Source organism: Aeromonas sp. sif0611, assembly GCF_019218845.1.
In the GTDB taxonomy this organism is placed as follows: domain Bacteria; phylum Pseudomonadota; class Gammaproteobacteria; order Enterobacterales; family Aeromonadaceae; genus Aeromonas; species Aeromonas media.
The window spans coordinates 576,057-691,399 of sequence record NZ_JAHUWU010000001.1 but is presented as its reverse complement, the minus strand read 5'-3'; the positions used below and the strand labels follow the sequence as shown (position 1 = coordinate 691,399).

At 61.7% G+C, this 115,343-nt stretch carries 97 protein-coding genes, 1 tRNA gene and 1 riboswitch (2 of these 99 cut by a window edge); of the genes, 50 read left to right on the top strand and 48 right to left on the bottom strand.

Annotated features, from left to right (window positions below; genetic code table 11):
* Positions 1-1,263 carry the start of a GGDEF and EAL domain-containing protein gene (locus tag KW824_RS02985; protein ID WP_218408860.1) on the bottom strand. Its footprint begins 1,677 nt before the window's first position, so the window shows 1,263 of its 2,940 coding nt (coding positions 1-1,263); its start codon is at positions 1,261-1,263; the stop codon falls past the left edge of the window.
* A gap of 134 nt (positions 1,264-1,397) precedes the next feature.
* Between KW824_RS02985 and KW824_RS02980 the strand changes: the two genes are divergently transcribed.
* Positions 1,398-3,086, top strand: coding sequence for an FAD-dependent oxidoreductase (locus tag KW824_RS02980; RefSeq protein WP_218408859.1), 1,689 nt, complete (start codon positions 1,398-1,400; stop codon positions 3,084-3,086).
* Positions 3,087-3,168: 82 nt separating this feature from the next.
* Here KW824_RS02980 and KW824_RS02975 read toward each other — a convergent pair whose 3' ends face one another.
* From KW824_RS02975 to KW824_RS02955, 5 genes are read right to left on the bottom strand one after another with little or no spacing between them, the layout of a single operon-like run.
* Positions 3,169-3,597, bottom strand: a complete 429-nt coding sequence (locus KW824_RS02975) for an ion channel (RefSeq protein ID WP_171269091.1) — start codon at positions 3,595-3,597, stop codon at positions 3,169-3,171.
* Between the two features lies 1 nt (position 3,598).
* Positions 3,599-4,627 (bottom strand): DUF2955 domain-containing protein, encoded by a 1,029-nt coding sequence (locus KW824_RS02970; protein WP_218408858.1) that lies wholly within the window; start codon positions 4,625-4,627, stop codon positions 3,599-3,601.
* 8 nt (positions 4,628-4,635) lie between these two features.
* Positions 4,636-5,727, bottom strand: a complete 1,092-nt coding sequence (locus KW824_RS02965; RefSeq protein ID WP_218408857.1) for an HlyD family secretion protein — start codon at positions 5,725-5,727, stop codon at positions 4,636-4,638.
* Positions 5,720-7,237 carry an efflux transporter outer membrane subunit gene (locus KW824_RS02960; RefSeq protein ID WP_218408856.1) on the bottom strand — a complete coding sequence of 506 codons (1,518 nt, stop codon included), beginning with the start codon at positions 7,235-7,237 and terminating at the stop codon, positions 5,720-5,722. The genes KW824_RS02965 and KW824_RS02960 overlap by 8 nt, the downstream gene beginning before the upstream one ends.
* A gap of 4 nt (positions 7,238-7,241) precedes the next feature.
* The gene (locus tag KW824_RS02955; RefSeq protein ID WP_042649162.1) at positions 7,242-8,336 is read right to left on the bottom strand and encodes an AI-2E family transporter; all 1,095 of its coding nucleotides are present in this window, start codon (positions 8,334-8,336) and stop codon (positions 7,242-7,244) included.
* Between the two features lie 499 nt (positions 8,337-8,835).
* Between KW824_RS02955 and KW824_RS02950 the strand changes: the two genes are divergently transcribed.
* Entirely contained in the window at positions 8,836-13,704 is a 4,869-nt protein-coding gene (locus KW824_RS02950) for an alpha-2-macroglobulin (protein WP_256351231.1), read from the top strand.
* A gap of 10 nt (positions 13,705-13,714) precedes the next feature.
* Positions 13,715-16,123: a penicillin-binding protein 1C gene (gene pbpC / locus KW824_RS02945; protein WP_218408854.1), complete on the top strand. Its 2,409-nt coding sequence runs from the start codon at positions 13,715-13,717 to the stop codon at positions 16,121-16,123.
* A 72-nt stretch (positions 16,124-16,195) separates the two neighbouring features.
* On the opposite strand, the gene KW824_RS02940 is transcribed toward pbpC, so the two are convergent.
* Complete coding sequence (locus tag KW824_RS02940) at positions 16,196-17,155, bottom strand: hypothetical protein (RefSeq protein ID WP_218408853.1); 960 nt, start codon at positions 17,153-17,155, stop codon at positions 16,196-16,198.
* A 175-nt stretch (positions 17,156-17,330) separates the two neighbouring features.
* On the opposite strand from KW824_RS02940, the gene thiI reads away from it, so the two are divergent.
* Positions 17,331-18,779 carry a tRNA uracil 4-sulfurtransferase ThiI gene (gene thiI / locus KW824_RS02935; RefSeq protein ID WP_218408852.1) on the top strand — a complete coding sequence of 483 codons (1,449 nt, stop codon included), beginning with the start codon at positions 17,331-17,333 and terminating at the stop codon, positions 18,777-18,779.
* Between the two features lie 74 nt (positions 18,780-18,853).
* Here thiI and KW824_RS02930 read toward each other — a convergent pair whose 3' ends face one another.
* Together KW824_RS02930 and KW824_RS02925 are read right to left on the bottom strand one after the other, a co-directional pair.
* On the bottom strand, positions 18,854-19,246 hold the full coding sequence (locus KW824_RS02930) for a hypothetical protein (protein ID WP_218408851.1): 393 nt from the start codon (positions 19,244-19,246) through the stop codon (positions 18,854-18,856).
* A gap of 101 nt (positions 19,247-19,347) precedes the next feature.
* On the bottom strand, positions 19,348-19,980 hold the full coding sequence (locus KW824_RS02925) for a trimeric intracellular cation channel family protein (RefSeq protein WP_025326511.1): 633 nt from the start codon (positions 19,978-19,980) through the stop codon (positions 19,348-19,350).
* Between the two features lie 389 nt (positions 19,981-20,369).
* Between KW824_RS02925 and KW824_RS02920 the strand changes: the two genes are divergently transcribed.
* The 7 genes from KW824_RS02920 to KW824_RS02890 all read left to right on the top strand — a co-directional run bounded on the left by KW824_RS02920 (position 20,370) and on the right by KW824_RS02890 (position 27,602).
* Positions 20,370-21,302: a flagellin gene (locus tag KW824_RS02920; RefSeq protein ID WP_218408850.1), complete on the top strand. Its 933-nt coding sequence runs from the start codon at positions 20,370-20,372 to the stop codon at positions 21,300-21,302.
* A gap of 629 nt (positions 21,303-21,931) precedes the next feature.
* Positions 21,932-22,864 carry a flagellin gene (flaB, locus tag KW824_RS02915; protein WP_218408849.1) on the top strand — a complete coding sequence of 311 codons (933 nt, stop codon included), beginning with the start codon at positions 21,932-21,934 and terminating at the stop codon, positions 22,862-22,864.
* Between the two features lie 37 nt (positions 22,865-22,901).
* Positions 22,902-23,324 (top strand): flagellar protein FlaG, encoded by a 423-nt coding sequence (locus tag KW824_RS02910; protein ID WP_218408848.1) that lies wholly within the window; start codon positions 22,902-22,904, stop codon positions 23,322-23,324.
* Between the two features lie 28 nt (positions 23,325-23,352).
* Complete coding sequence (gene fliD / locus KW824_RS02905; RefSeq protein WP_218408847.1) at positions 23,353-24,741, top strand: flagellar filament capping protein FliD; 1,389 nt, start codon at positions 23,353-23,355, stop codon at positions 24,739-24,741.
* Positions 24,742-24,778: 37 nt separating this feature from the next.
* The gene (gene fliS, locus KW824_RS02900) at positions 24,779-25,192 is read left to right on the top strand and encodes a flagellar export chaperone FliS (protein ID WP_218408846.1); all 414 of its coding nucleotides are present in this window, start codon (positions 24,779-24,781) and stop codon (positions 25,190-25,192) included.
* Positions 25,189-25,482: a hypothetical protein gene (locus KW824_RS02895; RefSeq protein ID WP_218408845.1), complete on the top strand. Its 294-nt coding sequence runs from the start codon at positions 25,189-25,191 to the stop codon at positions 25,480-25,482. The genes fliS and KW824_RS02895 overlap by 4 nt, the downstream gene beginning before the upstream one ends.
* Before the next feature lie 14 nt (positions 25,483-25,496).
* Positions 25,497-27,602 carry a 6-hydroxymethylpterin diphosphokinase MptE-like protein gene (locus tag KW824_RS02890; protein WP_218408844.1) on the top strand — a complete coding sequence of 702 codons (2,106 nt, stop codon included), beginning with the start codon at positions 25,497-25,499 and terminating at the stop codon, positions 27,600-27,602.
* 362 nt (positions 27,603-27,964) lie between these two features.
* Here the strand turns inward: KW824_RS02890 and KW824_RS02885 are convergent, their stop codons facing one another.
* From KW824_RS02885 to KW824_RS02870, 4 genes are all read right to left on the bottom strand, one after another.
* On the bottom strand, positions 27,965-28,810 hold the full coding sequence (locus tag KW824_RS02885; protein WP_371316573.1) for a cobalamin-binding protein: 846 nt from the start codon (positions 28,808-28,810) through the stop codon (positions 27,965-27,967).
* Complete coding sequence (locus KW824_RS02880; protein ID WP_218409079.1) at positions 28,803-29,735, bottom strand: cobalamin biosynthesis protein; 933 nt, start codon at positions 29,733-29,735, stop codon at positions 28,803-28,805. The genes KW824_RS02885 and KW824_RS02880 overlap by 8 nt, the downstream gene beginning before the upstream one ends.
* Before the next feature lie 26 nt (positions 29,736-29,761).
* Positions 29,762-30,454 (bottom strand): 5'-methylthioadenosine/S-adenosylhomocysteine nucleosidase, encoded by a 693-nt coding sequence (mtnN, locus tag KW824_RS02875; RefSeq protein ID WP_171269056.1) that lies wholly within the window; start codon positions 30,452-30,454, stop codon positions 29,762-29,764.
* Between the two features lie 141 nt (positions 30,455-30,595).
* Complete coding sequence (locus tag KW824_RS02870; RefSeq protein WP_218408843.1) at positions 30,596-31,525, bottom strand: ZIP family metal transporter; 930 nt, start codon at positions 31,523-31,525, stop codon at positions 30,596-30,598.
* Positions 31,526-31,857: 332 nt separating this feature from the next.
* Between KW824_RS02870 and KW824_RS02865 the strand changes: the two genes are divergently transcribed.
* A complete protein-coding gene (locus tag KW824_RS02865; protein ID WP_218409097.1) occupies positions 31,858-32,211 on the top strand; it encodes a hypothetical protein in 354 nt (117 codons plus the stop codon).
* An 82-nt stretch (positions 32,212-32,293) separates the two neighbouring features.
* Here KW824_RS02865 and gloA read toward each other — a convergent pair whose 3' ends face one another.
* The 8 genes from gloA to rsxA all read right to left on the bottom strand — a co-directional run bounded on the left by gloA (position 32,294) and on the right by rsxA (position 39,984).
* Positions 32,294-32,701 carry a lactoylglutathione lyase gene (gene gloA, locus KW824_RS02860; protein ID WP_025326535.1) on the bottom strand — a complete coding sequence of 136 codons (408 nt, stop codon included), beginning with the start codon at positions 32,699-32,701 and terminating at the stop codon, positions 32,294-32,296.
* Between the two features lie 80 nt (positions 32,702-32,781).
* Entirely contained in the window at positions 32,782-33,423 is a 642-nt protein-coding gene (gene nth, locus KW824_RS02855) for an endonuclease III (RefSeq protein WP_042648612.1), read from the bottom strand.
* A 30-nt stretch (positions 33,424-33,453) separates the two neighbouring features.
* Positions 33,454-34,212: an electron transport complex subunit E gene (locus KW824_RS02850; protein ID WP_162519109.1), complete on the bottom strand. Its 759-nt coding sequence runs from the start codon at positions 34,210-34,212 to the stop codon at positions 33,454-33,456.
* Between the two features lie 38 nt (positions 34,213-34,250).
* Positions 34,251-34,883 carry an electron transport complex subunit RsxG gene (rsxG, locus tag KW824_RS02845; RefSeq protein ID WP_202045131.1) on the bottom strand — a complete coding sequence of 211 codons (633 nt, stop codon included), beginning with the start codon at positions 34,881-34,883 and terminating at the stop codon, positions 34,251-34,253.
* Between the two features lie 43 nt (positions 34,884-34,926).
* Positions 34,927-35,979, bottom strand: coding sequence for an electron transport complex subunit RsxD (gene rsxD / locus KW824_RS02840; protein WP_202045132.1), 1,053 nt, complete (start codon positions 35,977-35,979; stop codon positions 34,927-34,929).
* Positions 35,980-35,982: 3 nt separating this feature from the next.
* Positions 35,983-38,817 (bottom strand): electron transport complex subunit RsxC, encoded by a 2,835-nt coding sequence (gene rsxC / locus KW824_RS02835; protein WP_218408842.1) that lies wholly within the window; start codon positions 38,815-38,817, stop codon positions 35,983-35,985.
* A 14-nt stretch (positions 38,818-38,831) separates the two neighbouring features.
* Positions 38,832-39,398: an electron transport complex subunit RsxB gene (rsxB, locus tag KW824_RS02830; RefSeq protein WP_005326872.1), complete on the bottom strand. Its 567-nt coding sequence runs from the start codon at positions 39,396-39,398 to the stop codon at positions 38,832-38,834.
* Positions 39,399-39,402: 4 nt separating this feature from the next.
* Positions 39,403-39,984 (bottom strand): electron transport complex subunit RsxA, encoded by a 582-nt coding sequence (rsxA, locus tag KW824_RS02825; RefSeq protein ID WP_005326871.1) that lies wholly within the window; start codon positions 39,982-39,984, stop codon positions 39,403-39,405.
* Positions 39,985-40,095: 111 nt separating this feature from the next.
* On the opposite strand from rsxA, the gene KW824_RS02820 reads away from it, so the two are divergent.
* Both KW824_RS02820 and KW824_RS02815 read left to right on the top strand, forming a co-directional pair.
* Positions 40,096-40,992, top strand: coding sequence for a DMT family transporter (locus KW824_RS02820; RefSeq protein WP_161507327.1), 897 nt, complete (start codon positions 40,096-40,098; stop codon positions 40,990-40,992).
* Between the two features lie 61 nt (positions 40,993-41,053).
* Positions 41,054-41,251 (top strand): hypothetical protein, encoded by a 198-nt coding sequence (locus tag KW824_RS02815; protein ID WP_042648673.1) that lies wholly within the window; start codon positions 41,054-41,056, stop codon positions 41,249-41,251.
* Positions 41,252-41,333: 82 nt separating this feature from the next.
* On the opposite strand, the gene KW824_RS21185 is transcribed toward KW824_RS02815, so the two are convergent.
* Both KW824_RS21185 and KW824_RS02805 read right to left on the bottom strand, forming a co-directional pair.
* Complete coding sequence (locus KW824_RS21185) at positions 41,334-42,632, bottom strand: PAS domain-containing methyl-accepting chemotaxis protein (RefSeq protein ID WP_005326868.1); 1,299 nt, start codon at positions 42,630-42,632, stop codon at positions 41,334-41,336.
* Positions 42,633-43,152: 520 nt separating this feature from the next.
* Positions 43,153-43,596, bottom strand: coding sequence for a DUF4124 domain-containing protein (locus KW824_RS02805; protein WP_218408841.1), 444 nt, complete (start codon positions 43,594-43,596; stop codon positions 43,153-43,155).
* A gap of 282 nt (positions 43,597-43,878) precedes the next feature.
* Between KW824_RS02805 and fabV the strand changes: the two genes are divergently transcribed.
* The gene (gene fabV / locus KW824_RS02800) at positions 43,879-45,072 is read left to right on the top strand and encodes an enoyl-ACP reductase FabV (protein ID WP_139751411.1); all 1,194 of its coding nucleotides are present in this window, start codon (positions 43,879-43,881) and stop codon (positions 45,070-45,072) included.
* Between the two features lie 163 nt (positions 45,073-45,235).
* Entirely contained in the window at positions 45,236-46,711 is a 1,476-nt protein-coding gene (locus KW824_RS02795; RefSeq protein ID WP_218408840.1) for a YfcC family protein, read from the top strand.
* Positions 46,712-46,776: 65 nt separating this feature from the next.
* Here KW824_RS02795 and KW824_RS02790 read toward each other — a convergent pair whose 3' ends face one another.
* On the bottom strand, positions 46,777-47,991 hold the full coding sequence (locus KW824_RS02790) for a pyridoxal phosphate-dependent aminotransferase (protein ID WP_005326864.1): 1,215 nt from the start codon (positions 47,989-47,991) through the stop codon (positions 46,777-46,779).
* Between the two features lie 360 nt (positions 47,992-48,351).
* Here KW824_RS02790 and KW824_RS02785 point away from each other — a divergent pair, with 360 nt between their 5' ends.
* Positions 48,352-48,561: a DUF1653 domain-containing protein gene (locus tag KW824_RS02785; RefSeq protein WP_139751413.1), complete on the top strand. Its 210-nt coding sequence runs from the start codon at positions 48,352-48,354 to the stop codon at positions 48,559-48,561.
* Positions 48,562-48,621: 60 nt separating this feature from the next.
* Here KW824_RS02785 and KW824_RS02780 read toward each other — a convergent pair whose 3' ends face one another.
* The 5 genes from KW824_RS02780 to KW824_RS02760 all read right to left on the bottom strand — a co-directional run bounded on the left by KW824_RS02780 (position 48,622) and on the right by KW824_RS02760 (position 53,864).
* Entirely contained in the window at positions 48,622-48,879 is a 258-nt protein-coding gene (locus KW824_RS02780) for a GrxA family glutaredoxin (RefSeq protein WP_005326860.1), read from the bottom strand.
* A 201-nt stretch (positions 48,880-49,080) separates the two neighbouring features.
* Positions 49,081-50,514 carry a D-alanyl-D-alanine carboxypeptidase/D-alanyl-D-alanine-endopeptidase gene (gene dacB / locus KW824_RS02775; RefSeq protein WP_218408839.1) on the bottom strand — a complete coding sequence of 478 codons (1,434 nt, stop codon included), beginning with the start codon at positions 50,512-50,514 and terminating at the stop codon, positions 49,081-49,083.
* 92 nt (positions 50,515-50,606) lie between these two features.
* On the bottom strand, positions 50,607-52,367 hold the full coding sequence (locus tag KW824_RS02770; protein WP_218408838.1) for a DEAD/DEAH box helicase: 1,761 nt from the start codon (positions 52,365-52,367) through the stop codon (positions 50,607-50,609).
* 116 nt (positions 52,368-52,483) lie between these two features.
* A complete protein-coding gene (locus tag KW824_RS02765; protein ID WP_218408837.1) occupies positions 52,484-53,521 on the bottom strand; it encodes an HlyD family secretion protein in 1,038 nt (345 codons plus the stop codon).
* 10 nt (positions 53,522-53,531) lie between these two features.
* Positions 53,532-53,864 (bottom strand): DUF3302 domain-containing protein, encoded by a 333-nt coding sequence (locus tag KW824_RS02760; protein WP_005326851.1) that lies wholly within the window; start codon positions 53,862-53,864, stop codon positions 53,532-53,534.
* A gap of 225 nt (positions 53,865-54,089) precedes the next feature.
* Between KW824_RS02760 and KW824_RS02755 the strand changes: the two genes are divergently transcribed.
* Complete coding sequence (locus KW824_RS02755; RefSeq protein WP_218408836.1) at positions 54,090-55,724, top strand: mechanosensitive ion channel family protein; 1,635 nt, start codon at positions 54,090-54,092, stop codon at positions 55,722-55,724.
* Positions 55,725-55,795: 71 nt separating this feature from the next.
* Here the strand turns inward: KW824_RS02755 and KW824_RS02750 are convergent, their stop codons facing one another.
* From KW824_RS02750 to adhE, 5 genes are all read right to left on the bottom strand, one after another.
* Positions 55,796-57,217, bottom strand: coding sequence for a carbon starvation protein A (locus KW824_RS02750; RefSeq protein WP_005326847.1), 1,422 nt, complete (start codon positions 57,215-57,217; stop codon positions 55,796-55,798).
* A gap of 142 nt (positions 57,218-57,359) precedes the next feature.
* Entirely contained in the window at positions 57,360-58,064 is a 705-nt protein-coding gene (gene btsR / locus KW824_RS02745; RefSeq protein WP_218408835.1) for a two-component system response regulator BtsR, read from the bottom strand.
* Positions 58,061-59,752, bottom strand: coding sequence for a sensor histidine kinase (locus tag KW824_RS02740; RefSeq protein WP_182785695.1), 1,692 nt, complete (start codon positions 59,750-59,752; stop codon positions 58,061-58,063). Before KW824_RS02740 ends, btsR begins: the two co-directional genes overlap by 4 nt.
* Before the next feature lie 352 nt (positions 59,753-60,104).
* Positions 60,105-61,340: an HD-GYP domain-containing protein gene (locus KW824_RS02735; protein WP_218408834.1), complete on the bottom strand. Its 1,236-nt coding sequence runs from the start codon at positions 61,338-61,340 to the stop codon at positions 60,105-60,107.
* Between the two features lie 110 nt (positions 61,341-61,450).
* On the bottom strand, positions 61,451-64,126 hold the full coding sequence (gene adhE, locus KW824_RS02730) for a bifunctional acetaldehyde-CoA/alcohol dehydrogenase (RefSeq protein WP_005326838.1): 2,676 nt from the start codon (positions 64,124-64,126) through the stop codon (positions 61,451-61,453).
* Positions 64,127-65,033: 907 nt separating this feature from the next.
* Between adhE and KW824_RS02725 the strand changes: the two genes are divergently transcribed.
* The 7 genes from KW824_RS02725 (at position 65,034) to KW824_RS02695 (ending at position 72,852) form a co-directional block, all read left to right on the top strand.
* On the top strand, positions 65,034-65,669 hold the full coding sequence (locus KW824_RS02725) for a YchE family NAAT transporter (protein ID WP_041205423.1): 636 nt from the start codon (positions 65,034-65,036) through the stop codon (positions 65,667-65,669).
* Positions 65,670-65,949: 280 nt separating this feature from the next.
* A complete protein-coding gene (locus tag KW824_RS02720) occupies positions 65,950-67,569 on the top strand; it encodes an ABC transporter substrate-binding protein (protein ID WP_025326561.1) in 1,620 nt (539 codons plus the stop codon).
* A 96-nt stretch (positions 67,570-67,665) separates the two neighbouring features.
* Positions 67,666-68,586, top strand: a complete 921-nt coding sequence (oppB, locus tag KW824_RS02715; protein WP_041205427.1) for an oligopeptide ABC transporter permease OppB — start codon at positions 67,666-67,668, stop codon at positions 68,584-68,586.
* Between the two features lie 14 nt (positions 68,587-68,600).
* Complete coding sequence (gene oppC / locus KW824_RS02710; RefSeq protein WP_218408833.1) at positions 68,601-69,512, top strand: oligopeptide ABC transporter permease OppC; 912 nt, start codon at positions 68,601-68,603, stop codon at positions 69,510-69,512.
* A 110-nt stretch (positions 69,513-69,622) separates the two neighbouring features.
* A complete protein-coding gene (locus tag KW824_RS02705) occupies positions 69,623-70,603 on the top strand; it encodes an ABC transporter ATP-binding protein (protein WP_041205429.1) in 981 nt (326 codons plus the stop codon).
* A complete protein-coding gene (oppF, locus tag KW824_RS02700; protein WP_218408832.1) occupies positions 70,603-71,598 on the top strand; it encodes a murein tripeptide/oligopeptide ABC transporter ATP binding protein OppF in 996 nt (331 codons plus the stop codon). Before KW824_RS02705 ends, oppF begins: the two co-directional genes overlap by 1 nt.
* Before the next feature lie 294 nt (positions 71,599-71,892).
* Complete coding sequence (locus KW824_RS02695) at positions 71,893-72,852, top strand: TerC family protein (RefSeq protein WP_218408831.1); 960 nt, start codon at positions 71,893-71,895, stop codon at positions 72,850-72,852.
* A gap of 53 nt (positions 72,853-72,905) precedes the next feature.
* Here KW824_RS02695 and alr read toward each other — a convergent pair whose 3' ends face one another.
* Entirely contained in the window at positions 72,906-74,132 is a 1,227-nt protein-coding gene (alr, locus tag KW824_RS02690; protein ID WP_005326819.1) for an alanine racemase, read from the bottom strand.
* 176 nt (positions 74,133-74,308) lie between these two features.
* On the opposite strand from alr, the gene KW824_RS02685 reads away from it, so the two are divergent.
* Complete coding sequence (locus KW824_RS02685) at positions 74,309-74,755, top strand: isoprenylcysteine carboxylmethyltransferase family protein (protein ID WP_218408830.1); 447 nt, start codon at positions 74,309-74,311, stop codon at positions 74,753-74,755.
* A gap of 56 nt (positions 74,756-74,811) precedes the next feature.
* Here the strand turns inward: KW824_RS02685 and KW824_RS02680 are convergent, their stop codons facing one another.
* The 4 genes from KW824_RS02680 to KW824_RS02665 form a co-directional block, all read right to left on the bottom strand.
* Positions 74,812-76,071, bottom strand: coding sequence for a dicarboxylate/amino acid:cation symporter (locus KW824_RS02680; protein ID WP_005330120.1), 1,260 nt, complete (start codon positions 76,069-76,071; stop codon positions 74,812-74,814).
* A 202-nt stretch (positions 76,072-76,273) separates the two neighbouring features.
* Entirely contained in the window at positions 76,274-76,744 is a 471-nt protein-coding gene (locus KW824_RS02675; RefSeq protein WP_218408829.1) for a hypothetical protein, read from the bottom strand.
* A 131-nt stretch (positions 76,745-76,875) separates the two neighbouring features.
* Positions 76,876-76,952 (bottom strand) — tRNA-Pro (locus KW824_RS02670).
* 226 nt (positions 76,953-77,178) lie between these two features.
* The gene (locus KW824_RS02665; protein ID WP_042649277.1) at positions 77,179-78,522 is read right to left on the bottom strand and encodes a dihydroorotase; all 1,344 of its coding nucleotides are present in this window, start codon (positions 78,520-78,522) and stop codon (positions 77,179-77,181) included.
* Between the two features lie 79 nt (positions 78,523-78,601).
* Between KW824_RS02665 and KW824_RS02660 the strand changes: the two genes are divergently transcribed.
* Entirely contained in the window at positions 78,602-79,477 is an 876-nt protein-coding gene (locus KW824_RS02660) for a 6-carboxytetrahydropterin synthase (protein ID WP_218408828.1), read from the top strand.
* Positions 79,478-79,553: 76 nt separating this feature from the next.
* On the opposite strand, the gene KW824_RS02655 is transcribed toward KW824_RS02660, so the two are convergent.
* Entirely contained in the window at positions 79,554-81,566 is a 2,013-nt protein-coding gene (locus KW824_RS02655) for a methyl-accepting chemotaxis protein (protein ID WP_218408827.1), read from the bottom strand.
* A 258-nt stretch (positions 81,567-81,824) separates the two neighbouring features.
* On the opposite strand from KW824_RS02655, the gene hinT reads away from it, so the two are divergent.
* From hinT to secF, 9 genes are all read left to right on the top strand, one after another.
* Positions 81,825-82,175 (top strand): purine nucleoside phosphoramidase, encoded by a 351-nt coding sequence (gene hinT / locus KW824_RS02650; protein WP_025326574.1) that lies wholly within the window; start codon positions 81,825-81,827, stop codon positions 82,173-82,175.
* The gene (locus KW824_RS02645) at positions 82,175-83,596 is read left to right on the top strand and encodes a COG3014 family protein (protein ID WP_218408826.1); all 1,422 of its coding nucleotides are present in this window, start codon (positions 82,175-82,177) and stop codon (positions 83,594-83,596) included. The genes hinT and KW824_RS02645 overlap by 1 nt, the downstream gene beginning before the upstream one ends.
* Before the next feature lie 67 nt (positions 83,597-83,663).
* Complete coding sequence (locus KW824_RS02640) at positions 83,664-84,062, top strand: YcfL family protein (protein ID WP_218408825.1); 399 nt, start codon at positions 83,664-83,666, stop codon at positions 84,060-84,062.
* The gene (gene lpoB, locus KW824_RS02635) at positions 84,062-84,658 is read left to right on the top strand and encodes a penicillin-binding protein activator LpoB (protein ID WP_171269617.1); all 597 of its coding nucleotides are present in this window, start codon (positions 84,062-84,064) and stop codon (positions 84,656-84,658) included. Before KW824_RS02640 ends, lpoB begins: the two co-directional genes overlap by 1 nt.
* Positions 84,648-85,511 (top strand): phosphotransferase, encoded by an 864-nt coding sequence (locus tag KW824_RS02630; RefSeq protein ID WP_218408824.1) that lies wholly within the window; start codon positions 84,648-84,650, stop codon positions 85,509-85,511. Before lpoB ends, KW824_RS02630 begins: the two co-directional genes overlap by 11 nt.
* A 53-nt stretch (positions 85,512-85,564) precedes the next feature.
* A complete protein-coding gene (locus KW824_RS02625; protein ID WP_041205443.1) occupies positions 85,565-86,425 on the top strand; it encodes a DUF6279 family lipoprotein in 861 nt (286 codons plus the stop codon).
* 68 nt (positions 86,426-86,493) lie between these two features.
* Positions 86,494-86,991 (top strand): hypothetical protein, encoded by a 498-nt coding sequence (locus tag KW824_RS02620; RefSeq protein ID WP_218408823.1) that lies wholly within the window; start codon positions 86,494-86,496, stop codon positions 86,989-86,991.
* 147 nt (positions 86,992-87,138) lie between these two features.
* Positions 87,139-88,941 (top strand): protein translocase subunit SecD, encoded by a 1,803-nt coding sequence (gene secD / locus KW824_RS02615; RefSeq protein ID WP_218408822.1) that lies wholly within the window; start codon positions 87,139-87,141, stop codon positions 88,939-88,941.
* A gap of 100 nt (positions 88,942-89,041) precedes the next feature.
* The gene (gene secF, locus KW824_RS02610; RefSeq protein ID WP_171269622.1) at positions 89,042-89,956 is read left to right on the top strand and encodes a protein translocase subunit SecF; all 915 of its coding nucleotides are present in this window, start codon (positions 89,042-89,044) and stop codon (positions 89,954-89,956) included.
* Positions 89,957-90,016: 60 nt separating this feature from the next.
* Here secF and KW824_RS02605 read toward each other — a convergent pair whose 3' ends face one another.
* Positions 90,017-90,619 (bottom strand): DUF924 family protein, encoded by a 603-nt coding sequence (locus KW824_RS02605; RefSeq protein WP_218408821.1) that lies wholly within the window; start codon positions 90,617-90,619, stop codon positions 90,017-90,019.
* 190 nt (positions 90,620-90,809) lie between these two features.
* Between KW824_RS02605 and KW824_RS02600 the strand changes: the two genes are divergently transcribed.
* The 7 genes from KW824_RS02600 (at position 90,810) to KW824_RS02570 (ending at position 99,499) form a co-directional block, all read left to right on the top strand.
* Positions 90,810-91,724, top strand: coding sequence for a DUF808 domain-containing protein (locus KW824_RS02600; RefSeq protein ID WP_218408820.1), 915 nt, complete (start codon positions 90,810-90,812; stop codon positions 91,722-91,724).
* Positions 91,725-91,897: 173 nt separating this feature from the next.
* Positions 91,898-93,676: a M3 family oligoendopeptidase gene (locus tag KW824_RS02595; protein ID WP_218408819.1), complete on the top strand. Its 1,779-nt coding sequence runs from the start codon at positions 91,898-91,900 to the stop codon at positions 93,674-93,676.
* A 194-nt stretch (positions 93,677-93,870) separates the two neighbouring features.
* A complete protein-coding gene (locus KW824_RS02590; RefSeq protein WP_218408818.1) occupies positions 93,871-95,679 on the top strand; it encodes a M3 family oligoendopeptidase in 1,809 nt (602 codons plus the stop codon).
* A 210-nt stretch (positions 95,680-95,889) separates the two neighbouring features.
* Positions 95,890-96,429, top strand: a complete 540-nt coding sequence (gene ycfP / locus KW824_RS02585; protein WP_005331594.1) for an alpha/beta hydrolase YcfP — start codon at positions 95,890-95,892, stop codon at positions 96,427-96,429.
* A gap of 74 nt (positions 96,430-96,503) precedes the next feature.
* Positions 96,504-97,796 carry an NAD(P)/FAD-dependent oxidoreductase gene (locus KW824_RS02580; protein WP_042649149.1) on the top strand — a complete coding sequence of 431 codons (1,293 nt, stop codon included), beginning with the start codon at positions 96,504-96,506 and terminating at the stop codon, positions 97,794-97,796.
* A 214-nt stretch (positions 97,797-98,010) separates the two neighbouring features.
* Positions 98,011-98,328, top strand: coding sequence for a heavy metal-binding domain-containing protein (locus tag KW824_RS02575; RefSeq protein ID WP_218408817.1), 318 nt, complete (start codon positions 98,011-98,013; stop codon positions 98,326-98,328).
* Positions 98,329-98,488: 160 nt separating this feature from the next.
* On the top strand, positions 98,489-99,499 hold the full coding sequence (locus KW824_RS02570; RefSeq protein WP_218408816.1) for a S66 peptidase family protein: 1,011 nt from the start codon (positions 98,489-98,491) through the stop codon (positions 99,497-99,499).
* A gap of 483 nt (positions 99,500-99,982) precedes the next feature.
* On the opposite strand, the gene KW824_RS02565 is transcribed toward KW824_RS02570, so the two are convergent.
* Positions 99,983-102,244, bottom strand: a complete 2,262-nt coding sequence (locus KW824_RS02565) for an LTA synthase family protein (protein ID WP_218408815.1) — start codon at positions 102,242-102,244, stop codon at positions 99,983-99,985.
* Between the two features lie 250 nt (positions 102,245-102,494).
* Between KW824_RS02565 and KW824_RS02560 the strand changes: the two genes are divergently transcribed.
* Positions 102,495-103,589: a hypothetical protein gene (locus tag KW824_RS02560; RefSeq protein ID WP_218408814.1), complete on the top strand. Its 1,095-nt coding sequence runs from the start codon at positions 102,495-102,497 to the stop codon at positions 103,587-103,589.
* 136 nt (positions 103,590-103,725) lie between these two features.
* Here the strand turns inward: KW824_RS02560 and lysC are convergent, their stop codons facing one another.
* Together lysC and argA are read right to left on the bottom strand one after the other, a co-directional pair.
* Positions 103,726-105,078: a lysine-sensitive aspartokinase 3 gene (gene lysC, locus KW824_RS02555; protein ID WP_218408813.1), complete on the bottom strand. Its 1,353-nt coding sequence runs from the start codon at positions 105,076-105,078 to the stop codon at positions 103,726-103,728.
* 86 nt (positions 105,079-105,164) lie between these two features.
* Positions 105,165-105,387, bottom strand: a riboswitch (Lysine riboswitch).
* Between the two features lie 108 nt (positions 105,388-105,495).
* Positions 105,496-106,824, bottom strand: a complete 1,329-nt coding sequence (gene argA / locus KW824_RS02550; protein WP_042648311.1) for an amino-acid N-acetyltransferase — start codon at positions 106,822-106,824, stop codon at positions 105,496-105,498.
* A gap of 252 nt (positions 106,825-107,076) precedes the next feature.
* Between argA and msrA the strand changes: the two genes are divergently transcribed.
* Positions 107,077-107,709, top strand: coding sequence for a peptide-methionine (S)-S-oxide reductase MsrA (gene msrA / locus KW824_RS02545; protein WP_218408812.1), 633 nt, complete (start codon positions 107,077-107,079; stop codon positions 107,707-107,709).
* A gap of 268 nt (positions 107,710-107,977) precedes the next feature.
* On the opposite strand, the gene KW824_RS02540 is transcribed toward msrA, so the two are convergent.
* From KW824_RS02540 to KW824_RS02530, 3 genes are read right to left on the bottom strand one after another with little or no spacing between them, the layout of a single operon-like run.
* Positions 107,978-108,313 (bottom strand): DUF3802 family protein, encoded by a 336-nt coding sequence (locus KW824_RS02540; RefSeq protein ID WP_043130385.1) that lies wholly within the window; start codon positions 108,311-108,313, stop codon positions 107,978-107,980.
* An 11-nt stretch (positions 108,314-108,324) separates the two neighbouring features.
* Complete coding sequence (locus KW824_RS02535; protein WP_218408811.1) at positions 108,325-108,861, bottom strand: GNAT family N-acetyltransferase; 537 nt, start codon at positions 108,859-108,861, stop codon at positions 108,325-108,327.
* Positions 108,862-108,866: 5 nt separating this feature from the next.
* The gene (locus tag KW824_RS02530) at positions 108,867-109,238 is read right to left on the bottom strand and encodes an MmcQ/YjbR family DNA-binding protein (RefSeq protein ID WP_218408810.1); all 372 of its coding nucleotides are present in this window, start codon (positions 109,236-109,238) and stop codon (positions 108,867-108,869) included.
* A 108-nt stretch (positions 109,239-109,346) separates the two neighbouring features.
* On the opposite strand from KW824_RS02530, the gene KW824_RS02525 reads away from it, so the two are divergent.
* Positions 109,347-110,156: an alpha/beta fold hydrolase gene (locus KW824_RS02525; protein WP_041205463.1), complete on the top strand. Its 810-nt coding sequence runs from the start codon at positions 109,347-109,349 to the stop codon at positions 110,154-110,156.
* A gap of 38 nt (positions 110,157-110,194) precedes the next feature.
* On the opposite strand, the gene KW824_RS02520 is transcribed toward KW824_RS02525, so the two are convergent.
* Positions 110,195-111,172, bottom strand: a complete 978-nt coding sequence (locus KW824_RS02520) for a LysR family transcriptional regulator (protein ID WP_218408809.1) — start codon at positions 111,170-111,172, stop codon at positions 110,195-110,197.
* Between the two features lie 63 nt (positions 111,173-111,235).
* Here KW824_RS02520 and KW824_RS02515 point away from each other — a divergent pair, with 63 nt between their 5' ends.
* The 4 genes in view from KW824_RS02515 to KW824_RS02500 are tightly spaced (at most 12 nt apart) and all read left to right on the top strand, a layout consistent with a single transcriptional unit that may run on beyond the window.
* Complete coding sequence (locus tag KW824_RS02515) at positions 111,236-112,933, top strand: L-lactate permease (protein ID WP_218408808.1); 1,698 nt, start codon at positions 111,236-111,238, stop codon at positions 112,931-112,933.
* Positions 112,934-112,945: 12 nt separating this feature from the next.
* Positions 112,946-113,722, top strand: a complete 777-nt coding sequence (locus KW824_RS02510; protein WP_218409077.1) for a (Fe-S)-binding protein — start codon at positions 112,946-112,948, stop codon at positions 113,720-113,722.
* A complete protein-coding gene (locus KW824_RS02505; RefSeq protein ID WP_218408807.1) occupies positions 113,715-115,151 on the top strand; it encodes a LutB/LldF family L-lactate oxidation iron-sulfur protein in 1,437 nt (478 codons plus the stop codon). The genes KW824_RS02510 and KW824_RS02505 overlap by 8 nt, the downstream gene beginning before the upstream one ends.
* A gap of 1 nt (position 115,152) precedes the next feature.
* Positions 115,153-115,343, top strand: the 5' end (the start) of a protein-coding gene (locus KW824_RS02500) for an LUD domain-containing protein (RefSeq protein ID WP_218408806.1). 454 nt of this gene lie beyond the right edge of the window; only the first 191 of its 645 coding nucleotides appear in the window; the start codon lies at positions 115,153-115,155; its stop codon lies off the right edge, out of view.

The window sequence follows — 115,343 nt, the reverse complement described above, 5'->3', positions numbered from 1 at the left end:
ATCGTCGTTGGCGAGGCGCTGCAGCTCGATGGCGGTCCGCTCACGTTGTTCGTAGAGCGCATCGAGCAGGGGCATGGGATCGTCCAGCGGCCCGTCGAGCAGCAGGGTGATCTGACCGAGGGGGGCGCCGCCTTGACCCTGGAGGGGGATGCCGATGTAGGCTTTGGCGTTGAGGGCCAGCAACTGGGTGGCCTGGGGATAGCGCAGGGGCAGATCTTCCACATAGAGGCTCTGGCCGTGCTGGAAGATCTCCCGACCCGGGCCTATTTCCATCCGCATGGGCTTGACCGCGGAGAAGGTCTCTCCTTCCAGCATGCAGCGGGGAATGAGCCAGAGATCCTGGCCGCGCAGCTGAAACTCCCCGAGCCAGCCGATGCGGGCGCCGCTCGCCGTCATGGCCCAGCGCACCAGGGCGCGGCAATACTCATTGCCGGTCTTGCAACTGAGACCGCCTGGCAGGGTGAAGGGGGAGACCTCGGCCACCTCGGGTTCGGGCTGCCAGTGACCCAGCAACTGGGCGCAGTGACGTACCAGCTGCAGCGTCTCTTCGCCGATCAGGGTCGTCTCGGCGTATTCGAGGCTGAGCACGCCGATGAGCTTCTCCTGCTCCAGCAGGGCGCCGTCCAGGCGGGAGCTGACATTGGCATTGGCCAGATAATAGTGCTGGCTCAGCATGGGCTGATGGGCGGCCTCCGAGAAGCTCAGGGCGCCCCGGGTACGCAAGGCCCGGATGTAGCGGCTGTCACCGCGAATGGCACCGACAGAATCCGCATTCAGGGTGAAGACAGGGGTCAGCTGCTCGCTGCCGAGGGGACCATTGGCCTGGTAGTGCCAGAGGATCAGGCGATCGGCCCCCAGGCACTCCCTGAGGCTCTCCAGCATGGCGGCATACTGCTGCTGGCTGGCCATCTGGCTCAGGCGCGGCAGTTGCAGCGACAGGCTGGCCGCGCTCTCCTGGGACTGGGTCTGCAGGCAGATGAGCCAGAAGGCGTCCTGTTCATGGGAGAGGGAGATGTGCCACTGCTGGGCGGCAAAGCGCAACAGCAGCTTGCCCCCTTTGCCGCTGGCCAGCCGCTGCTCTATGGGTTGGCGCAGGGCATCCGGCAATTGAGCCGGCCAGGCGCTGCGGGGCTCATCGAGCCAGTGGAGCGGGGTCTGCATCACATCGGTCAGGGCGACCAGCCGTTGACTACGGGTATCCAGGCGAAAGAACAGGGGGGCCTGGCTGGCTGTCGGGAGATGGCTGAGCGCGGTAGACGACATGAACTGACACTATCCTGTTGAGCAATTGTCGGAGGGCAAGAATACTGCAAATCCGTGGCAAACAAAATTTCATTGAAACCTAAATTAGATTGTTCTAATTTGAACTCAATTTCTCGTTGAGTGGAGTCTTGCAGATGAAACGGATCCTGATTGTGGGTGGTGTCGCGGGTGGTGCATCGGCGACGGCCCGCGCCCGCCGTTTGAGTGAAGAGGCAGAGATAGTGATGTTCGAGCGGGGCGAGTTCGTCAGCTTTGCCAACTGCGGTCTGCCCTATCACATCGGGGGGGATATCCCCAATCGGGATGCCTTGCTGCTGCAGACGCCTTTGAGCTTCAAGCGCCGTTTCAACGTCGATGTGCGGATCTTCCACGACGTGATCGAGATAGACAAGGCGGGCAAGACCCTGCTGGTGCGCAACCTGCAAACCGGTGACGAGCAGCGCGAGCCTTACGATGTGCTGTTGCTGAGCCCGGGTGCTGCACCGATCCGCCCTCCTTTCCCCGGTATCGACAGCCCCCACGTTTATACCCTGCGCAACATCCCGGACATGGATCGCATTCTGGCGGCCCTGCACCACGACAATCCACGCCATGTCACCGTGGTGGGTGGGGGATTTATCGGGCTGGAGATGATGGAGGCGCTGCATCAGCGCAAGCTGGATGTCACCCTGCTGGAGCTGGCCGATCAGGTGATGGCGCCGGTGGACAAGGAGATGGCCAACATGCTTCATGCCCGCATCCGCGAAGAGGGGATCGATCTGCGTCTGCGCACCGGTCTATCAGCCATCGAGAGTCTGGATCTGCCCGCCGAGAAGACGGCAGCCGTGCCCACCGCCAACAGCGGCGGCCTGCGCCTGACCCTCAATGACGGCACCCATCTCGACACCGGTATGCTGATCCTCGCCATCGGCGTCAAGCCCGAAACCCTGCTCGCCGCCAAGGCGGGGCTGGAATTGGGGCCGCGCGGCGGCATCAAGGTCGATGCCGGCATGCGTACCTCGGATCCTTTCATCTTTGCGGTGGGGGATGCGGTGGAGGAGACCGATTTCGTCACCGGCGAATCTGTGCTGATCCCGCTGGCGGGTCCTGCCAACCGGCAGGGACGCATCGCCGCCGACAACATGCTGGGCCGTGCGGAAACCTACAAGAAGACCCAGGGCACCGCCATCTGCAAGCTGTTCGATCTGGCGGTGGCGAGCACCGGTCTGAACGAGAAGCGACTGGTGCAAATGGGTCTGCCTTTCGAGAAGGTTTATGTCCACCCGGGCAGCCATGCCGGTTACTACCCCGGTGCCCACCCGGTCAGCCTCAAGCTGCTGTTTGCTCCCGATGGCAAGATTTATGGCGCCCAAGCCATCGGCAAGGATGGGGTCGACAAGCGCATCGACGTGCTGGCGGTGGCCCAGCGGGCCGGTCTCTCCGTGTTTGATCTGCAGGATCTGGAGCTCACCTATGCACCGCCCTTCGGCTCGGCCAAGGACGTGATCAACATGGCCGGCTTCGTGGCCAGCAACCACTTGAAGGGAGACACCCTGCTCTGCCACGCAGCCGAGGTAGAGGCCCGTCACCCCCATCAGCAGGTGCTGGACGTGCGCAATGGCCCCGAACTCGACAAGCTGGGTCGCATCCCGGGGGCGTTGCACATCCCCCTTGACGAGCTGCGCAGCCGTCTTCACGAGCTGCCCAGGGACAAGGAGCTGCTCATCAGCTGTCAGGTGGGCTTGCGCGGCCACGTGGCCTGCCGCCTGCTGAGCCAGCACGGCTTTCGGGTGAAGAACCTCTCCGGCGGCTTCAAGACCTGGCAGATGGCCTCTGCCGAGTAGGTGGCATGACCCGGATCATTGATCGCGCATAAAAAGGGCCACTCGATGGAGTGGCCCCTGTCTTGCCGTAAGCTGTGCCCGGTCAGGGGGCGCGGTCATTGAGCTGCTTGCGAATATGGTGCTGCAAGACCGCCAGCATGGAGGCGCCGGAGAGGCCTATCATCAGGGCGCCGTTGACCGCTTCCAGCGGTCCGAGCATCTTCCATTGCGGGCTCATGACGATGTCGCCATAGCCCAGGGTGGCGAAGTTGACCCCGGAGTGATAGATGGCCTCCTGCAAGGTGTCGAACTCGCCGAGCCACAGGAAGAGCCCTCCCCAGACGCCGATCTGGGCCAGGTTGCCCAGCATCACCAGAGTGATGGTGCCAAAAAGGGCCAGCATGCCGGCCAGGATACCCTCGCGTTGATTGAACCGCTTGATGTAGAAGCGGATGCACCAGACGGCAACCAGGGATTGCAACAGCATGTTGACCAGGATCACCGGGATGCCGACCATCAAAATGAGAAACATGTCAGTCTCCTAACTTCGCTTCTGCCAGTGGTCGGCCGACCGGCCGCCACTGCTCGAGCAGCAAGATACACAGCCAGCCATAGCCGGCTACCACCAGATAGAGGCCGCAACGCATGGCGGCCGCCAGCCACACATCCTTGCCGGTGGCGCTGTCCTCGATGGCCGGGCCAAACAGGATAAGCGCCGTGATCCAGGCATTGCTCCAGAATGACGGCGGGAAGCGCCCCGCCACCAGTCGCACCAGACGCCGTGCCAGCCAGAAAGTCATCAGGGTCAGCATCAGCACCAGCATCAGCAGCGAGGGCCAGAGGCTGAGTCCCATCCAGAGGGCGAACGCCAGCAGAGCGCCCGCCAGGGTCGAAAGCACCAGCTCCTGGCCCGCCTGTTTGGCGTTGAGGGAGGTGCTCTGCTGGGCCAGCGTCACCGTCTTCATTACCGCCGGAATGTAGAACGCCGGATTGCCGAGGGCCAACAGCCACACCGGCATCACGATGGCGACGGCGCGCAGCGCCAGCCGCTCGGGGTGTTCGGGGGGCGGCGCTGCCGCTCTGGCGGCCGCACCGGCCACCGGCTGAGGGGGGAAGAGTGCATGCGCCATGCGGTTGACCAGGGTGCCTATCAGGATCCCCAGCCCCATCATCTGGGCGATTGCAATGGCAAGGGACTGCTCGATGAGACCGGCCACCGGGATCACCGTGATGGCCATGATGAGCAACATGGCGGCGGCCCCCTTGCCAGCCATCGCCTGCTGCATCAGCAGGTAGAGCAGCAAGCCGACAAGCAGCACGGCCGCCAGGGCATAGTGGGTCAGCAGCGGGACCAGCAGCACCCCGGAGGCCATGATCCCCAGCAGCAGGATCCCCCCCGCCAGCCCCTTCTTCAGGCCGAGCGGCTCCCCGGGTCGGCACAGCACCACCCAGGCCATGATGACGCCGAGATGGGGCATCGGCAGGGCCAATCCGTAACAGATCCCCGTTGCGAGTCCGATGCCCGTGCCAATGCGCAGTACAGCCCTGTCGGCGTTATGCATGTGGCGCCTCAATAGAGGAAGGAGAAGAGGCTCATCAGCCGGATATAGAGTGCCCCCAGGAGGTGCATCACCCCGCTCTCGCCGGTGTAGACCAGCACATCAACCTGGCCGCCGACCCGCAGCGCCTCGACCGGCGGAAAGTCGTCGCCCTGGAAGGCAATCTTGACCGGGAAACGCTGGGCCTGGCGCAGCCAGTCCCGGTTGTTGTCGACCGTGGGCAGGGCTCCGGCTGGCTGGCTCTTGCCGTCGCCCACCCCGTAGCCGACGCTGCGAACCTCGCCCTTGAACAGGCGTCCGGGCAGGCTGTCGAGCAGGATGGCGACCTTGTCCCCCGGCCGAATGTTGCCGAGGTTGTTCTCCGTCAGATCGGCCGATACCCAGACGTCGTGGATGGCGATCAGGGTCATGGCCGGTGCGCCTGCCCCGATGAACTGGCCTGCATCTGTGCTCAAGTCGGTGATGAGCCCCCGACCCGGCGCCACCACTCGGGTGTTCTGGCGATCCAGCTCTGCCTTGTGTACCGCCGAGCGAGCGCTGAGCAGCTGGGAGTTGTCATCGCCGCTCGCCCCGGCGGCCTCGATGGCGCGGCGGACGTCGGCTTCGGCTGCCGCCACCTGGCTCTTTGCGGTCTCGCGGCTGGCCTGGGCGACCTCGAGGCGACGCACCGAGATGGCGCCCGGATCCTCCCGATAGAGTCGCTCCTGGCGTTCGGCGTCCTTGGCCGCGTTGTCATAGGCGGCACGCATGGCCATCAGGGCTGCCTCTGCCGCCTTGACCCCTTCGGTGTTGGCCTTGACGCCGCTCAGGACCGTCTGGTAATCGGATCTAGCCTTGGCCAGGGCGATGTCATAGGGTTCGGGGTCGATGTCGAACAAGGGGGATCCTGCTTCCACGTCCTGATTGTCGCGCACATGGACCTTCTGGATCTGGCCGGACACTTGGGCGGCAACGGGGACCACGAAGGCCTGCACCCTGGCCTGGGAGCTGTAGGGGGTCAACCGATCGGCCAGCAGATACCAGGTGAGCAGGAGGAGGATTGCAACCAGCAGCCCGAGGGTGGCGCGGCGGCTGGCCTGGCCGGGAGACGCTGTGTCAGTCATGGGAGCTTGCCTTCTGTGTCATGGGGGAGTGGGTTGCGTCGAGCAGGGGAGCCCAGTCGGCGCGTGTGCGCAGCTGGGCCTCCACCTCGGGGGTTACCAAGGGACGCTCTCGCCCCTGTTCCCAACCACCACCCAGTGCCTTGTAGAGCGTGATGAGGTCGCGCATCCGGGCGCCACGGCTGTTGACCAGGCGCTCCTGCTGGTTGAACAGGGCGCGCTGGGAGTCGAGGACCCGCTGGAAGTCCGCCATCCCCTCGCGATACTGGGTGTTGGCGATCTCGAGGGAGCGACGGGCGGCCTCGCCGGTCTGGGTCAGCAGGGCTATCTCGTCCTGACCGTTGGCGTAGGCCACGGCCGCATCATCCACCTCGCGGGCCGCCTTGAACACGCTGTCGCGATAGCGTTCGTGCAGCTGCTGGAAGCGGGCGTCCTGCACCAGGATCTGGTTGCCGAGCCGTCCCTGATCGAGCAGGTTCCAGCTGAGCGAGGGGCCGACAGCCCAGGAGAAGGTGCCACTGTCCCCATTGGTGGCGTTGACGCCCAGGGTGCCGAGCAGGGTGATGGACGGGTAGAGCTCGCTCTCGGCCACCCCGATCAGGGCCGACTGGGCGGCCAGCTGCCGCTCCGCGATCCGCACGTCGGGACGACGACGCAGCAGATCTGCCGGCATCTCGGTGACCAGGGCCAGCTCACCCTGGGGGATCTTGCCTGTGTCTGAACCCATCTCGGGCAGGGGGCCCGGGGGTCTGGCGAGCAGGGTCGAGAGGGCGTTCTGACTCTGACGCAGGTTGGTTTCGAGTTGCGGAATGCCGGACAGGGTGCCGAGGTACTGGGTCTTGGCCTGCTGCACGTCCAGCTCGGCGCTGTTGCCGCTCTTGAACAACCGTTCGGTGATCTCCAGGCTGCGCCGCTGGATGCGGGCATTCTCCCGTGCGATGTGGAGTCTGGCTTCCAGGGTGCGGATGCTCACATAGAGCTGGGCCACCTGGGCGGCCATCAGCACCTGGATGTCATCATACTGGGCCAGGGTGGCGAAGTAGTTGGCATCCGCGGCCTCGATGCCGCGTTCGAACTTGCCCCAGAAGTCGAGTTCCCAGCCGAGATTGAACCCGGCACCATAGCTGCTGCCGGCACTGCTGTGACCATTGCGGGTCTGCCCGGCTTGCAGCAGCTCGCCTGTGCCCACGGTGGCCTGAGGGCCGAGCAGGCTCTCGGCGATGCCGAGCTGGGCCTGGGCCTCGAGGATCCGCAATCCGGCGATCCTGACATCCGGATTCTTTCGCAGCGCCTCCAGCACCAGGGCACTGAGCACGGGATCGTGCAAATTGTCCCACCATTGGCGATAGTCGGCGGCCGAGAGCGCAGCTTGGCCCTCGCTGGCGCTGTGCCAGCCTGCCATTTCGTCGACTCTGGGGGACTGATAGTCTGGGCCGAGCACGGTGCAGGCACTCAGCAACAGGCATGCGCCCCCCGTGATCAGGGGGCGCATGGCGTGGCGTTGGACGGTCATGGGACTATTTTTCCGCAGCAGCCAGCCCTTCGTTGACCCAGGCCATGAAGATGCGATAGCCGATGGAGAGCAGGGTGGCACCGATGAACATGCCGAGGATGCCATTGGTTGCCATGCCGCCGAGGGCGCCCAGCAGCACCACCGGCATGGGGGCATCGACCCCGCGCCCCAGCAGCAGCGGTTTGAGGACGTTGTCGGCCATGCCTGCGACGATCAGCAGGACGCTGTAGATGATGTTCACCAGGGTGCCGTGATCGCCAGCGCTCCACATGTAGGCGATGGCCGGGCCGGTCACCAGAATGACGGGCACCTGGGCGATGCCGAGGATCAGCGCCAGGACGAAGAAGATGCCGACCGCCGGGATCCCCGCCAGCATCATGACGATCCCCGCCAGCAGCGCCTGGATGAAGGCGACCCCGATGACTCCCTGGGCCACGGCTCGAATGGTGCTGGTGCACAGCTTGGTCAGCGCCAGCCCCTTGCGTTCATCCGTGATGCGCATGGCGATGCGATCGGCGCTCAAGGCGCCCGGAGCCCCCCAGGCCATCATGATGCCGGCCACGATGAAGGAGGCGACAAAGCCGAGCAAGCCTCCCCCCATGCTGGCGAGGATGCCGACAACCTTCTTGGCCAGATCCCCAAGCTGTGGCTTGTAGCTGATGATGAGGCTGGGCAAGTCCACCGAGGCTTTCAGCCAGACGGCATGGAGCTTGGCTCCCACCAGCGGGATGTTGGCTGTGTCAGGGGAGGGGGCCGGGATGACCAGGGTGTTGTTTTCCACCTTGTCAACCAGGGCGCTGACGCTGTCCCCCAGGGAGCTGACCATGACGACGGTGGGCGCCACGATGAGCAGCACCCCCAACAATACCAGCAGGGTGGAGGCCCGGCCCTGTTTACCGCCCAGGCGTGCGGCGAAGCGCTGGTGGAGGGGATAGAGGGTCACGGCCAGGATCAGGGCCCACAACATCATGTTCATGAAGGGAGAGAACACGGTAAAGCAGAAAGAACCCAGTGCCAGGATAAGGCCAAACTTGATGAACATATCCAGGAATCTGGCAACCAATCTTTTTTCGACGATGGACAGGTCGTTATTTTCCATTCTGGTATGACTCCGACGGGGGATGAGCACACAACCATGCTGGCCTGACATGTGCGTCGGGCCAGCAGGCGGGTTGTACAGTAATAAATAACTCTGAGATCAGAGTGGGGGGGCCCTCTGACTTTGCCCATGGTTTATTTAAGGCATGGGCAATCCATGTAAAAAGAATATTTAACTGGTTGAAATTTGGTTGGTTCGCTCAACAGCGCCAGTAAGGCAAGAGAATAAAGAATCCCCCCATGCCGCACAAGCAAACTGTTGTTCCCAGTTTAGCCTGCGTTCAGAAAATGGGGGGAGTTTGCCTATACAAAATAGCATTCAAAGAGATAGTCTCGAATGGAAAATATTGTTGCCGGCTCATGAGCGGGTATTTCTGCTGTCACGGGGTGTAGTGATGGATGAAGTGTCCGCAGCACTGAGCTTTGTGTTAATGGGAACGACGTTTTATCCTATTGACTCCTGTGCTGCGCTGGCGGCGACTCAACCCGGGATGACCTCTATGCACCTCCTCAAGCCCTCTGCTGTGCCTCGCCTCCTTCGTTTGCATCCTTCCTGGTCAGCTTGGTTATTAGTGGGGCTTGGTACTCTGCTGAGCGGTTGCGGCCCTGACAAGCCTGTCAGCCAAGTACCGACCACGGAATCCACAGCCCAGCAGGAGGCCGGGACGCCTGGCTCGGTTGTGCAAGCTAACACCCGCCAATATCGCGATGCCCCGGCGCTGGCGCTGGTCTTCTCCGGCCCATTGGCACCCAAGGCAAACTGGCAGAGCTGGCTAGCGGTGAGCGAGGGGGGCAAGCAGGTGCAGGGGGAGTGGATCCTCGCCGACGATGGTCGCACCCTCTATTTTCCGAATGTGCAACCCGACAAGAGCTATGAGGTGAGCCTCAAGGCGGGGCTGGGCCCATCCCCCCAGAGTTGGACCCTCAAGACTCGCCCGCTGGAGGCGGGGGCCTCCTTTACCGCCAGCGGCATGGTGTTGCCGCTGCGTCAGGAGCTGCGCCTGCCCATCAGCGCGGTGAACGTAGATGAGGTCAATATCGATTTCTTCCGGGTCGATGCCGAGTATCTGCCCCGTTTTCTGGCCGAGTATCGCCCCGGCTCCGGCATGGGCAACTGGGAGCTTGAGCAGATCACCCAGCGCGCCAAGCGGGTGTTCAGCGGCCGCTACGCGCTGGAGCTCGATGCCAACCGGCGCGAGACCCGCCTCATCAATGTGAAGGAGCCGCAGCTGGCCGAGGCTGGCGTCTACTTTGCGGTGATGTCGCCCCTTGGCAACTATGACTGGCGCAAGGAGACGACCTATTTTGCGGTGAGCGACATGGGGCTCAGCGCCCGCCGTTACCGCGATCAGCTGGAGGTGTTCGTCAGCTCCCTGGCCAGCGCCGACCCGCTCAAGGATGTGCAACTCTCTCTGCTCGACGAGAAGGGCAACCGGCTGCAGGTGCAAAATACCGATCCGCAAGGTCATCGCCGCTTCGATCAGGTGCAGGGGGCCCGCCTGCTATTGGCCGAGCAGGGCAACCATCTGGCAGTGCTGCGCCTCGATGGTGCGGCGCTCGATCTCTCTACCTTTGATCTCGGTACCCAGCCCTGGCAGGCCCAGCAGCTCTATTTGTTCAGCGGGCGCGACCTCTATCGCCCCGGCGAGCGGCTCGACAGCGAGATCCTGCTCAAGGGCCAAGATGGCCAGCTGCTGTCGGGTATGGCGGTAGAGCTGGAGGTGAAACAGCCGGACGGTCAATTGCTCGAACAGAAACGGCTGCTGCCGGATAGCCTTGGCGCTGCCCACTACGGTCTGCGCCTGCCGGACGATGCGCCGCTCGGGCGCTGGACCATCAACCTCAAGACCGCCGCCGGCAGCCGCTTCGAGTGGCCTTTCTTGGTGGAGGAGTTCTTGCCGGAGCGGCTGAAACTGCAGCTTGGCAAGGGGCCGGATGGGGACGTGACGGATCTGGATGCCTCTCTTACTCTGCCGCTGCAAGGGGACTATCTCTATGGAGCCCCGGCGAGCGCTACCAAGGCCAAGGCGGAGGTGAAAATCAGCCGCGCCACCATGCCCTTTACCCAGTGGCAGGAGTTCACTCTGGGGGACGTGCTGCTCGCCGAGCAGGCCAGGGATCTTGAGCCGCGAAGTCTCACCCTGGATGCGCAGGGGCAGGGGGCTTTTTCGCTGGCTGATGAACTCGATGGGGTGCGCGGTCTCGGGCCGCTGGAGGTGGCCTATCGGGTCTCCCTTTCCGAGCCCGGTGGCCGCGCCGTCAATCGCAGCCGCACCCAGTATGGCTGGCCCGCGGGCAGCCAGTGGCCGGCACTCAAGGCCGACTTTGTGGCGGATCGGGTAGAGGGGGGAAAGCCGCTTCCCTTCCAGATCCTCAACCTCGATGACAAGGGGCAGCCGGTGGCGGGGGCGGTGAAGGTGCGCCTTGTCAACGAGTACCGCGATTACTACTGGCACTACGCCGATGGGGAGGGGTGGAAGTACGAATTCAACAGCCAGCCCTATCTGGAGCAGGAGCAGACCCTGCAGCTCGATGGCAAGGGGCCGACCCCGCTCACGCTGCAACTGGCGGCGGGCTGGTATCGATTGGAGGTGGAGAACAGTCAGGGCCATCAATCGAGCCTGCGAGTGGAGATCGGCAGTTACGCCTGGGGCGGTGGTGGCGAGCAGGCGCGGCCCGACAAGATTGCCATCACCCTCGACAAACGCGCCTATCAGGCGGGCGACGAGGCAAAAGTGACCCTGGTGGCCCCGCACCCCGGCAAGGGGTTGCTGCTGGTGGAAGATGGCGACGGCCTGCGCTGGTGGCAGCGTATCGAGCTCAAGGGTGCCGGTGGCGATGCCAAGGATGCCCGCGGCGAGTTCGAGATCCCGGTCAGCCCCGAGTGGCAGCGTCATGATCTGCACATTTCGGCCCAGATCGCCGCGCCAGACAGCGCCTCCAAACCGGTCAGCAGCCAGCAGGGACAGAGCTTGCGCTCGGTCGGACTGGTGCCGCTCACCCTGGACCGGGAAGCGCGCCGTCTGCCGCTTACCCTGAGCGCGCCTGATAAAGCGGTGCCGCTCACCCGACTGGAAGTAACCGCCACCTCCACCCCCAATAGCCAAGGCCGTGTGGTGCTGGCGGCGGTGGATCGGGGCGTGCTCAATATCAGCGACTATCAACCCCTCGACCCGTTCGAGATCTTCTTTGGTCGCAAGCGCTTCGCCCAAGATTTGTTCGACAACTACGGCCAGGTGATCCCGCCGCAGGATGGCAAGCTGGCCCGCCTCAATTACGGCGGCGATCGGGCGCCGCTGAAAAAGGGTGGCGCGCTGGAGAGCCGGGTCGAAGTAGCCGCGCTTTGGAGCGGCGAGGTGAGTTTTGATGAGAGCGGCAAGGCGGTGATCCCGCTCGATCTACCCAACTTCAACGGCGAGCTGGCGCTGATGGCGCTGGCCTGGAACGAACAGCAAGTCGGCGAGGCCGAGCGCGCCGTCAAGGTGGTGGCGCCCTTGGTGGCCGAGATCGGCTGGCCGCGCTTTGGCGCCAGAGGCGATGAGACCCGGGCGCTGGTGCAACTGCGCAACATGAGTGGCGAGGATCAGACCCTCTCCCTTGCCTGGACCCTCAACGGTGGGCTGAAAGCAAACGGCGAGCTGCCCCGCACCCTTGCCCTTAAAAACGGCGAAGAGCAGTGGCTGACCCTACCGCTCACCGTGACCGGGGCGAGCGGCGTGGCAAGCCTGCAGTTGGCGGCCAGCGGCAAGGATTTTGCCATCAGCCGCGACTGGACTTTGCCGCTGCGCTCCCCCTGGCCGGCCGAGACTCGCCAGCGCTACCAGATGCTTGCTCCCGGCCAGCAGATGAGCTTTGCGCCAGCTGAGCTGACCGGGCTGGATCGCGCCAACCTGCAGGGGCTGCTCAGCCTCTCCGGCACCCCGCCCTGGGATCCGGCAGCCCAGTGGCAGGCGCTGGCCGACTACCCCTACGCCTGTCTGGAGCAGACCCTGTCACGGGCCTGGCCTTACTTGCTGACCACGGCCGATGAGCGGGCCGCCTGGAGCAAACCCGCAGAGGGCAAGAAAGCGGCGAGTGAGGCGGATGTGCAACGCGCCCTGCTGCAGCGGCTGCAGCGGTTGCAACTGCCCAGCGGTGGCTTTGGCCTCTGGGATGGTCGCTCCGACGAGGAGCAGTGGCTCACCGCCTATGCCGCCGATTATCTGCTGGCGCGCAAGGAGGCGGGTGACGCAGTGCCGGAGGCGATGCTCAATCAGTCTTTGAACCGGCTGCAAAGCTATCTTACCGACAGCCAGTATGGTGAGCGCTGGAGCAGTGCCCCCGAGCACAGCCGGCTGGCCTATCAGGCCTACAGCGCCTATGTGCTGGCCCGGGTGGGCAAGGCACCGCTCGCTACCCTGCGACTTATCTGGGAGCAGCAGGCCGATCACGCTCGCTCCGGTTTGCCGCTGCTCCACCTCTCGCTGGCGCTCTCGGCCATGGGGGATGAGCAGAACGCCGCCAAGGCCCTCAGCCGGGCATTGGCGACCGAACGCGGGGATGACTATCTGGGGGATTACGGCTCACCGCTGCGCGATCAGGCCCTTGAGCTCTCCTTGCTTCGTCAGCACAAGCTGGCTGCGGAGCGCTGGCCTGATCTCAGCGCCAAGGTAGCCGATACCCTGGCCCATCGTCAGTGGCTCAGCACTCAGGAGCGGCTCGCTCTGTTGCGACTGGCCCGTTTCGATCCTGCCGTCGACTGGCAGGCCAAGGTAACTTCCTCTCTTGGCAGTGGATCCCTGAGCGGTTCGGCTCCGCTACAGCAGGGTGCCCCCGAGGCACTGGCGGCGAGCACCGTCACCAACGAGGGCAAGGGATCCCTCTATGTACAGCACACTCTGGTCGGTTACCCCGAACAGGCACCGGCACGGATTAGCAAAGGGATGAGTGTGACCCGCAGCTGGTTCAACAGCGACGGTCAGCGTTTTGACCCGGCCAAGGTGAAGGTGGGTGATCTGGTGGTGGTGCGGCTCAACGTCAGCAGTGAATCGGCGGTGCCCGATGCCCTGCTGGTGGAGATGGTGCCCGCTGGCTTCGAGCTGGAGAACCCGGCTCTTGGTAACAGCATCAAGCTCGAAGAGCTCTCCATCGAGGGGAAACCGGCGTGGCAGAGCGAGTGGAACGACTACCTCAAGCATCAGGAGTTTCGCGATGACCGCTACACGGCGGCGCTGGATCTGAGCGCGGGGAGCAACCAGCAGCTGGTCTACCTGATACGGGCGGTGACGCCGGGCCGCTATCAGGTACCGCCGACCCAGGTGGAGGATATGTACCGCCCCGAGCTGCGGGCTGTGGGTGAGGATATCCATGAGGTAACTATCTCTGAGTAGCTGGCGCTTGATGAGTCGCAGACGCCCTCTGAGTAATGTTCCCTCCCTTGAGCGGGTTCGCCCGCTCACCCGTTGGCTGCGTGGTTGGCTGAAATTAGGTCGCACTAGCCGCACTAGCCGCGCTGGCTGGCGCTGGCTTGGTCGTTTGCCACGCTGGCTGCGTTTCTCGGTGATGGGAGTTGTAGCACTGCTCCTGTCATTGCTGGCGCTGGATCGACTCTTTCCGCCGCCGCCACTCGACCCTGCCTATGCGCGGGTGGTGCTCGACATGAAGGGGCGGCCGCTGCGGGCCTTTGCCGATACCAGCGGCGTGTGGCGCTACCCCGTGACGCTGGAGCAGGTCTCCCCTCGCTATATCGAGGCGCTGCTGGGCTACGAGGATCGCTACTTTTGGCGTCATCCCGGGGTCAATCCGGTGGCCATGGTGCGCGGGGTCTGGCAGTGGCTGCGCTATGGGCGCGCCGTGTCGGGCGGTTCGACCCTCACCATGCAGGTGGCCCGCCTTATCGAGCCCTACCACAGGAGCGTGCCCGGCAAGCTGCGCCAGATGGCCCGTGCGCTGCAACTGGAGTGGCACTACGACAAGCGCACCCTGCTCACCGTCTACCTCAACCGGGCGCCCTTTGGCGGCAACCTGGAGGGGGTGCAGGCGGCAAGTTTTGCCTATCTCGGCAAGAGCGCGGCCAAGCTGACCTATGCCGAGGCGGCGCTGCTGGCAGTGCTGCCGCAGGCCCCCAGTCGCAACCGGCCGGATCGCCACCCCGAGCGGGCCCGCACCGCCCGTGACAAGGTGATGCAGCGACTGGTGGCGCAGGGTGTCTGGCCCGAGCAGGTGTGGTTGGAGGGGCGCATCGAGCCGGTGCTGGCCCGCGGTCACTTCACGCCGATGGAGGCGCCGCTGTTTGCCCGCCTCGCCGCCGACCATCAGGCCGGGGCGCTGGTGCACACCACCATCGACGGCGATCTGCAGCGTTGGCTGGAGGGGCGGGTGGCGAGCTATATCCGTCGCTTCCCCGAGCAGACCTCCGCCGCCCTGCTGCTGGTAGACAACAAAACCATGGCGGTGCGCGCCTATGTGGGCAGCGCCGAGTATGGCAATTTGCGCCGCCACGGTTACCTCGACATGGTGCAGGCGATCCGCTCTCCCGGCTCCACCCTCAAGCCTTTTATCTACGGTCTGGCCATGGACGAGGGGCTGGTGCATTCGGCCTCCCTGCTCTCCGATGCGCCGAGGCTGGGCTCTGAGTATCGTCCCGCCAACTTTTCTGGCGCCTTTCAGGGGCCGGTGACGCTCGCCCAGGCGCTGCAGCAATCCCTCAACGTGCCGGCGGTACAGGTGCTGGAGGCACTTGGGCCGGACAAGCTGGTCAGCCGCCTCGACAACGCCGGGGTGCGGCTGGCGCTCTCCGACAAGCCCAATCCGGCCATTGCGCTGGGAGCGGCGGGCATTCGGCTCGAGCAGCTGGTGGCGCTCTACAGTGCGCTGACCCGAGAGGGGCAGGTGGCGATGCCGGTCTGGCTGGCGGGGCAGCAGGCGGTGTCACGCCCCTTGCTGAGCCCGGGGGCCGCCTGGATCATCTGGCAGATATTGAGCGCGCAGGGGCGGGCGGACCAGCCCTTTGCCAGCGAGGCGACTGGCCGGGTCAATCGACTGGCCTGGAAGACTGGTACCAGCTATGGCTATCGCGACAGCTGGGCGATGGGGGTCTCCGGTCGCTGGACCATCGGCGTCTGGCTGGGGCGCCCCGACGGCACTCCCATGCCCGGTTTTTACGGCCAGAGCGCGGCGGTGCCGCTGCTGCTCTCGGTCTACTCGCGGCTGGCTGACAACAGCCCCTTGCCGGCGCAGCCCAACACGGTGAGCGAAGCCGAGATCTGCTGGCCGCTGGGGCGCAAAATGAGCGCGACCCTGCCTGAAGGCTGTTTGCAGCGCCAGAGTGCCTGGTTGTTGGAAGGACGTGATCCTCCCACCTTGCCGGATCCCATGGACTGGCCCTCGCCGCTGCGTCAGGTCGCACTGACCGCCGCGGGCAAGCCGACCTTGGCCCGCTGCCAGGATGCGGCGCAATCCGCTTTTCGGGCGCTCTGGCCATTGTCACTGGAGCCATGGCGAACGCCCGGCGAGCGGCGGCAGGCGCTGCTGGCAAGTGGGTGTGCAGGGGAGGAGCAAAGCGCCGAGCTGCAGGCCCCCATTCGCATCCTGGCGTTGGGGGAGGGCAATCTTATCCGCAGCCAGCGCTATCGGCTGCAGCCCAAGGTGCTGGGCGGTGTCGGCAAGCCGGCCTGGTTTCTCAACGGACAGCGGCTGCGCTGGGATGGGGATCAGGTGCTGAGCGAGGCGGGGCGCTACCAGCTGGTGGTGGTGGACGAGGCGGGCAACAGCGATCGTATCGAGTTTCGGTTGGAGAACCCCTCCTGAGAGAGGCGAGTCAAAGGGGCTACCCGTTCAGGGCGACAATATTTTGACGGCAGCCTCTGTGCCTAAGCTGGCTCAGGGTTTGACCTGACCCAGCCGGGTGAAGAAGTGCTGGCTCTTGCGCTGGTGGAAGTGGCTCTTCTTGATGGGATGGAAGACCAGAGTGCTGTCGGGATGACTCTCCTTGAGCCTGTGGATCATCGCCATGGCGGGCAATGAGCAGCTGACCAGGGTGGTGAGTGGCAGGCTGCGGGTCTCCGGGCCCAGCAGCTGGTTGAGCCCCTGCTGCGCCTGCTCGAAGCGGGCCAGTATCGCAGGGTCGGCGTAGCCGCTGCCAAGCATGGCGAGCAGGGCATCCAGAGCCTGGTGGAAGGCCGCCAGCTGCTGGCGAAAACCGCTGCGCCCGCGCAGGGCAATCAGCTCCGCAAAGGAGATCTCGGCGAGGTGAGTGGGCACTTGCAGCGGGATCTCGAGGTGGAAGCAGTCCTGCCCGCCGCGGTTGTGGTAGCGGGATTCGAGCAGGTGAAGCAGCCGGTCCAGATAGTCGTGATCCGTGATGAGGGCCCCCTCATTGGCGAGCGCCCACTCACGGGCGAGACGCATGGAGAGCAGGTTGGCGAAGCGCCGCGCCATTCTGATCCCCCCATCATCCTGGGTCGCAAAGCCCTGGCTCAGGCAAAAACCGTGCAGCCGCTCCAGACCAGGCTGGGCGGGGCAGAAGCAGTCGTGGTTGGCACGCTGGCGCCAGCGCGTGATCAGCTCCTTGTTGCCAAACACCTTGTGGCGGACGAAGTCGGGGGCGACAAGACCGGCAATCTGGCTCTCGACCTGGGGCGTGATATTGGCGAAGAAGGCGGGCTCGGGCGGCTCGGCCAGCAGGTCGCTCTGCTGGCGCAGGGTATCGAGCAGGGCGGTGAGGCCGCTCTTCTCGCTGACGGTGAAGACGAAGGCGAGCCGCTCCAGATAGATAAGAGCAAACTTGAGCCAGAGTTCATCCCGTACTTCCATGCCGGGGTAGTAGATATGGGTCTTCATCGGATCGTCAGGGTTCAAGCCGGTGGCCAAGGCGCAGGCTCGGGAATATACGCAAGATTGCCGCCTTGCGGCAAACATTGCGTGGGAAAATATGCCGTCGCCTGGCCAGTAGGCGCTGGCGCCAAACTTCTGATATAATTCGCGCCCTTAAATCAAGGCCACCCGAGTCAACACCATGAAGTTCATTATCAAGCTGTTCCCCGAAATCACCATCAAGAGCAAGTCAGTGCGTCAGCGTTTCACCAAGATGCTGCAGGGCAACATCCGTAACGTGTTGCGCCGCTTTGACGAAGACGCCCGTGTGCGGATGGACTGGGATAAGCTGGTAGTGAGCTCCCGCAACGATCAGTTCCACGCCCGGTATCTCGAGACCCTGGCCTGTATCCCGGGCATCCAGTACTTCCTCGAAGTGAAGCTGAGCAACTTTACCGATCTGCACGACATCTTCGAGCAGACCCGCGCCGTCTGGGGCGATCGCCTGAAAGGCAAGACCTTCTGCGTGCGCGCCCGTCGCGTCGGCAAGCACGACTTCAGCTCCCTGGAGCTGGAGCGCTATGTGGGTGGCGGCCTCAACCAGCACTGTGAAACTGCCGGTGTGCGCCTTAAAAAACCCGATATCCAGGTCAACTTGGAAGTGGAAAACGACGAGCTCTACATCATCAGTGCGGTCCACCACGGCGTGGGAGGCTTCCCCATGGCGACCCAGGAGGACGTGTTGAGCCTGCTCTCCGGCGGCTTCGACTCCGGCGTGGCCTCCTACCAGTTCATCAAGCGCGGCTGCCGCGTGCACTACTGCTTCTTCAATCTGGGGGGCGCCGCCCACGAGATCGGTGTCAAGCAGGTCGCCTATTACCTGTGGAACAAGTTCGGTGCCTCCCACAAGGTGCGTTTCACCGCCATCGACTTCGAGCCCGTGGTGGCCGAGATCCTCGAGAAGATCGATAACGGTCAGATGGGGGTGGTGCTCAAGCGGATGATGATGCGTGCCGCCGGCCAGGTGGCGGACACCTTCCAGATCCCGGCCCTGGTGACCGGCGAATGTGTGGGCCAGGTTTCCAGCCAGACCCTCACCAATCTGAACGTCATCGATCGGGTGACCGACAAGGTGATCCTGCGTCCCCTCATCACTTGGGACAAACCTGACATCATCAGCGAGGCCCGTCGCATCGGCACCCTGGAGTTTGCCGAGACCATGCCGGAGTATTGCGGCGTCATCTCCAAGAAGCCGACCGTGAAGGCCGAGCTCTCCCGCATCGAGGCGGAAGAGGCCAACTTCGACTTCGCCATCCTGGACAAGGTGGTGAGCGAGGCGCGTTACCTCGACATCCGTCGCATCGGCGAAGAGACTGCCGCCCAGGTGCAGGAGGTGGAAACCACCCAGGTGCTGGCCGCCAACGAAGTCATTCTGGACATCCGCTCCAGTGATGAGCGCGACGAAAAGCCGCTGGTGGTGGAAGGACGCGAAGTGCTGCACATCCCCTTCTTCAAGCTGGCAACCGCCTTTGGCGATCTGCCCAAGGAGCAGACCTACCTGCTCTATTGCGATCGCGGCGTGATGAGCAAGCTGCAGGCGCTCTATCTCAAAGAGCAGGGCTTTGACAACGTCAAGGTGTACCGCCCCTGATAGCTGTGTGCATTCGCCCATAAAAAAATCCGGCCAAGATGCCGGATTTTTTTATTTCACATGTTCGGTGATGATCAGGGGCAGGGGACGGGGGTAAAGGTCTCCTGGCCCTGACAGCGCCAGCCCATCTCGGCCTGACGCATCTGCCACAGATTGTTGCTGCGAAACAGGGTCAGGATGTAGAGCATGTCGCTCTTCTGGCCATCGAGGGCCACCGAGAGCACCAGATCGTTGTCCAACTGCTGGGCATGGATGCGGGTGGGCACGTCTTCATGACCCACGAAGCGGCGAGCCACTTCGCGATAGTCGTTGACCCAGCCCTGCTGACTGCTGTTCGCCTGACGTATCTGCTGGTTGAACTGCTGCACCGGGGTGGATGCCAGGCGTCCGAACAGGGCCTGCGCCCCCGCATGAGCCGCTGCCACCATCATCAGAATCAGTGTGGTAATGAGCCCAAGTTTTTGCATGAGGTAATCCGGCTTGAAACGACCACTCTATGACAACAGAAAAGCGGGCTTGGTTCAATCTTGCCCCCGCAAGGGTGGGATCTCGCCCACCCAGACCCGGTTCAGTTGCGCTGCAACGAGAAGGTCGGCAGGGAGAGGTGCCAGTAGATGGCGGCCACGCGCAGGCCAAAAACGGCCGTCATGCAGATGAGCATGGCGGTGACCCTGTCCATGTTGACCTCCAGCGCCAGGGTATAGAGGATGCCCCCCAGGATGCAGGCGGTGGCGTAGATCTCCTTTTGCAGCACCATGGGCACTTCCCGGGCCAGCACGTCACGGATCATGCCGCCCGCAACCCCCGTCATGGTGCCCATGAGCACCGCAATCAGTCCCGAGGTGCCGAAGTTGAGCGCCTTCTGGGCACCAATCACGGTAAAGAGCGCGAGCCCGAAGGCGTCGGCCACCGGCAGCACATACCAGGGCATGCGGCGGGGCAGCTTGACCATCCACATGCCGATGAGCGCCGTGGCGATCACCACCCAGATATAGAGGGGGTCGCGTACCCAGAATACCGGGGTGGCGCCCAGGATCATGTCACGTATGGTGCCACCACCGATGGCAGTCACCGCCGCCAGCACCATGACGCCGAAGCCGTCCATTCTGAGGCGCCCTGCCACCAATACCCCCGAAAACGCGAATACCGCAGTACCAAACATGTCGCTGATGTAAACAATCTGCTCAACCAGTGTCTGCATGGAGAACAACTCACGTCCAATAAGTGATGGGGCGGCGATTTTAGGGGTAAGGGGCGTGTGTGAGCAATGCCGGTATGCAAAAGTGGGAGCCAGAGCGGATTTCTGGGGGAAGGGAGGGCGGGTAGCTTGGCTGTACAGACCCGGCCGGCATGAGCGTTGGCTACCAATCGGCGGGTTGTCTGGGACGCTGCGACAAAAATTCTGATTTTTTTCTCAAGGCTGGGAAATAGAGGCCGATATATAGGTTAGGCGGCGATTACTGCCCAAAAGGCAGAAAAAAAGAAATTAAAGTCTTACCAAACAGCGCCGTTAACTAAACATATCAGGCACAAAACAAAATAAAGCCTGAGTGAATTAAAGATAAAATTTAATAGCTTAGGAGAAAAATTATGAGTCTGTATATCAATACCAACGTTTCATCGCTCAACGCTCAGCGTAACATGATGAACAGCACCAAATCTCTGGACACTTCCTACACTCGTCTGGCCTCTGGCCTGCGCATCAACAGCGCCAAGGACGATGCGGCGGGTCTGCAGATCGCCAACCGTTTGACCTCCCAGATCAACGGCCTGGATCAAGGCAACCGCAACGCCAATGACGGTATCTCCGTTGCCCAGACGGCTGAAGGCGCCATGGATGAAGTGACCTCCATGCTGCAGCGGATGCGTACTCTGGCCCAACAGTCTGCCAACGGCTCTAACAGTAAAGATGACAGAGATGCATTGCAGGCCGAATACAAACAGCTTTCTACCGAGATCAACCGTGTGGCCAACGACACTACTTTTGGTGGTCAGAAACTGTTGGCTGGGGATTATAAAGGCACTTTCCAAGTAGGGGCTGATGCGGGTCAGACCATCTCCTTCAAGATGACCACTGCCTTTACCATGTCTGGTATTGCCAGTGTTACCAAAGGGAGCGCGACAGTTACTGCTGTAGTAGCCTCAACCGATACTACAGGTGCCGATGCTTGGGTCGTAGCGGCCGCGACAACTGCTGTTACTTGGTCAACCATCAGCGACATTTCAGGTTCAAGCGATTCCAATGCTCAACTGGCGTTTGCCAACTTGGACAAGATGATCCAGGTGGTAGATAGCAAACGAGCCGAACTGGGTGCTGTACAGAACCGGTTCGACTCCACAATCCGCAACCAGGCCAATATTTCGGAAAACGTCAGTGCGGCCCGCTCCCGTATCCGCGATGCCGACTTCGCGACAGAGACGGCCAATATGACCAAGCAGAACATCCTGCAACAGGCGGCTTCCAGCATCCTGTCCCAAGCGAACCAGCGCCCGCAGTCTGCGCTCTCTCTGCTGCAAGGCTAAGCTGACTGATTGCAAGAAAAAGAAAAGGGCGGTTGTTCAGGCCGCCCTGGTAAACAAGATGGAACAATGGGGTGTTCGGATTTACGCCTTGTCCTATCGAAAGAGAAGTTCTCTTATTGGTATACCCCTCGAGTGTTGCGCAGATCGTTCACTCTGTCACCCTCGAGGTTGTTCTCCTGAGCGTAAGCTCTTCTTTGGCCGACACATAGTCGGCCTTTTTTATGGACGCCATAAAATCGACGACCCATAACATTAAGCACAATGTGTGCCAATTCATCATACTCAAGTGTTCAACATGCAAGTACGCGGCAATTGAGGGGAGATGCTGTCGTGATGGTGTTGCTTTTCTTTCTTGTCATCATCTTGGGCGGAGAGCGTTTGCCTCTTTGTTGATGAGGGCGGCAATAAATTTCCTAAAGCTTCCGATGAGGCTGCCGCTACATAATATGAAGCAAATTGAGGGGTGTTCGGAAAACCAACATTTGCGCAACTGCGGGTCCAATGTCCGTTCAAACAGAGGACCCGCCAGATGGCACAGACCGTTCAATCTGTCCGTCTGAACGGTGGGATCCTTGTTTTGTAGACACAAGCAGAGCCCGCAGTTTCTTGTTCATCAGGAGAAATCTTTTATGGCCATGTATATCAATACCAATACTTCATCATTGAACGCCCAGCGTAACTTGATGAACACCAACAAATCTCTGGATACCTCTTACACCCGTTTGGCATCCGGCCTGCGTATCAACAGCGCCAAGGACGATGCGGCGGGCCTGCAGATCTCCAACCGTCTGACCTCCCAGGTCAACGGTCTGGACCAAGGCAACCGCAACGCCAACGACGGTATCTCTGTCGCCCAGACCGCCGAAGGAGCCATGGATGAAGTTACCTCCATGCTGCAACGGATGCGTACCCTGGCTCAGCAGTCCTCTAATGGTTCCAATAACAAGGATGACAGGGATGCGTTGCAGTCTGAGTACAAACAATTGACCACAGAAATCAACCGGATCGCGGGTGATACCACCTTCGGTGGTCAGAAGCTGCTGGATGGCAATTACAAGGGCTCTTTCCAGGTCGGGGCTGATGCGGGTCAGACCATCTCCTTCAAGATGACTACTGCATTCACCATGTCCGGCATTGCCACTGCCACCAAGGGCAGTGCGACTATTGCCGCTGCAACTGCGGATTCAACAGGTGCTATGCCTGCTGATGCTTGGGTGGTTACTCAGGCTACTACAGCTGTGACTTGGTCTACTATCAGTGATATTTCTGGTTCAACGGACTCCAACGCTCAGGTGGCTTTTGCCAACCTGGACAAGATGATTCAGGTTGTGGATAGCAAGCGAGCCGAATTGGGGGCGGTGCAGAACCGCTTCGATTCGACCATTCGCAACCAGTCCAATATCTCTGAAAACCTGAGTGCCGCGCGCTCCCGTATCCGTGATGCGGACTTCGCGACTGAGACTGCCAACATGACCAAGCAGAACATCCTGCAGCAGGCGGCTTCCAGCATTCTGGCACAAGCCAACCAGCGGCCGCAGTCAGCACTGTCCTTGCTCGGCTAATCGTAGACAGCTAGCTGATTGATATGGGAGAGAAGAGATGACAACTGAACTCGGAAATCTGTCATCTGTCAGTGGCGCTTCCGTACAGCTAAGTGACAAGAGCGGCCAAGTGGCCGCTCAATTGCTTTCTGGTGCGGTGGAAGAGGCCAAGGTTGTACTGCAGGAACGGAGGGTGGCAAATGGACTTGAACGTTCAAGTAAACAGACACATTCTGACATCGAAAAACAGGTACAAAGTTTGCATGAGTTTGGCCTTCAGCAGGGTTGGACTGTCAATTTCAGCGTAGAAAAAGAGCTGGGCCAGGTGGTGATAAAGGTGATGGATGCTGACACTAAATCGGTGATCCGTCAGATCCCCAGCGAAGAGCTCATCGCTATCAACAAACGTATCCAGGCTCTACAGCGGGGAGAAGCAGGGGCGAATCCAAGGATAGGCTTGCTGTTTGACAGCGAGATATGAGCGATTAATAACGAATAGGAAAAAGAGAATGGCAACCATTACCTCGGCAGGAGCAGGATCTGGTATCGATCTGGAAAGCGTGATCACGGCCAGTCTTAATGCCAGAAAGGCGCAACTACAGCAACCGATCACTACCAAAAAGACCAACGCCCAGATCACGCTTTCCGGGGTGGGCCAGTTGAAATCTGCGATTGCTTCTTATGTCACGACCCTCAAAGGCATGGCAAAGACGGATGCATTCAACAAACGTACCGTCAATATCACCCAAGACAAAGATAACCCTATCCTCAAGGTAGAAAGCAAGGCTGGGGCTTCTAACGGTCAGTACAACATCACCGTCAATAAATTGGCAACTACTAGTAAGTTTGAAGGCACTTTTGACAGTTCTACAGCTTCGCTGGCGACTGAAGATGGCACCCTCACCTTTACCGCCGGAGACAAGAAATTTAATGTAGAGGTCAAGGCTGGCGACTCTCTTCAGACAATTCGAAAGAAAATTAATAATAACGGTGACAACTTTGGGCTGACTGCCAACATTATCAATACCGCTGATGGCAAGGCCAAGCTGGTGATGGATTCAGGTGTGAGTGGTACCGGCAAGGATCTGCAGATCACGGGTAGTACAGCCGGCATTACCAACTTTGCTTCTTCACTAACTAAAACTCAGAGTGCCAGCAATGCCGAAATCACTGTAGATGGCAGCCCTCTCAGTAGCGATACGAATACTTTTGATGGCACCATCATGGGATTGAAAGTAACACTATTGCGTGAATCAGATAAAGATACTGACGGTAATGTCAAATCTAACAAGGTTGATGTTGCTACCGATAAAGATGGCATCAAAACCATGGTCAAGAGCTTTATCGATGGTTACAACACCTTGGTCAGCAAAGCGGATGCCTTGGGTAAGCGCAATAGTATAGTGGCCGGGCAGAGCCAGGACGATGGTGGAGCCCTTGCCGGTGACTCAGTGACTCGAAGTGTCGTCAATCAGATGAGCAGTCTCCTCATAACCCCTTCTGATAACTCGAACGTGTTTGACACTATTTTCCAACTTGGGATCAAGATGGACAATAAGGGGGTGCTCTCTCTTGACAGTGAGAAATTTGATGAGGCACTTGATAAAAACTTCGAGCAAGTAGTCGCCATTTTCGGGGGCGAAAACGGGGTGGCGGGCAAGTTGGCGACGTCTCTGGAGGATTACTCCAAGACCGGGGGGTTGCTTGCTCAGCGAGAAGATTCTCTTAACTCCGATCTACGGACTCTGGCGCAAAAAGAATCCGATGCCTCGGCCCAATTGGTGAAATATGAAGCCAGTTTACGGGCTCGTTATGGTGGCCTGGATACCCTGCTTGCCAAGATGAACCAGTCCGCATCCTACTTAAGTCTTATCAATACTTCAGGCTCGTCATCCTGAATTATCTTTCCGCGATCTCGAGTGAGGAAAAACAGTCATGTATCGCAAGAATATCAAAGCCTACACCACTCAGAACCTTCAAGCTGAGATGGCAGTAGCAGATCCTTATCGTGTCATCCAGTTGATGATGCAGGGTTGTGTCGAACGCCTCGCACAGTCGAAAGGTGCGATAGAGCGCAGGGATTTTGAAGGAAAATCAGTCGCAATTTCCAAATGCATGGCTCTAATCAACGGATTGCAGGATGCGTTGGATCTCTCTTATGGCAAAGTACCAGAAGATTTGTTTGCTCTTTATGACTATATGAAGCAGCGCCTGTTGGATGCCAGTCGCGACATGGATGTAGAACCTCTGGATGAGGTCGGCCAACTGATACTGACTATAAAGAGTGGCTGGGACGCGATTCCATTAGAAGATAGGAAGCAAGCATTGAGCCAGCAGGCTGTCATATGACTAATGCTGAGTTTTTGAAAACGTCCGCGTTCAGGTTAGAGCTTGCTGTCAGTGAAAATAATCTGGAGCTAGCTCACCAGATAATAGATGAACGATTGAGATTGCTACAGATAATCAGCCGCGAGAATGATCATACTCCAGATTTGGTTGAAGCGGCAAAAGAAACTTTAGCTCATGATGAGAAGTTGAGCTTTTTAATTTCTCAAGAAAAAGAAAGTTTGCGACGAAAACTGCATGATGTTGTCATCGCAGATAAAGCAACGCAGTTATATAGAGTGCATTCAAAGTAAATAGGGGCTCTTTCATGGATATAGATAAAGATATAAAGCATATTGAAGCCGAAATAATTCGCTTGAAACGACAAAAAGAACAAGAAAAGGCCATGATAGAGGTTCTTCCTGTACGCTTTGAAAGTAACATGCGCGCACTAAAAAATTATATCCCCTCTGTTTATGAACAATTTAAAGATTATAATCCAACCCGTCCGTTTCGTTTTTTTTGTAATGAAAATGGCATTCCTAATATTGTGTGGCTTGATAGCAATGTCTCATTTTATGGAGAGGACCCTTATCAATACTCTCAGAGTCAAATAGAGCAAGTATTATGTCGTTCTAAAATTGACACATTCTCGTTCAATATAGAAGATGATTTATTTAATCAAGCACATGTTCAATACCTAAATAAACTTTGTAAACTATATGATGAATCGAAAGATGTACTTGATAAGCTGACGAGCATCCCGAGTCATGTTCCCATGGTGATGATGTTTGGTGTTGGTCTTGGGTATCAGCTATCATATTTATATGAAAGATGTAGCGTTAAAAACCTTTTTATTTTCGAGCCAGACCTTGATTTGTTCTATGCATCTCTGTTTGCATTTGATTGGCATTCTTTACTTCAACATTTAAATGAGGAAAATCTGAGTCTTCACTTGTTTTTGGGACAAGATGAGGACAGTCTGATGGAGGATCTTTTACCAGCACTGCATCGTCGTGGAGCATTCTGGATATCTAGTATATTTGCGTTCTGGCATTACCCATCAGAAAAAATATTTTCATTGACCGAAAGAATAAAAAAAGAATTTTATCTTCTTAAATCTGGTTGGGGATTTTTCGATGATAATTTGTTCGCGCTGGCGCATAGTGCAAAGAACATTGAAAACAAAGTTCCTTTTTTATTAAAAGGTAAAGATATTTCATTGCTGAGTAATGGACTCCCTGCTTTGGTTGTGGGTAATGGACCTTCTTTAGATGAAGCTATTCCATTCATTAAAAATAACCATGGCAAATTTTTCATATTCGCCTGTGGTAGTAGTATCACCGCACTTCATAAAGCTGGTATCAAACCGGATGTATTGCTGGCTGTCGAGAGAACAAAGAGTTCAGCTGATTTTCTAGCACTGCTTAATGATGATGAATACTTAAAAGATATTCTGTTTCTTAGTGTGGATATTATTCACCCCGAATGCCATAAGTATTTTGATCGTATGGCAGTTGGATTCAAACCCCATGAGCCTATGCACTCACTTTTAATGAGAAATATTGATGAAGCTCATAAGTATTCCCATCTAAATGGAGTGAACCCATTTGTTGGGAATACTGGATTAAGCTATGCAATTACATTGGGATTCAAAGAAGTATTTCTCTGTGGGATTGATAATGGATATAAAAATGCAGAACATCATCATTCAAAATATAGTGCTTATTATGATGATAGCGGCAAGCCTATTGAAAAATTAACAAAATTGGTAACGCAGAATGGTGGTTACATCATCCCAGGAAATTTCGGGGGCGATGTTACTGCGAGCCGGCTTTTCTGTGTCTCAATAAAATCAATGGAATCGTTGTTGAGAACACATAAAGAAGTGATGTGTTATAATTGTAGCGATGGTGCGATGATTGAAGGAGCGGTGCCTTTACGTATAAATGATATAGTTGTAACTGACGACTGTCCTGATAAATCAAAATTGATAGAGTTCATGTATAATGATTTCTTTTCTCCTCTGAATCTGACAAGAGAGGATATTGAATCTATCATGGCATTTGAATTGTTTGATGATATTGTTAAGCGTTTTATCTCGGATTGGAAGGTGGTAGAACCCTGCCGTAATGATATATCCGAGCTCATGCGGAAGCATTTTGAGTATTTAGTATATATATCAGAGACTCGGCAGCATCATATTCATAGAGTCCTAGTTGGTTCAATTAATTACTTTTTTTCATTTATAAATACTATCATGTATTCTTTCGATGATAAGGCGATGGACAATAATATTGTCAAGCCGGCCATTAATATCATGGTTGATTTTTTCGAAACGATAAGAGCAACATACCCTGAGGCGCTTAATTTTATTGATGACTCGGATTGCGAGATCGTTCATCTATACCGGAAAAATACGGCCGTAACTTGAATATATTGTTTCTTGGAGCTAAGCCATTCTAGCAGTCACTTGACACCGGCCTTAAGCCGGTGTTTTTATATATTATTCCAGAATAGACTTTGCCTTCGGAGTCATTTTCAGCACCCTATTGAACATGTTAGATCAGGAGATATGCTTCTCTATAATTTCCAAGTCTGATGAAAGTGTATAGTGTTGTAATTCTTCAAGAGTTCAGGTCTGTCAGCATAGACAGTAGTGTATCAATTATCATATAGACCATTTGAGGCAGTCTAATAACTACCTTTACTAAATGTGTCCAGTCGAAGATGTAATTGTTGAATTACCTGTTTCTTGCGGGTGTCTGGTGAAAACATTGTCTTCAGTTCCAAAGATCAATCTTTTTGGTAGGTTGTTATCAACAGTCCTATCGCCTCGCATATCTGCTCCACCGCGTTGAGGGCCCGCGGGGTGAAGCGATGCAGCTCATCGGGGTTGATGAGAACGAGGCGCTGCTGCTTGACGGCATCCAGCATGGGCCACTGATGCCAGTGGGCCAGCACGGCGGGATCCCGGCTACCGGCCAGGATGAGATCCGGGTTGGCCTTGATCACCTGCTCCAGCCCGACCTGGGGATAGGGGGAGCTGGCATCGGCCATGATATTGCGGCCGCCGCAGAGCCTGATGGCGTGGCCCGGCCAGGTCGAGTCGTTGACGCTGGTCAGCGGCGGATACCAGAGCTGATAGAAGACCGAGACCGGCTTGGGCTTGCCGTAGCGCTGTTTCAGGGCATTGAGCCTGGCCAGATAGGCGTCGGCCTGCTGGTCGGCCTTCTGCCGGGTGCCGAGCAGGCGCCCCAGGCTGCGCATCTCGTCGGCCAGGGAGGCAAAGTCGGTAGGCTCCGAGTAGAAGACGGGGATGCCGAGCTTCTCGACGGGGGCCAGCATGCGGGACTGGGCCGAGCGCCAGGCCACCACCAGATCCGGCTTCTGGGCCAGCAGGGCCTCCAGGTTGATGCTGCGGTAGTTGGCGACCCGTGGCAGGGGCGCCACCTCGGGGGGAAAATCGGAGGCATCGTCGGTGGCCACTATGCGATCCCCGGCCCCTATGTCGTACAGCAGCTCGGTCAGGTGGGGGGTGAGGCTGATGATGCGCTGCGGGGTGGCCGCCGCAGTGGACAGGGGCCAGCCGAGCAGGCACAGCAGCAGGCAGAGGGCGCGAAGGGGGAAGCGGTCAGCCACGAGTCAGTGCCATCAGGGTCAGGATCAGCGAGAGCCCGAGCCAGCCCCAGCCGATCAGCAGCAGGCGATGGAGCAGGCACCGGGGCAGGGTGGCATCGGGTTCGCTCCCATCGCCCAGCACCGGGAGGCGTACCAGCTGGCCCTGATAGTAGCGGGGGCCCCCGAGGCGACTGCCGGTGCTCTGTGCCAGCAGGCCGAGCAGAGCGCCCATGGCCGGATAGGGCCAGCGCAGGGCAAGGCGCAGCTTGCCCCCAAGCTGGCGCAACCGGGTCAGCGCAAGCGGGAGCGCCAGCAGCAGTATGGCGGGGGCGCAGAGCCCCTGATAGAGCGCACTGGCGGCGCGGCCGAAGTGGACGAACTCGGCCTGCTTCGGGCTCCAGGCCTGATTCATCAGCTGGGCTAGGCGCCAGAGCAGGGCCCCTTGCACCCCGGCCAGGGCAAAGCCCAGCAGGGGGCCGGCCCACTGGCCCACGAGGCGCAGCACGCAGGTCTCGCTCACCGCCTTGTTCAATCCCATCACCGACAGGGCGCCCGTCTCTCGTCTGAGCCAGGGGGCGGCCTGCAACCTCGCCACCACCAGCGTCTCCTGGGTTGCCAGGGCGCGGCTCCCCTGGGCGAGCTCCCGCAGAGGGCGTGATTCCAGCATCAGCAGCAGAAACAGCAGGTCGAACAGGGGTTCAGACAGGGAGAGGTTGCGCACCGCCCAGAGGCCGGCGGCGCAGGGCACCCAGACCACCAGCAGGGCCAGCAGCCCCGCCTGACGTTGCTGGCTGGGCGAACCGTCAGGGCGATACACCTTGTGGCCGAGGCGGGTCAGCAGCGACACGGCAGCGCCGGGCCTGAAACGCGCAGGCCAGGGCAGCACGGCCTCCAGCAGGGCGGCGCCCACCATGATGGCCGCCGTCGTCGAGGCGAGGGCGGCCATCAGGGCATCCCAGGAGGGGGCGTCGATCACAGCTTGCCGAGCAGCGCGATGATCACCTCGGCGGAGTGTTGACCCGCCACCTCGATGAAGGCATCGAAGGATTCCACCTGCTCCTTGCCGGCGATGTCGGACATGGCGCGCACCACCAGATAGGGCACCTTGAACATGTGGCATACCTGGCCGATGGCGGCCCCTTCCATCTCGACTGCCAGCATCTGCGGGAAGTCGGCGCGGGCCTTGGCGATGGCGTCCGGCTTGCACATGAACTGATCGCCGGTGCAGATGAGGCCGACCTTGGTCTGGTGCTTGCCTTGCTCGGCGATGCAGGTCTGGGCCAGGGCGATGAGCTTGTCATCGCAGGGGAAGGCTGCAGGCTGCTGGGCCATCTGACCCATCTCGTAACCGAAGGCGGTCACGTCCACATCGTGGAAACGCATCTCGCTGGCGATCACCACGTCCCCGATGTGCAAGTCCTGAGCGAAGCCGCCGGCGGAGCCGGTGTTGATGACGCAATCGGGGGCAAATTTTTCCAGCAGCAGGCTGGTGGCGACGCTGGCGGCAACCTTGCCGATGCCGGAGCGGGTCAGGATCACCTCTTTACCGGCCAGACGGCCCTGATAGAACTCGCAGCCGCCCAGTTGCAGGGTGGTGGGTTCACTCAGCTGGCTGCGCAGCAGGGCCACTTCCTGCTCCATGGCGCCGATAATACCTACTTTCATCATCTACCTCGTTTCTCAGATCTTGTGCGGGCCCGGCCACACGCTGGGTAGCGGTGCCGAAAAAGTTGGCGGGGATGATAACAAAAGATAACGGCGGCGCCGAGCGCCGCCGTTCGAATCAAGAGGGTAGGGGATTTCCGGTTAACCCAGTGCCGTATCCAGGGTCATCATCAGTGCAAAGCCGGCCATCAGGCCCAGGGTGGCATGGGTCTGGTGACCGTTGCGGTGGGTCTCGGGGATCACTTCGTGGGAGACCACGAACAACATGGCGCCGGCCGCGAGCCCCAGGCCAATGGGGTAGGCGATGGCCATGCCGCTGGCGAGCCCGACCCCGAGCAGGGCGCCGAGTGGTTCCAGCAGGCCGCTGCCGATGGCCACCATCACGGCGACAGAAGGACGAAAGCCGGCGGCGCACATGGCGAGCGCCACCGCCAGCCCCTCGGGTATATCCTGCAGGGCGATGGCGGTAGTGAGCGGCAACCCCACCGCCATGTCCCCCTGGGAGAAGCTGACCCCGATGGCCATACCTTCCGGCAGGTTGTGCAGGGCGATGGCAAACACGAACAGCCAGACCCGGGAGCAGCTCTCATGGCCGGGGCCGCAGGGGCCTGTCTTGTCGTGCTCGTGGGGGGTGAACTGATCCAGCCCCAGCATCAGCAGGACGCCGAGGGTCATGCCGGCCACCACCACGGCGGCGGCGAGAAAGCCGTCACCTGTGATCCCCTCGGCCGCCTCCAGTCCCGGCAGCAGCAGGGAGAAGGCGCTGGCCGCCAGCATCATGCCGGCGGCAAAGCCCAGCATGGCGTCTTCCACCCGCTGGGGAACAGATCGCAGGAACAGGGCGGGCAGGGCGCCAAGCGCCGTCGCGGCAAACCCGGCGGCGCCGCCGATGAGGCCATAACGCACCCCGGGGCTGATGTCACCGGCCGCCAGCATGACGAGGCTCTGCAACAGGAGCAGCAGCACGGCGGCCAGGGCGAGCAGCAGCCCCAGGGCAACGAGGGTGCGATCCGCTATCTGCTCGCGCAGTTGGACTGACCAGGAGGGGCTGAGGGTCGACGCGTTATCCATGGGGCCTCGGGGGACTGTGGTTGGGAGAGACGAGAGCGCCATTACATAACCTGGCCCCCGGTTTGTCCATGCTCGCGGACCGATTGCGGCAATCGGCTCAAGTTTGTGGTCATCCGATCTTGTACCCCGGACACATGCCAAATGACATGACCCTGTACAACACGAGAAGGATGAGCGAGGGCGGCAGCTGTGGCAGGGGGCGCGCCTGCGAACGCTCTTCCCCGCTTGTTCGTGTTGTTTCATTTTCCCGTCAGGAGTCTCGGGTCACCGTTTACACGGATGTGATCGCCACAGTGCACCTGCTTATCAGCAGTCGAGGATCACCAGCCAACATGTCTTACAAGAACCTCTCCATCGGCAAGAAGATTGCCGTGGTCTTTGCGGTTATTGCCGCCATCAACGTGATATTCGGTTTTTTTCTCGCCAGCGAACAGCGTGGCATGCGGGATCGGGTGCTGAATTTCACCGATTCCACCCTGCTGGCGCAGGGGCTCAAGGATCAGGCCTGGGATGAGCTGTTTCGCTCCAACGGGAGCTACACCGAGCCGGGCCGCAACGTGGCGTGGATCAATGAGTCTTCCAACGAGGTGGCGACCGGTGCCGATCACACCGCCCGCGCCTGTCTGGAGCTGAGCCAGCTGGCGGCGAGCCTGCGCCAGACCATAGGCCGCTTCCGTCTGGCCTGATGGTGGACAGCTGGCAGAGTACCAACAAAAACGGGGCCCCAGGGCCCCGTTTGCTATGTCACCGCGAGGGTGCCGGTCTGGCTCAGACGCCGAGGCCGGTTCCTGTGTCTTTCTTGGCGATCAGCTCAATCTTGTAACCGTCCGGGTCTTCCACGAAGGCGATGACAGTGGTGCCACCCTTGACCGGGCCCGGCTCGCGGGTGATCTTGGCGCCGGCGGCGCGTAGGGCGTCGCAGGTGCCATAGATGTCGTCCGCTTCCAGGGCGATGTGGCCGTAGGCGGAGCCCAGCTCGTACTCGCTTACGCCCCAGTTGTAGGTGAGTTCGATGACGGCCTCATCCTTCTCGTCACCGTAGCCGACGAAGGCCAGGGTGTACTTGTATTCGCTGTTCTCGCTCTTGCGCAGCAGTGTCATGCCCAGCACGCGGGTGTAGAAGTCGATGGAGCGTTGCAGGTCGCCGACGCGCAGCATGGTATGCAGAATTCTCATTGCTCAATTCTCCGGGTTGGTGATTGGTACTGCTTTCTATCTAGGTCTTGAGGTCGGGCTGTGAACGGAAAGGAGGTCGTTCAGCTCTGTGGGTAGACCTTTTCTTTGTACTCGCACAGGTCTTCGATGATACAGGAGCCGCAGCGTGGCTTGCGCGCCAGACAGGTGTAGCGCCCGTGCAGGATGAGCCAGTGGTGCACATCCAGCTTGAACTCGGCGGGCACCACCTTCAGCAGCTTTTCTTCGACCTGATCCACGTTCTTGCCCACCGCGAAGCCGGTGCGATTCGACACCCGGAAGATATGGGTATCGACCGCTATGGTGGGCCAGCCGAAGGCGGTGTTGAGCACCACGTTGGCGGTCTTGCGGCCCACCCCCGGCAGGGCTTCCAGTGCCTCGCGGTTTTCCGGTACCTCGCCGCCGTGGCGCTCCAGCAGGATGGCGCAGGTCTTGATGACGTTCTCGGCCTTGGTGTTGAACAGGCCTATGGTCTTGATGTACTCCTTCACGCCGTCCACCCCGAGCGCCAGCATGGCGGCCGGGGTATTGGCCACCGGATAGAGCTTGTCGGTGGCCTTGTTGACGCTGACATCGGTCGCCTGGGCCGACAGCAGCACGGCGATCAGCAGCTCGAACGGCGAGCTGAAGTTGAGTTCGGTGGTGGGGTGCGGGTTGTTCTCCCGCAGCCGCTCCAGTATCTCTCTGCGTTTTTGGTTATTCATCGCGTCTCATGTCTGTCTTGGTGCCAGCCCTCAGAGCTGGGTGGTGCGGGCACCGGCTGCGGGCAGGCTGCAGTGCGCCTTGTCGGCACGCTGTTTGCGGCCCATCCAGTCGTTGATGGCATTCTTGCCGGCGATGAGCAGCCCCAGGCCGATGAAGCCCCCTGGCGGCAAAATGGCCAGCAGCAGGCTGGCATCGGCATGGAACAGCTCGATGCGCAGGGACCTGGCCCACTCCCCCAGCAGCAGATCGGCGCCGTCGAACAGGGTGCCCATGCCGATGATCTCACGCAGGCCCCCCAGCAACAGCAGCACCAGGGTGAAGCCCAGCCCCATCATGAAGCCGTCGATGGCCGCCAGCAGGGGTGGGTTCTTGGAGGCATAAGCCTCGGCCCGGCCTATGATGACGCAGTTGGTGACGATGAGGGCGATGAAGATGCCGAGCGCCTGATAGAGGCCATAGGTGTAGGCGTTCATCAACAGCTGCACGCTGGTCACCAGGGCCGCGATGATCATCACGTAGACCGGGATGCGGATGTCCTTGGGCACCCAGTTGCGCACCAGGGAGACGGCCAGGTTGGAGCAGACCAGCACCACCATGGTCGCAAGACCCAGTCCCAGGGCATTGGTAAAGGTGGAGGAGACCGCCAGGGTCGGGCAGAGCCCCAGCACCTGCACCAGGGAGGGGTTGTTCTTCCACAGCCCCTGCAGCATCAGCTCCTTGAGCTCTTCGCGGCGGCTGTTGCCCTCATCGGCCGGGCTCTGGCCGTCAATCACATCAACTTGTTCCATTGCTTGTTCCGTTGTATGCGCCATACGGGGCTCCGGTGTCAGGGGGTGGCGTCGCAGGAGGGGGCCTGTTGCAGCAGCTCAGGGTGCTCCTGTTGCAGCAGCAGCAGATTCTTCACCGCCTTGACCACGGCGCGGGGGGTGATGGTGGCGCCGGTGAAGGCGTCAAATTCGCCGCCATCCTTCTTCACCGCCCAGCTTGCCGCGTTCTCCTTGGTAAGGAACTTGCCGACGAAGCTCTCTATCCAGCTCGATTTTTTCAGCTCGATCTTGTCGCCAAGACCCGGGGTTTCCTTGTGAGCCAGCACCCGCACCGCGCTGATGGCGCCGCTGGCATCTGTGCCGACCACCATGCGAATGGCACCACTGTAGCCGTCGGGGGCCACGGTTTCCAGCGCATAGCCGGTGTGCTCCCCCTTGAGGGTCGCGGTGTAGAGCGGCATGGGCTGATCGCTGCCCAGGTACTCGCGGCTGGTGACCAGCCTGCAGCTGGCCACCAGATCGTTGTCATAGCTCCCCGCCGGCAGCAGGGCCTCCAGGGTGCGCAGCTTCTCCAGCTGTTGCTGGTGAGCGATGCGATCCCGGGTCAGCTCGTTGGTCAGCACCACCATGGCGGTGCAGCCGAGGGCGAACAGGGCCAGGGTGACGCCGTTTTTGCGCATGCTCTTTAACATGTTGTGGCTCCGGTTCCGCTGGTATGAGAAGTCAAAGATGAAGTCATTTGCGGCGATCCCCATAGACCTTGGGACGGGTCAGGCTGTCGATGAGCGGCACGCAGAGGTTGGCCAGCAACACGGCGAAGGCGAAGGCATCCGGGTAGCCGCCGAAGCGACGGATGAGGTAGACCAGCACGCCGATCAGCACGCCGTAGATGAGGCGACCCCTGGCCGTGGTGCTGGCGCTCACCGGATCGGTGGCGATGAAGAAGGCCCCCAGCATGGTGGCGCCGCTGAACAGGTGCAGCATGGGGGTGGCGGTAGCGTCCGGCGTGGCCAGATAACCCAGGGTGGCAGACAGCAGCAGGGCCCCCAGCACGGCGGTGGGAATGCGCCAGTTGATCACCTTCTGCTGCAACAGGAAGAGGCCACCCAGCAGGTAACCGAGGTTGACCCAGCTCCAGCCAATCCCGCCCCAACCCTCGAACACGGCGTGAGTCATCACTTCGCTGGCGGTGAGCCCCTGGGTCAGGCCCGTCTTCAGGGTGTCGAGGGGAGTGGCCATGGTCAGGCCATCCACCCCCTGCTTGAGCTGCGCCAGGCTGTAGCCGTCCAGGCTGAAGCCGGTGAAGATCACCGAGACGGCGTCCCTAAAGTCGACCCCGTAGGCGGCGATGCTGGAGGGGGGCAGCCAGCTGGTCATCTGGACCGGGAAGGAGACCAGCAGCAGTACATAGGCCACCATGGCCGGGTTGAACAGGTTTTGACCGAGCCCGCCATAGAGGTGCTTGGCGATGATGATGGCAAAGGCGGTGCCCAGCACCAGCATCCACCAGGGCAGCAGAGGGGGCAGGGAGAGGCCGATCAGCACGGCGGTGAGGGCCGCGCTGCCGTCCAGCAGGGCCGGTTTGACAGGGCGGCCGCGCAGGCGCAGGACCAGGGCCTCGCAGCCCAGGGCCGTCACCAGGGCCAGCAGGATCTGGATCAGGGTCCCCCAGCCGAAGAACCAGGTCTGGGCCAGGAAGCCGGGCAGACAGGCCAGGATCACCAGCAGCATCAGGGTCTGGGTCTGTCTGCGGTTATGGGCGAAGGGCGCACTCGCGAGATTGAACATGGATCAGTGGCTCTTGTCGGTCGAAGGGGAAGGGGTGTGCGCCGCGGCATCGGCCGCCAGCTTCTTGGCCTTGGCGCGGGCGATGGCAGCGGCGATGGCCGCCTTCTTGGGGTCGACCTCGGCAGCGGGCTCAGTCACCGGCTCGCTCGGGGCGGCCTGCGTGTCGCTCACGGCGTCACTTGAGGGGACTGGCGCCTCGGGCGCGACCGCGGCGTCGGCCGCCAGCCTCTTGGCCTTGGCACGGGCGATGGCAGCGGCGATGGCCGCCTTCTTGGGATCGGCCTCGGGGGCTGGCTCAGTCACCGGCTCGCCCGGTGCGGCAGCCGTGTTGCTGGCCTCGTCACCGGCAGTCTGGGCAGCCTTCTTGGCCTTGGCACGGGCGATGGCGGCGGCGATGGCCGCCTTCTTGGGATCGACCTCGGTGGCGGGCTCAGTCACCGGCTCCCCCGGGGCGGCCTGCGTGTCGCTCACGGCGTTACCTGAGGGGACTGGTGCGTCGGGCGCGACCTCGGCGGCGGCCGCCAGCTTCTTGGCCTTGGCGCGGGCGATGGCAGCGGCGATGGCCGCCTTCTTGGGATCGACCTCGGCAGCGGGCTCGGCAGCGGGCTCGGCCACCGGCTCGCCCGGGGCGGCAGCCGTGTTGCTGGCCTCGTCACCGGCAGCCTGGGCAGCCTTCTTGGCCTTGGCGCGGGCGATGGCAGCGGCGATGGCCGCCTTCTTGGGGTCGGCCTCGGCAGCGGGCTCAGCCACCGGCTCGCCCGGGGCGGCAGCCGTGTTGCTGGTTTCGTCACTGGCAGCCTGGGCAGCCTTCTTGGCCTTGGCGCGGGCCAGGGCGGCGGCAATGGCCGCCTTCTTGGGGTCGACCTCGGCAGCGGGCTCGGCCACCGGCTCCCCCGGGGCGGCCAGCATGTCGCTCACTGCGTCACTTGAGGGGACGGGTGCGTCGGGCGCGACCTCGCCGGCGGCCGCCAGCTTCTTGGCCTTGGCGCGGGCCAGGGCGGCGGCGATGGCGGCCTTCTTGGGATCGGCCTCGGCCGCGGGCTCAGCCACCGGCTCGCCCGGGGCGGCAGCCGTGTTGCTGGTCTCATCACCGGCAGCCTGGGCAGCCTTCTTGGCCTTGGCGCGGGCCAGGGCGGCGGCAATGGCGGCCTTCTTGGGATCGGCTTCGGCAACGACAGCCGTGCCGGCATCATCCGGCTGTGCGGTCTCGACCGCCTTGGCGGCGCGGCGCGCCAGCGCCTCCTGCTTGCGCGCCTCGCGGGCGGCCATCATGGCGGCGTTGTCCGGCGGAGTCTCTGCGCTGGCGGCATCCTGCTTGGCCTTGAGGCGGGCCAGGGCGGCGGCGACGGGATCATCCCCCCCGGCCGCGGCCATGGCCTGGCGACGCTGGGCGGCGGCCTCGGCGTGGCGAGCCTCCCGCGCGGCCTTGTCCCGCTCGAAGCGGGCCTGCTTGGCTTCGAAGCGCTGCTTGGCGCGCTCCGCCTTCTCGTGCTCGGCACGGACCTCGCGGATGTCATCCTTGGCAATCTTGTAGTACTGCACCAGGGGGATCTCGCTCGGGCAGACCCAGGCACAGGCCCCGCACTCTATGCAGTCGAACAGGTTGAGCTTCTCGGCCTTGTTATACTCCTTGACCCGGCTGTACCAGTAGAGCTCCTGGGGCAGCAGGTTGGCGGGGCAGGCGTCGGCACAGGCGCTGCAACGGATGCAGGCCTGCTCGGGGCCGGGGGGCGGCAGCTCGGCGCGGGTGGGGGAGAGCAGGCAGTTGGTGGCCTTGACCACGGGCACCATGGCATGGGGCAGGGTGAAGCCCATCATGGGGCCCCCCATGATGACCCGCTGATCCGCCTCCGGTTGCAGTTCGAAACGCTGCAGCAGCCAGCGCACCGGCGTGCCGAGCCGCACCCAGGCATTGCCCGGTTGCTTGAAGGCATCCCCTGTGAGGGTGACGATGCGCGAGATGAGCGGCTCGCCATCGATGATGGCGCGCTTGATGGCAAAAACGGTGGCGACGTTGAGCACCATGATGCCCATGTCGACCGCCCGGCCCCCCTTGGGTACCTGGCGTCCGGTGAGCAGCTCTATGGTCTGCTTGGCGCCGCCGGAGGGGTACTTGGTCGGCACCGACTTGACCAGCACATCCGCGTCTGTGGCATGGCGGGTCAGGGCGTCGATGGCCGCCGGCTTGTTGTCTTCCACCCCGATCAGGGTGAGCTTGGGCTTGAGCAGGTGCTTGAGCACCCGGATGCCCTCCATGATCTCGTCGGCATACTCCTGCATCAGACGATCGTCTGTGGTGATGTAGGGTTCGCACTCCAGGCCGTTGACGATCAGGATCTCGGTGAGCTGGCCGCGGCCATCGAGCTTGCTGTGGGTCGGGAAGACGGCGCCACCGAGCCCTGCGACCCCCGCCTGCTGGATGCGATCGAGCAGCTCGCCCCGCTCCAGATTCCAGTAGTCGGGTTGGGGATTGCGCTCACCCCAGGCATCCTCCCCGTCCGGGGTCAGGATGACGCAGAGATCGTCCAGGCCCGAGGGGTGCGCCACCGTGTGTTGTTCGATGGCGGTGATGGTGCCCGAGGTGGAGGCGTGCACCGGCACTATGCGACCCTTGTCATGACGGGTCAGCGGTTGGCCCTTTTTGACCCTGTCACCCACCCGCACCAGCAGTTCGCCGGCCGGGCCCGCGTGCTGGCGCACCGGTATGATGAGCTGGGGGGGGAGACCCGCGTCCACGACGGGGGTCAGGCTGGACTGGTGCTTGTTCTCGGGAGGGTGAATGCCACCGTGAAAATCCCAGAGGGTGCCGGCTTTGATGCGTTCTAGCAGATGCTGCATGGTTACTCCGCTGTTTATTCCACTATCTTGACCGGAATGGCGACCTTGGCCAGATCCCATTTCCAGTTGTCGACCGTGGTCGGCACCGGGATCATCTCGATACAGTCGGTCGGGCAGGGGTCGACGCAGAGATCGCACCCGGTGCACTCGGCCGCGATGACGGTGTGCATCGCCTTGGTGGCGCCGAGGATGGCATCGACCGGGCAGGCCTGAATGCACTTGGTGCACCCTATGCACATGTCCTCGTGAATGAAGGCGACCTTCTTGACGGGGACGGCCGCTTCGTCGCCACCGTCCAGCGGCTGGGGCTCGACCCCCATCAGATCCGCTATCTTGCGCATGGTGGCATCGCCACCGGGCACGCACTTGTTGATCTTGTCGCCGTTGGCCAGCGCCTCGGCGTAGGGCTTGCAGCCCGGGTAGCCGCACTGGCCGCACTGGGTCTGGGGCAGCAGGGCATCGAGCTGGTCGACGATGGGGTCGGCTTGCACATGAAACTTGACGGCGGCATAGCCCAGAATGATGCCGAAGGCCAGGGCCAGCAGGGCCAGCACCAGGATGGCAAAGAGTATGTGAGTCATAGCGCTATATCTTGATGAGGCCGGTAAAGCCCATGAAGGCCAGGGACATCAGGCCGGCGGTGACCATGGCGATGGAGACGCCGCGAAAGGGGGCCGGCACGTCGGCGGCCACCAGACGCTCACGCATGGCGGCAAACAGGATCAGCACCAGCGAGAAACCGCAGGCAGCCCCGAAGCCGTAGATGATGCTCTGGATGAAGTTGTGACGCTCGTTGATGCTCAGCAGTGCGACGCCCAACACGGCGCAGTTGGTGGTGATGAGGGGCAGAAAGATGCCGAGCAGGCGATAGAGGGTCGGGCTGCTCTTGCGGATCACCATCTCGGTGAACTGCACCACCACGGCGATCACCAGGATGAAGCCCAGGGTGCGCAGATAGGCGATGTCCAGCGGGATCAGGATATAGTGCTCCATCAGATAGGAGCAGGCGCTGGCGAGCGTCATCACGAAGGTGGTGGCCAGTCCCATGCCGATGGCGGTTTCCAGCTTGCCGGAGACGCCCATGAAGGGGCAGAGGCCGAGAAACTTCACCAGCACGAAGTTGTTGATCAGCACGGTACTGACCAGTAAAAGCAGGTACTCAGTCATTGACGATGGGTTTTCCGGTGTGAAGGCGGCGGTATTATCTGATGTTAGGTGCCTTTAGACAACCGCAAGGCCGTATGGTTATTATTCGGGGGCCCAATTCATGGAGGCATTGTGCGCCCGCTACCCATACTGACCCTCACCCTGGCCATGCTGCTCTGGTCCAGCTCCTTTATCGCCCTCAAACATGTGCTGGAGGTCTGGTCCTTCGGCCAGGTGCTGTTTATGCGCATGGCGGTGGCCTCGGGCTGCTGGCTGCTGTGTTACCGTCACCTCGGCAACTTCCACTATCAAAAAGGGGATTGGCGCTGGCTGGCCCTGATGGGCGCCCTGGAGCCCTGCCTCTATTTCCTGCTGGAGGTCAACGCCCTGCGCTACACCAGTGCCGGGCAGGCGGGCATGGTCTGTGCGCTGCTGCCCCTGATGGTGGCCCTGGTGGCCTTCGTGCTGCTGAGGGAGCGGGTGAGCCGCCGCCAGCTGCTGGGTTTTGCGATCGCCATCTGCGGCATCGCCCTGCTGGGGCTGGCCGAGGGGGCCGATGAGTTCGCTCCCAATGCCTTGCTCGGCAACAGTCTGGAGATGGGGGCCATGCTCTGCGCCGCCACCTACTCAGTGGTGTTCAAGAAGCTCTCCAGCCGCTACGGCGTGCTGACCCTGACCGCCCTGCAGGCCTTCGTCGGCACCCTCTTCTTCGCCCCCTTCGCCTTCAGTGCCCCCTGGCCTGCGGACTGGGACTGGCAGGACATGGGGGTCATCCTCTTCCTCGGCGCCTTCGTGACGCTCGGCGCCTACCTGCTCTACAACTGGTCTGTCACCCAGGTGAAGGTGACCCTGGCGGCCGCCTATGTGAACCTCATCCCGGTCTTTACCCTGCTGCTCGCCTATCTGCTGCTGGGGGAGACGCTGGGTGCCTTGCAATGGGTTGCCTGCGCCGCCGTGCTGGCCGGCATCGGGGTCGGTCAGTTGCCCGCGGGCAAAAACCGGGTGCGCAGCGCCGCCGCCCAGAGTTGACTTTCCCCCGATCGGCTACAGTCTGGACAGGGATCTATGCTGGCCATTAAGGAGCCACACCATGAGCGACATGAAGTTGCTGGCCGAGGCCAAAGCTTTACTGAGCCACCACCCTTTCACCCTGGCCGATGCTAGGGCCCTGGAGGCCCTGGAGGAAGCGGCGGTGGGGGAGGAGGGGCTCTGCATTGCCGAGTTGTGGGAGCTGGCCCTGGGTCAGGCCGACGAGGAGGCGAGGCACTATCTGCAGGGAGAGGATTGACGCACTCTTCGAGTCTCTTGAATGAGCAATAAACAACGCGGGGCCAGGCCCCGCGTTGTTTATTGGATGGCGCACCCCGAGCTCAGATGGAGAGACTCTTGACGGTGTCCGAGACCGAGTTCGCGTCTTCGATGATCTCCTTGATGACGTCGGCGATGATGTTGGCCTGATCCTGCCCCGCCACCGCCTTGCCTGAGACGACGGAGACGGTCTGGGTGATCTTGGAGGTGATGTCGGAGTTGTGCTTGATGACCGAGACGATCTCGTTGGTGGAGGTCGAGGTTCTGGCCGCCAGCTGCCTCACCTCGTCGGCGACCACCGCGAATCCCCGGCCCTGCTCGCCGGCCCTGGCCGCCTCGATGGCGGCATTGAGTGCCAGCAGGTTGGTCTGATCCGCGATGCCGCTGATGGTGGAGATGATGGACTCTATGCTCTTGGATTGCTGATTGAGCAGATCTATTTGCTTGCTCACCTCGTTGACCGAGGTGTTGATGTGAGAGGAGGTCTCCAGCACCTTGTCGATCACCTCCCGCCCCTTGGCTGCACTGGCGACGGTTTCGCTGGCGATGGCGCAGGCCTTCTGGGCCGCCTCCCGGGTGGAGATGGATTTTTCCACCCGCTCCGTGATGTCGCTCGCCAGCTTGATGATTTTGACCACCTTGCCCTCGTGGTTGAAGATGGGGTTGTAGGTCGCCTCCAGCCATATCTTCTCCCCGTGATGGCCAAGGCGCATGAAGAGTCCGGACTTGATGTCCCCCGAGCCAAGATCGCGCCAGAAGTTGGGGTTTTTCTGGTAAAACTCGGGGTCGCAGAACTGGCGATGGTGTTTGCCGACCACCTCCTCCAGCCGGTAGCCGAAGCAGTGGAGGAAGTTCTGGTTGGCGGTGATGACGGTGCCATCCGGTTGGAAATCGATCACCGCCAGGGATTTGTCGAGCGCCGCCAGCAAGGCCTGGGTGCGCTCCAGAGAGGATTGCTGCGGTGTCACGTCCGAGGCGACCTTGGCGACGCGTACCACCTTGCCGTCGATCACGATGGGGAAATAGGTGGCCTCCAGCCAGACCGCCTTGCCCGATTTTGACTGGCGGATGAAGCGCCCGTTGCGGGAGATGCCACCGCGCAAATCCTGCCACAGGCTCTCATAATCTCGGGTCTTGACGTCCTCCGGAAAACAGAGCGTGCTGTGGTGCTTGCCAATGACCTCTTCACGTCCAAAGCCCACGATCTTGAGAAACAGCTCGTTGGCGAAGGTGACCACTCCTGCCGGGGTAAACTGGATGAAAGGCACCTGGGACTGGATGGCCTGCTCGAAAGCACTCAACTCTGCCATCTTTGCTACCTGCTCATTCACTTCCTTGCTTGTTTTTTGATTCCAGAACATGACAGAGCTCCTCCATGAGACCCTTGAATGACAGACCGACCTTAATCTGAGTGAATTAACAATAGCATTGCTCTTTGATGAATCATCATCGAGTCTGAATTAACTCTTTAATTTTCAATGTTGATATTATGGCTGCTTGATGGTGCGGTCTCGAATAAGGCTCTTTTATATTGTCGCCCTTTTCTGACCGCACCTGATATTGGCATGAAGGCGTCTCTTTTGGCACTTGATATTGTCGTCGCTACATTGGGGCTTTTATTTCATCACTTCGGCGTTAGATGAATATCGACCGATGCCGATGAGGGCTGCAATGGCATTGAGGCGCCGGGATATCGGCTGGAGGGGGAGGTGGATTGGCGGTCATCATGGGCGGTTGAAATAGACGATGAATCAGTATGAAGTGTGTGGGAAATAACCGCATACGCCCTATTGTTCCCCTTGATAACCTTCTTCCACCGGCGAAGCGCAATATTCCCGGGGTAGCAGCATCCTTATGAACCCGGGCTGGAGGACGGTGCGCTTATTTTGCCTTGAGGGTGGAGAGACGCTTGTTCAGCGCCTCCATCTCGTCTTGATACTGACGCGTCACAGCCGGCACATCCAGGCGTCGGGTTTCGCCAGTCTCGGAGGTGGTGGAGTCTGATTGGCCCTCGCTGAATCTGGTCATCTCGGGGTTCATCTTCTGACCCTTGGCGCCCATCTCGGGGCGCAGGGCCTCAAGCTGGCGCTGCTGCCGACTGCTGGCCAGGTTCTCCTCGATATCCCGGGTCCGCTTGTTTGCCCGTTCGACCTCCTCGGCCGAGGGGATGAAGACATTCATCCGCACCGGCTTGCTGTCACCGGTGCAGGGGATGTCGCTGAAGGTGATATTGCCGTTGCGGGTACATTGATAGACATCGGCCCGGGCGACCAGAGTAGTAGCGGCAACCAGGCAGCCAAGTGAGATGATCAGCACGCGTGACATAGGCTCCTCCTTGGATCCTTCCTTTGCACATTAGTACATGGCGCCTGACCAGACAATCGACCAGTGCCATCGACTCCCGCCAGGATGTCTTCATGGGGCGAGCCGACACCCCCGGTGTGCCACTGGGGGTCATGCAACCCGCCCGTTGGGTGGTCATTGTCGCTAAAATCGGTGGCATCCTGGTCGTTTTCCCCGCAGTTCAACACATCAGAGCACCATAGCAGGTCACAATGAGGTATCTTATGCCACGATTTCATCCATTTAACGGTGTCGAGACCCCATATGATTATCAAACCCAAGGTTCGCGGCTTTATCTGCACCACCACTCATCCGGTCGGTTGTGAAGCCAATGTTCGTCGCCAGATTGCTTACACCCAGGCCAAGGGCACCATCGAGAATGGTCCCAAGAAGGTACTGGTGATCGGCGCCTCCACCGGTTATGGTCTGGCCTCCCGGATTGCCACTGCCTTCGGTAGCGGCGCCGCCACCATTGGCGTCTTCTTCGAAAAGCCGAGCTCCGAGACCAAGACGGGCTCCGCCGGCTGGTACAACTCCGCCGCCTTCGACAAGGCTGCCAAAGAGGCCGGCCTCTACGCCAAGAGCGTGAATGGTGACGCCTTCTCCCACGAGTGCCGCGCCAAGGTGATCGAGCTCATCAAGCAGGATTTGGGTCAAATCGATCTGGTGGTCTACTCCCTGGCCTCCCCGGTACGCAAGATGCCGGATACCGGTGAAGTAGTGCGCTCCGCGCTGAAACCCATCGGTGAGGTCTACACCTCCACTGCCATCGACACCAACAAGGATCAGATCATCACCGCCACCGTCGAGCCGGCGAATGAAGAAGAAATCCAGAGCACCATCACCGTCATGGGCGGTCAGGACTGGGAGCTGTGGATGGCTGCCCTGCGTGATGCGGGCGTGCTGGCCGACGGCGCCAAGTCCGTGGCCTACTCCTACATCGGCACCGATCTGACCTGGCCCATCTACTGGCATGGTACCCTGGGCCGCGCCAAGGAAGATCTGGACCGCGCCGCCTCCGCCATCCGTGGCGATCTGGCCGCCAAGGGCGGCACTGCCCACGTGGCCGTGCTGAAATCCGTGGTGACCCAGGCCTCTTCTGCCATTCCGGTGATGCCGCTCTACATCTCCATGGCCTTCAAGATCATGAAGGAGAAGGGCATCCACGAAGGCTGCATGGAGCAGGTGGATCGCATGCTGCGTACCCGTCTGTACGGCGCTGATCTGGCGCTGGACGAGCAGGCCCGTATCCGCATGGATGACTGGGAGCTGCGTGAAGACGTGCAGCAGACCTGCCGCGATCTCTGGCCCTCCATCACCACGGAGAACCTGTCCGAGCTCACCGACTACGCCGGCTACAAGCAGGAGTTCCTGCGCCTGTTCGGTTTCGGTCTGGACGAAGTCGATTACGATGCGGATGTGAATCCGGACGTGACATTCGACGTGGTCGAGCTCTGAGCCTGACTCAAGTGAAAACAGGGCCCTACGGGGCCCTGTTTTTTTGGCAAAAATCCCGTCATGTTGCGGAATTTTATTATCGACGATCACCTTTTTCCCATATCAAACCCGCTAGGCTTGCGCTGTTTGGATCACATGACGGCATTGCCGAGGTACGGAAGCTATGACCACATCAACCGCGGCGCCCAAGAAGCGCCAACTCCCCACTGTCTATACCCTGCTTTTCATCATCATCGCCTTGATGGCGGCCCTCACCTGGGTGCTGCCGGCGGGCAAATACAACTACCTGACCGCCAAGACCCAGCAGCCTGTTGCGGCGGCGGCCGTGGCTGACTACAGCGGCGACGAGCGGCTGCTGCCGGTGCCCGGCAGCTACACCGAGCTCCCCTCCCAACCGCAGGGGGTGTTCGAGGTGCTCAAGGCACCGATCCAGGGCTTTCACAAGGCGGCCGATGTGGCGCTGTTCGTGCTCATCATCGGCGGCTTTCTGGCGGTGACCATGCAGAGCGGGGCGCTCGATGCCGGGGTGGGGGCCATAGTGCGCGCCTTCGCCGGCCGTGAGCGCCTGCTTATTCCTGTGCTGATCGCTTTGTTCGCCCTCGGTGGCTCCACCTTCGGCATGGCGGAGGAGACGGTCGCCTTCTGGGCGCTCATCGTGCCGGTGATGATGGCCGCTGGCTTCGATCGCATGGTGGCGGCGGGGATCATCTTGCTCGGCTCCGGGGTCGGGGTGCTGGCCTCCACCGTCAACCCGTTTGCCACCGGCATCGCCTCCGGTTTTGCCGGCATTCCCATCGGGGAGGGGATTGGCCTGCGGCTCATCCAGTGGCTGCTGCTGGTGATCTTCGCCTCCTGGTTCGTGATGCGCTACGCCAAGCAGGTGCAGCAGGACAAGTCCCGCTCCGTGCTGGCCGACATCGTCTATGACGACGAGTTTTCCCAGATGAAGAGCGGCAATCTCGCCTTCACCGGCAAGCAGAAGCTCACCATGCTGGTCTTCTTCGGCACCTTCCTGCTGATGATCTATGCCGTGGTGCCTTGGTCGGATCTGGGCATCGATCTGCTGCCTACCTTAGGCTGGTGGTTCGACGAGCTCTCCACCCTGTTCTTCAGCGCCTCCATCCTGATTGCGATCATCAACCGGATGCCGGAGTCCAACTATGTGGCGACCTTCCTCAACGGTGCACGGGATCTCATCGGGGTGGCCCTGGTGGTCGCGGTGGCGCGGGGTATCTATGTGGTGATGGAGCAAGGCGTCATCATCGACACCATATTGCACTGGGCCGAGGGGCTGGTGAGCGGGCTGTCGTCGTCGGTCTTCATCCTGATGGCCTATCTGGTGCACATCATCCTGAGCTTCTTCATCCCCTCCACCTCGGGGCTGGCGACCGTCTCCATGCCGCTGATGGGGCCGCTGGCTGACTTCTCCGGCATCTCGCGGGATCTGGTGATCACCGCCTATCAGTCTGCCTCCGGCTGGATCAACCTGTTCGCTCCCACCGCCGCCCACCTGGTGGCGGGGTTGGCGCTCGCCAGGATCCCCTACGATCGCTTCGTACGCTGGGTACTGCCCTTTATCCTGGGCGTCGCTCTCATCACCATGGGGGTGCTGGTGGCTGGCGCCCTGCTGCAAGGCTGATGGCACGGATAAAAAACGACAGATAACAAAAAGGCTCCCGAGGGAGCCTTTTTCATGAGTGGGGCTTACTGCTTGTAGCTTTTGAGGAAGCGGGCGAGGCGGCCGATGGCCTCTTCCAGCTCCTCTTCCCGGGGCAGGAATACCAGCCGGAAGTGATCCGGCGCCGGCCAGTTGAAGCCGGTGCCCTGCACCAGCAAGAGCTTCTCCTGCTGCAACAGATCGAACACCATCTTCTGGTCGTCGCGGATGTCATACACCTTGGGATCCAGGCGCGGGAACATGTAGAGCGCCCCTTTGGGCTTGACGCAGGAGACGCCGGGGATTTCGTTCAAGAGCTCCCAGGCCTTGTCCCGCTGGCGGCGCAGGCGGCCGCCCGGCAGGATCAGCTCGTTGATGCTCTGATAGCCACCCAGGGCGGTCTGGATGGCGTGCTGCATGGGCACGTTGGCACAGAGCCGCATGGAGGCCAGCATCTCCAGCCCTTCGATATACCCTCTGGCGCGGCCCTTGGGCCCGGTGATGACCATCCAGCCCTGACGGAAACCACAGGCGCGGTAGGCTTTGGAGAGGCCGTTGAAGGTCACCACCATGACGTCGTCACACTGGGTGCAGACGCTGGTGTGGGAGATGTCGTCGTAGAGGATCTTGTCGTAGATCTCGTCTGCGAAGATGATGAGATTGTGCTGGCGGGCGATTTCGATCAGTTCCAGCTGAAATTCGCTGCCGTAGACGGCGCCGGTCGGGTTGTTCGGGTTGATCAGCACCAGACCGCGGGTACGCGGGGTGATGCGGGCGCGGATATCGTCCAGATCCGGATGCCAGTCGGCCCCCTCATCGCAGCGGTAATGCACCGCATGGCCACCGGAGAGGGTGACGGCGGCGGTCCACAGAGGGTAGTCGGGGGAGGGCACCAGCATCTCGTCGCCGTTGTTGAGCAGCGCCTGCATGGCCATGACGATGAGTTCGCTGGCGCCATTGCCGATGTAGATGTCGTCGATGTCGACCTTGCGCATCCCCTTTTGCTGGTAGTACTGCATCACCGCCTTGCGGGCCGAGAACAGCCCCTTGGAGTCGCAGTAGCCCTGGCTCTGGGGCATGTTGAGGATCACATCCTTGATGATCTCTTCCGGCGCATCGAAGCCGAACGGGGCCGGGTTGCCGATGTTGAGCTTGATGATGCGGTGGCCTTCGTCCTCGAGACGGCGGGCCTCTTTATGCACCGGGCCGCGAATGTCATAGCAGACATCGTCGAGCTTGTGCGACTTGTCGATAGTGAACATGGTGAGCGTGATTCCTTCCCCTGGGGGCGCGTTGGCAGAAAAGCTTTTTTTAGTATCAAATTTCTCTACCCCTATTCTTCACAGAATTGAATGCTAGAACAATCTAATTTATGGAATAAATCCCTGATATTTACCCCTGAAATAGGGTTGCTAGTCTGTTAAATTCAGCAGGATCGTTTGCCTCTCTCGCGAGAGACTAGTGAAAGATGAGGGCGAGGTTCATAAAGCAGTAAGAGTGTATTGAATTATCCATCTCATCTGGCACGATTGGCTGGGGTAAAAATCTGCTCCAACCCCTGCTGCCGGCCTAGTGCGCGCGCAGCTCAGGGCGTCTTTTCATCCTGTCATCGAGGCTCTTCAATGCACGCACCCGCCACCGGTCGCTACCGCCACTTCAAGGGGGGTTACTATCAAGTGCTCGCCCTGGCCCTGCACACCGAAACCGAGGAACAGCTGGTTGTCTACCAATCCGAGCAGGATGGTCAGGTCTATGCCCGCCCGGTCGCCATGTTCATGGAATGGATCGAGCATCAAGGGCAGGTGGTGAGCCGCTTCACGCCGGTGGCGTGAGCCTGGCTCGTTGCCATGAAAAAAGGCGCCTGAGGCGCCTTTTGCATTGGGAACACTGTCTTACAGACCCAGATTGGCTCTGGCATAGGCTTCGAAATCGGTGCAACCACCTATGTGCTGCTCGTCCAGGAAGATCTGCGGCACCGTGGTGACGGGCTTGCCCGCCTTGGCGGCGAGATCGTCCTTGGTGAGCCCCGCGACGTTGATGTCCACATAGCGGAACTCGAAGTCATCGCGCTCCTCGGTCAGCTGCTCGGCAACCTGCTTGGCACGAACGCAATAAGGGCAACCCGGGCGACCAAAAATTTCTACAAACATCTTTTCTCTCCGTTAGATAAGGCCGTTGAGACGAGGCTGGCGACAGCATAGCCTCGGCTCCTGGCCAGTCAAAGCTGAAAATTCCGATACGCCCATTCGCCGTGCTCGATTGCACTCCGGACAGGTGCCGCCACAGGGGGCGGCACCTGGCACGGCATTCTGAATTGGCAGCGGCAAGGGGGGTCCCTCCTCAAGCCAGCCTTACTGCTCGGCAATCTGGATGGGCTGCTGCTGATAGATGCTCTCCAGCACACCCTTTTCGAAGACGGTCCAGGGCCAGGCGGCCTTGCTGGCGCGGTAGCGCTCGTGGGTCGCCGGATCCTGGGAGAGGCCGCGCTGGAACATGACAAACGCCTTGCGCTGGCCACCCGCGGTGTCGATGAAACCGGCCAGGTTGGAGGTGCCCGTGATGGTGCCCGTCTTGGCGTGCACCTTGTTCTTCATCATGGGGGCGGTGACGCTGCGTCGCCAGGCCAGGGTGCCGTCCACCTGGGAGCTTGGCAGCAACTTGATGAAGTCGAGCTCGGCGTCGTTTGTCTGGATGAAATGGAGCACCGACAGCATCTGGCGTGCGCTGATGAGGTTGTGGGCGGAGAGACCGGAGCCGTCGGCCAGGGTGGCGTTGCCCAGATCGATGCCGTGCTTGGTCAGGATGGCGCGCACCGCCATGGTGCCGCTGCGATAGCTGCCCGGCTTGTTGTAGTAGTGACGACCCACGGTTTTGAGGAAGGTATCGGCGTAGAGGTTGTCGGATTTCTTCAGCATCTTGGCAAGCATCACCGGCAGGGAGACCGAGTAGTGGGTGGCCAGGGTTTCGGCGCCAACCGGTGTCTTGTGGGTGACCCGCAGCAGGCCGTCGTGGCTGATCCCGGCACGGTTCATGGCCCAGCGGATGTTGTCCCAGCCCCAGGCTTCCACGTCGTGGATGGCAAAGCGCAGCCCCTGCGGCTCCTTGTTCGGGGTGATGCAGCCCTTGAGCTCATAGAAGTTGCCCTTGGCCATGTCCACTTCCAGGGCGCAGAACTGACGCGCCATGTCGCCATAGCTCATCACCTCCACGTTGTCGGCGCCGATGCCGATGGGGACGCCGGTGGCAACGTTGCCCACGGCAGGCTTGCCAATCTGGGTGGCGGTGACGGTGCCGTAGGCACAGTTCTTGTCGATGATGACGGCCGAGACGGGAGCCGCGAAGCAGAGGGTCTGATCCCCCCAGGACCAGCCGTTGCCACGCTCATAGCCGTTGTAGGCGCCGGTGTTGACGTAGACGTTGCCCTGGATGCGGGTGACGCCGAGCTGCTTGAACAGGGCCACCAGATCCATCCGCGACAGGGTGGGGTCGCCGACGAAGTTGATCCAGATGTCGCCGTTGATGGTGTTGCCCTGCCTGGCGCCAGCCTGGGCCTGGATATCGGTGGCGAAACGGAAGTCGGCGCCGAGCTCGAGGCGGGCGGCCAGGGCGGTCAGCACCTTCATGGTGGAGGCGGGGGCTATCATGTCGTCGGCGTGACGGGCAAACTCCACCCCGTTGTTGCCCTGGACGATGACGGCGTACTGGCCCCCCTTGGGCGGGGTCAGCGGGGTGGCCTGGGCCACCAGGGAAAAGAGAGCACAAAAACCTATCAACAACCGCTGCATAAGATCCTCTAACTGAACGAAGGGCGCCGGCAGTGCGATGCGCCCCTGATAATCAAACCTGGTGACTGTCATTTGCCCGCCAGACGGCGTGGCTAGGCAAAGGCGTTGGCAGTCCGGTACCGCCCTTCATAATCAAAAATTTTCTCCTTCACCTGCCAGAAACGCCCCGACTTGCGGGCGATGACGAAATCCGGGTGACGGAACTGGCTTTCTGCCGCCAGCACGCTCGCCATGGTGGTGAATTCGGGCTCCAGGCCCGGGGCGGGCCAATGATGACGCACAAAGCGTTGTTGAAACAAGCGCCGCGCACCGCTGGTGTGAAAGGCGAAGTACTCCGTCAGGGTGAGACCGTCCTCATCGTGATAGGTCACTTCCAGCCGCTCCCCCTGTTTACCGCGCCCGGCACTCAGGGTCAGCCCCGCGCAGCGGATCACCATGCAGTCCTTGAGATTGAGCGCTTCCTTGAGCTTGTCGTCAGGATCCACCAGCAGCTGATCGCAGCTCTGGCAGCGGCGGGCGGCGATGTCGTTATCGCTGCCGCAAGCGGGACAGATCTTGGCGCGAAAGCGGTAGTCGCACTCCTCGCGGTGGCCCTCGTCATCTTCAAACAGCCCCTGACAGCGGCGGCCGTAGTGCTCGATCACCTTGTCATCCTCGTCGGTTTTACCCCAGAAGGTGTTGGCAAAGCCGCAGGCGGGGCAGGGCACCTGCACCGGCTCTGTGCCGGCGTGGGGTCTGGGCTCCCCCACCTCGGGGGCGAACAGGTTGAAGTTGTTGCCCGCGTAGTCGAGCACCAGACAATCGGTTTTGCCCGGCGAGAGGCGCAGGCCCCGCCCGACGATCTGCTGATAGAGCGACACCGATTCCGTGGGGCGCAGCATCACGATGAGATCGACGTGGGGAGCATCGAAGCCGGTGGTGAGCACAGCCACGTTGACCAGGAACTTGATCTCCCGCCCCTTGAAGGCATGGATGAGAGCATCGCGCTCCGGCCCCGGTGTCTCGCCGGTGACGAGGGCCGCGGTCTGGGATTTAGCCTGCAGTAGCCCCTGGATTTCCCGGGCGTGTTCGACGGTGGCGGCGAAGATCATCACCCCTTGGCGCTCGCGGGCATACTCCAGCACCTGGTTCAGGATATGGGGGGTGACCCGCTGCTGGCGCTTGAGCTCGCCGTTGAGATCCGCCTCGCTGAACAGGCCGTTCTCCCGCGCCACCAGCTTGCTGAAGTCGTAGTGGACTATGGGGGCATCGATCATGCGCGGTGGCGTCAGGTAGCCATTTTTGACCATGAAACGCAGCGGCAGCTCGAATACGCAGTCGCCAAACAGCCGCTCGCCGTGGCTCTTCACCATACCGTGGTAGTGGCGCCGGTAGATCCAGCCCAGCCCTAGTCGATAGGGCGTGGCGGTGAGACCGAGGATCTTGAGGGCCGGATTGGCGGTCTTGAGATGGCCTAACACCTGATGGTACTGGCTGTCGTCATCGAGCGAAACCCGGTGGCACTCGTCGATGATGAGCAGCGAGAAGGCGCCGTCGAAGGCATCCAGATTGCGCGCCACCGACTGCACCGAGCCGAACACCACCTGGGCGCTCGCCTCCTTGCGTGCGAGGCCGGCGGCAAAGATGTCGGCCTTGAGTCCCCAGGCCTCGTACTTGGCGTGGTTCTGCTCCACCAGCTCCTTGACGTGGGCCAGCACCAGCACCCGACCACGGGCCTTGCGGGCCAGTTCGGCGATCACCAGACTCTTGCCCGCCCCGGTGGGCAGCACCACCACGGCGGGATCCGGGTACTTGCGAAAGTGGCTGATCACGGCGTTGACGGCGTCGGTTTGATAGGGTCTGAGAACGAACATGAGGGAGTGGTGTTTGGACATGGTGCGGCGCAGGATGGCGCCATTATAGGGATCTTGGGGCCACAAAAACAGCGGGCCGGCATGATTGCCGGCCCGCAGGTACCACCAAGGCGCGCTTAGTGGAAGGGGAACAGGTAGTTGAGCCAGCTACCCATGCGCATCAGGATCTTGCGCATGATGGCCACATGGTGGACATGCTCGGTGTAGATGGCTGCCTGGCCGCTGGAGCCCGCGATCACCTGATACTTGGCCCACTCGGGGTCGGTGATCTCAAGGATGATGGGCAGGCGGCCCGGTACCTGGGCTGTGGTCTGATCGATGAGACCTGCCTGGGCCTGGATGTTGCCCGGTGCCATGGCAGGGATCACCGACAGCACCCTGGCCTTGAATATCTTGCCTGGGATACCGTCCAGTACCACCTCGGCCTCATCGCCATCCTTGAGCCGCTGCATGCTGTTTTGCCAGAACCAGCCGACGTAGGCATTTTCATCTTCATGGATGAAGGTCATCACGGGGCGATACATGAAGGGGGCGGCGATCATGCCGGGACGCAGCGCCAGCTGCACCACGTGGCCGTCGCTCGGGGCATAGACCACGGTCTGCTCCAGCTCGTACTTGGCGATGTTGAGCTGGGCGTTCAAGTCATCCAGCGACGCCTTCTGCTGGTCAATCTGGGCGACGATGTCGTCCACGTTGGCCTGGGTCACGTCGAGATCCCGCTGCTTGCCGATGCCGCGACGCATCAGCTCCTGAGCACGATCCCGGTCCAGGCTGGCGGAGCGCAGTCTGGCATCGAGGGCTTTGAGGAAATCCTTGTTGGAGGCGAGCCGTGCGGTCAGGCTGGCGACCTTCTCCTGGAAGGGCACAGCATCGAGGCGAAACAGCACATCACCCTGCTTGACCGGCTGGTTGGCCTTGACCGGCACCTCGATCACGCGACCCTTGACCAGGGGAACGACGGGGGTGGAGACGTAGTAATTGCGCGCCAGCTCGGAATAAGGGTGGTTGTAGTTCATCAGGACGATGAGGGCGCCGATGATGAAGACACCGCCGAGCACGGCGGTCGGTACAGTCCACTTGTTGAGCGGGATCTTGAAGATCTTGAAAATCCCTACACAGATGGCCGTATAGGTGAGGATAAGTAGCAAGTCCATGAAAGATTACCTATTTGTCGGTCTGTTCGAGCGTGGTCATGCGGGCCTGCAGGGCGGCAAGCTCTTGCTTGAGCGCGTTGATCTCATCTTCGTCTTTCTGCAATCGTTGATTGAAGCCCCAGCCGCGATCGGGACGATACACAGTGGCCCAGATCCAGAGGAAAGGCCAGAGCACATGCAGGGTGAACAGGCTGACCCAGCCGGCCACGTGAATAGCATCCTGGTGGGGGTGATTGCGATGTTTGGCAATCTCATACGGAATGTCGTGGATGACGATGATCCCGTAGAACATGACCAAGACGACGAACACCAATATTCCCAGGGCAATGTAATCAAGTACCATCGATTTCTCCCATCTTAGTCGCGAGGTAATGCCTTGTTTCGTCTAGACAAGGCATCCGGCCATGATGACAGCATATTAGCTGAGTGCAATAGTGCAACCGGGGAGTTGATATTCCGGTACAGGCTCGGTTAAACGCTTGGTTATTTATCATGCGCCATGAATTTCCTTCTATAAAATCAATCAGGAAAGAGATTCGTATGTCTCGTAGCATAAAAGGGTGGTGCGATGGAGAGGCGATGCAGGATAAGCCGCTGGTTGGCGGTGTTGCTGTTGTTCAATATCACGTTGATTGGCAGGCCGTGGGCAGCAGAGCCAAGGCTGGAGCCAACCGAGCAGGAGAAGGCACAGACACTGGTGTTGCTTCACGAACCCATCGTCATGCTCCAGGCCAAGTTTGGCCGCCTGGACGGAGCGGCCAGGGTCCGATTGACCCATGAACGGATCCAGCGTCTGGATCCCGCCGACCTGATCCCTCCTATCACCGTTCTCAAAGGCAGCCGGCAAGGTCAGGAAACGCGGGAGTTTATGGTCAACGGCAAGCGGATCCTGGTGCTGGTGGAAGGCGACCTGGAGGCTCTCGACGAGCTGACGCTGGAGCAGGCGAGCGAGCTTGTCCGGCAGCGGCTCGACAGGGTACGCCTCAAATACCTTGAATTACACTCGACTCCCTATCTGGTCAAGGCTGGCGGTATGGCGCTCCTGGCCAGCGTGATCTTCTTCGGCCTCATCTGGTCGCTGCAATGGGGGCATCGGCGGGTCAGGAAGTGGCTCGCCAATCGCCTGCTGCTGCAGAAGGGATTGATCCCCCACCAGTGGCGTCAAGTAGCGGGCAACGTGGAGGTCCGCTTGCTCGGCCTCCTGACCCTGCTGCTGCTCTTCATGCTCACCTATGGCTGGCTCACCTATGTGCTCGGCCTCTTCCCCCATACCCGGGCCTGGAGCGAGCAACTGGGTGACTCCCTGTTTACTCTGTGCGGCGACATGCTGGAGGGCATGATTGCGGCCATGCCCGGCCTGGTGACCGTGCTGTTGATTGTCGCCATCACCCGCTTTTTCATCCGGATGCTGGCCATTCTCTTCGATCGCATCGAGCAGGGACAGTTTCGTGTGCAGGGGTTGCACGCCGAGACCATTGGGGCCACCCGGCGGCTACTCTCCGTGGTGATCTGGCTGTTTGCCCTGACGGTGGCCTACCCCTATCTGCCCGGTGCCGACTCCGACGCCTTCAAGGGGATCAGTGTCTTCTTTGGCCTGATGGTGACCCTGGGATCGGCGGGGATCATGAACCATGCCATGAGTGGCTTGGTGCTCATCTATTCTCGTGCCCTGCGACCCGGCGATCTGGTGCAGATTGGCGAGGTGGAGGGGATGGTGAGCGAGCTCAATGCCCTCTCCACCAAGCTGGTGACCCGTCAGGATCATGAGGTGACCCTGCCCAACGCCGTGGTGGTGGGGGGCAAGGTGGTGAACCTGACCCGGCTGGCGGGGGAGAAGGGGGTTGCACTGCTGACCAAGGTGACCATCGGCTACGATGCGCCCTGGCGCCAGGTGCATGCCATGCTGGAGCTGGCGGCCCGGCGCTGCACCCAGCTCAACCAGAACGAGCCGCCTCTGGTGCGTCAGTTGAATCTACAGGACTGGTACGTGGAATATGAGCTGCAGGTACGGATGAAAGACGGCTTGCTGCCTGCCGTGGTCAAGACGGAGCTTCACGGGCATATCCAGGATGTGTTCAACGAGTTTGGAGTGCAGATCATGTCCCCCAATTTCATTGCCCAGCCGGAGCAGGCGGTGCTGGTGGCGAGGGAACATTGGTACCAGGCGCCTGCCGAGGGGCCCGGGGCGACCAGCAAAGGGTAAGCCCCTGGAAAATGAAGAGGCCCGGCAGCAATGCCGGGCCTCTTGTCATGGGGAAGAGTCAGTCTCGCGACTCAGCTCTCCTTGGCTTCCCTCAGCTGGGAGGGCCTGAACTTTATCAGGAAGGCCAGGGTGATCAGGGCCGTGCTCACCAAACCGATGATGGTGGATACGTTCATCGCCAGCCCGAAACCGATGGGGGCGTTGGCCAGGTAGGTGATCACCACGGCGGTCATGAAGATGGCGGGGATGGTGCAGATCCAGTGCAGCTTGCCCTCCTTGATGAGGTAGGCAGCCGCAGCCCACAGCATGATGACGGCCGTGGTCTGGTTGGCCCAGCCGAAGTAGCGCCAGATCACCCCGAACTCGGCCTTGGAGATGATGAAGCCGAGGATGAACATGGGGATGGCGATCAGCAGACGCTTGGCCAGCGGCTTCTGGGTCATCTTCAGGAAGTCCGCCACGATGAGGCGGGCACTGCGAAACGCGGTGTCACCCGAGGTGATGGGCAGGATCACCACGCCCAGGATGGCGAGGATGCCGCCGACGGTGCCGAGCAGGCTGGTGGAGACTTCGTGTACCACAGCCGCCGGGCCGCCGTTGGCCATGGTGGCGTTGAGCGCTTCGGTGCTGTCGTAGAAGGAGAGACCCAGGGTGCACCAGATCAGGGCGATGATGCCTTCACCTATCATGGCGCCGTAGAAGATGAAACGGCCGGACTTCTCGTTCTGCATGCAGCGCGCCATCAGCGGAGACTGGGTGGCGTGGAAACCCGAGACCGCACCGCAGGCGATGGTGATGAACAGCAGCGGCCAGAGCGGCAGCTCGGTCGGGTGCAGGTTGGAGAAGTCCATCCCGGTGTTGTAGAAGCCCTTGCCCGAGACGATGAGGCCGACGATGAGACCGACCGACATGAACACCAGCAGGGCGCCGAAGATGGGATAGAAGCGGCCGATGATCTGGTCGATGGGGACTATGGTGGCGAGGATGTAGTAGGCGAAGATCGCCACGATCCAGTAGACCAGGTCGGTGGAGGTGAGGTTGGCCAGGAGGCCCGCCGGGCTCAGCACGAAGACCACGCCCACCAGCATCAGCAGCACCACGGCGAACAGGTTCATGAAGTGCTTGGCAGCAGTGCCGAGGTGTTCACCGACCACGGTCGGCACAGAGGCGCCCTTGGCGCGCACCGACAGCATGCCGGAGAAGTAGTCGTGTACCGCGCCCGCAAAGATGCAGCCGAACACTATCCAGAGCATGGCGACCGGGCCGTAGAGGGCGCCGAGTATGGGGCCGAAGATGGGGCCGACGCCGGCGATGTTGAGCAGTTGCACCAGGTAGACTTTCTTGTCCGACATGGGGACATAGTCCACGCCATCGGCCATGGTGATGGCGGGGGTGGCAAGTTCGGGTTTCGGGCCGAATATCCGCTCGACGAATTTGCCGTAGATGAAGTAGCCCGCGACCAGCAGACCGACACAGAGGAAGAACCAGATCATTGTTACGCTCCAGCATTGTTATTTTATGGTGTGCGCGGTCAGTCTAGGTGGGGACTTCTGTTAACGGCAGGTAAAAGCGGGTGAGCGGCGACATGGCGACCCGAGCGGTCGCCTGCTGTGATCCGGCGCACAGCGGGCGTCCTTACTCCAGCCCCAGATCGTCCTTGAGCTCCTTGAGATAGCGTCGGCTGACCGGCACCCGGGCGCCGCTTGGCGTGACTATCTGGGCCAGCTGGTTTTCCAGCAACTGGATCTCGAAAATCGCGCCAGGGGCCACCAGATACTGACGATGGCAGCGCAGCAGCGGGGTCTTTTCCTCCAGGGATTTCAGGGTGAGCTGGGTGTGAAACAGCTCGCCCTGACAGGCGACGTGCACGCCGCCGAGATCCGAGAAGGCATACTCTACCTGTTCGATGGGCAACAGCCGCACCCGGTTGTGCAGATAGCCGGGGATGTGGCGAATGGCCGGCGCCAGCGCCGCTACCGGCCGGGGGCTGAGATCCTGGCGCAGGCGGCTTAGCGTCTTGGCGAGGCGGGCAGGTTCTACTGGCTTGAGCAGATAGTCGAAGGCGTTCTCCTCGAAAGCCTGGATGGCGTACTCATCGAACGCGGTGACAAACACGATGCGGGGCAGGGGATCGAGCATGGCCACCAGCTCCATGCCGCTGAGTTTGGGCATCTGGATGTCGAGAAATACCACGTCCGGTTTGAACCGCTGGATGAGGCCAAGTGCCTCGATGGCATTGGCGGCCGAGCCCAGTATCTCAATGTCGGGATCGCTGCCGAGCAGCTCGGCCAGCTCCTCGCGGGCATAGGGTTCATCGTCGACGATCAGGGTGCGGATCATGTCGGCTCCTTGGAAGGGGATTGCGGCTGTCTGGGCAGGGTGAACGAGACCCGGGTCCACTGCTCAGGCTCACACTGCACCCGGATGCCAAAGCGCTCGCCGAAGGCACTCCTGAGCCGCCTGTCCACAATGCTCATGCCAAGGCCATCGCCCTGTGAACCCGGTGGCCAGGCCCCGGCATTGTCCTCCACGCAGAGGGTGACACTGTCCTGGTCCTCCTCGGCGAAGAGCCGGATCCGTCCCTGTTCGAGCAGGGAGCCGGTCCCGTGTTTGATGGCATTCTCGATGAGGGGCTGCAGGGTGAAGCTCGGCAGTTGCACGTCGGCCAGGTGCGGCGGGATCTCGTTGATGACGGTCAGGCGCTCGCCAAAGCGTGCCTGTTCTATCTCCAGATAGGATTGGCAGTGCTCCTGCTCTTCCTGCAGGGTGGCCAGATCGTTCTGGCGCTTGAGGTTCTTGCGAAAGAACAGCGACAGATGCAGCAACAGCTGGCGTGCCCGTTCGGGGTCGCGCCGGGTGATGGCACTGATGGTATTGAGGGTATTGAACAGAAAATGGGGATTGATCTGCGCCTGAACGAGCTTGAGCTCTGACTGGACCAGCAATCGCTGCTGCTGCTCCAGCCGCCCACTCAGCAACTGTTGTGACAGCAGGTTGGCTATCCCTTCCCCCAGGGTGTGGTTGATCTTGAGGAAGAGCCGCTTCTTGGGTTCATAGAGCTTGATGGTGCCGATCACGCCTCTGTCTCCCTGCAGCGGGATCACCAGCACGGAGCCGAGCTGGCATTGGGGGGAGATACTGCAGCGATAGGGGTGGCGGTTGCCATCGGCAAACAGCACCTTGTTCTGGGCGATGGCCTGCAGGGTGATGGCGGACGTGATGGGGGTACCCGGTTTGTGGTGATCCTCCCCCGTGCCGATGAAGGCGAGGATCTTGTCGGTGTCCGTGATGGCGACGGCGCCGACCCCGGTCTCCTCCTGCACGATATGGGCGATCTTGCGGCTCGCCTCGGGAGTGAAGCCCTGGGTCATGATCCCCAGGGTACGGTTTGCTATGGTGAGCGCTTTGGCCGAAAAGACCCGGGAGAACTTCTCGTACATTCGCTGCTGGTCGCGGATCATGCTGATGAAGAGTGCCGCACCACAGGCGTTGGCGAGGATCATGGGGGTGGCGATGGTGCGCACCAGCAGCAGGGATTTGTCGAACGGGGTGGCGACCAGCAGGATGATGAGCATCTGCATGATCTCGGCCGCAAAGGTGGTGAAGAAGGCAATCCGGGGCTGGAACAGCGCATCCACCCGGTTCGTTTGCATCAGCCGCCAGTGCACCAGGCCGCCCAACAGCCCCTCGCACGTGGTGGAGATGGCGCAGGCGAGATCGGTAAAGCCGCCCAGGGTATAGCGATGCAGACCCCCGGTCAGTCCCACCAGGAAGCCCACCAGAGGGCCTCCCAGCAGTCCTCCCAGCACGGCGCCGACGGCACGGGTATTGGCGATGGCATCGTCGATATCCAGCCCCACATAGGTGCCCAGTATGCAGAAACAGGAGAAGATAACGTATATCAGTATCTTGTGAGGAAGCCTGACCGAGTAGTTGGCCAGTGGGCGCAGCAAGGGACTCTTGGAGAAGAGGTAGGCGATCACTAGGCTGACGCTCATCTGCTGGAGCAGGGAGAGGACTAATTGCATAAAAAACCTTCCTCAAGAATCATCCCGGGCCAGAACGCCACCGGGGCGTACTGTGAGCAAGTTCCTGTCTTGCTGCAGGACTCGGCCCCATGGCGGGGGAAGTTTGCCAGAATGAAAAAATAAAACCATATAAAATCAGCACGTTAAATTGATATTTGTGTAACCGGGCGGCGCTTGATATTGCTGGAGAGAGCATGAATGTGCCCGCTGGGTACGCCACATGGAGGTGGCATGCTCCGCCCGGCCTTTGGCTGGGCGTTTTTTATCCAGCTCCAATGGCGGACAGTTTTGAGGGGGCTCGAGCAATTATTCAGGTTTGTCCAATGAGTTATCCCCAGCTTCTGGGGATAACTCAGAAGGCGAAATAGTAGCAGACGCGTCGGCCTAGATGGAAAAACAACCGCTGCCCCTCATCCAGCTCCTCCTGCCTGAGGGTGGCGATGATGCTTCTCTCATCTTCCCGCAGATCGATCATGGCCACGGCTTCCGGGCGCTGCCCCTTGATGTAGGGTTGCACCTTGGGTTTGAGGGGCATGGTGGGTTCGCTCGAGAACACCAGCGCCACTGTATCATCCTCCAGACGCACCAGGGATCCGGGCGGATAGACCCCCAGCACCTTTATCAACAATCTGACCAGATCTTGATCGAATTTCTTCTGGGACAACTTGTAGAGCTGGCCGATGGCCTGACTCGGCCCCGCGGGGTGGAGGCCGCTGCGCGGGTGCAGCAGTTCGTCGTAATAGTCCACCAGGCCGATGAGGCGGGCGAGGGGAGGGATCCTGTCTCCCTGGATACCGAGGGGAAAGCCGCTGCCGTCCAGCCGCTCGTGGTGGAGATGGGCAACCTCGCGGATCCTGGGTTCGAAGGCCTGCAGCTGGTTGAGCATCTCCAGCCCGTACTGGGGATGCATGTTGAGAAAATTGAGCTCCGCCTTGCTGAGTTCTCCCCGTTTCTGGGTGATCTGGCTCGGGATCTTGAGCTCGCCGATATCGTGCAGCAGGCCGGCCAGCCCTGCCTCCTCGATCTCGATATGGCTCATGCCGAGCTCCCTTGCCATCAGCATGGCGATGAAGGCCACGCTCAGGCTGTGTTGCAGCAGGATGTCCGTGTGCTGGCTGCGAATGAGGTGCAAACCCAGAGGTCCCTGATGGTCGGCGAGGCGGGTGGCGACGATGCGCACCATCTGGGCGGTGTTGGCCAGCCCCTCGTCGGGCTTGAGATTGAGGGCGCCGAGGGCGTCACGAAGATCTGACAGGGATTGGCCGAATGCCTTGTCGGCGGTGCGCAGGGAGCGGCGAAAGGCCTTCTCGTCGAATGTGGATTTGGTCGGAAGGGGGGAGGCATCTTGCGTCGCACCGAGCTCAAATGAAGGGGCTGGCTCTGCACGCAGGAGGGGCTCGACGGGGAGATCGCTCTTGTCGGGATCCACCATCAGCAGGGTGAGTTCGAGGTGACGGAGGATGTCGAGCTGCTGCTGGTCGCGGATCTTGAAGGCATTGAACATGAAAGGGTGGTTGGTCCATCCCGTGGGGAGATGGATGTAATGGCCGATTTTCAACTGCTCGATGGAGGCCTGTATCAGCGCCATAGACTCGCTCTTCTGTCGAATTTGCCTATCAACAAGCTAGCAAAATTAAACAGATAGACAAACAAAAAAGCCCGCGCATGTGCGCGGGCTCTTGTCATCCGGACCGGTTATCAGGCCTTGGATTTTTTCTTGCTGTCTACCTTGGCGTCGACTTTGACCTCAACCTTGGTCGCCACCTGAGCTTCCTCGATGAAGGGACGGCCATAGTAGGTGTCCATCAGTATGGCTTTGAGCTCGGTGATCAGCGGGTAGCGCGGGTTGGCGCCGGTGCACTGGTCATCGAAGGCTTCCAGGGCCAGCTGGTCAACCTTGGCCAGGAAGTCGGTCTCGTTCACGCCGGCTTCACGGATGGAAGCAGGGATCCCTAAGGTCGCTTTCAGCTCGTCCAGCCAGGTCAGCAGCTTCTCGATCTTGGCCGCGGTGCGGTCACCGGCAGCAGTCAGACCCAGATGGTCGGCCACTTCGGCGTAGCGACGACGAGCCTGCGGACGGTCGTACTGGGAGAACGCGGTCTGCTTGGTCGGGTTGTCGTTCGCGTTGTAGCGGATGACGTTGCTGATCAGCAGGGCGTTGGCCAGGCCGTGCGGGATGTGGAACTCGGCACCCAGCTTGTGGGCCATGGAGTGGCACACACCCAGGAAGGCGTTGGCGAACGCGATACCGGCGATGGTGGCGGCGTTATGTACCTTCTCGCGGGCAACCGGGTCGTTGGCACCGTTCTGGTAGCTGGATGGCAGGTACTCTTTGAGCAGTTTCAGGGCTTGCAGCGCCTGACCGTCGGAGTACTCGTTGGCCAGCACGGACACATAGGCTTCCATGGCGTGGGTCACGGCATCGATACCGCCGAAGGCACACAGGGATTTCGGCATGCCCATCACCAGGTTGGCATCCACGATGGCCATGTTCGGGGTCAGCTCGTAGTCGGCCAGCGGGTACTTCATGCCGGTGGCGTCGTCGGTCACGACCGCAAACGGGGTCACTTCAGAACCGGTACCGGAAGTGGTGGTGATGCAGACCAGTTCGGCCTTCACGCCCATTTTCGGGAACTTGTAGATACGCTTGCGGATGTCCATGAAGCGCATGGCCAGGTCTTCGAACGCGGTGTCCGGGTGCTCGTACATGACCCACATGATCTTGGCGGCATCCATGGGTGAACCACCGCCCAGGGCGACGATCACGTCCGGCTTGAAGGAGTTCGCCATCTCGGCGCCCTTGCGTACCACGGACAGGGTGGGGTCGGCTTCCACTTCGTAGAAGATTTCCACTTCCATGTTCAGCTTCTTGAGCAGACGAACCACTTCATCGGCATAGCCGTTGTTGAACAGGAAACGGTCGGTGACCACCATGGCGCGCTTCTTGCCTTCCAGGTCGCCCAGGGCGATCGGCAGGGAGCCACGACGGAAGTAGATGGATTTCGGAAGTTTGTGCCACAGCATATTTTCTGCCCGTTTTGCGACTGTCTTCTTGTTGATCAGGTGCTTGGGACCGACGTTCTCGGAGATGGAGTTACCACTCCAGGAGCCGCAACCCAGGGTCAGGGACGGGGCGAGCGCGAAGTTGTACAGGTCACCGATACCGCCCTGGGTGGAGGGGGTGTTGATGAGGATACGGGCAGTCTTCATCTTGTCGCCGAAGTACTTGATGCGGTCGGCGTTGCGATCCTGGTCGGTGTAGAGGCCGGAGGTGTGGCCGATACCACCGATGTTGACCATGTCGCAGGCCATTTCGACGGCTTCTTCGAAGTTCTTGGCGCGGAACATACCCAGGGTCGGGGAGAGTTTCTCGTGAGCAAACTCGTCCTCTGCACACAGCTCCAGACCTTCACCGATGAGGATCTTGGTGGTGGCAGGCACGGTCACACCGGCCATGGCGGCGATCTTGGTGGCGGGCTGGCCCACGATGTCGGCGTTCAGGGCGCCGTTGATCAGCAGCACTTTACGCACCTTGTCGGCTTCGTCCTTGGAGAGGATGTAGCCGGCGTGAGTTGCGAAACGCTCCTTGACCTGGTTATAGATGGAGTCGACCACGATGACGGCCTGCTCGGACGCACAGACCACGCCGTTGTCGAAGGTCTTGGACATCAGGATGGAGGCGACGGCACGCTTGATGTCGGCGGTTTCGTCGATAACGATGGGCACGTTACCGGCACCCACGCCGATGGCGGGCTTGCCTGAGGAGTAAGCGGCCTTCACCATGCCCGGGCCACCGGTGGCCAGAATAAGGTTGATGTCGTTGTGCTTCATCAGGGCGTTGGACAGTTCAACGGACGGTTGATCGATCCAGCCGATGATGTTCTTCGGGGCACCTGCGGCGATGGCTGCATCCAGTACCAGCTTGGCTGCGGTATTGGTGGAGTTCTTGGCGCGGGGGTGCGGGGAGAAGATGATGGCGTTGCGGGTCTTCAGGGAGATGAGGGCCTTGAAGATAGCCGTGGAAGTCGGGTTGGTGGTCGGTACGATACCGCAGATGATGCCTACCGGCTCGGCGATGGTGATGGTACCCATCTCGTCGTCCTGGCTCAGGATGCCGCAGGTCTTCTCGTCTTTGTAAGCGTTATAGATGTATTCGGAGGCGAAGTGGTTTTTGATTACCTTGTCTTCGATGATACCCATGCCGGACTCAGCCACTGCCATCTGGGCCAGGGGGATACGGGCGTTGCTGGCGGCCAGGGCAGCGGCGCGGAAGACTTTGTCTACCTGCTCTTGCGAGAAGCTGGCGAATTCACGCTGGGCTTCCTTGACGCGGGCAACCAGTGCATCCAGTTCAGCCAAATTGGTTACTGCCATGTTTATCTCCTGATGATTTGAAAACTGTTTAGTAAGACCTTGGCAATGCCCGGCAATTATAGTCGCCCTGTCAAGGAGAGAATCACCACAACGGGGTATTTACATGCCTTACTAAATTGTTTTCTGACCCGATTATAGAGCGGGGATGTGTCAGAAAAGATTGATCTGGATCATATGTAACAAAAGAACAAAAGAAATTTTGTTTCACCATCCCGAACGGTCAGATGTTACGGGTTTGTAGAGTAGAGTGCCGAGGGGATGAACACGAGGTGAACAGGCGCTTTTCTACCGAATGACGGCTGTCGGGTCACCCACTCTCCGCTGTTTCAGTGGTGGCAAAGAGGGCGGTGAGTGCCAGCATGGTGCCGTCCCCGGAGATCCTCTCGGCCGTGAATGGGCGCAGACGTTTCATTTCTGTTGGAAAAATGGTGGTTGCTTTCATCCGGTGACAGGCTCGGGGGTGAGATATCTGATGGTTGTGCGGCAAACAGCGGGGGCGATCCCTGTTCGCGTACAGTGCGGATGCGGATCAGGGGCGGCGAGAAAGGTCACCATGAAGATCAAGATCGCGTGTCAACGTGGAGACGAGCAGTGGTGGTGAATGCGGGTTATCGCCTGGGATCGTCAGGATCAATCCATGAAAATGGCTCTTTATTGCATGGAAATCTTGTGATGAGTGGATGTGGCGACATAAAACGCCAGCAGACTTTGCTGAAATGTTAAGTTGATATCATTGCCATTAACAACTCGATATGTTGATTTTTGTCGATTCATTAGAGGAACTAACTGAAAAGCCCCGGAAAGGGTGAGATTATTTGATTGGAGAAGGGAAATAGCATGGTGTAAATTTACGCGCAGTTTGACGGGGATGGCCCTCGGTGGCCCGAATTGGTTCTGGATGGCGCTTATGGCAGCAATTGACTTCTCTTTATACCTGAAATTTTTCGTTGGCCTGTTTGCGATCATCAACCCGCTGGGTCTGTTGCCGGTCTTTGTGAGCCTGACGGGCCACATGCAACCGGATGAGCGCAGGAAGACCAACACCACGGCCCACATTGCCGTGATGGTCATCCTCATGGTCTCCATGTGCATGGGGCAGCTGATCCTCGATGGTTTCGGCATCTCGCTCGCGTCGTTCCGCATTGCCGGTGGCTCGCTCATTACCCTGATCGCCTGGTCCATGTTGCAGGGCAAGCTGGGGGAGGTGAAGCACAACAAGCAGGAGAAGGGTGAACTGGCCGCGCGCGAATCCATCGCTGTGGTGCCGCTGGCTCTGCCCCTGATGGCCGGCCCCGGTGCCATCTCGTCCTCCATCGTCTATGCCAGCCAGAAGACTCTGCCCCAGCTGCTGGGCATGTTCCTGGTCGTGGTGGCCTTTGCCTACTGCTCCTGGCTCATCTTCCGTGCTGCCCCCCTGCTGTTCAAGCTGATGGGCAATACCGGCATCAACGTGGTGACCCGGATCATGGGTCTCATCATGATGTCCCTTGGCATCGAGATCATGGTGGCAGGGATCAAGGGAGTCTTTCCCGGATTGATGTGATTCAGGTCCATTTTGTCGGAGCCGGTCCTCGTGACCGGCTTTTTATTGTTTCTTTTTTGTTAGTCATTTCCTAGAATCGAGCGGCTTTGTATGAAAAACACCCATTGCTCGATATTTAAATGCTGAATAAATGGTTTAAAGCTGTTTTTTTGACCACCAAAGCCGCCCCTACCTGATGATATCTATTGCATTATCAGAATTGTCAGGGAATTATGCGGGCAGCGGGATTTTTATCTCGTGAATGGACAAATGCATGGAATGTTCTTGTTGGAGTATGGAAATGACTCATAGAAAAACAATTATTAATACCCTTTTATTGACTGCACTCTTTGGTGGCGCCACCCTGGCACACGCCGCCGACGTCCCCGCCGGCACCAAGCTCGCTCCCGAGCAAACCCTGGTGAAAGGCAATGGCTCCGAGCCCGCCACCCTGGATCCGCACAAGACCGAAGGAACGGTTGAATCCAATATTCTGCGCGACCTGTTCGAGGGTCTCGTCACCTCAGGTCCCAAGGGTGAAACCCTGCCCGGCGTCGCCGAGTCCTGGGAAACCAAGGACAACAAACACTTCGTGTTCCACCTGCGCAAAGATGCCAAGTGGTCCAATGGGGATCCGGTCACCGCCCATGACTTCGTCTTCGCCTTCCAGCGGGCCGTGGATCCCAAGACGGCTTCTCCTTACTCCTGGTACATGGAGATCCCGACCATCACGAATGCGACCGACATCATCGGTGGCAAGAAACCGGCCGACACCCTGGGGGTGAAAGCCAGCGACGATTACACCTTCGAAGTGCAGCTGGAGAAGGCGGTGCCTTACTTCGTCAGCATGCTCTCTCACACCACCACCTATCCGGTGCCCAAGAAAGTGGTCGAGAAGTTTGGTGACAAGTGGACCCAGCCCGGTAACATGGTTTCCAACGGCGCCTATGTGCTGAAGGATTGGGTGGTCAACGAGCGCGTCGACGTCGAGCGCAACCCCAGCTACTGGAACAACGCCAAGACGGTGATCGAGAAGGTGACCTACCTGCCGATCCAATCCACCAACGCCGAGCTGAACCGCTACCTGGCCGGTGAAGTCGATCTCACCTACAACATGCCGATCGAGCGCTTCAAGCAGATGAAGAAGGAGCACCCGAACGAGGTGCAGGTGAGCGGTTATGTGGGCACCTACTACTACCAGTACAACTTCAAGCACAAGCCGTTTGACGACGTGCGTGTGCGCACCGCGCTCTCCTACGCCATCGATCGCAACGTGATTGCCGACAAGGTGATGGGCAAGGGCGAAACCCCGGGCTACACCCTGGTGCCTGATTTCGTCGACGGCTTCAAGCCGGTGGCCCCGGCCTGGTCCAAGCTGACCCAGGCCGAGCGCGACGCCAAGGCGAAAGAGTTGCTGACCGAAGCCGGTTACGGTCCGGGCAAGCCGCTCAAGTTCGAGCTGCTCTACAACACCGACGACAACCACAAGAAGGTAGCCGTGGCCGTCGCCTCCATGTGGAAGAAGCTGGGTGTGCAGGTGAGCCTGGTGAACCAGGAGTGGAAGACCTACCTGGAAACCAAGAAGCAGGGCAACTTCGACGTAGGCCGTGCCGGCTGGATTGCGGATTACAACGAAGCCTCCTCCATGCTGGATCTAATGCAGACCACTCACGGCAACAACGACGGCAAGTACTCCAACACCGCCTTTGACAAGCTGATGAGCGAGTCGCGCAACCAGGTGGACGCAGATGCGCGCAACAAGCTCTATGTCCAGGCCGAAGATATCCTGGCCAAGGACATGCCGATCGCCCCCATCTACCAGTACGTGACCTCGCGCATGGTCAAGCCCTATGTGGGCGGCTACCCGGCCAACCCGCTGGACAACCTCTACAGCAAAGACATGTACATCATTGCTCACTGAGTAAAGCAACAAGTCGCATAACAAGCAGGCCCGCCGGACGGCGGGCCTTTATTACAACCGCGACCCTTTGGAAGCAGTACAGGACAGGAAATGTCTATGTTGAAATTCATCCTTAAACGTCTATTGGAAGCGATCCCGACTCTGCTGGTCTTGATCACCGTCTCCTTCTTCATGATGCGCTTCGCCCCGGGTAATCCCTTTACCAGCGAACGCGCCCTGCCGCCGGAAGTGTTGGCCAACATCGAGGCCAAATATGGCCTGGACAAGCCCATCGGCGTGCAATACCTCACCTATCTGGGCAACCTGGTCCAGGGCGATCTGGGGCCCTCCTTCAAGTACAAGGACTTCACCGTCAATGATCTGGTGAGTCAGGCGCTGCCGGTCTCCGCCAAGATTGGCTCGGTCGCCTTCCTGCTGGCGGTGACGCTGGGAGTTACGTTCGGCACCATTGCGGCCTTGAAACAGAACACTCTCATCGACTATCTGCTGATGTCGTCGGCCATGGCAGGGGTAGTGATTCCGGGCTTCGTGCTGGCACCCTTGCTGGTGCTCTTCTTCAGTATCTATCTGGGCTGGTTCCCGGCGGGAGGCTGGCAGGGAGGCGGGGTGCAGTTCATGGTGCTGCCGGTGTTCGGCATGATGATGTATTACATCTCCGCCATCTCCCGCATCATGCGTGGCAGCATGATAGAGACCATGAACTCCAACTTCATCCGTACCGCCCGCGCCAAGGGGTTGCCGCTGCGCCACATCATCCTGAGACACGCGCTGCGTCCGGCCATGCTGCCGGTGGTCTCCTATCTGGGCCCGGCCTTCGTCGGCATCATCACGGGTTCCGTGGTGATCGAGACCATCTTCGGTCTGCCTGGCATAGGTCAGCTGTTCGTCAACGGTGCCCTCAACCGTGATTACTCCATGGTGCTCGGCCTGACCATTCTGGTCGGCGCCCTCACCATCACCTTTAACGCCGTGGTCGATATTCTTTATGCCGTCATCGATCCCAAGATCCGTTACTAAGCCGGGAGTACATCATGGTTGTCACAACTGAAAAACGCGAAGCCATCGAGGCATTCGCCCAGAAAGTGGAAGTGGTGGAAGGACGCTCCCTGTGGAAGGATGCCCGTCGCCGTTTCCTGCGCAACAAGGCGGCGCTAACCAGCCTCATCATCCTGACCATCATCGGTCTGGCGGTGATCGTCGGGCCGCACCTCTCCCAATACACCTTCGATGATCCGGACTGGGGGGCCATGCAGGCCGCTCCTGACACGGAGACGGGGCACTGGTTCGGCACCGACAGCCTGGGGCGCGATCTGTTCGTGCGCACCCTGCTCGGTGGTCGCATCTCGCTCATGGTCGGCATCATGGGGGCCGTGGTGGCCGTCATCATCGGTACCCTGTATGGCGCCGCTTCCGGCTTCATCGGCGGTCGCGTCGACAGCCTGATGATGCGGGTACTGGAGATCCTCAACGCCTTCCCCTTCATGTTCTTCGTCATCATGCTGGTGACCTTCTTCGGTCGCAACCTGGCCCTCATCTTCCTCGCCATCGGCGCGGTGAGCTGGCTCGACATGGCGCGGATCGTGCGAGGCCAGACCCTGAGCCTCAAGAGCAAGGAGTTCATCGAGGCGGCCCACGTCTGCGGCGTCTCCAAGTGGAAGATCATCACCCGTCATATCGTGCCGAACGTGCTGGGCATAGTGGCCGTCTACGCCACCCTGCTGGTGCCGGGCATGATCATGTTCGAATCCTTCCTGAGCTTCCTGGGACTTGGGGTACAAGAACCCATGACCAGCTGGGGTGCCCTGCTGGATGAAGGCTCCAAGTCGATGGAAGTGGCCATCTGGCAACTCCTGTTCCCCGCCGGTTTCATGGTGGTGACCCTGTTCTGCTTCAACTTCCTCGGGGATGGTCTGCGTGATGCCCTCGATCCAAAGGATCGATAAGACGCCAAAGGACTGGTAGACGCCAACGGCGCCATAAGACCCATCCGCTGAACGCGCGGCGTCAGCCAGATGGGCAGGAAAGCATCACGAGAGATCGATTAGGAGTTTTTATGAAATTACTGGATGTGAAAGATCTGCGGGTCGAGTTCAAGACCCCGGACGGCAATGTGGTGGCGGTCAACGACCTCAACTTCTCCCTCTCTGCCGGCGAGACCCTGGGGATCGTCGGTGAGTCAGGCTCAGGCAAGTCCCAGACTGCCTTTGCCATCATGGGGTTGCTCGCCAAGAACGGCATCATCACCGGCTCGGCCAAGTTTCAGGGGGACGAGATCCTGAATCTGCCGGAGCACAAGCTCAACAGGATCCGCTCCGAGAAGATCGCCATGATCTTCCAGGACCCCATGACCTCGCTGAACCCCTATATGAAGGTGAAGGATCAGCTGATGGAAGTGCTGATGCTGCACAAAGGGGTGAGCAAGGCGGCTGCGTTCGAGGAGTCGGTGCGCATGCTGGACGCGGTGAAGATCCCCGAGTCGCGCAAGCGGATGAACATGTACCCCCACGAGTTCTCCGGTGGCATGCGCCAGCGGGTGATGATCGCCATGGCACTGCTGTGCCGGCCGCAACTGCTCATCGCCGACGAGCCGACCACTGCGCTCGACGTGACGGTGCAGGCCCAGATCATGACCCTGATGAACGAGCTCAAGCGGGAGTTCAACACCGCCATCGTCATGATCACCCACGATCTTGGCGTGGTGGCGGGCATCTGTGACAAGGTGCTGGTGATGTACGCCGGTCGCACCATGGAGTACGGCCGGGTGAACGATATCTTCTATCGCCCGAGCCACCCCTATACCGAAGGCTTGCTGCGCGCCATTCCCCGTCTCGATACCGAAGGGGAGGTGCTGCCCACCATCCCGGGCAATCCGCCCAACCTGCTGCGTCTGCCCACCGGCTGCCCCTTCCAGGAGCGTTGCCACCGGGCGCACGAGATTTGCGGCCAGCAATCACCAGTCCTGACCCCCTTCGGCGACGGACGGACACGGGCCTGCCACTGGGTTTCGGATGCCATGATCAAAGGGGTGAACTGATGGGTACTGACAAGAAACTGCTGCTGGAAGTGTCTGACCTCAAGGTTCACTTCAGCATCAAGAGTGACAAGGCCTGGCCCTGGGCCAAGCCCTCCGCCCTGAAGGCGGTGGATGGTGTCACCCTGCGCCTCTACGAAGGGGAGACCCTGGGTGTGGTGGGGGAGTCCGGTTGCGGCAAGTCCACCTTCGCTCGCGCGTTGATCGGCCTGGTGCCTGCCACCGACGGCAAGGTGGTGTGGCTGGGCCAGGATCTGACCAAGCTCGAGCAGGGGGCGCTGCGGGAGAAGCGCAAGGAGATCCAGATGATCTTCCAGGACCCGCTGGCCTCTCTGAATCCACGCATGACAATCGGTGACATCATTGCCGAGCCGCTCATCACCTTCTACCCCACTCTCTCCAGGGAGCAGGTGAAGGAGAAGGTGCGGGCCATGATGACCAAGGTGGGGTTGTTGCCCAACCTGGTGAACCGCTACCCCCATGAGTTCTCCGGCGGCCAGTGCCAGCGCATCGGCATCGCCCGGGCGCTGATCCTGGAACCCAAGATGATCATCTGTGACGAGCCGGTCTCGGCGCTGGATGTCTCCATCCAGGCCCAGGTGGTGAACCTGCTCAAGTCCCTGCAAAAGGAGATGGGGCTCTCTCTCATCTTCATTGCCCACGACTTGTCCGTGGTCAAACACATCTCGGACCGGGTGCTGGTGATGTATCTGGGCAACGCGATGGAGCTTGGCACCCGTCAGGAGATCTTCGCCAATCCTCTGCATCCCTACACCAAGGCGCTGATGTCGGCGGTGCCCATTCCGGATCCGGATCTGGAGCGCAGCAAGGTCATCCAGATCCTGGAAGGAGATCTGCCCTCGCCGATGAACCCGCCGTCCGGCTGCGTGTTTCGTACCCGCTGCCCGGTGGCGGGCCCCGAGTGCGCCAAGACCCGCCCCATGCTGGAAGGGAACTTCGATCATGCGGTTTCCTGCCTCAAGGTGGACCCACTCTGAACCAGAGAGCCGTATTCGGGGCGCCCAGGTGGCGCCCCGATTTTTTGCAGGGGCAGATAAGATGCCCCTTGGCGCCACCTTTGGAGGCTGTTACTATCCGCCGCACAAGGGGAGTAACTTCTCGCCGGTTTGTCGTCATTACGGTGCACCCATATCCTGCAGTGCACCCGGCAGCCGGGCAGTTGATGAAGATCAGCTGTAAGTGAGACCTTGCCGAGAGGCAAGGTGTATCTGCTCCAAACGCAAACCCACGCCTCTCGGTCGTGGGTTTTGTCGTTTTGGGAGAAGTGAAAAATGGGTGAATGGTGGATGTGGACCGGTTTCTTCAGCATAGTGCTGGTCCTGTTGTGGATTGACATCCGCTTTGTCGGCGGCGGCAAGGCGCACAAGGTGTCTCTGAATGAGGCGGGGATCTGGTCCCTCATCTGGGTCAGCGTGGCCCTGCTGTTCAACCTGGCCATCTGGCTCTGGCTGGATCACAGTGCAGGCCGTGAGATCGCCAACCAGAAAGGGCTGGAGTTCCTCACCGGCTACCTCATCGAGAAAGCGCTGGCGGTGGACAACGTCTTCGTCTGGCTGATGCTGTTTGGCTACTTCGCCATTCCGGCCGAGCTGCAGCGCCGGGTGCTGCTCTACGGGGTACTGGGTGCCATCGTCATGCGCGCCGGCATGGTGTTCGCGGGCAGCTGGCTCATCGAGCAGTTCCACTGGATCCTCTACCTGTTTGGCGCCTTCCTGCTGCTGACCGGGGTCAAGATGCTGTGGGCCGCAGACAAGGAGCCTGACTTGGCCAACAACCCGCTGCTGGGCTGGATGCGTCGTCGCTTCAAGGTGACGGAGACGCTCGAGGGGGAGAAGTTCTTCGTCTGGCGTGACGGTGTGCGCTATGCCACCCCGCTGCTGCTCATCCTGGTGCTGGTGGAGGTGAGCGATCTCATCTTCGCGGTGGACAGCATCCCGGCCATCTTCGCGGTGACCACGGATCCCTTCATCGTACTGACCTCCAACATCTTCGCCATCATGGGCCTGCGCGCCATGTACTTCCTGTTGGCCGGCGTCGCCGAGCGCTTCACGCTGCTGAAATACGGGTTGGCGCTGATCCTGATGTTCATCGGAGTCAAGATGCTGCTGCTGGATATCTTCAAGATCCCGACCGGCATCGCGCTCGGCGTGGTTGCGTTGATCCTGCTGGCCTCCATGGGGCTCAGCCTCTGGGTGACCCGCAAGAAGGTGACTGACCAGAAGAGGGTGTAAGCACCCGCAAAAAAGGGCTCCTTAGGGAGCCCTTTCTCATGTCAGCGATTTGCTTAGCGCTTGATCTTCTTGGGGTTGGTGTAGCCCCAGACGGTGTACATGTCCGCCAGCAGAGCGCCGTTGTACTCTTCCAGGTCAGACTGCTTCACCTCGGCATCCCCCTGGCGGCCGAACAGCACCACCTCGTCACCGGGTTTGATCCCCTTGATGTCGGTCACGTCCACCATGGTGGTGTTCATGGAGGTCTTGCCCACCACAGGGGCCTTCTGGCCATGGATCAGCACATAGGCCTTGTTGCTCATGGCGCGGCGGTAGCCGTCGGAGTAACCCATCGGCAGGTTGGCGAGCAGGGAGTCGCGCTTGAGGGTGAAGGTGCGGTCATAACCGACGGTGTTGCCCGCCGGGTAGTGGTTGACGGAGGCGACCTGGGTCTTGAACGCCATCACCTTCTTGTACTCGGTGTAGGAGGGGATGGTGTCACCGTAGATGATGCCGCCCGGGCGTACCATGTCAAAGTAGGCTTCCGGCACTTCCAGAGTGGCGAAGGAGTTGGCGGCGTGGATGGTGAGCTTGCTGCGATCCAGCTTGCCGGCGTCGATCAGCCACTGGTAGTCAAGCTTGAACTGGGCCAGCCCCAGCTTGACGTCCTCTTTCTCCTCCACCGGGAAGTGGGTCATGATGCCGACCGGGGTGATCCCCTTGAGTTTCAGCATGGCCAGGGCATCGGCCTTGGCGTCATTCTGGCGCAGGTCTATGCCGTTACGGCTCATGCCGGCGGAGTTGAGGCCGATGTGCACCGACACGTTGGTGTTATGGCGCTGTGCGATGTCGGCGATCCCTTTGGCGCTCTCCAGGCTGCCTACCAGCTCTTCCAGCTTGTAGGGCAGCGCCTGCTCTACCTCGACCGGGGTGGCGGCACGGACCCGCATCAGGCGGCCCTCGAAGCCCTTCTCGCGGGCCACGCGGGCCTCTTCATTGCTGGCGATGCCGATGCAGGGAATGCCCGCCTTGACCACGGAGGGCACCAGCAGATCGATGCCGTGGCCGTAGGCGTCCGCCTTCATGATGGCGCAGATCTGCGGGCCCTTGTCGCCGAGACGATCCTTGAGGGTCTGGATGTTGTGCTCGAAGGCGGTCAAATCCACTTCCAGCCAGGCGTTGGCGGCGGTCTGCTCCTGGCCGTTGCGGGTGTCACTGGCCAGCGGCAGATAGGGGGCGGCGACGGCCTGTCCGGCGAGCAACCCGAAGACCAGGGTCGCGAGCAGGGTTTTCTTGTGCATGGGATGGTTCCTTTTTATTGTTTCTGTTGAGGATGGGCTCGCGTCAGACGCAAGCTGTGGCATGGCTGGGTCAGCATGTTGCTATGCTAATGATATGTTTAAATTTTTACCCAGATACCGACGCTGCGAGTGTATCTCAATGGCGTCATTTGTGGCACTTTTTGCAGGAAGAAAATATGCGTTTCGAGCTGCGTATCCCACCCTTGTTATTGTTTGTCGTGCTCGCCCTCGCCATGTGGCTGGGGCGGGGGGAGGAGAGGGGGACCGGGCTCCTGCTGGTGTTGGCCACGGTGTTGCTGCTGGTGGGGGCCGTGCTGGGGGGCGGGGCGCTGCTGCATTTTCGCCGGGAGCGTACCAGCGTCCATCCAATCCGCCTGCAGCAGAGCCGGGTGCTGGTGACTCAGGGGGTCTATCGCATCAGCCGCAACCCCATGTATCTGGGGCTGCTGTGCTGGTTGATGGGGTTGGCCTGCTATCTCGGGGGCCCCTGGGTCTGGTTCGGCCCGCTGCTGTTGCTGGGTTGGCTCACCCGCTTCCAGATCCTGCCGGAGGAGCGTGCCCTGCGCGCCCGTTTCGGTATCCCCTATGTGCAATACTGCCGCCGTGTGAGGCGCTGGTGCTGACAGCCAAACGACAAGAGGCCCGCAGTTGCGGGCCTCTTGTCGAGTAACGGGGAACCTTAAACCTTGGCGAGGTCAGTCTCGCCCAGGGGCGCGGTCTCTCCCAGGCTGTCTTCCGTCTTGGCCACCACGCTGGCGGCGATGGCGTTGCCCAGCACGTTGGTGGCGGAGCGACCCATGTCGAGGAAGTGATCGATGCCGAGCAGCAAGAGGATGCCGGCCTCCGGGATCTGGAACTGGTTCAGGGTGGCGGCGATGACCACCAGGGAGGCGCGCGGCACCCCGGCCATCCCCTTGGAGGTGACCATCAGCAGTAGCAGCATGGTGATCTGCTGGGCCATGGAGAGCTCGATGCCATAGGCCTGAGCGATGAACATGACCGCGAAGGTGCAGTACATCATGGAGCCATCCAGGTTGAAGGAGTAGCCCATGGGCAGCACGAAGCTGGCGATGCGCTTGTCACAGCCGAACTTCTCCAGTCTGTCCAGGGTCTTGGGATAGGCGGCCTCGGAGCTGGCGGTGGAGAAGGCGAGCAGTATGGGCTCGCGGATCATGGCCAGCAGGGTCAGGATGCGACGGCGGATGAAGAGGCTGCCCATGGCGATGAGCAGCAGCCAGAGGCAGGCCAGGGCCAGGTAGAACTGGGCCATGAAGGTACCATAGGTGGCGAGGATGCCGAGCCCCTCCTTGGCGACCATGGCGGCGATGGCACCAAACACCGCGAACGGCGCGAAGTTCATCACGTAGCCGGTCACCTTCAGCATGATCTCGGCGGCGCTGGCCATCAGCATCACCACCGGTTTGGCGGCATCCCCCAGGGCGGCGGCGGCCAGCCCGAAGAACAGGGAGAACACCACGATCTGCAGGATCTCGTTGGTGGCCATGGCCTCGATCACGCTCTTCGGGATGGCGTGGGTCACGAAGTCCTTGAGGGAGATGGCGGTGGCGGCCACGCCGGAGCTGGCGCCGTCATCGGGCAGGGAGAGGGAGAGGCCGACCCCGGGCTGCATCAGGTGCACCATCACCAGCCCCAGGGTCAGGGACATCAGGGAGGCCAGCATGAACCAGCCCAGGGTTTTGGCGCCGATGCGGCCCACGGTGCGGGTGTCGCCCATCTTGGCGATGCCGACCACCAGGGTAGTGAACACCAGGGGGGCGATGATCATCTTGATGAGGCGCAGGAAGATGTCGGTCAGCAGGGTGATGTCGCTGGCAAAGGTGGCGGCCTGGGTCGGGGCAAACAGGCGATAGCCTTGCCCGGTAACAATGCCAAGCAACATCGCAATGAGGATGGCAACGGTCAATTTGTTCATTTTCATGGGGGGACAGTCTCGATATGTGCAGTGCCTGTGCAGGTGGGAAGGGTGCCACCTCAGTCCGCTTTTGTGATCCGGGCCATGGAATCCTGACAGCCGGTATGCTGGCAGCATGCCTAATCACGGAGGGGAAATCCAGCGACTTATATCAGAACTTTATGTTGCAATTAGTTGTATGTGATATGGATCTTGTGAATTAATTATATTAATCGCTGTTTATTTTCATATTTACCAGATAAATGGCTTCCAGACTCTGGTCGTCCAATGGGGCTTTTCCCAGAGAGAAGATCAGCAGTGCCGAGGTGCGGTGCTCTACCTGCATCTCGTCCATGAAGGTGTCGGGTTCGTACTCATCAAAGCCGAACTGGGGGCGGGTCGGGGTGATCCTGACCGCATCCCGCGACAGGGTCAGCGTCTGCACCTGCACCCAGGCGTACCCCTGCGCCAGCGCTATCTCCCCCGCCCGCTTGAGCACATACTTGCGGGCCGTCTCCCTGTCCACCAGATCGTTGCCCACAAACTCCAACTGCCAGCGTGTCTCCCCGAGCCGGGACTGGGAGAAACCGGTCTGGCCGTTCCAGAAGGACTTTTCGCTGTCATAGGCGGTGGCGCAGCCGCCGAGCAGCAGCGAGCCGCACAGGGTGAGGGCGAACAAGAGGGGGGAGTTTGGTGACATGGTGCTGGCCCTTGGCTGAGAGGAAGTCACTACAGCACAACGCCGCCCACGAGACAATCGCCGGCCTGGGTACCGCCGGGGAGACAAAAAGAAAAGGCCTTGTCGTTTGACAAGGCCTTTCTCGGGGAATTTGGTCGGTGTGAGAGGATTCGAACCTCCGACCCTCTACACCCCATGCAGATGCGCTACCTGGCTGCGCTACACACCGACGGAGTCAGCTCGGCTGACGGGGAGGGAGTTTATGGAGATGCCCCGACCCTGTCAACAGGGGAAATCCCGGTTCGAGATCGTTTGCCTGCTTTGCGAGCAACTTCGGATCAAAGTGCGACCAGTGGTGCATTTTGTCGGCACCTCAGCGCCGTCTTGCATGAAAAACGGCCGCCCTGGTGGGCGGCCGTTTGGCGTGAGTGATAGGCGTCGCTCTCAAGCAGGGATCAGCGGTTGAAGGTCAGCCGCTTGCCCAGCACCTGGTCGGTGACCTGACCGTTCTGCCAGGCGATCTGGCCGTTGACCAGGGTCATCTCTATGGTGCTCTGGAAGCGGTAGCCGTTGAAGGGGGACCAGCCGCACAGGTAGAGCAGGTTGCTGTCGTTGACCACATAGGGCTTGCCGAGATCCAGCAGCACCAGATCGGCGAAGTAGCCCTCGCGGATGTAGCCGCGATCCTGCACCTGGAAGCGTTCGGCCACCGCGTGGGAGGTCTTCTTGACGATGGTCTCGAGGCTGAACACGCCGTTGTGGTAGAGCTCCAGCAGCGCCTGCAGGGAGTGCTGCACCAGGGGGACGCCGGACGGCGCCTTGAAGTAGCTGTTCTGCTTCTCTTCCCAGGTGTGGGGGGCGTGGTCGGTGGCGATGATATCGAGCACGTCGTTGCGCACCGCATCCAGCAGGGCGTGCTGGTCGGCGGCGCTCTTCACCGCCGGGTTGCACTTGATCTGGCTGCCCAAGGTGTCGTAGTCCGCCTCGTTGAAGAACAGATGATGGACGCACACCTCGGCGGTGATGTTCTTGTCCTTGAGATCCTTCAGATCCGGGGTGGCAGTGAAGAGCGACAGCTCCTTGGCCGTGGTCAGGTGCAGCACGTGCAGCTTGGCGCCGTACTGCTTGGCCAGGGAGACCGCCATGCTGGAGGATTTGTAGCAGGCGTCGGCGCTGCGGATGCGGCCGTGCTCGCGCATCGGCACATCTTCGCCCCACTTGGCGCGGGCCTCGTCTTCCAGCACCTTGATGGAGGGGGTGTCCTCGCAGTGGGTGACGATCATCACCGGGCTCTCGCGGAAGATGGCCGCCAGTGTCTCCTGGTTGTCCACCAGCATGTTGCCGGTGGAGGCCCCCATGAAGATCTTGATGCCGCAGGACTGCTTGGGATCGAGCTTCTTGATCTCTTCCAGGTTGTCGTTGGTGGCACCCAGGTAGAAGCTGTAGTTGGCGGCGGCGGAGTTGGCGGCTATCTGGTATTTGGCTTCGAGGGCATCGATGGTGGTGGTCTGGGGATTGACGTTGGGCATTTCCATGAAACTGGTGGTGCCACCGGCGACGGCGGCCCGGGATTCACTGGCGATGGTCCCCTTGTGGGTCAGGCCAGGCTCCCGGAAGTGCACCTGATCATCGATCATCCCGGGGATGAGGTGACGGCCTGCGGCATCGATCACCACGGCATCGGGGGCGCTGATGTCCGGGGCGATGCGGGCGATCCGCTCACCTTCGATCAAGACGTCGGAGGCATAGATGCGGCCTTCGTTGACCAGGGTGGCATTCTTGATAAGCAATTTGTTCATGGGGGGTTCCAGTTCCTTTGCCGATAATCCGGGGTCATAATATCGCAAACTGCACTTTCTCTGTAGCAAGGCCTGAGTAATGAAGTTATTTGTTAGAGATTTGACTGTGATCGATTCGAGCTATTTGTGCGAGCGTCGCGGCATGGTGGGTGAGAGCTGGCTGGTGGACATCGAGATGAGCGGTGAGCTCAACGAGATGAGCATGCTGCTGGATTTCGGACGGGTGAAGAAGCTCATCAAGTCGATCATCGATGAAGAGGTGGATCACAAGCTGCTGGTGCCGGCCGAATGCCCCCTGGTCCATGTCCACGCTCTGGACAACGACGAAAGCACGGTGGATCTGCTGCGCCCGGGTCGCTCCATCCACCTGCGCTGCCCGACCCAGGGCTTTGCCTTCATTCCTGCCCCCCAGGTGGACAAGGAGTCGGTGACCCGCTATCTGCTGGCGGTGCTGGCCAAGCGTCTGCCTGACAACATCAAGGATCTCTCCCTGACCCTGCGCCAGGAGAAGATCGAGGGCGCCTTCTACCACTACAGCCATGGCCTGAAGAAGCACGACGGCAACTGCCAGCGCATCGCCCACGGCCACCGCTCTCCGGTCGAGATCGAGGTGGACGGGGTGCGCGACGAGGAGCTCGAGCTGAACTGGGCCGAGCGCTGGGCCGACATCTACCTCGGCACCCTGGAGGACAAGGTTGCCCTCTCCGAGCTGGACTTGAGCGAGCTGGCCAAGGCTCATCTGGGGGAACACCACCTGGGCTTCAAGTACGTGGCGCCCCAGGGGCTTTTCCAGCTCGCCATGCCTGCCGCCGAGGTGGAGATGATCGACACCGACACCACCATAGAGCTGCTGGCCCACCATATCGCCCGCGAGGTGAAGAAGCAGGTGGGGGAGAAATTCGTCAAGATTGTCGCCTATGAAGGGGTCGGCAAGGGTGCCATCGCCTACGCCTGATCTCCCTGCAAGCCGCCATAAAAACGAGGCCCCGCATCTGCGGGGCCTCGTCGTTTCACAGCAATGGCTCTGGGCGTCAGGCGCTGAGCCGGAAGCGCTGCACCAGACCCTCCTGTTGCTCGGCCAGGCTGTCGAGTTGCTGACTGGTCTCGGCGACCCGCTCTATGCCCTGGTAGTTGAGATCCGAGATATCGGAGATGCGGTTGAGGTTGGTGGCGATGTCGGCGCTGGTGGCCTGCTGCTGCTCGGCGGCGGAGGCTATCTGGCTCGACATGTCGCTGATGAGTACCACTATGCCCTGCACCTCTTCCATGGCGTTGTTGGCCTGGGAGCTCTGATCCATGCAGCTGTCCATCTCGCGGGAGCACTCCTGCATCACGTTGACCGCCCGGGCGACCCCCTGCTGTAGGTTCTCGATCATGGTCTGGATTTCGCTGGTGGACTGGGCGGTTCGACCGGCCAGGTTGCGCACCTCGTCGGCCACCACCGCAAAACCGCGCCCCTGCTCGCCGGCACGGGCCGCCTCGATGGCGGCGTTCAGCGCCAGCAGGTTGGTCTGCTCGGCGATGCCGCGGATGACATCGAGGATGTTGCCAATCTGGCCGCTCATGGCACTCACGTCACCGATCACCTTGCCGGTCTGCTGCAGCTTGCCCGCCAACTGGTGGGTGGTGGTGATGTTGCCTGCCATCACCTTGCGGCCCATCTGTGAGGCCTTCTCCACGTCCTGTACCCGCTCCAGGGTCTGGTTGGCGGCCTGGGCCACTTCCCGCACCGAGGCCTCCATCTGGGTCATGGCGGCGGCGACCGAGGCGGTCTCCTGGCGCTGTTTCTCCAGATCCGCCCGCACCGCTTCGGTGGTGTGGCGGTTGTCGTGGGCGGCGCTGTTGAGCTGGGTCGAGGCCTGGGAGAGTTGTCTGAGCACGTCTCCCATCTGCTGGATCAGCAGGTTGATCTGGCTGCCGAGCTGGCCGAATTCGTTCTGGCTCTTGAAGCCGACCCGCTGGGTCATGTCACCCTGGGTCACCTCGGTCAGTACCCGCAGCAGTTCCTTGAGGGGGCGGCGGATGGCCTTGCCGAGGGTGAAGGCCACCAGGATGGCGACGAAGATGGCGATGACTATGCTGATCCCCTGGGTCAGGGTGCTCTGGGTCTGCACCCGATCGGAGGCCCTGATGCTGGCGTTCATCAGCTGCTGGCTCTGGGTTGTGATCCCCTCCAGCTTGTTCTGGATGCTGACGATGAGCTGGCTCGCTTGCTTGCTCTGCTCGCGCATGGTCTGCTGCTGCTTCATCAGCGCCAGGTACTGGGCGAGCACCCCCTCATTGGCGGTGGTGTCGCGCACGAAGCCATGGACGTAGTGGCCCATGTTGTTGTCGAAATCCTTGAGCTCCCCCTGGAGATCCTTGATGGTGCTGTTGAAGCCCTCGATCTGCATCTTGTTGCGCTTGAGTGCCGCTTCGATGGGGGCGGGGATGCTCTGGTTGAGGGCATCCATGGTGGAGAGCTCGATGGCGGAGAGCTTGGTGGTCAGGGTCTCGGAGAGCATCTTGATGAAGCTGTCGTCGACGGTGACCATCATGTCGCCGAGGTTCTTCTTGAACTGGGGCAGGCTGACCTGGAACTGGCCCTTGGCCTGGTTGACCTTGTGCAGCCGGGTGAGCAGGGCCTCGTGCTCGGTGGGCAGGGTCTGGGTCAGCTGCAGGTAGTCAGCCACCAGCTTGCCGAGGGCTGTCATCTCCCCCTGCAATTCGGGGTGCGCCGCCACCTGCTGCCTGAGGGTCGTCAGCATCTTGTCGACCTGGCCCTTGGCCTGCTGCAGCTCGGCCACTTCCGCCGGCAGTTGCTTGGGATCCTGCTCGGTCAGCACGTCGGTGAGCCACTTGTTGGCGCTGAGCAGGCTGATCTGGGTCTGGCTGCTGGCGATCACCAGCGGCATGGACTCTTGTGTTACCTGATCCAGGGCATCGCTGAGTTCGCTCTGGCCGCGAAAGGTCAGTACCGCGCTGGCGACCATGACGGCGACCAGGATGGCAAAGCCCAGATAGACTCTCTGTAAGATCGAGAGGTCTGACATTGTTTGTTTCATTATTGTCCCGCTGTCTATGCAAAAGTCCCTTGCCTGAGTACCCCGTCCCTTTGGTACCCTGCATGCCCTCACGGGGAATGCCGCTGGGGTACTCGGGACGTCATCCTCACTATCGGTATTCTTCACAATAACTGAAGTGATTGGGACAACGGCTGTGTCAAATGTCGGCTTGTGTCACACTTGGCGGGCTGTGGCGACATTTTTGGGAGTCGCTTGAGTTTTGCATTGAATTTTCTTTTTCATATAAAGGAGTTACCCATGGCGCAAGAAACCATTTTCAGCAAAATCATCCGCAAGGAGATCCCCGCCGACATCCTTTATCAAGACGATCTGGTGACCGCGTTCCGGGACATCCAGCCCAAGGCCAAGACCCACATTCTGATCGTGCCCAACGTGCTGATCCCCACGGTCAACGACGTGGAAGCGGATCACGAGCTGGCGCTCGGCCGCATGTTCACCGTGGCCCGCAAGCTGGCGGCGGATGCCGGGATCGCCGAGGACGGTTATCGCCTCATCATGAACTGCAACCGCCACGGCGGGCAGGAGGTCTACCACATCCACCTGCACCTGGTGGGTGGCCAGCCGCTGGGACCCCTGCTCAGCCTGTGATGCGTCCCGCCTCATTGACCGGCCTGCTGTTGGCCGGTCTGCTGCTGGGGGGCTGTGCCTCCCGCTGGCAAGACCTCTTCGTCTCCTATTCCGATCAGATGGTGCCCCTGCGCAACCAGCTGCTGCTGGGTCATGCCGCCGAGGCCCTGCCCGAGGTGCGCGAATCGACCCCGGGGGACGACACCTATGTGCTGGATCAGCTGGAGAGAGGCCGCATCGCCTGGCTGGCGGGTCAGGACGGGGTCAGCAAGCAGGGCTTTGCCGCCGCCGACAGCCGGCTCGCCTGGGAAGACAATCAGGCCCAGTACCGCCTGAGCCGGGGTCTGGCCCAGGCGGGCAGCCTGCTCACCAACGATCAGACCATGGCCTACCGGGCGCCGGACTACGAGCGCACCATGCTGCACCACTATCTGGCGCTGAACTACCTGCAACGGGGGGATGCCGAAGGGGCCCTGGTGGAGGTGCGCCGCGCCAACCAGGTGCAGGAGCGGGCGCTCAAGGCGCGGGCCGACGAGGTGCGCAAGGCCAAGGAAGAGAGCGAAGAGGCCGAGGCAGATGGGAATATGCGCCAGCTGATGTCGCGTGGGGCACCCGAACTCGATCGCCTGATAGGTCAGGTGAAGAACGGTTTCCAGAATGCCTATACCTTCTATTTCTCCGGCGTGCTCTACGAGGCGGCCGGGGATCTCAACGACGCCTGGGTCGACTATCAGCGCGGCTACCAGATAGCGCCGGACAACCAGAGCCTGCAGGATGCCTTGCTGCGCCTGGCGCGGCTTCGCGGCTCCGCGGACGAGCTCAGGGAGACAGAGAAAAAGGTGGGCCGCAAGGCGCCGCCGCTGGTCAAGGATCAGGGCCAGCTGGTGGTGCTGTTTGAAGATGGCCTGATCCCGGCGCGGCGGGAGATCTTCCTGCCGCTGCCGATCTCCACCTCCAGCGGCGATTTTCGTACCTTTACCGTGGCGGTACCCTATTACGACAACAGGGCCAGCGACACTGGCCCGCTGACGGTGTCGGCGGGCAAACAGGCCGGGCGGACCAGCTCGCTGGTGCGACTCGAGGCGCTGGCGGCCAAGGATCTGCAGGAGCGGCTGCCTGGCATGCTGACCCGGCAGGCGCTGCGGCTGGTGGCCAAGGAGCAGGTGAGACGCACCGCCGCCAAGGAGGGGGGGGATGTGGGCAACATCCTGGTGGGCATCTTCAATACCCTCTCGGAGCGGGCCGATACCCGCAGCTGGCTGACCCTGCCCGCCGAGGCATCGAGCTGGCAGGGAATGCTGCCGGCCGGAGAGGTGCAACTCCAGCTGGGGGCGGGCAGCGCCATGCGTACACTGCCGCTTACCGTGCACGGCGGGCGCACCACGCTAGTGTGGGTGCAGCGCCTTGGCAACCGCCTGACTACCCGGGTGATGCCCCTATGAGTGCCCGTTCGGGCGAGATCACACACTGACCGGTTCGGCCCCTCTGGCCGCCGGCAAGGAGCACAAGATGAAAGCACATGGCTTGGCCCTCGGGCTGGTACTGCTGCTGGCGGGCTGCGCCACCAATACCTCCGGCGTGGCGCTCTATGGCGCGGCCGGGGCGGCGGCGGTGCAGGAGCAGCATCAAGATGTCAACGTCACCCTGACCGAGCTCAGCCGCCGCGAGCAAAATGGCCTGCTGCGGGTCAACGTGGCCGCCGCCAGCACCCAGCGCGGCGATAACAGGCTGCAATACCTGTTCTATTGGTATGATGACGCCGGGCAGGAGGTGGCCAGCGATGGCCGCGGCTGGACCCCCATCAAGCTGCACGGCTACCAGACCCGCACCCTGTCCGCCCTGGCGCCGAGCCCGGCAGCCCGGGGCTACCGGATTTACGTACGCGAAGTGATTGAGGAATCGAACTGATGAGAATGAACCATGCCCTGCTGATACTGACCGGCACCCTGCTGCTCGGCGGCTGCTCCAGCACCACCGTCAGCTATGGCGACGCGACCGAGACCGAGACGGTGACCGTGGATTACGGCTCCTCCGACTTGCAGGCCATCGCCGACAAGATGGCGGACTCCATGCTGGCCTCACCGGCGACCTCCGAGATCACCGCCGGCGGTCGTCCCGTGATGTTCATGGACTCCATCCGCAACAAGACCTCGGAGCACATCGACACCGAGGCCATCACAGACACCTTGCGTACCAAGCTGCTGCGCTCCGGCAAGTTCCGCTTCGTCGACATGAGCAAGGTGAGCGCGGTCAAGCAGCAACTCGAGCACCAGCAGGGCAGCGGCATGGTGGATCCCGCCACCATGGTGCGCCTTGGCAAGCAGACCGGCGCCCGCTACATGGTCTATGGCAACCTCGCCAGCATCGTCAAGGACAACGGCAAGGTGAAGGACGTCTACTACCAGATGACCATGAACCTGATGGATCTGGAGAATGGCGAACTGCTGTGGGCCGATCAGAAGGAGATCCGCAAGCAGGCGAAGACCTCCACCTTTGGCTGGTGAGGCGACCCGGCAGCAGGGGGACCTGGCGGAGCTGACCCTGCTGGCCAGCCTGCCGGCCCCCTGGAACCGGGGGCGCCTTGAGCCACTGGCGAGCGGCCTGACCAACGGCAACTACCGGCTGCACCTGCCCTCGGGGCAACGCGCCTTCCTGCGGCGCGGGCACCCGGATCCGGTGCGTCTCGGTATCGACAGGGCCACCGAGTGGCAGCTCTATCAGGGGGCCGTGGGGGAGGGGCTGGCCTTGCCCTGTCATCACAGTGAACCCGCCACCGGCCTGATGCTGCTGGCGTGGTGCGACGAGCCGAACTGGGCCGCCGCGCCGCCGCCCCTGGCGGCGCAACCCCCCTTGCTGGCCGCAGTGCTGAGGCGCTTACACCGGCTGCCACTGCCCGCCGTGGTGATGGCGGTGCGGGCCCATGCCGCCGGCTATCGCGGCCGCCTGGCCCGGATCCCGGACTGGCTGCCGGCGCTGGAGCGGGCACTGCTCGCGAGCCGCGAGCCGGACGACTGCTGGCTCCCTTGCCATCACGATCTCAATCCGGCTAACTTGTTGGGCCATAGACCCTGGGTCATCGACTGGGAGTATGGCGCCGCCGGTCACCCGGGCTTCGAGCTGGCCAGCATCCAGCGCACCCATGGCTGGAGTGATGAGCTGCGGTGTCAGTTGGAGAGCTGCTATCTTGAAGGCAGGGAGGGCGCTCATAAGCTGCTCAATACCAAAGGATTCCAGGCCGAAGCCTTTCTGCCCTGGGTCGATTACATCGGACTGCTGTGGGCATTGCTGATGGCGGAGCAGCAACCCGGGCCCGACTATCAGGCCCTCATCGACATGAACCGCCAGCGCCTGGAGTGACATCGGGCAGAGGCCATGGCGCGACGCTTATTTTCTACGAATTGGAGGCATGCATGGTGACCAGATTCTCATGGCGTCAACCCCGCAGCTGGAGCCTGCTGCTGCTCTGCCTGCTGCTGACCGGCTGCGCGACCCGGGTGATCTACTACTGGCTCGATTCGGCCATCGTCTGGCAACTGGACGACTACTTCTCGCTGGACCGCAGTCAGAAGACCCTGCTGGACAGGGAGGTGAAGGGGCTGATGGCCTGGCATCGCCAACACGAGCTGCCCATCTATGCCCGGGATCTCGATGCTCTGGCCAAGGCGGTGGCCAGCCCCATGACCCCGGCCCAGGTCACCCTGCATCTGGACCGCACCCAGGCCAGCCTGACCCGCACCCTGGAGAACGCCATTCCCCGCACCGTGCGCCTCGCCAGCACCCTGACCGATGCCCAGGTGGCGCGCTTCATGACCGATAGAGTGAAACGCCAGCAGGAGCGCCAGCATGACTTCGCCACCGAGTCCAAGACGCAGATGCTCAAGGAGTTTCGGGAGAAGATGAACGAGCGGCTGGTGTTCTGGATTGGCAAGGTGAAACCGGCCCAGGAGCCGCTCATTGCCCAATGGGCTGAGTGGCAATACGAGATGATGCCCCCCTGGCTGGAGTTCCAGGAGGCCTGGACCAAGGAGCTGGCGCGGCTGATGAAGCAGCGCCAGGATCCGGACTTCGGCAAGGAGCTGACCCGCCTGCTGCAACAGGGGGATGGACTCATGGATGGCCGCTTCACCGGCTACACCGACCAGTCCCGCCAGCGCACCATCCAGTGGCTCAGCGACCTCAGCCAGTCGATGGATCTCTCCCAGCGCGCCCACCTCTACACCCTGCTCAAGGACTATGCCGAGGACTTCGAGGCCATGATCCGCAGCCGCTGATTGACAGGATCCGCGCCGCAAGGGCGGCAGGCGTCATGGCCTGCCGCCCTTGTCCTTGTAGGGGGGCTATGGTAGTTTGCCCTTTCTATTATTCGGGAATTAACTTTTTGAGCCTGCTGGACAAAGTGAAACTGGCGGCGATGACTCTGCTCATCGCGCTCACTCTGCTGCTCTCTACCGTCTCGGTGGAGGGGCTCAAGGCACCCGCTTCCCAGCACGCCGCCCAGCTGATGGAGGAGGCCGCGGACTCCACCGACGGCGCCCGGATCCAGCACGGCGCCAGCGACAGCGATGACGGTGTCGTCAAGTTCATCGGTTCCCACCAGAATCACCTGCTGCGCCTCGAGCACTCCCTGAGCCGGGATCATCAGCCTGGCCGCGTGGTCTACGAGCTCGTCATGAGCTGGGCCCAGCAGGGGATCCTGCTGCTGCTGTGCGGCCTGCTGCTCTACGCCGCCCTCTGCTACCCGAGGACGAGCTTTCGCGATCACTTCGCCAGCATCCACCGGCACCGCCTGCAGCGCCGGCACCTGCAATACCGCTTCTCCCAGAGCTTCCTCGCCTGACCCCGATGGGGTCAGTCTGCCTGCTGTTGCCTCATCTTCTCTCTGTTGCTGTTCACTTTTAGTGAACGGCTAGGCTGTCTTGTTTCATTTTTTTGCACGGTGCGACCCGGCGTCGTCCCTTGCGCTCGCCTGACAGAGGCCGATTTCATGAGAAAAAAGAGTCATGCCATACTGAACCGCATGAGCCTGTGGCAGTACGCCCTGCTGCTGCTGATGCTGCTCACCTTCACCTTCTACTCCCTGCCCACCTTCTTCGGTGAGCAACCCTCCCTCGGCCTCCATGGCCAGAGCCGCCTGAGCGGGGCGCAGCAGCGCCTGCTGCAGGAGCACCAGATAGCGCCCCAGCTGCAGATCGAGCAGAAGGAGCGGGTAGAGCTGGTGTTCGCCACCCAGGCCGAGCAGCAGCGGGCCAAGCAGTTGCTGGAGCAGCAGGGGGTGGACAGCACCGCCCTCACCCTGGAGTTTCACTCCAATGCTCCGACCTGGATAAGCCAGCTCGGCGCCGATCCCATCAAGCTCGGGCTGGACTTGCGCGGCGGCTCCCAGCTGCTGATCGGGGTGGACGTGGATTTTGTCATCGACAACCAGACCAAAAACCTGGTGGATACCCTGCGCACCCGCTTCCGCGAGGCCAACCTGCGCGGCGCCAGCGTGATGCTCACCGCCCAGGGATCCGTGGCCGTCACCCTGCCGGACGTCACCGGGCAGGAGGGCTGGCTCAATATCATCAAGGAGAGCGCCGGCACCCGTCAGGATCAGTGGACCCTCTCCCGCTCCGGCAATGAGCTCAAGCTGGTGCTGAGCGACGCAGAGCGCACCCTGCTGGTGAACAACGCCGTGACCCAGAACCTGTCGATCCTCAAGAAACGGATCAACGAGCTCGGCATCGTCGAGGCCTCGGTCCAGCGTCAGGGCCAGGACGGCATCCGCATCGAGCTGCCCGGGGTGCACAACCCGAAGCAGGCGAAAGAGGTGATCGGCGCCACCGCATCTCTGGCCTTCTACGAGGCCAAGGCCGACAGCCGCTTCTTCATGGCGGATCGCAACGGCCAGGCGGTCGGTCTGGCCCGCAAGCCGGTGCTGAGCGGCGAGCACATCGTCGATGCCCGCGCCAACATGGGGGAGATGGGCCAGCCCCAGGTCAACATAGTGCTCGACACCCTGGGTGGCAGCAAGATGAACCAGTTCAGCCGCCAGCACGTGGGCAAGCCCATGGCCACCGTCTTCACCGAGTACAAGACCAACGCCGAGGGCCGGCTTCGGGCCAAAAGTGAGGTGATCAACGTCGCCACCATACAGACCGCCCTTGGCAACCAGTTCCGCATCACCGGGATTGGCAGCCTGCCGGAGGCTCAGGAGCTGGCCATGCTGCTGCGGGCCGGCGCCCTCACCGCGCCGCTCAAGATCCTGGAGGAGCGTTCGATCGGCCCGACCCTGGGCTTGCAGAACATAGAGGCGGGCTTCACTGCCCTGGCGTTCGGCATGGCGGGCATGATGCTGTTCATGATGGCCTGGTATCGCAAGTTCGGCTGGGTCGCCATCACGGCGCTCATCGCCAACCTGCTGATGCAGGTGGGGATGCTGGCGGTGCTGCCGGGGGCCGTGCTGACCCTGCCCGGGATCGCCGGCCTGGTGCTGACGGTGGGCATGGCGGTGGACACCCATGTGCTGATTTTCGAGCGGATCAAGGACAGGCTGCGGGAAGGGGGCTCCTTGGCCAACGCCATCGATTTCGGTTATCGCTCGGCGTTTCGCACCATCTTCGATGCCAACATCACGACGCTCATCTGCGCCGTGGTGCTCTACGCCATCGGCTCCGGGCCGCTGCAGGGCTTCTCCATCACCCTGATCCTGGGGCTCATCTCCAGCATGGTGACCGGCATCTGGGGCACCCGCGCCATCATCAACCCCCTGTGGGGCAACAGCCGCGCCAAGCTGCTGAGGGTATGACCATGACTGACCACCTGTGTCATAACACCGCGCGTCCGAGCCAGCTCCGCGCCACTCGCTTCCCTGTGGGAAGCCTGCACCAACTGTCGAGGGAAGAACAATGCTGAGAATGATCATTGCCATGGGCCTGACCCGCTGGCGTTACATCGGGATGTGGGCCTCGGTGCTGCTGACGGTGGCGAGCATCGCCGTGCTCGCCATCAACGGGCTCTCCCTCGGGCTCGACTTCACCGGCGGCATCCTGCTGGAGTTTCGCATCCAGACCCTGAAGGAGGCCCACGAGCTCAATGCCCTGCTGAGCGCCCCCCTGGCGGGGGCCGTGGAGCTGCACGGCGCCGGCGTGCCCGGCGAGTGGCTCATCAAGCTGCCTCCCCACGAGCTGCCCTGGGCGGCGGAGGATCTTGCGACCATGCTGGGGCAGCAACTCGCCCTGCCGGTGGAGCTGCTGCGCACCACCATAGTCGGCCCCCAGGTGGGCGCCGAGCTGTTCCAGCAGGGGATGCTGGCGGTGCTGGTGGCCTCCTTGGCCATCTCCGCCTACCTGGCGGTGCGCTTCGAGTGGCGCCAGGCCATCGGCATCCTGGTGTCTGTGCTGCACGACGGTCTGGTGGCGCTGGGGTTGCTGGCGCTGTTCAACATCGAGTTCGACCTCAACGTCATCGCTGGCCTGATGGCGGTGATCGGTTACTCGCTGAACGACAGCATCGTCATCTCGGACCGGCTGCGGGACCTGCTCGGTTCGCGCACCCAGATGGGGATCCACGACTGTTCCGATGTGGCCATCAAGGCTACCTTCAGCCGCACCATGATCACCTCGGGCACCACCTTGTTCACCGTGGGGGCCCTGCTGCTGTTCGGTGGCGACGCCCTGTTCGGCTTCTCCTTCACCCTGTTCGCCGGCATCCTGGTGGGCACCATATCCTCCATCACTGTCGCCTCGACGGTGCAGGAGCTGCTGGGGCTCTCGCCCCAGGCCTACCAGAAAAAAGAAGAGGAGCTGGTGGAGGCGGCATGACCCCGTCACCCTGCATGCAGAACGGGCCCGAGGGCCCGTTTTTGTATCTCTGCGGCTGGGCTAGAAGCCGGAACCGGGTTGGCGCAAAAACTCGGCCTCCTCCGGGGTGCTGGTGCGCCCCAGGATGGCGTTGCGGTGGGGGAAGCGGCCAAAGCGCTGGACGATCAGCTGATGGCGGCGGGCGAAGTCGGCGAAGCCCTCGAAGGTTTCGCGCGCCGGGCCGCCCGCCTGCTCGGCCGCCAGCGCCTCGAACAGGGCCACGCTTCTGGCCTGCTGTTCCCGGGACTCCGCATGCTCCAGCGGCAGGTAGAAGAAGACCCGAGCCAGCGGGGAGAGGGCCTTGTCAGCGCCAAGGGACAACCCCCTGAGGCAGAGATCCCGGGCCTTGGCATCCTGGGCAAAGGCCGCCGGGGTGCCACGATGAAGGTTGCGCGGCAGCTGGTCCAGCAGCAGGATCAGCGCCAGCCTGCCGACCGGCACCTCGGCCCAGTGGGCGAGTTCGCCCTCTGCGGCGCCCTCTGCCAGCTCGCCGAAGCGGTGCGTCAGCAGCGCGTCCGTCTCGCTGCTCTTGCCCCACCAGAGGGGGGCTTGCCGGGCGGCGCGGGGAGCGTCGGCTGAGTCATCGCCAAACCAGAAATCGAGCAGAGGTTGCCAGGGTTGCATGGGTACTCCTTGGGCCTGGGGCCTTCAGGTGAAACAAGGCCGGTTGACCCTGTCATGGGGGCTGCCGGGACGGCGGCTTCTCGCTACACTGTGCCATCTTTTGCCCGAAATGCGGAACCCCAGATGAGCAAGGTCGTCGCCAGGCCAGCCGCCCCAGGGGCTCTCACCACTGATATAAGGAATGAATGATATGGCTGGAGCCAGTTTATTGACCCTGCTCGACGATATTGCCAGCGTGCTCGATGATGTTGCCCTGATGACCAAGATGGCGGCCAAGAAGACCGCCGGTGTGCTGGGAGACGATCTCGCCCTCAATGCGGAACAGGTCTCCGGGGTGCGGGCCGAGCGGGAGCTGCCGGTGGTGTGGAAGGTGGCCAAGGGCTCGTTTCGCAACAAGCTGATCCTGGTGCCCGCCGCCATCGCCATCAGCGCCCTGATCCCCTGGCTCATCACCCCCTTGCTGATGCTGGGGGGCGCCTACCTCTGCTTCGAGGGGGCCGAGAAGCTGGCCCACAAGTTCCTGCCCCACGACAGCGGCGAGACGGCTTCGTCAGTAGAGGCGCTTCCGGACGATCTGGAGGCCTTCGAGCAGCAGAAGGTAAAGGGGGCCATTCGCACCGACTTCATACTCTCCGCCGAGATCATCGTCATCGCCCTCGGCACGGTGCAGGGATCCAGCCTGGGCCTGCAGATTGCCGTGGTGGCGGGCATCGCCCTGCTGATGACGGTGGGGGTCTACGGCCTGGTGGGGCTCATCGTCAAGCTCGACGACATCGGTCTGCACTTGCTGCAAAAACCGGATGCCGGCGCCTTGCGCCGGGCGGTGGGGCGGGGGCTCTTGGTAACGGCGCCCCGGCTGATGCACCTGCTGGCGCTGGTCGGCACCATCGCCATGTTCATGGTCGGTGGCGGCATCCTGGTCCACGGCTGGCCCTTTGCCCATCACCTTATCGAGGGGGTGGCCGCCAGCCTGGCACCCCTGACCGGGGGCGCCGTGCTGGCTGCGGTGACGCCGACCCTGCTGAGCGCCCTGGTGGGGGTGGTGGCCGGTCTGCTGCTGGTGCTGGCCATGACCCTGGTGGGCAAGCTGACCCCCGCGAAATAATAGCGGCGATCGCTCAGGCATCGCCTCCTGCCGACAGGGGACGTCGCAGGTCGGATCTGCTGTTTGCTGACCAGAATGGGGGCTAGGCAAGGGCCGGCCCCCTTCGTACTATTTGGCGACCACTGCCCGCAGAGGCAGGGCCCCCACATGGACGCAAACAGACAAGGACAGTTATGACCACCACCCTCTGGCAGGATGACCACATCTATGCCGCCCCCGATTGCCCGGCGATCGACGCCGACTTCCAACGCGCCGCCGAGGCCCTGACCGAGATCACTACCCTGCTGGCCGCCTTGCCAGAGACCCGGGACATCAATCCCTTGCGCCACCTGCTTCGGGCCATTCGCCGCCAGGCCATTTCCGTGAGGAGACAAGCCTGGAACTGCCAGACCTTCGCCTACAACCGGCTCAGCCGCAACGGCCGCGACGAGGCCGCCCGGGTGCTGCTCTCCCGTGGCCAGCAGTTGCAGGCGAGGCTGGCCCAGCTCGTCAAGCCGGTGGCCCTGTTCTGGCTGAATGCCCCCGAGGATCAGGTGCGGGCCCTGCTGCAGGATCCCGAGCTGTTCGAGCTGGCCTACCTCATTCGCCACGATCGCCGGTTGCAGGATCAGGCCCTCTCCCTCGAGAGTGAGCAATTGATCGAGGGGCTGGCGGTGGATGGTCTGCAAGCCTGGGGGGATCTCTACGACAGCCTAGTGGCCAGACTCAGACCCGTGGTGGAGGGGGAGCCCATGGGGCTGGCCCAGGCGGACAACCTGCTCTCCCATCCGGACAGGGCGCGGCGCGCCAGTGCCTGGCACGGCATTCAGGCCGCCTGGCAGGCGGAGCAGGAGACGGTGGCCGCCATCCTCAACGCCATCAACGGTTGGCGCCAGGAGCTGGCGGCCCAGCGTGGCAAGTCGCGCCGGCTCGATGCGCTGGATCTCTCCTGCCACCAGGGGCACCTGGAGCGCGCCACCCTGGAGACCCTGATGGCGCAGGCCAAAGCCCACAAGGAGCTGGGCAGGCGGGCCCTGCGGGCCATGGCCGGCGCCCAGGGGATAACGGACTTCGCCCCCTGGGATCTCTATGCCCCGCCGCCCGCCGCGGCGCAGGTAAGGCTTGGCTTCGGACAGGCACTGACGCTGGTGGCCGAGGCCTTCGCCGCCTTTGATCCCGAGATGGGGGCCTTCGCCCGCATGATGGCGGATCGGGGCTGGATCGATGCCGCACCGAGCGACAACAGGCGCAGCGGCGCCTATTGCACCGAGTATGCCGACCCCGCCGAGCCCCGGGTGTTCCTCACCTTCGAGGGCACCATGGACAACGTCATCACGCTGGCCCACGAGCTCGGGCACGCCTGGCACAGCTGGCTGCTGCGGGATCTCCCGCTGGAGCAGCGGGACTACCCCATGACGCTGGCCGAGACCGCCTCCCTGTTTGCCGAAACCCTGGTGCGCGACGCGCTGCTCGCGCGCTCGCAGACCCGCGAGCAGCGCCTGGACATCGCCTGGATGGACGGGGAGCGGGTCGTGAGCCTGCTGCTCGACATCCCCTCCCGCTTCCACTTCGAACGGGCGCTGGTGGCAGGTCGGACCGAGGGGTATCTGGGGGCGGGCCAGCTGAGGGCCATGATGAAATCCGCAAAGCAGCAGTGGTATGGTGACACCCTCAGCCAATATGACGAGCTGTTCTGGGCCAGTAAGAGCCACTTCTCCATTGCCGAGTTCGGGTTCTACAACTACCCCTATCTGTTTGGCTACCTGTTCAGCCTAGGGCTCTATGCCCAGAAGGCGCGGGTTGGCGCCGACTTCGTGCCAGCCTATCGGGCGCTGCTCGCCGACACCGGCCGCATGAGCGCCGAGAGCCTGGTGGAGAAGCACCTGGGGGTCGACATTCGGGAACCTGCGTTCTGGGAGGAGAGTCTGCGCTATGTCGAGGAGGCAGTCAGCCGCCTCGAGCGACTGGTGTAGTCGCGAACCTTCCTGGGTTCCGGGAGGAGAGTCTGCGTTATGTCGAGGAGGCGGTCAGCCGCCTCGAGTGGCTGGTGTAGCCGCCCGCATTTGATCCGGCTGGTGTCGCAGCCAGCCTTGGTATTTCTGTTCGTGGCCCTGGGGCCACCCCTGTTTCACGACGGGCCGGACCCGTCTCTGACAATGAGCGTTCGATGCAACAACGAGTCTACCCACAGCAGTGGCAAAATCAGCACATCTACCCCTCCCTCGACAGCTGCGTGCTGGAGGCGGACATGAGCCTGGCCCGCGCCAGCCTGGCGGAATTGAGCGGTTTTATCGAGGGATTGGTCGGGGTGCAGGGTAACCAGCCGGCCCGGCAGGACTTCCTGCGGGAGGTACGCCTGCGGGCCCGGCGTATCCGCGAAATAGGCTGGAACATCGCCGTGCTGGCCGCCTGCACGGGGAGCCAGGACGCCCGGGATCCCCTGGCCAAACAGTTGGCCTCCCGCGCCCGGGCCCTCAATGCGGACCTGTTCAAGACGCTGGCTCCCATCGAAGATCTGATGCTGGGGCTGCCCGAGGCCGAGTTCGAGCAGCTGATGCAGGACCCCCTGCTCGGGGAGGAGGAGTACCGGCTGCGCCACGAGCGCAGCCTGCAGGATCAGCGGTTGCCGGTGGAGGCGGAGCAGCTGGTCATCGGCCTTGGCACCGACGGGCTGCACGCCTGGGGCAACCTCTACAACGATCTGGTGGGCAAGATCCGCCTCGTTATCGATGGCCGTGAGATGGGGCTGGCCGAGGCGAGCAACCTGCTCTCCAGCCCGGTTCGGGCCCTGCGCAAAGAGGCCTTCGACGCCATCAGCGCCGGCTGGGAAGGGGAGCAGGAGACGGTCGCCGCCATCCTCAACGCCCTCAACGGCTGGCGCCTGGAGCTCTCGCGCCAGCGTGGCAAGGTGCGGCCCCTGGATGCCCTGGATCTCTCCTGCCATCAGAGCCACATCGAGCGGGTGACCCTGGATACCCTGATGCAGGAGACCTGGCAGGCGCGCCATCTGGGTCAGCGGGCTCTGGGGTTGATGGCCCGGGGGCTCGGCATCGAGGAGCTGGGGCCTGAGGATCTGTTCGCGCCGCCCCCGGCGAGCAGCCACCGCAGCATCCCGTTCGAGGAGGCGATCGAGATCATCGCCCTGGCCTTCACCGGTTTCGATCCCGAGATGGGGGAATTTGCCCGCATGATGGCCGAGCGCGGCTGGATTGATGCGGCTCCCACCCCGAACCGGCGCACCGGGGCCTACTGCACCAAGTTTGCCGATCCGGTGGAGCCGCGCGTCTTCATCACCTATGCCGGCACCATGGACAACGTTATCACGCTCGCCCACGAGCTGGGGCACGCCTGGCACAACTGGCTCATCCGGGATTTGCCCATGAGCCAGCGCAGCTACCCCATGACGCTCGCCGAGACCGCCTCCATCTTCGCCGAGACGCTAGTGCGCAGCGCCCTGTTCGAGCAGGCCCGAAGCGCCGAGGAGCGCCAGGCCATCGCTTGGGCGGAAGCCGACGGCGCCGCCACCTTCCTGGTCAACATCCCGGCACGCTTCGCGTTCGAGCAGGCCCTGGTGGCCGAGCGCGAGCAGGGTTATGTCTCCTCGGCCCGGCTCAAGGTGCTCACCGACGAGGCGTGGGGGCGCTGGTATGAAGAGAGCCTTGGCCGCTATCACCCCATGTTCTGGGCCGCCAAGGCGCACTTCTCCATCGCGGGCTTCGGTTTTTACAACTACCCCTACCTGTTTGGTTACCTGTTCAGCCTCGGCGTCTATCAGCAACTGATAAGCCGTCAGGCCGCGGGTGAGCAGGATGTGGCACAGGCCTATCGCACCCTGTTGCGGGACACCGGCCGCATGAGCGCCGAGGAGCTGGTGGTGAAACACCTGGGGCAGGATATTCGCGAGGCGGCCTTCTGGCAGGGCAGCCTGGCCCTGGTGGCGGCGGCGGTGGATCGCTTCGAGCAGACCCTGAGCTGAGGCCGGGCGCAGGCAGGGGCAGCGCGCCTGCCCTCGTCAGGGGCCTGGCACCCCTTTTCCCCTGCCTGGCGCGCCCAAACGGGGTGGGGAAACGATTTTCCGGCGGCAGGGGGCGTGATCCAAAGCAAGAAAGTGCGATGTTTTGGTGGCGCCTCGGCGGTTCGCTGGGGTAGTTTCGATAGAACCGACACAGTTTTTGAGGTCTTATCCATGATCATCTATCTGCATGGCTTCGATGCCACCAGCCCCGGCAATCATGAGAAAGTGCTGCAGTTGCAGTTTATCGATGATGATGTGCGCTTCGTTCACTACAGCACGGTTCACCCGCGCCACGACATGAGCCACCTGCTCAAGGAGGTGAAGAAGCAGCTCGACATGAGCACAGACCCCAAGCCGCTCATCTGCGGGGTAGGGCTCGGCGGCTACTGGAGCGAGCGGATCGGTTTTCTGTGCGGTATCAAACAGGTGGTCTTCAACCCCAACCTGCACCCGGAAGAGAACATGCAGGGCAAGATCGACAGGCCGGAAGAGTACGAGGACATCGGCACCAAGTGTGTAACCGAATTTCGTAATAAAAATTCAGGAAACTGCCTGTGCATCCTTTCCGTTCAGGATGAAATCCGCGATAATCGGGACACTGAACGTGAATTGAAGAACTATTACGACATCGTATGGGATGAGCGCGAGACCCATAAGTTCAAGAACATCTCGCACCATCTGCAACGGATGAAGGCCTTCAAAGAAGCCTGAGCCATCACGTCAACCGATTTCGTTTTAGGGAGCCAATGGCTCCCTTTCGTTTTGAGGAACCAAGGAAAATCATCATGATGAATATTGTCGTTGTAGGCGGTGGCGCCGGCGGTCTCGAGCTCGCGACCAGCCTGGGCCGCAAGCTGGGCAAGAAGAACAAGGCCAGGATCACCCTGGTGGATCGCAACCGCACCCACCTGTGGAAGCCCCTGCTGCACGAAGTGGCCACCGGCTCCATGGATGCGGGCATCGACGCCCTGAGCTACCAGTCCCACGCCAAGAACCACGGCTTCGAATTCCAGCTCGGCAGCCTGACCGACATCAAGCGCGACGAGAAACGCATCGTACTGGCGCCCATCCACGACGACAGCGGCGCCCTGGTGGTCAACGAGCGGGAACTGGCTTACGACGTGCTGGTGATGGCGATTGGTTCTGTCTCCAACGACTTCAACACCAAGGGCATCAAGGATCACTGCATCTTCCTGGACAGCCCCTCCCAGGCGCACCGCTTCTACAACAGCATGATGAACCGCTTCCTGCAGTTCGCCACCGAATACCAGCCCGGTGACAAGGTGAAGATCGCCATCGTCGGTGGCGGCGCCACCGGCGTCGAACTCTCCGCCGAGCTCTACAACGCGGTGGAGCAGCTCTACGCCTACGGCTTCAAGAACCTCACCACCGACAGCCTCAAGGTGACACTGGTGGAGGCAGGCCCCCGCATCCTGCCGGCCCTGCCGGAGCGCATCAGCGGCTCCGCCCACCAGGAGCTGGTGAAGCTGGGTGTGGACGTGCGCACCGCCACCATGATCACCGAAGCCACTGCCGAGGGTCTGCACACCAAGGATGGGGAGCTGATTGAAGCAGACCTCATGGTGTGGGCCGCGGGCATCAAGGCGCCGGACTTCATGAAGGAGATAGCGGGCCTCGAGACCAACCGCATCAACCAGCTGGTGGTGAAAGAGACCCTGCAGACCACCCGTGACGAGAACATCTTCGTCATCGGCGACTGCGCCGCCTGCCCGCAGCCGGATGGCAAGTTTGTGCCGCCCCGCGCCCAGTCCGCCCACCAGATGGCGACCCAGGCATTCAAGAACATCCTGGCCAAGATGAACGGCGGCGAGATGAAGCCCTACCTCTACCATGACCACGGCTCGCTCGTTTCCTTGAGTCGCTTCTCCACCGTGGGCAGCCTGATGGGCAACCTGATGCGCGGCTCCATGATGGTGGAAGGCTACATCGCCCGCATCGTCTACATCTCCCTCTACCGGATGCACCAGGTGGCCCTGCACGGCTACATCAAGACCGGCCTCATCATGCTGGTGGGCCGCATCAACCGGGTGCTGCGCCCGAGCATGAAGCTGCACTGAGCCCTGAGTGGCAAGGTGCGATGGCAAACAAAAGGAGAGGCTCGCCTCTCCTTTTTTATGACCGTCTTTGAGGGCTGCGATCCGGCAGGTGCCGCCGGGTCGCAGCCAGCGCCTGTCCGCCCATCCCCTGTGGCCGGTTATTCGCGGTAGGGGGATGTTGCCTGCCGCAGGTTTGGGGTAGTCTGGAGCCCATTTTAACCCCAAGGAGCGCAAGATGATCCTCTCAACCACCCCCACCCTGGAAGGCAAGACCATTCGTGAATACCGCGGCATCGTCGTGGGGGAAGCCATCCTCGGCGCCAACATCTTCAAAGACCTGTTCGCCGGTATTCGCGACATCATCGGCGGCCGCTCCGGCGCCTATGAAAAAGAGCTGGCCCGGGCCCGGGAGATCGCCTTCGAGGAGCTCAGGGAGCGTGCCGCCACCTTGGGTGCCAACGCCGTGGTCGGCATCGACATCGACTACGAGGTGGTGGGGCAGAACGGCAGCATGCTGATGGTCAGCATCAGCGGCACCGCCGTGGTGGTGTGAGGCCGCTTTCATCCCCTTGCAAGCCAGCACCCCGAGCCGATCCTGAGATCGGCTTTTTTGTGGGCGTGTTCCACTGGTCTGGCGAGCGAGAAATGGATTAGGATGAGACCTCTTCTCCGCGTTATTCCGGCGAACCATCCTTGGCAGCAGAGATTTGTCCATGACTTTACTCAAACCGCCGGGGCTCAGGCCCGGCGACACCATCGGCTTTTTCTCCCCCTCCAGCGCGGCCACCGCCTGGGCACCAAACCGCTTCGCTCGCGCCAAGGCTTATCTGGCGGCGCAGGGCTTCGAACTCAAGGCGGGCAGCCTGACCGGGGAGCGGGATCATTGGCGCTCCGGCTCCATCGCGGCGCGGGCCGAAGAGCTCAATGCCCTCATCCGGGATCCAGAGGTGCGCGCAATCATGTCGGTGATTGGCGGCAGCAACTCCAACTCCCTGCTGCCCTATCTCGATTATGAGGCGCTGAAGCGGGATCCCAAGATCATCATCGGCTACTCCGACGTGACGGCCCTGCTGCTTGGCATCCACGCCAGGACCGGGTTGGTCACCTTTTACGGGCCGGCGCTGGTGGCCTCGTTCGGCGAGCTCTCGCCGCTGGTGGACGAAACTTTGGCCGGGTTCAACCAGATTTGCCAGGCAGGTGGCGCCGCCGTGCCCCACACGGTGCCGACTCCGACGCAATGGACCGACGAGCGGCTTGATTGGGAAAACCAGACCCGGGCCAAGCAGTGCCTGCCAAACCGGCTGATCTCGGTGGGGACCGGTCGGGTGCGAGGCCGACTGATCGGCGGCAACCTCAATACCCTGGCAGGGATCTGGGGCTCACCCTATATGCCGCCCATAGCGCGGGGGGACATTCTGCTGCTGGAAGACAGCCTCCTGTCGGCGGAGACGGTGGAGCGCTCTTTTGCCCACCTCAAGCTGTGCGGGGTGTTCGATCGCATCGGCGGACTGGTGCTCGGCAAGCACGAGCTGTTCGACAGCCAGGGCAGCGGCCGGCGGCCGCTCGATATCCTGCTGGAAGTGGTGGGGGAGCCGACCTTCCCCATTCTGGCGGAGTTCGACTGTGCTCACACCCACCCCATGCTGACGGTGCCGCTCGGCATCGAGGCCGAACTGGATCTCGACGCCCAGACCCTTACCCTGTGCGAGCCCTGGCTCTGCTAGCCGCAAGAGAAATGCAAAGAGGCCGCAGTTGCGGCCTCTTTGCTGTCTGCTCGCAGGATCAGGGCAGGGCATCGGCCCGGAAGTGTTGCAAGGATCTGCGGCCCTCGTCTCTTAAAGGTTTATTGACCTCAGGGTAATGCGTCGGCCCGGAAGGTGTTGCAAGGATCTGCGGCCCCCGTCTCTTAAATGTTTATTGACCTCAGGGCAATGCGTCGGCCCGGAAGGTGTTGCAAGGATCTGCGGCCCCCGTCTCTTAAATGTTTATTGATCTCAGGGTAATGCGTCGGCTCGGAAGCTGTTGCAAGGATCTGCGGCCCCCGTCTCTTAAATGTTTATTGACCTCAGGGCAATGCGTCGGCCCGGAAGGTGTTGCAAGGATCTGCGGCCCCCGTCTCTTAAATGTTTATTGACCTCAAGGTAATGCGTCGGCCCGGAAGGTGTTGCAAGGAGCTGCGGCCCCCGTCTCTTAAATGCTTATTGACCTCAGGGTAATGCGTCGGCTCGGAAGCTGGCGCGGATCTGCGGCACCAGAGGCGAGGGGTCGAAGCCCTTCTCCTCCCCGAGCACCGGGTGGAGCAGGGGCTTGTCCTCTATGGGGGCGAGATCCCCCGCCAGCAGCGCTCGGGTGGCCTGGCCCATCTGGTAGAGCTGGCGCACCGGGGCGAACTGGGTCGCCAGGTTGAGGGGGTCATCGGCGCGGGTGAAAGCCATCATGGGGATCTTGTAGGCCGCATCCCGGGGCGGCTTGGCGCCGTGGATACCCTTGCCTGCGGACATCAGGAAGGGCTGGTGATCACCAAAGGCCACCACCAGATAGCGCTTGCCGGACTGGTCCAGGGTCTTGAGCAACCGCTCCAGCGACGTCATGGCGTCCACCACCCCGGTGTAGTAGGTGTTGAGCAGCTGGCGCTCTGCCGGGCTCTGATCCGGGCAGGCCTTGTCGATCTGCTGGGCCCGGTAGCGATCCCCGTCGAAGGGGCCGTGCCCCTGCATGGTGACCGCGTAGGCGAACAGCGGCTTGTCATCCTGCTCGCTGCGTTTGATCAGGTGGTCGATGAGGGCATCGTCCGAGATGTAGAGCCCCTTGTGTTCCAGGGTGGTGAAGCGGGTGTCGAACCAGCGCTCCTCATAGCCGAGCGCCGGAATCGCCTTGGCGCGGCCCCAGAACTTCTCCACATAGGGGTGGGCGAACAGGGTCTGGTAGCCGCTTTGCTTCGCGCTCCGGGCAAGCCCGGGCACCTGGGCCGAGAGGTAGTAGTAGGGCACCACCCCCTGCTTGAGCAGACCCGCCGGCAGGCCGGTATTCATCTCGAACTCCGCCAGCACCGTCATGCCGCCCGTGGTGGGGGAGTGGATGGTCTTGTGCCACTGCGCCACCCCGGCGGGCAGACTCAGGGTGGGGGCGGGGGCGCAGATCTTGCCCTGCCAGTCGAGCCAGAGCGATTCGTATTGCAGCACGATCACCAGATCGAAGCGGGGCGGCTGGCCCCGGGCTGGCTGGCTCAGTTCGGGGGTGCGCTCGTTGATCTGCAGGGGGTAGCGAAAGACGTTGCCGCTTTGCAGCATCTCGTCCACCAGGTTGAACAGATAGAGGCCGGGGCCGGCGCGGATGATGTCCCTGTGGTAGTTCACCGCCCTGTCCACGTAGCGGATGTTGGCCCCGAGCAGCTTGTTGCCGGTCTGGGTGGCGAACACGCAGAGCGCGAAGAAGGCGGCGGTGGCGGCGGCTGTGCGCAGGATCCAGCGCGACAGGGCAAAGCGCCAGCACAGGAACAACAGCCCCAGCACGGCCAGCACCGGCAGCACGGGGTGCTGATCGAGCAGGATGTGCAGCAGGGCCAGCAGGTTGCCGAGATCGTCCCCCCCGAGCGGCACCCCGTAGATGGCGATCTTCATGAAGTTGGCGAGCAGGCCGATGCCGGAGAGCGCCGTGAACACCAGCCCCATATAGAGGTTGAACCCCGCCAGGGCACAGAGGCTCCAGCCCAGCACCATGCTGCCCCAGGCGAGGTAATAGTGCTCGGGCCGAAAGCCCGACCAGAACAAAAACTCTCCCAGCTTGAACACCACGAAGCCGTGCAGCAACACGAAGGTGAGGTTGCCAAGCAGCAGGCTGCCGACGATCCGCGAGCGGTAGCTTCGGCGCAGCCGCGGCAGCATCGCCCTGAGCACGGCGGCGCTCATCAGCAGCACCAGCAGCAGGCTGATCATCAGGTAGCTCAGGTTGAAGCCGCGCTCCGGCAGGGTCTGCAGTATCTGGCTGTATTCGGCGCTCTCGGGCCTGTCTGCCAGCAGCAGGCCGATCCGCAGTTGATAGCGGCTGTCCAGGGCGTCATCCGGTGCCCGCAGGGCGCTGTTGAGATCCAGGGTGCAGCGCTCCTGGCGACACTTCTGGCGCTTCTCCACCGCCTGGCTCAACTGATCGATGCGAATGCCCTTGTCGTTGAGCAGCTCCACCCGCACCTTGTCCCCCTCCTGCAGCGGTTTGAGCAGTTGCCACTGGCTGCGCACCACCAGATAGAGGCCGCGACTGTCGCTCTTGTAGAGCAGACTGTGGCGGCTGAGGGTGGCGATGGGCTGATCGGCGGGCCCCAGGATCAACGGTTGTGCCCGCCCGAGCCAGCCGGCGGGATTGAGCAGCGGCAGGGCGAGGGTCAGCAACAGCAGGGCTATCAGCAGACCGAACAGCCACCCGGCCAGAGACTGGGAAAGGGAGGGGCTGTGACCACAGACGGGGGCATTCATAGGGGCTCATCCTTGGAGCGGGCAGGGCAGCGATGGCTGCATCTATTTTGACCCGATGGTGAGGGGCTTGTTCCTTGATGTCAATTTAATGACAACGGGATGAATCTTGGGTGACGACCCGGGCGTGCGAATTGTGATCCCGATCCGGGAGGGGCATTCATTCTGTGATGAAAGCGTCATCATGGGGCTTTGCCGCTGGTCTGGGAGGGGGGCGCTGTTTAGTCTCTCAGTAACGGTTGGAGGTACATGTATGAATCCCAAGGTTGCGGCACGTCAGGCAAGATTGCTCCAGATGCTGGAGAACAACGACGAGATCCGGATCGGGCGTGAGCGAGACTGTCCCTTGCCCCTGACCCAGTTGACCAGGCTGACCGAGGATCACCCGGCCGTCGTCAGGGTCTATGGTCACGGGCTCACCGCCGAGGTGTTCCACCTCAAGGTGGAGGGCCATCACTGGTGCCTGAAGCGCTGCCGACCAGATTCCCTGGTGGCCAACGCCGACGGCAAGACAGCCTTTCTCACCGAGCTGGAGCGGCGCCGGGAAATCGAGAGCCTGCGGGAATTGCACCCCACCATACTCTCCAACGTGGTCTGCACCAGCTTCGGCTCGGCCCGCGCCGGGGTGCTGGTCTCCCCCTGGTTGAGGGGAGAGCCGGTGCGCAAGCTCAATGAGCGCAACCTGGCGCAGATGCTGGCGGTGGAGGCCGAGCTGGCGCGCTGGGGCTGGTTTGACTGGGATCCGAGCCCGGGCAACCTGCTTGACGACGGCCAACAGATCTCGGTGTTCGACTTTGGCTACATGTGGCCCTTCGATCCCCTCCACGAGTTCAACTCCAATGGTCTGAGCGACCCTGAATTTCATGTGCCGGAGCGGCTGGAGACCCGCACCCTGTCAGGGCTCTGGCTGGATGATGCCGATCCCTTGCCGCTGTTTCGCCACTGGCGGGGGCTCTGTCTCGCCTGGGCGAAGGGGGAGTTACAGTACCTTAGCCGGGAGGGGGCCAGTGCCCCCGTGCTGGCCCGCATGCAGGGGCTGGTGGGAGAGTGGAGTGCGGCGCTGGCAAGCGACGAGGCGCTCGCAGCCAACTGGTGGCGCGACATGTATCGCAGCCATCGGCTCGACATCCAGGACGATCTCAGCGGCAAGAGTTGCGGCCCCATGACCCTGCGTCGCCTCGACTGGCTGGAGCAGGCGGTGCGGGATCACTTCCCGGCGCTGGCCGAGAACCTGGGGCCGGACGAGGCAGGGCTCAGCCAGACTGCGCTGTTGCAACGGCTGGGGGCGCTGCGTGAGCAGATCCGGGCCAACCTGCTGCCAACCCCGGCAAGCCAGCCCATGGGCTGACATGACGGCTGACTCAATGACAAGAGGGGCGCATCGGCGCCCCTCTTCGTTGATATCGATGCTGGCGTTATGGCCTTCCCCTGATAACAGACCCTTCTCCCCACGGGGAGAAGGGTCTGACAAGGTTTCGTCAGGCTCAGTCGAGCAGCTCCTGATGGAGGCGGTTGACGATGTTGCCTGCCTCGCTCTCCTTGACCAGGAAGCAGAGGTTGTGGGCGCTGGCGCCGTAGCAGATCATCCGAATGTTGTGCTCGCGAATGGCGTCGAACACCCGGCTGCCCACCCCGGCGGCCTCGCTCATGCGGTTGCCGATGAGGGCCACCAGGGCGAAGTCGGTCTCCACCTCCACCTTGCATAGCTGGCCGAGCTCCGCCAGCACCTTGTCGCCCAGGATGGGCTCGCCGTTGCTCTGGCTGCCAGTGTGATCCAGGGTCAGGGAGACGCTCACTTCGGAGGTGGTGATGAGATCCACCGAGATGCGGTGACGGGCCAGGATGCCGAACACCTCTGCCAAAAAGCCGTAGGCGTGGAACATGTTGAGGCTGTGCAGGGTGACCAGCACCTGCTGGCGGCGCAGGGCCACGGCGCGAAACAGCGGGCAGGTCTCGGTGCTGGCGCGGATCCAGGTGCCACCGGCTGCGGGATCCCTGGCTGAGCCGACGAACACCGGAATGTCCTGGCGCAGTGCGGGTTGCAGGGTGGCCGGGTGCAGCACCTTGGCGCCGAAGGTGGCCATCTCGGCCGCCTCCACGAAGCTGATTTCCGGGATGGGGCGGGCCCGGGTGACCAGGCGCGGATCCGTGGTGTAGATGCCGGGCACGTCTGTCCAGATCTCTATGCTGCCTGCGTCCAGTGCCTCGGCGAGCAGGGCCGCGCTGTAGTCGGAGCCGCCCCGGCCCAGGGTGGTGGTGCGGCCATCGGCGTCGGCGCCGATGAAGCCCTGGGTGATGATGAGGCTGTCACCGAGCAGCGGGCCCAGGGTGGCTTGGCAGAGGGTGCGGGTGGCGGCGAGATCCACGGTGGCCTTGCCAAAGCGGCTGTCGGTGCGCAGCAGCTGGCGTGCGTCCTGCCAGCAGGCCTTGATGCCCCGCTGGTGCAGCAGTTCGGTGAAGAGGCGGGTGGACATCAGCTCGCCGCAGGCGATGAGGCGGTCTGCCAGTTCGGCATCGGTGTGCTGGCAGGCCTGGCGGGCCATGGTGCGGATCTCGCCGAGCTGGGCGTGAATGAGGGCGCTCACTTCGCCCGGGTTGCCGAGCGCCGTCAGTATGGCCTGCTGGATCCCGGCCAGCTTGGCGAGCTGGGCATCCTGCCCGGCTTCGTCCAGTTCACCCTGAGCCAGGCTCACCAGCAGGTTGGTGACCCCGGCGCTGGCGCTCAGTACTACCACCCGGGTCGCCGGATTGGCCAGCACCACGTCGGCGCAATGGTTCATGGCCGCGGCATCGGCGACACTGGTTCCGCCAAACTTGGCGACGTTGATCGGGTTCATTGCATACTCCTGTCTCAAGGTGAAAATCCGGTTTCATCGGGCAAAAGAGAGGAGGAGGCAGAAAATGGCAGGAATAGCGAAGGATCCCGGCCAGAAGCACTCCATCCGCGGTGCCCATCCCACAAGGATCCTGCTGGATGCCTGTGGGATGCACACGACCGATGACAACCCGGGGGATTCAGCCCCCGCAGCCGACGTTGAGGTATACCAGTTGCCTCACTCGTCTCGGCGCTGCTCCCCCTGACCCAAGTTCACCGGACGCTGGTGTCCTCCCTTGGGCTGCCTGGGCAGCGCTCCTCTTCTGGTGCCACCCTGAAAGGTGGCGTGCATGTAGAAATACCCTGCTCTGGATTGCACTGTCAATCGAGTTCGTAAAAAAGTACACAATTGGCAACAACCAGGCACAAGATCAATCAGTTACGAAATCGTCTTGGACAAAACCTTGGAGCGACGCTGCCAGTTGTAGAGCCGCTGGCGCGCCACCGGCAGATCTTCCACCTCCAGGGGATCGAAGCCCCGTTCCCGGAACCAGTGGATGGAACGGGTGGTGAGCACGAACAGGCGGCGGATGCCGAGCCGCTTGGCCCGCTCGGCCACCTTGGCGATCAGCTGATCACCCCGGTTGGAGTTGCGGTACTCGGGATGGATGGCGACGCAGGCCATCTCGGCCATTGCCTCCTCCATGAAGCAGTAGAGCGCCGCGCAGCCGATGATGAGGCCGTCGCGCTCGATGATGGTGAACTTGTCTATCTCCATCTCCAGCTGCTCACGGGAGCGGCGCACCAGTATGCCTTCCTCCTCCAGCGGCCGGATCAGATCCAGGATGCCGCCGATGTCTTCGATGGTGGCGGCCCGTGCCCGCTCGGCGCTTTCGCGCACTATCTGGGTGCCGAGACCCTCGCGGCTGAACAGCTCCTGCAGCATGGCGCCGTCATCCTGATAGCTCACCAGGTGGGAGCGCGGCACGCCGCCCCGGCAGGAGGCAATGGCCGCACGCAGGTAGCGGGCGGTGCCGGACATCTCCTCGCCGGCCTGCTCGAGCTCCACCAACAGCTCTTCTGCCTGCTCGGGGAAGAGCTCGGAGATGGCCTCGCCTTGTCTGTTCATCACCCCCTGGGTGCTGCTGAAACAGATGAGCTTGTCTGCCTTGAGATCCACCGCCACCCGGCGCGCCACCTCTTCGGAACTCAGGTTGAAGCTCTCGCCGGTGACCGAGCAGCCGATGGGGGAGATGAGCACCAGACCATGCTGATCCAGCTGGCGGGTGATCCCCTCCACGTCGATGCGCCGCACCCGGCCGCTGTGGCAGTAGTCGATGCCATCCTCGACGCCGAGCGGCTGGGCGGTGACGAAGTTGCCGCTCACCACGCTGATGCGCGCACCCTGCATGGGGGTGTTGGCGAGCCCCATGGAGAGCTGGGCCGTGATGTCGTATTGCAGGCCGCCACACACCTGTTTGATGATGGCGAAGCTCTTGTCATCGGTGACCCGGATCCGTCTGTGGTACTGGGCCTCGATGCCGGCGCGGGCCAGCGCCTCGTCGTTTTGCGGACGCGAGCCGAACACCAGGACCAGACGGATCCCAAGCGTCTGCAGCAGGGCGATATCGCTGACGATATTGGCAAAGTTGGGGTGGCAGATGGCTTCCCCGCCCATCATCAGCACAAAGGTGGCGCCCCGGTGCACGTTGACATAGGGGGTGGATTGCCGAAAGGCATGGACCAGGCTGGGTTCGCGTTCACGCACGTGTTTCATTCCATAAAAAAGCAGCAATTTGCTCAATATATGAAAATAAATTCACAAATCAAGACTAAATATTGGTTCTGGTGTTTTGTGCCGCCATTTTGACCAGCGGGGGGTGGCCTGCACCAGGGCGAGTCGGGGGGCGGTCACCCCGGTGAAGGGGCCGCCTCGGTTGATCCGGGCTCATAAACTGTTATCTTCGGGGTTCCTTTTCGTCAGCCGCATCGCGCGGGGTTTTATTCAAGGACAGGGCATATGGAGCAGATTATTTCACCGGCAGAGGCGCTGCCGGGACGACGGGAAGCGCTGGCGATCGGCCAGCAGCATGCCGTCAACGGCCACCCGACTCAGGGCCTCTGGCCCGAGGGGATGGAGCTTGCCTGGTTTGGCATGGGGTGCTTCTGGGGTGTGGAGCGCCTGTTCTGGCAGCAGCCCGGCGTCTATTCCACCGCCGCCGGTTATCAGGGGGGCCTGACGCCGAACCCCACCTACAAGGAAGTGTGCAGCGGTCTGACCGGTCATGCCGAGACGGTGCAGGTGGTGTTCGACCCTAAGGTCATCAGCTATGGCGAGCTGCTCAAGCTGTTCTGGGAGCAGCACGATCCGGCCCAGGGTATGCGCCAGGGTGGTGACATCGGCACCCAGTACCGCTCGGTGATCTTCTATGGGGATGACAGTCAGGAGGCCATCGCCCAGCAGAGCCTGGCCGCCTATCAGCAGGCCATGATGGCTAGCGGCGATGCCCGTCCCATCACCACCCGGATCCTGCCGCTGGCCCCTTTCTACTACGCCGAGGATTACCATCAGCAATATCTGGAGAAGAATCCGGAAGGGTATTGCGGGTTGGGCGGCATTGGCGTCTGCCTGCCACCCAGCCTGAACCGCTGAGGCGCAGCATGTATAAAACAGGGGCCATCCGGTCCCTGTTTCGTTTTTTTGAAAGAAATATTAAAAAAAGTGTCCTGGTCGGGAACTTAACCGAACCTCGGCAGACTAACAATTAGCTACCATGGACGGCAGCCAAGACCAGACACATTTCTTGCCTCGACATTCATTCCACTGACAAGCGCGATGAATCGGAAGTGATAGCAAGCAGGGCTGCCCGTTGAAGGCGGCCCTTTTCACTTTTCGGCCGTGCAGCCGCGGGGGGAGGGTGCTAGCGGATGGTGCTGTCGAACAGGTTCTTGATGAGACTGATGAACTCATCGAGAAAGGCGTGCTGTGCCGGGGTGGGCGCCCGCAGCCAGACGGCGGAAAGCACCTCCTCCAGATCGGCCACTACGGCATCGGCCTCCTGCATGATCATGAAACGCACCTTGGGGTCGAGCTGAGGGTTCTGCTCGCAGATGGCCATGAGGTTGTCGGCTACCCGGTTGCTCACCAAATCCTCTATGGTCTGGGAGCCCGTGCCCTGCTGCTGGCTCTCGAACAGGCCCAGACTCTCTACCAGATACTCGATCAGCGCAATATAACCGTCGCTCTCTACCACCATGATGGCTGCCTTCATTCATTGCTTTGGGGAAATGGTGGGTATTTTAGTGGCTGGCCTTGGCTTGGCAAGCGGCAGTAGAGGCGATGGCGGACAAAACTGACCCCGCCGCGCTCCACGGTTTCCAATCCGGCCTGCTCGAACCCGTGGCGCAGAAACAGCGCGAGGCTGAAGGCGCTGGCCTCCGTGGTCAGGCTGTGCAGGCCCAACTGGCCGGCCGCCTGCAGCGCCCGTGCCAGCAGCAGGCCGCCGAGCCCCTGACGCGGATGATCCGGGCTCACATAGAGCAGGCTGAGGTGGCCGTCATCGCTCAGGGTGACAAAGCCTAGGGGGATGCCCTGCTGCTCGATGACCCAGCCGTGGTGCTCGCGCAACTGGCTGACCAAGCCGGGGTGACGGGCGCCCAGCGCCCATTGCTCCACCTGCTGCGGGCTGTAATGCTCCGGGCCCATGCGGCGCACCGACTGCTCGAACAGGGCCAGCAGCTCGGGGATGTGCTGCTCCCTCAGGGGCCTGATCCGGGCGGGCGCGGTTTTTTGTGTCTGCGGCATCGATGTTATCCTGCCTTGCCTGACAGGGTTGGCGCCTGCGGTCGCCTGGCCCTGGGCAGGCCGGCCACCACCCGCTCATAGGAGTGTTCAATCCAGCCCTGCCAGAGATCGGTGTCCAGATCCTCGACCAGGGTCACCGTGTTCCAGTGCTGCTTGTTCATGTGCCAGCCCGGTTTGACCTCGGGATGGATCTCCCGCAGCAAAAGCGCGAGTTCGGGCTCGCATTTGAGGTTGATGGTGAGGGGCTCGGCCTGCCAGTTCACCAGGGCGAACATCTTGCCGGCGATGCGGTAGACCAGAAACTCCGGGCCGAAGGGGGTATCCTCGGTGGCCGCCGGCAGGCTGAGCAGGAATTCACGTAACGATACAAGGCTCATACAGGACTCCATGCTGGTCCGATGATAAGTGGCAGCATATTCAGCGGGGCGCCCCATCTGTTAATATGCCCGCCGAGTATATCCCTCAACCCCCCGGGAGCCCATAAGATGTTGTACCACAAGACCTTTGAGCTGGGCCCCGATCGGGATTGGGTGGTGTTTGTGCACGGCGCCGGCGGCAGCTCCTCCATCTGGTTCAAGCAGCTGCGCGCCTACCGGGAGCACTTCAACGTGCTGCTGCTCGACCTGCGCGGCCACGGCCAGTCCAACCAGCTGCAACAGGTGGTCAAAGGACACTACAGTTTTCGTGCCGTGACCGAGGACATCCTGCGCCTGCTCGATCACCTGCGCATCCCCCGCGCCCATTTTGTCGGCATCTCCCTTGGCACCATCCTCATCCGCCACCTGGCCGAGCTCTGCCCCGAGCGGGTCAAGAGCATGGTGCTCGGCGGCGCCATCCTGCGCCTCGACATCCGCTCCCGGGTGCTGGTGCAGCTTGGCCGGGTCGGCCAGCACATCCTGCCCTACATGTGGCTCTACCGCTTGTTCGCCTTCATCATCATGCCGCGCCAGCACCATCAGGAGTCCCGCAACCTCTTCGTGCGCGAGGCTCGCAAACTCTGCCAGAAGGAGTTCAAACGCTGGTTCCGCCTCGCCACCGAAGTCAACCCGTTGATGCGCTACTTCAAGGAGCGGGCCCTGCCGATCCCGACCCTCTATGTGATGGGGGAGGAGGATCACATGTTCCTCGCCCCGGTGCGTGAGCAGGTTGCCCGCGACCCATACAGCCGGCTCGAGATCATCGAAAACTGCGGCCACGTCTGCAACGTGGAGCAGCCCGACCACTTCAATCGCCAATCCCTGGCGTTTCTCTCTACTCAGGCGAGCGTCTTGCCCGCCGCGCCGCTAGAAGCCTGATCCCGCGCCAAGCCCCCTCCTGGGTGAGCGCAGTCCTCTCAGACGAAGTAGTGGGCGATATCCAGATAGCGCTGGCGGATATGCTCGATCAGCAGCCGGATCTTGCGCGGCGGCTGGCGGGTGAAGGGGTAGACGGCGTAGATGCCAAGCTTCTTGCCCACCCGCTCCGGAAACAAATCCACCAGATTCCCGCTCATCAAATCGTGATAGACCAGGCATCGCGGCACATAGACGATGCCGCGTCCCCCCAGCGCCGCCTTGCGCAGGGCACCGGCGTTGTCGGTTGAAAAGCTCCCCGACACCGACACCAGATAGTTGCCGTCCTCCCCCTTGAAGGCCCACTCCGACGCCCCCGTGCTCTGGTAGGCGTAGCGCAGGCAGTTGTGAGCCTGCAGATCTGCGGGCTCGCGCGGCGCTCCGAAGTGGCGCACATAGGCGGGGGCCGCGCAGATCACCCACTGGGAGTCGAGGATATGGCGGGCGATGAGGCTGGAGTCATCCAGATAACCGGTGCGAATGACCAGATCGAACCCCTCTTCCACCAGATTGACGAAGCGGTTGTCCAGCGACATCTCCACCGTGAGCCCCGGGTGCTGCTGGCAAAAATCGGCCACCGCATCGGCCAGCAGCAGCTCTCCCGAGATGGTGGGCACCGACATGCGCACATGACCGCTCACCTTTTCGCCAAACCCCGCCACCGCGTCGAAGGCGTCCAGTGCGGCGGCCTTCACATTTTTCGCACCTTGATAGAGCTCCTTGCCTGCCTCGCTCAGGGTGAGCCGGCGGGTGGTGCGATAGAGCAACTGCACCCCGAGTTCTTCCTCAAGGCGCCCGATCCGTTTGCTAACCACTGAATTTGTAATGGAATTTTGCTCAGCCACCTTGCTGAAGGAGCCTGCCTCCACCACCAGGGCGAAGAGGATGAGGTCGTCGGTACTGGCCATATTGATCAACTTTTGGAACGAATGTTGTTCATTATTTCCATATATCGCGAAAAAGGAACAGGGTAAGGTCACGTCCGATTAACAAAACAACAACAAGGTGCCCCCACGGTGCCTCTTCTGGACAAGGACGCAATGATGACAGACACCCTGCTGGCCCTGGTGGCCTTCTCGCCGATCCTGGTGGCCGCCGTGCTGCTGGTCGGCCTCAACTGGCCCGCCAAGCGCGCCATGCCCATCGCCTTCCTGTTGACCGTGTTCATCGCCCTCTGGGGCTGGCAGATGAGCCCGACCCGGGTCTTTGCCTCCACCCTGCAGGGGTTGGTGATCACGGTGACCGTGCTCTGGATCGTGTTCGGTGCCATCTTGATGCTCAATACCCTCAAACACACCGGCGCCATCAGCGCCATTCGCGGCGGTTTTACCAACATCTCGCCGGACCGCCGCATCCAGGCCATCATCATCGCCTGGTGCTTCGGCGCCTTCATCGAAGGGGCCTCCGGTTTTGGCACCCCGGCCGCCATCGCCGCCCCCTTGCTGGTGGCCATCGGCTTTCCGGCGCTCGCCGCCGTGCTGCTCGGCATGATGATCCAGTCCACCCCGGTGTCGTTCGGCGCGGTGGGCACCCCCATCCTCGTTGGTATCAACAAGGGGCTGGATAACCAGGCCATCGGCCACACCTTAAGCGCTGGTGGCAGCAGCTGGGACATCTACCTGCAGCAGGTGACCACCAACGTGGCCCTCATTCACGCCACCGTCGGCACCCTGATGCCGGTGCTGATGGTGATGATGCTGACCCGCTTCTTCGGCCGCCACCGCAGCTGGACCGAGGGGCTCGCCATCCTGCCGTTCGCCCTCTTCGCCGGACTCGCCTTCACCGTGCCTTACGCCCTGACCGGCATGCTGCTCGGTCCCGAGTTCCCGTCCCTCATCGGCGGCCTGGTGGGGCTCGCTCTGGTAGTGACGGCGGCGCGTCGCGGTTTCCTGGTGCCCAAGACACAGTGGGATTTTGCCCCCGAGCAGGAGTGGCCTGCCGAGTGGCTGGGCTCCATCAAGCTGGATCTGAAAGATGCCGCCGCCCGCCCCATGTCGCTGCTGCTGGCCTGGCTCCCCTATGTGGCGCTGGCGTTGTTGCTGGTGGCGAGCCGGGTGAGCCCGGCGTTCAAGGCAAGCCTCCTGTCGGTGAGCCTCGCCTTCACCGATCTGCTGGGGGAGAAGGGGGTCAGCGCCTCCATCGAGCCGCTCTACCTGCCGGGGGGTCTGCTGGTGCTCTGCGCCCTGCTCGCCACCTTGCTGCAATCGCGCTCCCTCGCTCCCTTCGGGCGGGCGATGGGGGAGTCCAGCCGCACCCTGCTAGGTGCCGGCTTCGTGCTCATCTTCACCGTGCCCATGGTGCGCATCTTCATCAACTCCGGCGTGAACGGGGCGGATCTTGCCAGCATGCCGGTGACCACGGCGAATTTTGCCGCCGGGCTGGTGGGGGAGTTCTTCCCGGCCCTGAGCGCCACCATAGGCGCACTGGGAGCCTTTATCGCCGGTTCCAACACGGTGTCGAACATGATGTTCAGCCAGTTCCAGTTTGAAGTGGCGCAGACGCTCGGGGTATCCACTGCCGCCATGCTGGCGCTGCAGGCCGTGGGCGCGGCGGCCGGCAACATGATTGCCATCCACAACGTGGTGGCGGCGTCGGCCACCGTGGGGCTGCTGGGGCGCGAGGGGGAGACGCTGCGCAAGACCGCGCTGCCCACCCTCTACTATCTGCTGGCCACCGGCCTCATCGGGTTGGTGCTCATGTACAGCTTCCACATCTCGGACGTCTTGCTGCAGCTCAAGTAAGGAGAGCAAGTGATGAAGGTAATGCGGGTCTATCCGGCCAAGCCGGCCGATGTCTATCTCTACGCCACCTGTCTGGTGGACTTGTTCGACCCGGTGGCGGGGCTCGATGCCATCGCCCTGATCGAGCGGGAAGGGATAAGGGTGCACTTTGTCGAGAAGCAGACCTGCTGCGGGCAGCCGGCCTACACCTCGGGCCACGAGGAGGAGGCGCGCAAGGTGGCGCAAAGCCAGATGGCGCTCTTCCCCGAGCCCTGGCCGGTGGTGGTGCTGTCGGGTTCCTGCGGCGGCATGATGCACCACCACTATGCGCGCCTGTTTCCAGAGAGCCGCGAGGTGGTGGCGTTTTGCGAGCGGGTGTTTGAGCTCACCGAGTTTCTGGCCCAGGTCTGCCGGGTGCGCTGGCACGGGGTGGGGAGGGCGAGCATCGTCATGCACACCTCCTGCTCGGCCCGGCGCGAGATGCAGGTACACAGCCGGGCCCGCGCCCTGCTGGGTCAGCTCGACGGAGTCACCCTGCATGAACAAGCCTACGAGAGCGAGTGCTGCGGCTTTGGCGGCACCTTCTCGGTGCGCCATCCCCACATCAGCCAGGCCATGGTGGAGGACAAGACCCGCCACCTGCTGGCCACCGGCGCCGACACCCTGGTGAGTGCCGACTGGGGGTGCCTGCTCAACATCAAGGGATCCCTGGCCTATCAGGGCAAGACACTGCCCGCCATGCACCTGGCCAGCTTCCTGCTCGCCCACAGCAAGCCTTTGTCAGAAAAAGAGGAGGCCCATCATGAGTGAGCACGCCAAGTATTCGCCGCGCCGCTTCCATCCCCAGGCCGAGGCGGCTCTGGCCGACCCCGTGCTGCGCCAGAATTTTCGCGGCGCCATGGATTACCTGCGCGCCAAGCGGCGGGATGCCTTCGCCGATCCCGTTGAAGAGGACGCGGTGCGCGATGCGGCGGAGCAGATCCGCCAGCGCTGCCTGTCGCGCCTACCGGAGCTGCTGGAGCAGCTCGAAACCAACTGCGAGCGCAATGGCATCCGGGTGCACTGGGCCCAGACGCCGGCGGAGGCCAACGCCATCATCCTCGGCATCGCCCAAAAACATGGGGTGAGCAGCATAGTCAAGGGCAAGTCCATGGTGAGCGAGGAGGTGGGTTTCAATCACGAGATGGCGCGCCACGGCATCCGCTGCCTGGAGAGCGACATGGGGGAGTTTATCGTCCAGCTCGACGGCGACACCCCGTCCCACATCATCATGCCCGCCATCCACAAGAACAAGCAGGAGGTGAGCGACACCTTCGCCCATAACCTCGAAGGCTTCACCCCCACCACGGACGTGGACGCGCTGATCCAGACCGGACGGCGGGCCCTGCGCGAAGAGTTTCGCCGCGCCGGCATGGGGCTCTCCGGCGTCAACTTCGCGGTGGCGGAGACCGGCAGCCTCTGTCTCGTCGAGAACGAGGGCAACGGGCGCATGTGCACGACCGTGCCGAAAGTCCACGTGGCCATCACCGGCATCGAGAAGGTGGTGGAGTTCTTCTCCGACGTGCCGCCGCTTTACAGCGCCCTGACCCGCTCGGCCACCGGCCAGGCCATCACCACCTACTTCAACGTCATCAGCGGCCCGCGCCGGGCAGGGGAGCTGGACGGTCCGGACGAGGTGCACCTGGTGCTGCTCGACAACGGCCGCAGCCAGGCCTATCGGGATGAGGAGCTGCGCAAGACCCTGCAGTGCATCCGCTGCGGCGCCTGCATGAACCACTGCCCGGTCTACACCCGCATCGGCGGTCACGCCTACGGCACCATCTACCCGGGTCCCATCGGCAAAATCATCTCCCCCCACCTGCTGGGGCTCGAGAGCACCCAGGATCTGGTGACCGCATCGAGCCTGTGCGGTGCCTGCGGCGAGGTGTGCCCGGTGCGCATCCCTATACCCGACATGTTGCAGCGCCTGCGCCGGGAGGCCAAACACGACGCACAGCCCGGCCACGAACCGCTGGCGGGGCAGGGGGCGGCCAGGAGCCGGCTCGAGACCCTCGCCATGCAGGGCTTTGCCTTTGCCGCCACCCACCCGCGCCTCTATCACGCCGCGACCGGTGTGGCCGGTCGCCTGCGGGGCTTGATGCCTAAACATCTGGGCCCCTGGACCCAGTGCCGCGAGGCCCCCAAACCCGCCCCCCAGAGCCTGCACGCCCTGCTGCGCCAGAAGAAGAAGGAGTCCTGAGATGTCGAGCAAAGAGGCCATATTAAGCCGCCTGCGCGGCGCCGCCACCCCCATTGCCCACGCTCCTCATGGCTGGCAACCCTGGCGCGGGGAGAATGATCAGGCGCGGCGCGAGCGCTTCCTCGCCGGGATCACCGCCAGTCATGCCGAGATCCTCACCGTCAAGGAGGCAAACCTTGCCCGGGATCTGAG

Coding starts and splice junctions, on each gene's coding strand:
- KW824_RS02540 (WP_043130385.1), bottom strand. CDS start 108,313: ATGGTGGTAGAGAGCGACGGTTATATTGCGCTGATCGAGTATCTGGTA.
- msrA (WP_218408812.1), top strand. CDS start 107,077: ATGGAGCAGATTATTTCACCGGCAGAGGCGCTGCCGGGACGACGGGAA.
- KW824_RS02505 (WP_218408807.1), top strand. CDS start 113,715: ATGAGTGAGCACGCCAAGTATTCGCCGCGCCGCTTCCATCCCCAGGCC.
- KW824_RS02850 (WP_162519109.1), bottom strand. CDS start 34,212: ATGGAACAAGTTGATGTGATTGACGGCCAGAGCCCGGCCGATGAGGGC.
- KW824_RS02750 (WP_005326847.1), bottom strand. CDS start 57,217: ATGATCTGGTTCTTCCTCTGTGTCGGTCTGCTGGTCGCGGGCTACTTC.
- KW824_RS02940 (WP_218408853.1), bottom strand. CDS start 17,155: ATGAAGACCCATATCTACTACCCCGGCATGGAAGTACGGGATGAACTC.
- KW824_RS02925 (WP_025326511.1), bottom strand. CDS start 19,980: ATGCAGACACTGGTTGAGCAGATTGTTTACATCAGCGACATGTTTGGT.
- KW824_RS02760 (WP_005326851.1), bottom strand. CDS start 53,864: ATGGTACTTGATTACATTGCCCTGGGAATATTGGTGTTCGTCGTCTTG.
- KW824_RS02565 (WP_218408815.1), bottom strand. CDS start 102,244: ATGAATGCCCCCGTCTGTGGTCACAGCCCCTCCCTTTCCCAGTCTCTG.
- rsxA (WP_005326871.1), bottom strand. CDS start 39,984: ATGACTGAGTACCTGCTTTTACTGGTCAGTACCGTGCTGATCAACAAC.
- KW824_RS02525 (WP_041205463.1), top strand. CDS start 109,347: ATGTTGTACCACAAGACCTTTGAGCTGGGCCCCGATCGGGATTGGGTG.
- KW824_RS02805 (WP_218408841.1), bottom strand. CDS start 43,596: ATGTCACGCGTGCTGATCATCTCACTTGGCTGCCTGGTTGCCGCTACT.
- KW824_RS02880 (WP_218409079.1), bottom strand. CDS start 29,735: ATGGCCGCCCTCGCCTCGACGACGGCGGCCATCATGGTGGGCGCCGCC.
- KW824_RS02755 (WP_218408836.1), top strand. CDS start 54,090: ATGGAGAGGCGATGCAGGATAAGCCGCTGGTTGGCGGTGTTGCTGTTG.
- secF (WP_171269622.1), top strand. CDS start 89,042: ATGCTGAGAATGATCATTGCCATGGGCCTGACCCGCTGGCGTTACATC.
- KW824_RS02595 (WP_218408819.1), top strand. CDS start 91,898: ATGACCACCACCCTCTGGCAGGATGACCACATCTATGCCGCCCCCGAT.
- KW824_RS02895 (WP_218408845.1), top strand. CDS start 25,189: ATGACTAATGCTGAGTTTTTGAAAACGTCCGCGTTCAGGTTAGAGCTT.
- fabV (WP_139751411.1), top strand. CDS start 43,879: ATGATTATCAAACCCAAGGTTCGCGGCTTTATCTGCACCACCACTCAT.
- KW824_RS02975 (WP_171269091.1), bottom strand. CDS start 3,597: ATGTTTCTCATTTTGATGGTCGGCATCCCGGTGATCCTGGTCAACATG.
- KW824_RS02920 (WP_218408850.1), top strand. CDS start 20,370: ATGAGTCTGTATATCAATACCAACGTTTCATCGCTCAACGCTCAGCGT.
- KW824_RS02680 (WP_005330120.1), bottom strand. CDS start 76,071: ATGAAAATGAACAAATTGACCGTTGCCATCCTCATTGCGATGTTGCTT.
- rsxD (WP_202045132.1), bottom strand. CDS start 35,979: ATGTTCAATCTCGCGAGTGCGCCCTTCGCCCATAACCGCAGACAGACC.
- KW824_RS02575 (WP_218408817.1), top strand. CDS start 98,011: ATGATCCTCTCAACCACCCCCACCCTGGAAGGCAAGACCATTCGTGAA.
- KW824_RS02625 (WP_041205443.1), top strand. CDS start 85,565: ATGGTGACCAGATTCTCATGGCGTCAACCCCGCAGCTGGAGCCTGCTG.
- KW824_RS02930 (WP_218408851.1), bottom strand. CDS start 19,246: ATGCAAAAACTTGGGCTCATTACCACACTGATTCTGATGATGGTGGCA.
- KW824_RS02510 (WP_218409077.1), top strand. CDS start 112,946: ATGAAGGTAATGCGGGTCTATCCGGCCAAGCCGGCCGATGTCTATCTC.
- KW824_RS02735 (WP_218408834.1), bottom strand. CDS start 61,340: ATGGCGCTGATACAGGCCTCCATCGAGCAGTTGAAAATCGGCCATTAC.
- btsR (WP_218408835.1), bottom strand. CDS start 58,064: ATGATCCGCACCCTGATCGTCGACGATGAACCCTATGCCCGCGAGGAG.
- dacB (WP_218408839.1), bottom strand. CDS start 50,514: ATGCAGCGGTTGTTGATAGGTTTTTGTGCTCTCTTTTCCCTGGTGGCC.
- secD (WP_218408822.1), top strand. CDS start 87,139: ATGAGAAAAAAGAGTCATGCCATACTGAACCGCATGAGCCTGTGGCAG.
- KW824_RS02955 (WP_042649162.1), bottom strand. CDS start 8,336: ATGGAAAATAACGACCTGTCCATCGTCGAAAAAAGATTGGTTGCCAGA.
- KW824_RS02600 (WP_218408820.1), top strand. CDS start 90,810: ATGGCTGGAGCCAGTTTATTGACCCTGCTCGACGATATTGCCAGCGTG.
- oppC (WP_218408833.1), top strand. CDS start 68,601: ATGGTTGTCACAACTGAAAAACGCGAAGCCATCGAGGCATTCGCCCAG.
- KW824_RS02980 (WP_218408859.1), top strand. CDS start 1,398: ATGAAACGGATCCTGATTGTGGGTGGTGTCGCGGGTGGTGCATCGGCG.
- KW824_RS02685 (WP_218408830.1), top strand. CDS start 74,309: ATGCGTTTCGAGCTGCGTATCCCACCCTTGTTATTGTTTGTCGTGCTC.
- KW824_RS02785 (WP_139751413.1), top strand. CDS start 48,352: ATGCACGCACCCGCCACCGGTCGCTACCGCCACTTCAAGGGGGGTTAC.
- KW824_RS02815 (WP_042648673.1), top strand. CDS start 41,054: ATGAGCGACATGAAGTTGCTGGCCGAGGCCAAAGCTTTACTGAGCCAC.
- KW824_RS02645 (WP_218408826.1), top strand. CDS start 82,175: ATGCGTCCCGCCTCATTGACCGGCCTGCTGTTGGCCGGTCTGCTGCTG.
- KW824_RS02605 (WP_218408821.1), bottom strand. CDS start 90,619: ATGCAACCCTGGCAACCTCTGCTCGATTTCTGGTTTGGCGATGACTCA.
- KW824_RS02795 (WP_218408840.1), top strand. CDS start 45,236: ATGACCACATCAACCGCGGCGCCCAAGAAGCGCCAACTCCCCACTGTC.
- oppB (WP_041205427.1), top strand. CDS start 67,666: ATGTTGAAATTCATCCTTAAACGTCTATTGGAAGCGATCCCGACTCTG.
- gloA (WP_025326535.1), bottom strand. CDS start 32,701: ATGAGAATTCTGCATACCATGCTGCGCGTCGGCGACCTGCAACGCTCC.
- KW824_RS02770 (WP_218408838.1), bottom strand. CDS start 52,367: ATGTTCGTTCTCAGACCCTATCAAACCGACGCCGTCAACGCCGTGATC.
- oppF (WP_218408832.1), top strand. CDS start 70,603: ATGGGTACTGACAAGAAACTGCTGCTGGAAGTGTCTGACCTCAAGGTT.
- nth (WP_042648612.1), bottom strand. CDS start 33,423: ATGAATAACCAAAAACGCAGAGAGATACTGGAGCGGCTGCGGGAGAAC.
- KW824_RS02660 (WP_218408828.1), top strand. CDS start 78,602: ATGAAGTTATTTGTTAGAGATTTGACTGTGATCGATTCGAGCTATTTG.
- KW824_RS02675 (WP_218408829.1), bottom strand. CDS start 76,744: ATGTCACCAAACTCCCCCCTCTTGTTCGCCCTCACCCTGTGCGGCTCG.
- flaB (WP_218408849.1), top strand. CDS start 21,932: ATGGCCATGTATATCAATACCAATACTTCATCATTGAACGCCCAGCGT.
- pbpC (WP_218408854.1), top strand. CDS start 13,715: ATGAGTCGCAGACGCCCTCTGAGTAATGTTCCCTCCCTTGAGCGGGTT.
- mtnN (WP_171269056.1), bottom strand. CDS start 30,454: ATGAAAGTAGGTATTATCGGCGCCATGGAGCAGGAAGTGGCCCTGCTG.
- KW824_RS02740 (WP_182785695.1), bottom strand. CDS start 59,752: ATGCAATTAGTCCTCTCCCTGCTCCAGCAGATGAGCGTCAGCCTAGTG.
- KW824_RS02560 (WP_218408814.1), top strand. CDS start 102,495: ATGAATCCCAAGGTTGCGGCACGTCAGGCAAGATTGCTCCAGATGCTG.
- lysC (WP_218408813.1), bottom strand. CDS start 105,078: ATGAACCCGATCAACGTCGCCAAGTTTGGCGGAACCAGTGTCGCCGAT.
- KW824_RS02890 (WP_218408844.1), top strand. CDS start 25,497: ATGGATATAGATAAAGATATAAAGCATATTGAAGCCGAAATAATTCGC.
- rsxG (WP_202045131.1), bottom strand. CDS start 34,883: ATGTTAAAGAGCATGCGCAAAAACGGCGTCACCCTGGCCCTGTTCGCC.
- rsxC (WP_218408842.1), bottom strand. CDS start 38,817: ATGCAGCATCTGCTAGAACGCATCAAAGCCGGCACCCTCTGGGATTTT.
- KW824_RS02910 (WP_218408848.1), top strand. CDS start 22,902: ATGACAACTGAACTCGGAAATCTGTCATCTGTCAGTGGCGCTTCCGTA.
- KW824_RS21185 (WP_005326868.1), bottom strand. CDS start 42,632: ATGTTCTGGAATCAAAAAACAAGCAAGGAAGTGAATGAGCAGGTAGCA.
- KW824_RS02950 (WP_256351231.1), top strand. CDS start 8,836: ATGCACCTCCTCAAGCCCTCTGCTGTGCCTCGCCTCCTTCGTTTGCAT.
- KW824_RS02790 (WP_005326864.1), bottom strand. CDS start 47,991: ATGTTCACTATCGACAAGTCGCACAAGCTCGACGATGTCTGCTATGAC.
- KW824_RS02965 (WP_218408857.1), bottom strand. CDS start 5,727: ATGACTGACACAGCGTCTCCCGGCCAGGCCAGCCGCCGCGCCACCCTC.
- KW824_RS02590 (WP_218408818.1), top strand. CDS start 93,871: ATGCAACAACGAGTCTACCCACAGCAGTGGCAAAATCAGCACATCTAC.
- KW824_RS02705 (WP_041205429.1), top strand. CDS start 69,623: ATGAAATTACTGGATGTGAAAGATCTGCGGGTCGAGTTCAAGACCCCG.
- KW824_RS02665 (WP_042649277.1), bottom strand. CDS start 78,522: ATGAACAAATTGCTTATCAAGAATGCCACCCTGGTCAACGAAGGCCGC.
- KW824_RS02720 (WP_025326561.1), top strand. CDS start 65,950: ATGACTCATAGAAAAACAATTATTAATACCCTTTTATTGACTGCACTC.
- lpoB (WP_171269617.1), top strand. CDS start 84,062: ATGAGAATGAACCATGCCCTGCTGATACTGACCGGCACCCTGCTGCTC.
- KW824_RS02530 (WP_218408810.1), bottom strand. CDS start 109,238: ATGAGCCTTGTATCGTTACGTGAATTCCTGCTCAGCCTGCCGGCGGCC.
- adhE (WP_005326838.1), bottom strand. CDS start 64,126: ATGGCAGTAACCAATTTGGCTGAACTGGATGCACTGGTTGCCCGCGTC.
- rsxB (WP_005326872.1), bottom strand. CDS start 39,398: ATGACTCACATACTCTTTGCCATCCTGGTGCTGGCCCTGCTGGCCCTG.
- KW824_RS02960 (WP_218408856.1), bottom strand. CDS start 7,237: ATGACCGTCCAACGCCACGCCATGCGCCCCCTGATCACGGGGGGCGCA.
- fliS (WP_218408846.1), top strand. CDS start 24,779: ATGTATCGCAAGAATATCAAAGCCTACACCACTCAGAACCTTCAAGCT.
- hinT (WP_025326574.1), top strand. CDS start 81,825: ATGGCGCAAGAAACCATTTTCAGCAAAATCATCCGCAAGGAGATCCCC.
- KW824_RS02535 (WP_218408811.1), bottom strand. CDS start 108,861: ATGCCGCAGACACAAAAAACCGCGCCCGCCCGGATCAGGCCCCTGAGG.
- fliD (WP_218408847.1), top strand. CDS start 23,353: ATGGCAACCATTACCTCGGCAGGAGCAGGATCTGGTATCGATCTGGAA.
- KW824_RS02765 (WP_218408837.1), bottom strand. CDS start 53,521: ATGGACTTGCTACTTATCCTCACCTATACGGCCATCTGTGTAGGGATT.
- KW824_RS02640 (WP_218408825.1), top strand. CDS start 83,664: ATGAAAGCACATGGCTTGGCCCTCGGGCTGGTACTGCTGCTGGCGGGC.
- KW824_RS02780 (WP_005326860.1), bottom strand. CDS start 48,879: ATGTTTGTAGAAATTTTTGGTCGCCCGGGTTGCCCTTATTGCGTTCGT.
- KW824_RS02620 (WP_218408823.1), top strand. CDS start 86,494: ATGGTAGTTTGCCCTTTCTATTATTCGGGAATTAACTTTTTGAGCCTG.
- thiI (WP_218408852.1), top strand. CDS start 17,331: ATGAAGTTCATTATCAAGCTGTTCCCCGAAATCACCATCAAGAGCAAG.
- KW824_RS02725 (WP_041205423.1), top strand. CDS start 65,034: ATGGCAGCAATTGACTTCTCTTTATACCTGAAATTTTTCGTTGGCCTG.
- KW824_RS02970 (WP_218408858.1), bottom strand. CDS start 4,627: ATGCATAACGCCGACAGGGCTGTACTGCGCATTGGCACGGGCATCGGA.
- KW824_RS02580 (WP_042649149.1), top strand. CDS start 96,504: ATGATGAATATTGTCGTTGTAGGCGGTGGCGCCGGCGGTCTCGAGCTC.
- KW824_RS02870 (WP_218408843.1), bottom strand. CDS start 31,525: ATGGATAACGCGTCGACCCTCAGCCCCTCCTGGTCAGTCCAACTGCGC.
- KW824_RS02515 (WP_218408808.1), top strand. CDS start 111,236: ATGACAGACACCCTGCTGGCCCTGGTGGCCTTCTCGCCGATCCTGGTG.
- alr (WP_005326819.1), bottom strand. CDS start 74,132: ATGCACAAGAAAACCCTGCTCGCGACCCTGGTCTTCGGGTTGCTCGCC.
- KW824_RS02695 (WP_218408831.1), top strand. CDS start 71,893: ATGGGTGAATGGTGGATGTGGACCGGTTTCTTCAGCATAGTGCTGGTC.
- KW824_RS02865 (WP_218409097.1), top strand. CDS start 31,858: ATGTCTTACAAGAACCTCTCCATCGGCAAGAAGATTGCCGTGGTCTTT.
- KW824_RS02570 (WP_218408816.1), top strand. CDS start 98,489: ATGACTTTACTCAAACCGCCGGGGCTCAGGCCCGGCGACACCATCGGC.
- KW824_RS02655 (WP_218408827.1), bottom strand. CDS start 81,566: ATGAAACAAACAATGTCAGACCTCTCGATCTTACAGAGAGTCTATCTG.
- ycfP (WP_005331594.1), top strand. CDS start 95,890: ATGATCATCTATCTGCATGGCTTCGATGCCACCAGCCCCGGCAATCAT.